The sequence below is a fragment of the Chitinophaga sp. CCNWYY40 genome (assembly GCF_037483205.1).
Lineage (GTDB): Bacteria > Bacteroidota > Bacteroidia > Chitinophagales > Chitinophagaceae > Chitinophaga > Chitinophaga ginsengisegetis.
In genome coordinates, this window is the sequence record NZ_JBBHLF010000005.1 from 753,129 (window position 1) to 868,471 (window position 115,343).

General features: G+C 46.6%; 95 protein-coding genes (2 of these 95 cut by a window edge). 51 read left to right on the plus strand and 44 right to left on the minus strand.

The window, feature by feature from the left end:
* Positions 1–967, plus strand: partial view of a DNA recombination protein RmuC gene (gene rmuC / locus V7S65_RS22150; RefSeq protein ID WP_336387618.1) — the 3' portion only. The gene continues 476 nt to the left of window position 1, outside the view; the window shows 967 of its 1,443 coding nt (coding positions 477–1,443); the start codon falls outside the window, past its left edge; it ends in the stop codon at positions 965–967.
* A gap of 106 nt (positions 968–1,073) precedes the next feature.
* Here the strand turns inward: rmuC and V7S65_RS22155 are convergent, their stop codons facing one another.
* Positions 1,074–2,267: an MFS transporter gene (locus V7S65_RS22155; RefSeq protein ID WP_111577238.1), complete on the minus strand. Its 1,194-nt coding sequence runs from the start codon at positions 2,265–2,267 to the stop codon at positions 1,074–1,076.
* Between the two features lie 178 nt (positions 2,268–2,445).
* On the opposite strand from V7S65_RS22155, the gene V7S65_RS22160 reads away from it, so the two are divergent.
* The 3 genes from V7S65_RS22160 (at position 2,446) to V7S65_RS22170 (ending at position 4,336) form a co-directional block, all read left to right on the plus strand.
* Complete coding sequence (locus tag V7S65_RS22160) at positions 2,446–2,916, plus strand: Dps family protein (RefSeq protein WP_079471436.1); 471 nt, start codon at positions 2,446–2,448, stop codon at positions 2,914–2,916.
* 120 nt (positions 2,917–3,036) lie between these two features.
* On the plus strand, positions 3,037–3,789 hold the full coding sequence (locus V7S65_RS22165; RefSeq protein WP_079471435.1) for an NYN domain-containing protein: 753 nt from the start codon (positions 3,037–3,039) through the stop codon (positions 3,787–3,789).
* 4 nt (positions 3,790–3,793) lie between these two features.
* Positions 3,794–4,336: an O-acetyl-ADP-ribose deacetylase gene (locus V7S65_RS22170; protein ID WP_079471434.1), complete on the plus strand. Its 543-nt coding sequence runs from the start codon at positions 3,794–3,796 to the stop codon at positions 4,334–4,336.
* A 131-nt stretch (positions 4,337–4,467) separates the two neighbouring features.
* Here the strand turns inward: V7S65_RS22170 and V7S65_RS22175 are convergent, their stop codons facing one another.
* From V7S65_RS22175 to V7S65_RS22190, 4 genes are all read right to left on the minus strand, one after another.
* Positions 4,468–4,611, minus strand: a complete 144-nt coding sequence (locus V7S65_RS22175) for a hypothetical protein (RefSeq protein WP_159454376.1) — start codon at positions 4,609–4,611, stop codon at positions 4,468–4,470.
* Positions 4,612–4,682: 71 nt separating this feature from the next.
* The gene (locus tag V7S65_RS22180; RefSeq protein WP_079471433.1) at positions 4,683–6,656 is read right to left on the minus strand and encodes an alpha-ketoacid dehydrogenase subunit alpha/beta; all 1,974 of its coding nucleotides are present in this window, start codon (positions 6,654–6,656) and stop codon (positions 4,683–4,685) included.
* A 34-nt stretch (positions 6,657–6,690) separates the two neighbouring features.
* Complete coding sequence (locus tag V7S65_RS22185; protein ID WP_079471432.1) at positions 6,691–7,041, minus strand: phage holin family protein; 351 nt, start codon at positions 7,039–7,041, stop codon at positions 6,691–6,693.
* A gap of 106 nt (positions 7,042–7,147) precedes the next feature.
* Positions 7,148–8,080 (minus strand): hydroxypyruvate isomerase family protein, encoded by a 933-nt coding sequence (locus V7S65_RS22190; RefSeq protein ID WP_336387617.1) that lies wholly within the window; start codon positions 8,078–8,080, stop codon positions 7,148–7,150.
* 178 nt (positions 8,081–8,258) lie between these two features.
* Between V7S65_RS22190 and V7S65_RS22195 the strand changes: the two genes are divergently transcribed.
* The 3 genes from V7S65_RS22195 (at position 8,259) to V7S65_RS22205 (ending at position 11,998) form a co-directional block, all read left to right on the plus strand.
* Positions 8,259–9,227 carry a formylglycine-generating enzyme family protein gene (locus tag V7S65_RS22195; protein ID WP_336387616.1) on the plus strand — a complete coding sequence of 323 codons (969 nt, stop codon included), beginning with the start codon at positions 8,259–8,261 and terminating at the stop codon, positions 9,225–9,227.
* 40 nt (positions 9,228–9,267) lie between these two features.
* Positions 9,268–10,599 (plus strand): Gfo/Idh/MocA family protein, encoded by a 1,332-nt coding sequence (locus V7S65_RS22200; protein ID WP_079471429.1) that lies wholly within the window; start codon positions 9,268–9,270, stop codon positions 10,597–10,599.
* Positions 10,600–10,705: 106 nt separating this feature from the next.
* A complete protein-coding gene (locus V7S65_RS22205; protein WP_079471428.1) occupies positions 10,706–11,998 on the plus strand; it encodes a D-alanyl-D-alanine carboxypeptidase/D-alanyl-D-alanine-endopeptidase in 1,293 nt (430 codons plus the stop codon).
* On the opposite strand, the gene V7S65_RS22210 is transcribed toward V7S65_RS22205, so the two are convergent.
* Complete coding sequence (locus tag V7S65_RS22210) at positions 11,995–12,651, minus strand: hypothetical protein (RefSeq protein WP_133256130.1); 657 nt, start codon at positions 12,649–12,651, stop codon at positions 11,995–11,997. The genes V7S65_RS22205 and V7S65_RS22210 overlap by 4 nt on opposite strands.
* A 55-nt stretch (positions 12,652–12,706) precedes the next feature.
* Complete coding sequence (locus V7S65_RS22215) at positions 12,707–12,934, minus strand: hypothetical protein (protein ID WP_336387615.1); 228 nt, start codon at positions 12,932–12,934, stop codon at positions 12,707–12,709.
* Between the two features lie 213 nt (positions 12,935–13,147).
* Between V7S65_RS22215 and V7S65_RS22220 the strand changes: the two genes are divergently transcribed.
* Together V7S65_RS22220 and V7S65_RS22225 are read left to right on the plus strand one after the other, a co-directional pair.
* Positions 13,148–16,216, plus strand: coding sequence for a SusC/RagA family TonB-linked outer membrane protein (locus V7S65_RS22220; RefSeq protein ID WP_336387614.1), 3,069 nt, complete (start codon positions 13,148–13,150; stop codon positions 16,214–16,216).
* A gap of 10 nt (positions 16,217–16,226) precedes the next feature.
* A complete protein-coding gene (locus V7S65_RS22225; protein ID WP_336387613.1) occupies positions 16,227–17,981 on the plus strand; it encodes a RagB/SusD family nutrient uptake outer membrane protein in 1,755 nt (584 codons plus the stop codon).
* An 82-nt stretch (positions 17,982–18,063) separates the two neighbouring features.
* Here V7S65_RS22225 and V7S65_RS22230 read toward each other — a convergent pair whose 3' ends face one another.
* From V7S65_RS22230 to V7S65_RS22240, 3 genes are read right to left on the minus strand one after another with little or no spacing between them, the layout of a single operon-like run.
* Entirely contained in the window at positions 18,064–19,518 is a 1,455-nt protein-coding gene (locus V7S65_RS22230) for a Gfo/Idh/MocA family protein (RefSeq protein WP_079471423.1), read from the minus strand.
* A gap of 48 nt (positions 19,519–19,566) precedes the next feature.
* The gene (locus tag V7S65_RS22235) at positions 19,567–20,262 is read right to left on the minus strand and encodes a gluconate 2-dehydrogenase subunit 3 family protein (RefSeq protein ID WP_336387612.1); all 696 of its coding nucleotides are present in this window, start codon (positions 20,260–20,262) and stop codon (positions 19,567–19,569) included.
* Positions 20,263–20,280: 18 nt separating this feature from the next.
* Positions 20,281–22,020, minus strand: a complete 1,740-nt coding sequence (locus tag V7S65_RS22240) for a GMC family oxidoreductase (protein ID WP_336387611.1) — start codon at positions 22,018–22,020, stop codon at positions 20,281–20,283.
* A gap of 81 nt (positions 22,021–22,101) precedes the next feature.
* On the opposite strand from V7S65_RS22240, the gene V7S65_RS22245 reads away from it, so the two are divergent.
* Positions 22,102–23,568, plus strand: coding sequence for a gluconokinase (locus V7S65_RS22245; RefSeq protein WP_336387610.1), 1,467 nt, complete (start codon positions 22,102–22,104; stop codon positions 23,566–23,568).
* Positions 23,569–23,805: 237 nt separating this feature from the next.
* Here the strand turns inward: V7S65_RS22245 and mutL are convergent, their stop codons facing one another.
* Complete coding sequence (gene mutL / locus V7S65_RS22250; protein ID WP_079471419.1) at positions 23,806–25,695, minus strand: DNA mismatch repair endonuclease MutL; 1,890 nt, start codon at positions 25,693–25,695, stop codon at positions 23,806–23,808.
* Between the two features lie 317 nt (positions 25,696–26,012).
* On the opposite strand from mutL, the gene msrB reads away from it, so the two are divergent.
* Both msrB and V7S65_RS22260 read left to right on the plus strand, forming a co-directional pair.
* Positions 26,013–26,516, plus strand: coding sequence for a peptide-methionine (R)-S-oxide reductase MsrB (gene msrB, locus V7S65_RS22255; protein WP_310006641.1), 504 nt, complete (start codon positions 26,013–26,015; stop codon positions 26,514–26,516).
* Positions 26,517–26,603: 87 nt separating this feature from the next.
* Positions 26,604–27,620, plus strand: a complete 1,017-nt coding sequence (locus V7S65_RS22260) for an SRPBCC family protein (protein WP_336387609.1) — start codon at positions 26,604–26,606, stop codon at positions 27,618–27,620.
* A 55-nt stretch (positions 27,621–27,675) separates the two neighbouring features.
* Here V7S65_RS22260 and V7S65_RS22265 read toward each other — a convergent pair whose 3' ends face one another.
* Positions 27,676–27,942, minus strand: a complete 267-nt coding sequence (locus V7S65_RS22265; protein ID WP_235015972.1) for a YciI family protein — start codon at positions 27,940–27,942, stop codon at positions 27,676–27,678.
* Positions 27,943–28,169: 227 nt separating this feature from the next.
* Between V7S65_RS22265 and V7S65_RS22270 the strand changes: the two genes are divergently transcribed.
* The 3 genes from V7S65_RS22270 to V7S65_RS22280 all read left to right on the plus strand — a co-directional run bounded on the left by V7S65_RS22270 (position 28,170) and on the right by V7S65_RS22280 (position 31,932).
* Positions 28,170–29,972, plus strand: coding sequence for a DUF4836 family protein (locus tag V7S65_RS22270; protein WP_336387608.1), 1,803 nt, complete (start codon positions 28,170–28,172; stop codon positions 29,970–29,972).
* A 106-nt stretch (positions 29,973–30,078) separates the two neighbouring features.
* Positions 30,079–30,729 carry an ATP-binding cassette domain-containing protein gene (locus V7S65_RS22275; RefSeq protein WP_079471415.1) on the plus strand — a complete coding sequence of 217 codons (651 nt, stop codon included), beginning with the start codon at positions 30,079–30,081 and terminating at the stop codon, positions 30,727–30,729.
* A 9-nt stretch (positions 30,730–30,738) separates the two neighbouring features.
* Complete coding sequence (locus V7S65_RS22280; RefSeq protein WP_336387607.1) at positions 30,739–31,932, plus strand: FtsX-like permease family protein; 1,194 nt, start codon at positions 30,739–30,741, stop codon at positions 31,930–31,932.
* On the opposite strand, the gene V7S65_RS22285 is transcribed toward V7S65_RS22280, so the two are convergent.
* The 3 genes from V7S65_RS22285 to V7S65_RS22295 form a co-directional block, all read right to left on the minus strand.
* Positions 31,929–34,457 (minus strand): DUF3857 domain-containing protein, encoded by a 2,529-nt coding sequence (locus tag V7S65_RS22285; protein WP_339546402.1) that lies wholly within the window; start codon positions 34,455–34,457, stop codon positions 31,929–31,931. The genes V7S65_RS22280 and V7S65_RS22285 overlap by 4 nt on opposite strands.
* Before the next feature lie 100 nt (positions 34,458–34,557).
* A complete protein-coding gene (locus V7S65_RS22290) occupies positions 34,558–35,655 on the minus strand; it encodes a DUF2891 domain-containing protein (protein WP_310274297.1) in 1,098 nt (365 codons plus the stop codon).
* A gap of 15 nt (positions 35,656–35,670) precedes the next feature.
* A complete protein-coding gene (locus tag V7S65_RS22295; protein WP_336387605.1) occupies positions 35,671–36,906 on the minus strand; it encodes an NAD(P)/FAD-dependent oxidoreductase in 1,236 nt (411 codons plus the stop codon).
* 112 nt (positions 36,907–37,018) lie between these two features.
* Here V7S65_RS22295 and V7S65_RS22300 point away from each other — a divergent pair, with 112 nt between their 5' ends.
* The 4 genes from V7S65_RS22300 (at position 37,019) to V7S65_RS22315 (ending at position 39,800) form a co-directional block, all read left to right on the plus strand.
* The gene (locus V7S65_RS22300; protein ID WP_079471409.1) at positions 37,019–37,321 is read left to right on the plus strand and encodes a YbaB/EbfC family nucleoid-associated protein; all 303 of its coding nucleotides are present in this window, start codon (positions 37,019–37,021) and stop codon (positions 37,319–37,321) included.
* 163 nt (positions 37,322–37,484) lie between these two features.
* Positions 37,485–38,717, plus strand: a complete 1,233-nt coding sequence (locus V7S65_RS22305) for a PepSY-associated TM helix domain-containing protein (protein ID WP_336387604.1) — start codon at positions 37,485–37,487, stop codon at positions 38,715–38,717.
* 185 nt (positions 38,718–38,902) lie between these two features.
* Positions 38,903–39,268 carry a DUF7674 family protein gene (locus V7S65_RS22310; protein WP_079471407.1) on the plus strand — a complete coding sequence of 122 codons (366 nt, stop codon included), beginning with the start codon at positions 38,903–38,905 and terminating at the stop codon, positions 39,266–39,268.
* On the plus strand, positions 39,255–39,800 hold the full coding sequence (locus tag V7S65_RS22315) for an N-acetyltransferase (RefSeq protein ID WP_111577254.1): 546 nt from the start codon (positions 39,255–39,257) through the stop codon (positions 39,798–39,800). Before V7S65_RS22310 ends, V7S65_RS22315 begins: the two co-directional genes overlap by 14 nt.
* A gap of 86 nt (positions 39,801–39,886) precedes the next feature.
* Here V7S65_RS22315 and V7S65_RS22320 read toward each other — a convergent pair whose 3' ends face one another.
* From V7S65_RS22320 to V7S65_RS22330, 3 genes are all read right to left on the minus strand, one after another.
* Entirely contained in the window at positions 39,887–40,594 is a 708-nt protein-coding gene (locus V7S65_RS22320; protein ID WP_133256131.1) for a hypothetical protein, read from the minus strand.
* A 64-nt stretch (positions 40,595–40,658) separates the two neighbouring features.
* Positions 40,659–41,684, minus strand: a complete 1,026-nt coding sequence (obgE, locus tag V7S65_RS22325; protein WP_079471403.1) for a GTPase ObgE — start codon at positions 41,682–41,684, stop codon at positions 40,659–40,661.
* 166 nt (positions 41,685–41,850) lie between these two features.
* The gene (locus V7S65_RS22330; RefSeq protein ID WP_079471402.1) at positions 41,851–42,441 is read right to left on the minus strand and encodes an adenylate kinase; all 591 of its coding nucleotides are present in this window, start codon (positions 42,439–42,441) and stop codon (positions 41,851–41,853) included.
* 281 nt (positions 42,442–42,722) lie between these two features.
* On the opposite strand from V7S65_RS22330, the gene V7S65_RS22335 reads away from it, so the two are divergent.
* Complete coding sequence (locus tag V7S65_RS22335) at positions 42,723–45,707, plus strand: glycoside hydrolase family 3 N-terminal domain-containing protein (RefSeq protein WP_111577257.1); 2,985 nt, start codon at positions 42,723–42,725, stop codon at positions 45,705–45,707.
* Between the two features lie 81 nt (positions 45,708–45,788).
* Here the strand turns inward: V7S65_RS22335 and V7S65_RS22340 are convergent, their stop codons facing one another.
* Positions 45,789–46,244, minus strand: a complete 456-nt coding sequence (locus tag V7S65_RS22340) for a hypothetical protein (RefSeq protein ID WP_079471400.1) — start codon at positions 46,242–46,244, stop codon at positions 45,789–45,791.
* 185 nt (positions 46,245–46,429) lie between these two features.
* Between V7S65_RS22340 and V7S65_RS22345 the strand changes: the two genes are divergently transcribed.
* On the plus strand, positions 46,430–47,482 hold the full coding sequence (locus V7S65_RS22345; RefSeq protein WP_079471399.1) for a COX15/CtaA family protein: 1,053 nt from the start codon (positions 46,430–46,432) through the stop codon (positions 47,480–47,482).
* A 74-nt stretch (positions 47,483–47,556) separates the two neighbouring features.
* Positions 47,557–49,788 (plus strand): patatin-like phospholipase family protein, encoded by a 2,232-nt coding sequence (locus tag V7S65_RS22350; RefSeq protein ID WP_079471398.1) that lies wholly within the window; start codon positions 47,557–47,559, stop codon positions 49,786–49,788.
* A 36-nt stretch (positions 49,789–49,824) separates the two neighbouring features.
* Here V7S65_RS22350 and V7S65_RS22355 read toward each other — a convergent pair whose 3' ends face one another.
* Positions 49,825–50,823, minus strand: coding sequence for an alpha/beta fold hydrolase (locus V7S65_RS22355; protein ID WP_336387603.1), 999 nt, complete (start codon positions 50,821–50,823; stop codon positions 49,825–49,827).
* Between the two features lie 264 nt (positions 50,824–51,087).
* On the opposite strand from V7S65_RS22355, the gene typA reads away from it, so the two are divergent.
* Entirely contained in the window at positions 51,088–52,896 is a 1,809-nt protein-coding gene (gene typA, locus V7S65_RS22360) for a translational GTPase TypA (protein WP_079471395.1), read from the plus strand.
* A gap of 236 nt (positions 52,897–53,132) precedes the next feature.
* Here typA and recA read toward each other — a convergent pair whose 3' ends face one another.
* The 5 genes from recA to V7S65_RS22385 form a co-directional block, all read right to left on the minus strand.
* Positions 53,133–54,143, minus strand: coding sequence for a recombinase RecA (gene recA, locus V7S65_RS22365; protein WP_079471393.1), 1,011 nt, complete (start codon positions 54,141–54,143; stop codon positions 53,133–53,135).
* 596 nt (positions 54,144–54,739) lie between these two features.
* A complete protein-coding gene (locus tag V7S65_RS22370) occupies positions 54,740–55,435 on the minus strand; it encodes a hypothetical protein (RefSeq protein ID WP_079471392.1) in 696 nt (231 codons plus the stop codon).
* Positions 55,436–55,445: 10 nt separating this feature from the next.
* On the minus strand, positions 55,446–56,933 hold the full coding sequence (gene rpoN / locus V7S65_RS22375; RefSeq protein ID WP_079471391.1) for an RNA polymerase factor sigma-54: 1,488 nt from the start codon (positions 56,931–56,933) through the stop codon (positions 55,446–55,448).
* Between the two features lie 86 nt (positions 56,934–57,019).
* Complete coding sequence (locus V7S65_RS22380; protein ID WP_079471776.1) at positions 57,020–57,619, minus strand: ribonuclease HII; 600 nt, start codon at positions 57,617–57,619, stop codon at positions 57,020–57,022.
* An 86-nt stretch (positions 57,620–57,705) separates the two neighbouring features.
* The gene (locus V7S65_RS22385; protein WP_079471390.1) at positions 57,706–58,146 is read right to left on the minus strand and encodes a hypothetical protein; all 441 of its coding nucleotides are present in this window, start codon (positions 58,144–58,146) and stop codon (positions 57,706–57,708) included.
* A 205-nt stretch (positions 58,147–58,351) separates the two neighbouring features.
* On the opposite strand from V7S65_RS22385, the gene V7S65_RS22390 reads away from it, so the two are divergent.
* The 5 genes from V7S65_RS22390 (at position 58,352) to V7S65_RS22410 (ending at position 64,761) form a co-directional block, all read left to right on the plus strand.
* Positions 58,352–60,514, plus strand: coding sequence for a S46 family peptidase (locus V7S65_RS22390; protein ID WP_111577260.1), 2,163 nt, complete (start codon positions 58,352–58,354; stop codon positions 60,512–60,514).
* A 151-nt stretch (positions 60,515–60,665) separates the two neighbouring features.
* Positions 60,666–61,832: a porin gene (locus tag V7S65_RS22395; protein WP_336387602.1), complete on the plus strand. Its 1,167-nt coding sequence runs from the start codon at positions 60,666–60,668 to the stop codon at positions 61,830–61,832.
* Positions 61,833–61,847: 15 nt separating this feature from the next.
* Positions 61,848–63,278 carry an anion permease gene (locus tag V7S65_RS22400; RefSeq protein ID WP_336387601.1) on the plus strand — a complete coding sequence of 477 codons (1,431 nt, stop codon included), beginning with the start codon at positions 61,848–61,850 and terminating at the stop codon, positions 63,276–63,278.
* 249 nt (positions 63,279–63,527) lie between these two features.
* Positions 63,528–63,872, plus strand: a complete 345-nt coding sequence (locus tag V7S65_RS22405) for an IPT/TIG domain-containing protein (RefSeq protein WP_336387600.1) — start codon at positions 63,528–63,530, stop codon at positions 63,870–63,872.
* 121 nt (positions 63,873–63,993) lie between these two features.
* Complete coding sequence (locus tag V7S65_RS22410; RefSeq protein ID WP_336387599.1) at positions 63,994–64,761, plus strand: AraC family transcriptional regulator; 768 nt, start codon at positions 63,994–63,996, stop codon at positions 64,759–64,761.
* A gap of 112 nt (positions 64,762–64,873) precedes the next feature.
* Here the strand turns inward: V7S65_RS22410 and V7S65_RS22415 are convergent, their stop codons facing one another.
* The 11 genes from V7S65_RS22415 to rlmD form a co-directional block, all read right to left on the minus strand.
* Positions 64,874–66,304 (minus strand): META domain-containing protein, encoded by a 1,431-nt coding sequence (locus V7S65_RS22415; RefSeq protein WP_336387598.1) that lies wholly within the window; start codon positions 66,302–66,304, stop codon positions 64,874–64,876.
* 111 nt (positions 66,305–66,415) lie between these two features.
* A complete protein-coding gene (locus V7S65_RS22420) occupies positions 66,416–67,318 on the minus strand; it encodes a hypothetical protein (protein ID WP_336387597.1) in 903 nt (300 codons plus the stop codon).
* A gap of 15 nt (positions 67,319–67,333) precedes the next feature.
* Positions 67,334–67,951, minus strand: coding sequence for an alpha-ketoglutarate-dependent dioxygenase AlkB family protein (locus V7S65_RS22425; protein WP_336387596.1), 618 nt, complete (start codon positions 67,949–67,951; stop codon positions 67,334–67,336).
* Between the two features lie 41 nt (positions 67,952–67,992).
* Positions 67,993–68,634, minus strand: a complete 642-nt coding sequence (locus V7S65_RS22430; RefSeq protein ID WP_336387595.1) for a DNA-3-methyladenine glycosylase family protein — start codon at positions 68,632–68,634, stop codon at positions 67,993–67,995.
* A 61-nt stretch (positions 68,635–68,695) separates the two neighbouring features.
* Positions 68,696–69,688 carry a M28 family peptidase gene (locus V7S65_RS22435; RefSeq protein ID WP_111577267.1) on the minus strand — a complete coding sequence of 331 codons (993 nt, stop codon included), beginning with the start codon at positions 69,686–69,688 and terminating at the stop codon, positions 68,696–68,698.
* Between the two features lie 20 nt (positions 69,689–69,708).
* Complete coding sequence (cysS, locus tag V7S65_RS22440) at positions 69,709–71,208, minus strand: cysteine--tRNA ligase (RefSeq protein WP_336387594.1); 1,500 nt, start codon at positions 71,206–71,208, stop codon at positions 69,709–69,711.
* 143 nt (positions 71,209–71,351) lie between these two features.
* Entirely contained in the window at positions 71,352–72,494 is a 1,143-nt protein-coding gene (locus V7S65_RS22445; RefSeq protein ID WP_079471379.1) for an endonuclease/exonuclease/phosphatase family protein, read from the minus strand.
* A 28-nt stretch (positions 72,495–72,522) separates the two neighbouring features.
* Entirely contained in the window at positions 72,523–73,620 is a 1,098-nt protein-coding gene (locus tag V7S65_RS22450) for an endonuclease/exonuclease/phosphatase family protein (protein ID WP_336387593.1), read from the minus strand.
* Positions 73,621–73,743: 123 nt separating this feature from the next.
* Positions 73,744–74,679, minus strand: coding sequence for a rhomboid family intramembrane serine protease (locus V7S65_RS22455; protein ID WP_079471377.1), 936 nt, complete (start codon positions 74,677–74,679; stop codon positions 73,744–73,746).
* 47 nt (positions 74,680–74,726) lie between these two features.
* Positions 74,727–75,554: a rhomboid family intramembrane serine protease gene (locus tag V7S65_RS22460; RefSeq protein WP_079471376.1), complete on the minus strand. Its 828-nt coding sequence runs from the start codon at positions 75,552–75,554 to the stop codon at positions 74,727–74,729.
* A gap of 5 nt (positions 75,555–75,559) precedes the next feature.
* On the minus strand, positions 75,560–77,020 hold the full coding sequence (rlmD, locus tag V7S65_RS22465) for a 23S rRNA (uracil(1939)-C(5))-methyltransferase RlmD (protein ID WP_079471375.1): 1,461 nt from the start codon (positions 77,018–77,020) through the stop codon (positions 75,560–75,562).
* A 75-nt stretch (positions 77,021–77,095) separates the two neighbouring features.
* Between rlmD and V7S65_RS22470 the strand changes: the two genes are divergently transcribed.
* The 6 genes from V7S65_RS22470 (at position 77,096) to V7S65_RS22495 (ending at position 82,391) form a co-directional block, all read left to right on the plus strand.
* On the plus strand, positions 77,096–78,502 hold the full coding sequence (locus V7S65_RS22470; protein WP_336387592.1) for a redoxin domain-containing protein: 1,407 nt from the start codon (positions 77,096–77,098) through the stop codon (positions 78,500–78,502).
* Between the two features lie 125 nt (positions 78,503–78,627).
* A complete protein-coding gene (locus V7S65_RS22475; protein WP_079471373.1) occupies positions 78,628–79,329 on the plus strand; it encodes a porin family protein in 702 nt (233 codons plus the stop codon).
* Between the two features lie 148 nt (positions 79,330–79,477).
* Positions 79,478–80,098 carry a porin family protein gene (locus V7S65_RS22480; RefSeq protein ID WP_079471372.1) on the plus strand — a complete coding sequence of 207 codons (621 nt, stop codon included), beginning with the start codon at positions 79,478–79,480 and terminating at the stop codon, positions 80,096–80,098.
* 169 nt (positions 80,099–80,267) lie between these two features.
* Entirely contained in the window at positions 80,268–80,954 is a 687-nt protein-coding gene (locus V7S65_RS22485; RefSeq protein WP_336387591.1) for an outer membrane beta-barrel protein, read from the plus strand.
* Between the two features lie 57 nt (positions 80,955–81,011).
* Positions 81,012–81,686 carry a porin family protein gene (locus V7S65_RS22490; RefSeq protein WP_336387590.1) on the plus strand — a complete coding sequence of 225 codons (675 nt, stop codon included), beginning with the start codon at positions 81,012–81,014 and terminating at the stop codon, positions 81,684–81,686.
* A 30-nt stretch (positions 81,687–81,716) separates the two neighbouring features.
* Positions 81,717–82,391: a porin family protein gene (locus V7S65_RS22495; protein WP_336387589.1), complete on the plus strand. Its 675-nt coding sequence runs from the start codon at positions 81,717–81,719 to the stop codon at positions 82,389–82,391.
* Positions 82,392–82,670: 279 nt separating this feature from the next.
* On the opposite strand, the gene metF is transcribed toward V7S65_RS22495, so the two are convergent.
* Positions 82,671–83,624: a methylenetetrahydrofolate reductase [NAD(P)H] gene (gene metF, locus V7S65_RS22500; protein WP_079471369.1), complete on the minus strand. Its 954-nt coding sequence runs from the start codon at positions 83,622–83,624 to the stop codon at positions 82,671–82,673.
* 168 nt (positions 83,625–83,792) lie between these two features.
* Between metF and lptB the strand changes: the two genes are divergently transcribed.
* The 8 genes from lptB to V7S65_RS22540 all read left to right on the plus strand — a co-directional run bounded on the left by lptB (position 83,793) and on the right by V7S65_RS22540 (position 96,790).
* Positions 83,793–84,554 (plus strand): LPS export ABC transporter ATP-binding protein, encoded by a 762-nt coding sequence (lptB, locus tag V7S65_RS22505; protein ID WP_336387588.1) that lies wholly within the window; start codon positions 83,793–83,795, stop codon positions 84,552–84,554.
* A 22-nt stretch (positions 84,555–84,576) separates the two neighbouring features.
* Positions 84,577–86,109, plus strand: coding sequence for a GH3 auxin-responsive promoter family protein (locus V7S65_RS22510; RefSeq protein WP_079471367.1), 1,533 nt, complete (start codon positions 84,577–84,579; stop codon positions 86,107–86,109).
* Positions 86,110–86,126: 17 nt separating this feature from the next.
* A complete protein-coding gene (fabG, locus tag V7S65_RS22515) occupies positions 86,127–86,876 on the plus strand; it encodes a 3-oxoacyl-[acyl-carrier-protein] reductase (protein WP_079471366.1) in 750 nt (249 codons plus the stop codon).
* A gap of 111 nt (positions 86,877–86,987) precedes the next feature.
* Entirely contained in the window at positions 86,988–87,551 is a 564-nt protein-coding gene (locus V7S65_RS22520) for an RNA polymerase sigma-70 factor (protein ID WP_227024455.1), read from the plus strand.
* 22 nt (positions 87,552–87,573) lie between these two features.
* A complete protein-coding gene (locus V7S65_RS22525) occupies positions 87,574–88,734 on the plus strand; it encodes a FecR family protein (RefSeq protein ID WP_336387587.1) in 1,161 nt (386 codons plus the stop codon).
* Between the two features lie 242 nt (positions 88,735–88,976).
* Positions 88,977–92,147, plus strand: a complete 3,171-nt coding sequence (locus V7S65_RS22530) for a TonB-dependent receptor (RefSeq protein ID WP_336387586.1) — start codon at positions 88,977–88,979, stop codon at positions 92,145–92,147.
* Between the two features lie 22 nt (positions 92,148–92,169).
* Positions 92,170–93,651, plus strand: coding sequence for a RagB/SusD family nutrient uptake outer membrane protein (locus V7S65_RS22535; protein WP_336387585.1), 1,482 nt, complete (start codon positions 92,170–92,172; stop codon positions 93,649–93,651).
* A gap of 118 nt (positions 93,652–93,769) precedes the next feature.
* Positions 93,770–96,790, plus strand: coding sequence for a glycoside hydrolase domain-containing protein (locus V7S65_RS22540; protein WP_336387584.1), 3,021 nt, complete (start codon positions 93,770–93,772; stop codon positions 96,788–96,790).
* A gap of 58 nt (positions 96,791–96,848) precedes the next feature.
* Here V7S65_RS22540 and V7S65_RS22545 read toward each other — a convergent pair whose 3' ends face one another.
* The gene (locus V7S65_RS22545; RefSeq protein WP_079471360.1) at positions 96,849–97,751 is read right to left on the minus strand and encodes an SMP-30/gluconolactonase/LRE family protein; all 903 of its coding nucleotides are present in this window, start codon (positions 97,749–97,751) and stop codon (positions 96,849–96,851) included.
* A 153-nt stretch (positions 97,752–97,904) separates the two neighbouring features.
* Between V7S65_RS22545 and V7S65_RS22550 the strand changes: the two genes are divergently transcribed.
* Positions 97,905–98,957 carry a nucleoid-associated protein gene (locus V7S65_RS22550; protein ID WP_111577278.1) on the plus strand — a complete coding sequence of 351 codons (1,053 nt, stop codon included), beginning with the start codon at positions 97,905–97,907 and terminating at the stop codon, positions 98,955–98,957.
* Positions 98,958–99,381: 424 nt separating this feature from the next.
* Here the strand turns inward: V7S65_RS22550 and V7S65_RS22555 are convergent, their stop codons facing one another.
* The 6 genes from V7S65_RS22555 to radA all read right to left on the minus strand — a co-directional run bounded on the left by V7S65_RS22555 (position 99,382) and on the right by radA (position 105,612).
* Positions 99,382–100,920, minus strand: a complete 1,539-nt coding sequence (locus V7S65_RS22555) for a PSP1 domain-containing protein (protein ID WP_336387583.1) — start codon at positions 100,918–100,920, stop codon at positions 99,382–99,384.
* Positions 100,921–101,067: 147 nt separating this feature from the next.
* Complete coding sequence (locus V7S65_RS22560; protein WP_336387582.1) at positions 101,068–102,207, minus strand: DNA polymerase III subunit; 1,140 nt, start codon at positions 102,205–102,207, stop codon at positions 101,068–101,070.
* A gap of 24 nt (positions 102,208–102,231) precedes the next feature.
* Positions 102,232–102,783, minus strand: a complete 552-nt coding sequence (locus tag V7S65_RS22565; protein WP_133256133.1) for a hypothetical protein — start codon at positions 102,781–102,783, stop codon at positions 102,232–102,234.
* 118 nt (positions 102,784–102,901) lie between these two features.
* Positions 102,902–103,423: a glutathione peroxidase gene (locus V7S65_RS22570; RefSeq protein ID WP_079471356.1), complete on the minus strand. Its 522-nt coding sequence runs from the start codon at positions 103,421–103,423 to the stop codon at positions 102,902–102,904.
* Between the two features lie 95 nt (positions 103,424–103,518).
* Positions 103,519–104,208: a ComF family protein gene (locus V7S65_RS22575; protein ID WP_079471355.1), complete on the minus strand. Its 690-nt coding sequence runs from the start codon at positions 104,206–104,208 to the stop codon at positions 103,519–103,521.
* Positions 104,209–104,235: 27 nt separating this feature from the next.
* Entirely contained in the window at positions 104,236–105,612 is a 1,377-nt protein-coding gene (gene radA, locus V7S65_RS22580) for a DNA repair protein RadA (protein ID WP_079471773.1), read from the minus strand.
* 560 nt (positions 105,613–106,172) lie between these two features.
* Between radA and V7S65_RS22585 the strand changes: the two genes are divergently transcribed.
* From V7S65_RS22585 to pyrH, 8 genes are all read left to right on the plus strand, one after another.
* Positions 106,173–106,865 carry a zinc metallopeptidase gene (locus V7S65_RS22585; protein WP_336387581.1) on the plus strand — a complete coding sequence of 231 codons (693 nt, stop codon included), beginning with the start codon at positions 106,173–106,175 and terminating at the stop codon, positions 106,863–106,865.
* A gap of 260 nt (positions 106,866–107,125) precedes the next feature.
* Positions 107,126–110,191, plus strand: coding sequence for a SusC/RagA family TonB-linked outer membrane protein (locus V7S65_RS22590; protein WP_336387580.1), 3,066 nt, complete (start codon positions 107,126–107,128; stop codon positions 110,189–110,191).
* Positions 110,192–110,244: 53 nt separating this feature from the next.
* Complete coding sequence (locus V7S65_RS22595; RefSeq protein ID WP_111577284.1) at positions 110,245–111,621, plus strand: RagB/SusD family nutrient uptake outer membrane protein; 1,377 nt, start codon at positions 110,245–110,247, stop codon at positions 111,619–111,621.
* A gap of 269 nt (positions 111,622–111,890) precedes the next feature.
* The gene (rplM, locus tag V7S65_RS22600; protein WP_079471351.1) at positions 111,891–112,334 is read left to right on the plus strand and encodes a 50S ribosomal protein L13; all 444 of its coding nucleotides are present in this window, start codon (positions 111,891–111,893) and stop codon (positions 112,332–112,334) included.
* Positions 112,335–112,348: 14 nt separating this feature from the next.
* On the plus strand, positions 112,349–112,738 hold the full coding sequence (gene rpsI / locus V7S65_RS22605; RefSeq protein ID WP_079471350.1) for a 30S ribosomal protein S9: 390 nt from the start codon (positions 112,349–112,351) through the stop codon (positions 112,736–112,738).
* Positions 112,739–112,830: 92 nt separating this feature from the next.
* The gene (gene rpsB / locus V7S65_RS22610; RefSeq protein ID WP_079471349.1) at positions 112,831–113,826 is read left to right on the plus strand and encodes a 30S ribosomal protein S2; all 996 of its coding nucleotides are present in this window, start codon (positions 112,831–112,833) and stop codon (positions 113,824–113,826) included.
* A 132-nt stretch (positions 113,827–113,958) separates the two neighbouring features.
* The gene (gene tsf, locus V7S65_RS22615; RefSeq protein WP_079471348.1) at positions 113,959–114,783 is read left to right on the plus strand and encodes a translation elongation factor Ts; all 825 of its coding nucleotides are present in this window, start codon (positions 113,959–113,961) and stop codon (positions 114,781–114,783) included.
* A 201-nt stretch (positions 114,784–114,984) separates the two neighbouring features.
* Positions 114,985–115,343: the 5' portion of a UMP kinase gene (pyrH, locus tag V7S65_RS22620; protein WP_079471347.1), read on the plus strand. 355 nt of this gene lie beyond the right edge of the window; the window shows 359 of its 714 coding nt (coding positions 1–359); its start codon is at positions 114,985–114,987; its stop codon lies off the right edge, out of view.

Below are 115,343 nucleotides of genomic sequence, written 5' to 3' on the forward strand. Positions count from 1 at the left end.
CGACAACTTCCGCAGTAGCGTGCAGCAGTCGCTGGTAGCGGAAACGGCGCAGCGTACCGAGTTAAAGAATGAGTTGCAGCGGTTGTTACTGCTCAATCAAACGCTGTCCAAAGAAGCGAATAACCTGACGAATGCCCTGAAAGCAGATACGAAGAAGCAGGGAAACTGGGGAGAAATGATCCTGGAAAGGGTATTGGAGGCTTCCGGGCTGGAAAAGGGGGTGCATTATTTTACCCAGGATGCGCAACGTGACGAAACCGGGCAACTGAGAAAACCCGACCTGGTATTGCAGCTGCCGGAGAACCGGCAACTGGTGATTGACTCCAAAGTATCGTTGAAAGCCTATGAGCAGTATTGCAGCGCCACCAGTGAAGATGAAAAGAAACAGGCGCTCAGGATGCACCTGCAGTCGGTGAAAAACCATGTAACCGAATTAAGTGCCAAAGCTTATCATACGCTGTATAAAAACACTACCGACTTTGTGATGTTGTTTATCCCCATTGAGCCGGCTTATGCGTTGGCGATTATGCAGGTGGATGAAGACTTGTATGATTTTGCTTTCCGTAAAAGAATTATACTGGTGAGTGTACCGTCTTTACTGGCTACACTTCGCGTGATTGATAATATGTGGCGACTGGATAAACAAAATAAGAACGCGGAAGAAATTGTAAGACAGGGAAGCGCCTTGTATGATAAGTTTGTGGGCTTTGCGGAAGATATGGGCCTGATCGGGGAACACCTGAAACGCAGCCAGAATGTTTATGAAAGCGCCATGAATAAGTTATCCACCGGGAACGGTAATCTTGTGGGCCGTGCGGAAAGAATGCGCAAATTGGGTCTTGACAATAAGAAGGTGCTGCCAAAAGATCTGAAAGCAGATACGGCTGCAGACCTGTCACTGCCTGATGAAGAGCAGATTACTGTAATTCCTGCAAAAGGGGTTGCAGACACGGATGTTGTGGAATAGTGCGCAGGGAAAAGCAGGGGCATCAATGATGCCGGAGGGAAGGCGAAACTATGGAACCACCTTTACTATCCGCTGCTTTACCACGCACATCTTCCGGGACTGCAAACTACAACTGCTGCGGAGCGGCATCAGCTGCCTTCCTGGGTTTATAGATGAAACTGAGATATAAGGTAGCCATTATCGTGATAGCGGCAAATACATAGAACGTAACCGGGAAATTAGTGGCGTGATTATTATAAATGAAAGCCGAAAAGTAAGCTCCCAGGCCGATACCGGCTTCCATGGCAATATACATACTGGCCAGTGCGCGCCCACGATGTTCTGGCCGCCCCAGATCAACCGTCCAGGCAGTAACGGCAGGGGAGTTGAGCCCCACAGAAATTCCGTATACTACTGCGGAGGAAAGGAGTAATATGCTATTATGGGCCAGCGCCATCATCAGCATGGAGCCAGCCATCATCAGCGCGGAGATCTTTAAAACAGGTACGCGGCCAAACTGGTCTGATACCCTGCCCGCTAATAACCGGATACCGATGGAGCTGGCGGTGAAGAAAGTGAAGAAGAGCCCTTTATTGCTTATTCCCAGGTAGGCGCTGAAATCCGGTATGATAGTGAGAATGGCGCCATAACTGAAATAGGTGAGGAAAGTAATGATCACCGGTGACCATACCAATGGTTCAAAGATCTCATTACCGGAAATCTTTAGCAGCGAAAACCGGAAGGGCTGCTTATTGGTAAGGGTTTCTTTCATCCCTATAAGAATAACCACAGACAACAACGCAAATACAGCAGACAACTGGAACATGATGTTAATATTCCATCGTACCGCCACATATCCGCCAATGGCCGGCCCCATAGCCATACCAATGGTACTGAATAATCCCACCATCCCCATCGCTTCGCCACGCCGCGTAACCGGCACCATGTCAGACACGTAGGCAGAAGTACCCGTAGGCTTAAACCCCGTAGAAAATCCGTGAAAGAACCGCAGTAACAGAAACGCACCCACAGAACTGATCAACGGATAGATCAGGCTGCATACCACACATACCAGCGACCCGAAAATCATAACAGGCACACGTCCTATGGTGTCTGTCAATTTTCCGCTGAATGGCCTCGACAGCCCCGCCATTAAGGTAAACAGACCAATAATATATCCTTTGTAATCGGCGCCGCCCATCCGGGTAAGATAAGCCGGCAGCTCAGGGATCATCATATTGAAGCTGGCAGAAAAGAGCGCATTACTAAGACAAAGAAGTATAAAATGCAGGGTGTAAATTCTTTCCTTCGACTGATACATGCACACAAAATTAGGAACTATGGTACAATTTTAGCAAAGTAATTGCCACCCCGGCGATCTCATGAACAAAAATCAGTAGTGGTCTGTTTATATTAACCGGTTGTTAAATTATGACAATCATCATAGTCCGCTAATCAGGGAAATATTAAATTTATAGTAACCAAAAAAACTCGATGATATGAAAGCAAACATTGGTGTTTCAGCAGAAAACACAAAGAAAATAGCACTAGAACTGAATAAAGTATTGGCTGATGAATTATTGATTTATGCTAAAACACGCAATTCCCATTGGAATATCGAAGGAAGTAATTTCATGGAAATGCATAAGTTCTATGAAGCACAATATGAAGAGCTGCAGGACTTTGGTGATGAGGTAGCAGAATACATCCGTTCACTGGGACACTACGCAGAAGGCCGTTACGCCGATGTATTGAAACTGACCAACCTGCTCGAATCCGAGTATTCCAACGACCAGAAAAAACAACTCAAGGAATTACTGGATGATCATGAAACAATTATCCGCAACCTGCGCAGGCTCATCGACGAATTTGATGAGAAATACAAAGATAAAGGCGCCGCAGATTTTGCCACCCAAATGCTGCAAAAGCACATGAAGCTGGCCTGGATGATCCGCGCATACCTGAGCTAAACAAAACACTTAAAATAACTAACGTGCTGGTGGCAGTAAATAACTGTAGCCGGCACGTTTTTAGTTTTCATCAATTGGCTACCTTTGCTGATGTTCCCCTTCAACCCAAAAATTAAAACAATGGATAATACCACGAAAGATCTCCGCCTGGCAGTGCTGATAGACGCTGATAACATCCCGTATCACAATATTAAAGGTATGCTGGAAGAGATAGCCAAGTATGGTAATCCTACCTTTAAAAGAATTTACGGCGACTGGACGAAGCCCACGGTAGTAGGATGGAAGGGGGTACTCCTCGATTATGCGATCACTCCCATCCAGCAATACAGTTATACCTCCGGTAAAAACGCCACCGATTCGGCCATGATCATTGATGCAATGGATATACTGTATACCGGTAGGGTGGATGGCTTTTGCCTCGTATCCAGCGACAGCGATTTTACCCGGTTGGCTACCCGCCTGCGCGAGGCCGGGATGATTGTATATGGTATGGGGGAACAAAAAACGCCCAGTGCGTTCAGGGCCGCGTGCGACAAATTTATTTACCTGGAAATTTTGCAGGTCAGAGAAAAGAAAACAGATACTGAAAAAACAACAAAGACTACCAAAGACAAACGGAACAGCATCAGTAAAGCGGATAAGCAACTGGTATCTTTAATATCCACCAGCATCAATGATATTGCAGATGAAGACGGATGGGCCTACCTGGGAGAACTTGGTAACCTGCTTTTGAAGAAACAGCCCGATTTTGACTCCCGTAACTTTGGATTCAATAAGCTGGTACAATTGCTGAAAAGTTTTCCGGACTTTGAAATAGATATCAGGGAAAGTGGAAAGAAAACCGGGAAGCTGGTGTACGTAAGAACTGTATAATCCTATGGCATATAGAAAGATCAGCATAATTCAGGGCGACATCACAAAAGTAAAGGCAGATGCCATTGTTAACGCGGCCAACTCTTCGCTTTTGGGTGGAGGTGGTGTGGATGGAGCCATTCATCGCGCCGGCGGGCCGGATATACTCAATGATTGCAGGGCCATTGTTGCCCGGCAGGGAGGTTGCAAAACCGGCGAAGCGGTTATTACCACTGCCGGTCGTTTACCGGCAAAACATGTTATTCATACGGTAGGACCGGTTTGGAACAACGGCACCCGTGAAGAAGATATCCTGCTGGCCAATTGCTACCGGCACTCACTGGAGCTGGCCGACCGGCACCATTTGAAAAGTATTGCCTTCCCTAATATCAGTACAGGCATCTACCATTTTCCTAAAGACCTTGCTGCAAAAATAGCGATGGACACCATCGTGAAATACCTGGAGAAAAATACAGAAATAGAAGAAGTGATCCTGGTATGTTTTGACGAAGAGAATTTGCGTTACACGGAACACTATTATAACCAGTATATACGTCCGGAAGAGTGATCCGGTATACTTCCGTGCTATCGCAGCTTACCATGAAAAGCTGAAAGTTTGAAGAAACATTATAAATAGAAGGGGCCATCTCATTGAGATGGCCCCTTCTATTTATAATGCGATGTGAAAAACTATTGCAATTAGATTTTTGCGTATTTAACCCATGCATAGATAAACATGGCAGCAAAAATGATAATGGCCACAGGAGCCAGGAAACCTCCGATACTATCGCCAACTTTATAAAAATTGGTGGTGTGTACTACTGTTAAAAGATTCATCAACATTGTATAATGATTTTATATTATTCCGGATGCAAATTAAAACTTTCAAGGCATATTCCCAATCAAACGGCCGGTTACCAGTTGGTTAATTGCTGTATGTACTTGTCCAGCCTTGCTTTGGCGAGAAAATTTTTTTCCAGGGAGCCGGCAAAAGGCACGGGGGTATCCAGGCTGGCACACCGCATCACCGGGGCATCCAGGAGAGGGAAGCAGTGTTCAGCGATCCAGGCGCTGATTTCCGCGCCAAAGCCGCCTGTCAGCGTGTCTTCATGCAGGATCAGCACTTTACCGGTTGCCGCTACTATTTCGCGGATAGCCGCGTAATCGAGAGGCAGCAGGGTGCGCAGGTCCAGTATAGCGATAGAAAGCGCCGGGTGTTGTTGGGCGTAGTCCAGCGCCCAGTGTACGCCGCTGCCCCAGGTAATGATGCTGATATCTTCTCCGGGCTGTACCAGCGCAGCTTTCCCTATTTCCAGGGTGTAATAATTATCGGGTACCGGTCCGCTGATGCTGCGGTACAGCGCTTTATGTTCGAAATACATGACGGGGTTGGGGTCGGCGAAAGCCGCAGTGAGCAAGCCTTTGGCGTCTGCAGGGTTGGAAGGGTATACCACTTTCAGGCCGGGTACATGGGTAAACCAGGCTTCGTTGGTTTGTGAGTGAAAAGGACCGGCGCCAACGCCGCCACCGGCGGGCATCCTGATCACCACATCAGCCGGTTGGCCCCAGCGGTAATGTATTTTCGCCAGGTTGTTCACAATCTGGTTGAAGCCACAGGTCACAAAATCAGCGAACTGCATTTCCACCATGCTCTTGAATCCCCCGATGGAGAGGCCCAGTGCAGCGCCGATCACCGCGCTTTCGCACAGTGGGGTATTGCGCACCCTGTTTGCGCCAAACTGTTCCAGGAAGCCTTCCGTGATTTTAAAAGCCCCACCATAGGCTGCAATGTCCTGCCCCATCAGGATCAGCTCCGGGTGTTGCTCCATCGCCTGTTTAAGACCGTCGGACAAGGCATTGATAAAACGCTTTTCTGAAGATGGTCCCGAAGCGGCTATGGGAGCGGGAGCCGGGGCATACAGGTCATTTAGTTCTGTTTGTGTATTGGCAATAAACGGGGTATCGGTAAGGCCCGCGGCCACTTGTACTTCTATTTCATGTTTCAGTTCTTCCCGGATAGCGGACATATTTTCTGCAGAAAGTATGTTTGCGTGTACCAGGAAGGATTCATATTGTGTGATAGGATCTTTTTTACCCCATTCCTCAAACAGGGCCGGAGGCACATATTTCACGCCGCTGGCTTCCTCATGGCCGCGCATGCGGAAGGTCATGGCTTCTATCAGTACTGGTTTCTGTTCCCTGATGGCATAGGTCCTTGCGGTTCGTATGGTTTGATATACTTCCAGCAGGTTGTTGCCGTCTATCTGTACACCTTCCATGCCGTAGCCAATGGCTTTATCTACCAGGCTGGCACAGCGATATTGTTCACTGACGGGAGTACTTAGTCCGTAGCCATTATTTTCTATCAGGAAGATGACCGGCAGCCCCCATACGGCCGCCACATTAAGCGCTTCATGAAATTCTCCTTCGCTGGTACCGCCTTCGCCGGTAAAAGTGAGGGATACCTTTTCTTCTTTTTTCAGTTGGTGTGCCAGTGCAATGCCGTCGGCAATGGAGAGCTGGGGCCCGAGATGGGAGATCATACCACATATGTGATGTGGCCTGCTGCCAAAGTGAAAGGAGCGTTCGCGGCCTTTACTGTAGCCGTCTTCGCTTCCCTGCCATTGCTGCAATAGTTTGTGGAGCGGCATTTCGCGGGTGGTAAACACGCCGAGGTTGCGGTGCAGTGGAAGTATCCACTCGTCTGCTTCCAGCGCCAGGGTGGCGCCTACGGCAATAGCCTCCTGGCCGATGCCTGAAAACCATTTACTTATTTTACCCTGCCGAAGTAGCAACAGCATTTTTTCTTCTATAAGCCGTGGATATACCAATGCTTTATAGAAAGACACTAATTGCGCATCGCTCAGGTCTGACCGGTCAAAGTGCATGAATTGGCTTTTTAACAGGCAGTAAAGGTAAGGGCTAATCGTTGTTACCGCCGGCAAGGCTGATCATGACGCTGTTGATTACGGTCATGACTATACTGAAAAGCAGGGCCCACCAGAAACCGTCCACTTTAAAACCGGGTACCAGTTTAGCGGCCAGTAGAATGATCAGTGCATTGATAACAAAAAGAAAAAGCCCGAGGGTAACGATGGTTACCGGGAATGTCAGTAAAATGAGCAGGGGTTTAACCAGGGCATTTAACAGCGCTAACACCAGCGCCAGTATCAGCGCGGTAATGAAGCTATCAACTTTTACTGCCGGTTTCAGCAGGTAGGCGGTTAACATGGCAGCTAAAGCACTAACTAGTATACGAAGCAGGAAACCCATTGTACGTCATTTTACTAGTTAAGGTAACGAAAAAAAAAGTGAATGGCAAAGTTTAGCTGTTGGTAACAGGCAAATGTTTTGTTACCAACAGCTACTTATCAGTTGTTTATATAAAACTGTCAGCTTCGCGGTATGCCTTTATCAGTGCGTCTTCGCCTTCTTTTCCTTTTCCGGCGATCCCGTGTTCCATGCCCAGTACACCTTTATATCCTTTGTTGTGGAGATGTTTAAAGATGTTTTTATAATTGATTTCGCCGGTGCCTGGTTCCTTACGACCGGGGTTGTCGCCGATCTGGATATAGGCAATTTCATCCCAGCACCAGTCCATTACAGGAATGAGGTTACCGGTATTACGCTGCATATGGTAGATGTCGTATAAAATTTTGCAGGAAGGACTTTTCACGGCTTTGCATATTTCAAAGCTCTGTTCGGCCGTACGGAGAAACAGGTCGGGGTTATCGCTCAGTGGTTCCAGCACCATGATGAGGCCATGCGGTTCAAAGATTTCCGCGCCGCTGCGCAGTGCATCGATTACGTGTGCGGTTTGAACGCCGATCGGGAGCGTCCGTTCAAAGTAGCCGGGTACAACGGTGGCCCATTTGGCGTTACAACGTTTGGCTGTTTCCAGGCTGGCTTTGCAGGTTTTAATAAAGGCATCTTTAAATTCCTGTTTGCCTGTGGCCAGGGAGGGTTTCCAGTTGTTGCCGGTATCTACTACAAACACGCCCATGGTCATGCCCAGTTTATTCAGGAGTTCGCCTATTTTGGATTGTTCCTCAGGAGAGCGCCCCAGCATGCCATTGTCTTCGATAGACCGGAATCCCTGGTCGTACATATATTTTATCTGGTCCAGGAAGTTGCCGCCATTGGCACTGTTTTTAAACATGCCATCATGAGGGCCATAGTTCATGTTAAACGGCTTTCCGGCCACGCTGGCGTTATTGGCGCCGGCAGCTTGCGCGGCGTTGCTGATGCCTCCCAGTGCCAGAGCTGAAATACCGGCCAGGGTGCCGTTTTGCAGGAATTTTCTTCTTTCCATAACGTTTGATTGATTGTATAATTGACAGGGAGCTAAATTTAATCGCTTTTCTAAGGAAATACTAATATTGATGAAAAATTTTCAATTCATCAGCCCATTTTCGCATTCATAAAAAAATATTGCTTTCCAGATTAGTTTTTTTTAGATTCACCCACTTATATATTTTCAAACACGTTAGATGATAAAACAGTATGTGACCTTAGCGCTGGGCGGATTGTTCAGCCAGGTTGTTGTTGTAGCACAATCAAAACAGGCATTCGAAGCTTATAGCCAGCAAATCCCCGGAACCGATGTCAGTTTTAAAATGGTACCAGTAAAAGGAGGCAGTTTTCAACTGGGAAGCCCCGACAGTGAAAAAGGAAGGAATAAAGATGAAGGCCCGGCAAAGAAGGTAGCAATTTCGGATTTCTGGATGGGCGCCACAGAAGTTACTTTTGACGAATACGATATATATGCCGATGCGGAAAAGGATAAAACCCCCACACCGGATGGAATGACCCGTCCGAGTCCGCCATATATTGACCTTACCCTGGGAATGGGCAAATCCGGTGGATTTCCCGCCAACAGTATGAGCCAGTATGCAGCCCTGATGTATTGCCAGTGGCTGTACATTAAAACCGGTGTTTTTTATCGCCTGCCAACAGCGGCAGAATGGGAATATGCCTGCAGGGCAGGTTCCACTACAGCGTATCCTTTTGGCGCCGATGCCGGTGAGCTGAAAGAGTACGCCTGGTTCCAGGGCAACAGCGATAATAAATACCATAAGGTAGGACAGCTGAAACCCAATGCCTGGGGACTATACGATATGCTGGGCAATGTGGAAGAATGGACACTGGACCAATATGATGAAAACGGCGTAGCCAATGCAACCGCTACTGATCCCTGGACACAGCCTACCGCTAAAACCCCGCGGCTGCTGAAAGGCGGCAGCTTCCAGGATGAAGCCCCGCTGCTCCGCAGCGCCGCCCGCCTGAAGTCGGACCCCATCTGGAACCGCCGGGATCCACAGATCCCAAAAAGCTCCTGGTGGAATGCAGACGCCCCCTTTGTTGGCTTCCGGATAGTAAGACCGGTGAAACAACCAACAGCAGCAGAAGCCACAACATTTTTTGAAGAGATGATCGCGAAATATAAAGGAGCACGCTAGAAAGATTCAACATCCAAAAATCTAAAAATCTTATTCATTTATGGACAACGAAAAGAAATTCCACGGTGAAGGCCGCCGCGAATTCGTAAAGCAAACTACCTTGCTTGCGGGCGGTTTGTTGGCTATGCCTATTTTATCCAAAGCAAATTATTTCTCAGGATCTACCGGTGTTATCAAAATAGCCCTGATTGGCTGCGGTGGCCGAGGTACAGGTGCTGCCACACAGGCGCTCAGCACAAAAGAAAATGTGGAGCTGGTAGCAATGGCGGATGCCTTCCCCGACCGGCTGAGCAACAGCTTCAATGATATTAAAGAAGCACTGGGCGATAAAGCCAACCGGGTAAACGTACCTGAAAGCAATAAATTTATCGGCTTCGACGCTTACAAACAAGCCATTGCACTGGCGGATGTAGTGATCCTTGCCACCCCTCCGGGTTTCAGACCCATTCATTTTGAAGAAGCGGTTAAACAGGGGAAACATGTCTTCATGGAAAAACCGGTAGCAACAGATCCCGCCGGTATTAAAAAAGTACTGGAAGCTGCTGCTGTGGCTAAAACCAAGAAGCTGAACGTAGTAGTAGGTTTACAACGCCGCTACCAGAATTCTTACCGCGAACTGTACAAACGCTTCCAGGATGGTATGATCGGTGATATGCTGTCGGCACAGGTGTGGTGGAACCAGGGCGCGTTGTGGGTAAAACCCCGCAAGCCCGAGTATACTGAAATGGAATACCAGATGCGCAACTGGTATTATTTCAACTGGCTCTGCGGCGATCATATCGTAGAACAGCATATCCACAATATTGACGTGGGCAACTGGTTCATGGGCGCTACCCCCGTTACCGCGGGTGGTATGGGCGGCCGCGCTGTGCGTACCGGCAAAGAGTTCGGTGAAATATTTGACCACCACTTTGTGGAGTACCGCTATGCCAACGGTGTAGTGATGAACAGCCAGTGCCGCCACTGGAAAGACGCTCCCAGCAAAGTAGACGAGGAAATTGTAGGAACAAAGGGCCGTATCTACTGTGATAAAGCCCAGATAGTGGATCATAAAGGCAAAGTGTTATACCAGTTTGATAAGAAGAAAGAAAACAATCCTTACCAAACGGAACACGATGAACTGTTTGCCGCTATTGCCAAAGGCGAATACAAATTTGCAGATGCGGAAAGAGGCGCGCAGGCTACCCTTTCTGCGATCATAGGCCGTTTGGCTACTTATTCCGGTCAGGTGATCGATTGGAATGTAGCGCTGAATTCCGGTCTGGATCTGCATCCTAAATCATATTCATTTGATGCACAGCCGCCGGTTATGCCGGATGCTTCCGGTAATTATGCTTACGCAAAACCAGGCATTACCAAATATTTTACCTGATAAAATTACCAGGCCAAAAAAACGAATCAGGGATTTATGGGAAGATCAATAAAATGGTCTTCTCATAAATCCCTGTTTCGTAATGCACAATTCGTAATTTCCATCTATGAAAAAATTACTGGTAGTAATTATATCCATATTAACCGGGGGAAGTGTAACTGCCCAGGTGGCGGCGATAAAGAAATGGGCAGAAGCAGAACTGCTTCATAAAATACCAATGGAGCAGGCACATGTGGGCATCTGTATTTATGAACCGGCCACCGGGAAATATTGGTACCAGTACCAGGACAATAAGTTTTTCACGCCCGCATCCAATACCAAGATCTTCTCGTTGTACGCAGGATTGAAACTGCTGGGGGATTCTCTTCCGGCGGCGCGGTATTATGAAAACGATACGGCTCTCTTTGTAAAAGGAATGGGTGACCCGTCTTTTCTTCACCCGGACTATAACTACCAACCCCTGCTGCAGCTGTTGCAGCAAACCGCTAAAAAGATATACCTGGTGCAGGGCGTAAATGCCAATCAACGTTTCGGCCCGGGCTGGAGTTGGGGTGATTATGCGGACGATTATCAGCCGGAACTAAACGAATGGCCTATGTACGGCAACGTGGTACGTATCCTTCACCAGGGAAATAACAATAGCATCACACCTGCTTTTTATGACCTGGATATTATGGAAGATGATACCCTGAGCGAAACTATCACGTCGAGGGATGAACGGAATAATTTATTCTACCTGAAATACAATCCGAAAGATAAAGCATTGGAAAAAGCCGAAGTGCCTTTCATCACCGGATCGGTACAGGAGCTGCGGCAAAGGTTGGAAGACACGTTGCATAAACGTATAGGGCTGGCCGTTATACCGCCGGCGGGAAACTACACGGTGCTGAAAAGCATCCCGGCAGATTCGTTGTTTATCCCGATGATGGAGCGCAGCGATAATTTCTTTGCAGAACAGACGCTGATGATGGCCTCTTCCGCTTTATGGGATACCATCAGCAGCGCACGGACCATTAAGTACCTGCTTGCCGGCGACCTCAAAAGTCTGCCGCATCCGCCGCAATGGGAGGATGGTTCCGGTCTTTCCCGGTATAACCTGTTTACGCCCCGCGACTTTGTAACCGTGCTCACCCTGATGCGGGAACAGTTTCCGCAGGAACGTCTCTGGCAAATTTTCCCCACCGGCGGCAGGGGAACAATGAAGAACTATTATCAGCAACAGAAAGTACACGCCAAAACGGGTACGCTGAACGGTGTGGTAGCATTAAGCGGCTACCTGGAAACAAAGAAAAAGAGAACGCTGGTATTCAGTGTGCTGGTGAATAATCATCATGAATCCGCTACCAGTGTAAGAAGGGCGGTAGAGCGGTTGCTCTCGATGGTGAGTGCGGCCTATTAAGGCTTTATGGTATAAGAAACGATGGTGGTGGTATCATGCAGCTGATCAGCTTCTATCAGTCCTACTCCTTTGCCGTAATAGCTGGTAGAGATAGTGCCCACAGAAACCGGGTTGCCAAAAACAATGGCATAGGCGTCCATTTTCACGGCGATCACGGAGGCGTAGTTTTTGCCATTCACCGTTTTGGTGATATCCTTTTCTGTGATGGTGAATTCCAGGATACCGGAGGTGGTTACGCCACCATTGTTCACAGTAATAGTGTCTTTCCAGCTGGTGCCGGCGGGTACATTATCTTTCAGGTAGGTAAGCTCCAGGCTATCAGCGCTGTAACCCTGAAAAGTAAGGATGCTGGCCACTTGTGTATAAATGCCGTCTTTACAGTTGGAGCAGGTAAATACGCTGTCGTTCCCCACTTTTTTATACACAATGCCGTTGATGGTTGTATCTTCTGAAACCGTGAGGGTATAGGTAATCGTGTCTTTAGCGCTATTTACGTTAATGTAGGAAAAGGAGGAGCCGTTCGTGTAAGGAGCATATTCGCAATTACTGTTGGAGGGTTGTGTACCTTCTCCTTCATTGCTCATTTCCTTACTGCAGGAAAACAGCAATGTTACCATTGAAAGGATAGCTATGAGAAAGTAACGTTTTTTCATAAAACCATATGGTTGATGTTACTATAACGTTCAAATAACGCTTAAGGGTATAAAATTATGCAAAAAAAATCACCAGCATCTCCACTGGTGGGTTTTTAATAATATAATAATCAGGAACTGCCGGCCGATCCTGAACCGGAAACGGCCACTGAGTGGAGCTGATAACGGGATTGGCAAAAAGATCTGCGGCAGATAAAAATTGCAGCGGGCTGACCAGATACCTACTTTTTGAACCTGCAACGGCAAAACGCCCCAGGAACCGGGCACCGAACTTTTCACACAAGAAAAGTTAGTCTCTCAGATACTTATACTAGTAGAAATTACATTTCCTCTTTTTTTAAGGAAGAATTTTTAAAATAATTGTATTTGCGACATTTATTTTTAGAAAATAATTAAACCTTTCATGTTTATCTTACATAGACATGAATACCCGTTTCGTCGTTATGAAAAGCTAGTTAACAGACAAATTTCATCATCTTCCAAAATCACTTGTAGCATGAACCCACGTTATGCAAAGGCTATGCTATTGCTATGCCTTTTTGCAACCACCAGCAGCGCCATTACCGCGCGTGCGCCATTACCCAGCGTATGGCAACAAGGAAATCTCACAGTTAAGGGAAAGGTAAAAGACATCAACGGTAACCCGCTGCCCGGGGTTACGGTGTTGGTGAAAGACTCTAAGAAAGGAGCCACTTCCGATGAAAAAGGTAACTATGTATTAACCGATGTAAAAAAAGATGCGGTACTCGTATTCCAATACATCGGCTTTGATGCACAGGAGCTGAAAGTAGACGGAAAGACGGCCCTGAATGTTGTATTAAAAGAAAACCAGAAAACACTGGACGAGTACGTAGTAGTTGGCTACGGTACACAGAAAAAAGTTACTAAAACCGGCGCAGTATCTTCTGTAAAAGGCGCCGAGTTACAGCAGTCACCAAACGTTAATATCTCTAATTCGCTTGTTGGACGTATTCCCGGCATTATCGCCGTTAACAACAGTGGAGAGCCCGGTTATGATGGCTCCCGTATTTTTATCCGTGGCCGCAGTACTTTAGGCAACAGTAACCCGCTCGTTGTAATTGATGGTTTCCCGCGCGATGGCTTTGAGCGCATGAACCCCAACGACATCGAAAGTGTTTCCATTCTGAAAGACGCTGCTGCGGCCATTTATGGTTCCCGCGCAGCCAATGGCGTTATCCTCGTTACCACCAAACGTGGTAAGGGAGGTAAACCGACACTGAGTTACGGTTTTAACCAATCTTTTGTAACACCCACCAGGCTGCCGGAAATGGCTGATGCGCCTACGTATGCTAAAGTGGTGAACGAAATTTTAAAGTATGGAGGAGACGCTCCGAAGTATACAGATGAACAGATCAAGAAATTTGGAGATGGATCCGATCCATGGCTGTACCCTAACACCAACTGGTACGATGCCGCGATTAAAAAATACTCTTTGCAGAACAGGCACGACCTGTCGCTCAGCGGAGGTACAGAAAAAATGTCGTACTACGTTTCCCTGGGTTCGTTATTCCAGGATGGTATTTATAAGAGCAGTGCCACCAATTACAAACAACAGAACGTAAGAGCCAACCTGGATGCAGTAGTAAGTGATTACATCCGCCTGCGTTTCGACCTGGCAGGGCGTCTCGAAAACAGGAACTTTCCTCCACGCAGTGCCGGTTCTATTTTCAGATCCCTCATGCGCGGCCGCCCTACAGAAAACGCTATCTGGCCCAACGGACTACCCGGGCCTGATATTGAATACGGCGATAACCCCGTTGTTACGGGAACAAATGCAATCGGTTACACGAACGATAAGAACTATGTGATCAACACCAACATGTCTGCCGTTGTGAATATTCCAGGAGTAGAAGGATTGTTTGTAGATGGTAGTTTTGCATACGATCAGAATTTCGACTTCTACAAATCCTACATCAAACCCTGGACGTTATACACGCTGGCAGATGCCAATGATCCTACGCATAAGCTGAATGCGGGTTCCAGGGGAGTAAGCGCACCGGAGTTAACGGAACAGTTCAGTACAACACGGCAAATCACCGTCAACTTCAAAGTGAACTATGTACGTTCTTTCGGAAAGCATAACCTCAGCAGCTTTATCGCTTTTGAACAGGCTACGTTGAAAAATGACGGCTTCTCTGCTAACCGCAGGTACTTTATCAGCGATAAGCTGGACCAGTTGAATTTAGGAGGCGATAAAGAAAAGAACAATGCCGGCAGTGGTTTTGAATATGCCCGCCGTAATTACTTCGGACGTATTTCCTATAATTACAAAGAAACCTACCTGTTTGATTATAACATGCGTTACGACGGCTCTCAGAATTTCCCGGAAGGCCGCCGTATGGGGCTGTTCCCCGGCGCTTCAGCAGGTTGGGTATTGTCTAACGAAGCCTTCTGGAAAAAAAGCATCCGTACGCTCGACTACTTTAAACTGCGCGCATCCTGGGGCCAGATGGGTAACGACCAGATAGATCCGTTCCAATACCTGAGCACCTATGGCTTCAGCGCCGGTGGTGTAATGCTGGGCGGCGACTTGAATAAAGGACTTTACCAGCTGCGGTCACCCAATGAGTCCATCACCTGGGAAGTAGCCAATAACTATGATTTCGGTATCGAAGCAAAAATACTGGGAGATAAACTAGCCTTTGAAGGAGATTACTTCCTGACAAAAAGATCCAACATCCTCGCCAGCCGCAGCCAGTCGATGCCCGGTTATACCGGTATGACCCTGCCACAGGAAAATATCGCCAAAGTGGAAAACAAAGGATTCGAATTGGTATTAAGCCACAAAAACGACATCAAAAAATTCCATTATGAAATTATAGGAACTGTTACTCACGCAGAAAATAAAGTATTGTTCTTCGACGAAACACCGAATCTCCCGGCATATCAGCAGGCTACCGGCAAACAGATAGGTGCGCCGCTGTATTATCAGGCCATTGGCATTTACAAAACACAGGATGAAGTAGACAAGAGCGCACACGTAGGCGGCGCAAGAGCCGGCGATGTTATCTTCCTGGATAAAAACGGCGACGGCGCTATTGATGATCTCGACCGCGTTCGTATGGACCGTACCGAAAACCCTACCTGGATCTTCGGGTTAACCATGACCGCCAAGTTCAAAAACTTCGACTTCACCATGCTGTGGCAGGGCGCTACCGGCGCAAGCCAGTACCTGCGTACAGAATCCGGGTTGATCGGTAACTTCCCGATGGCATATGTAAAAGACCGCTGGACAGAAGACAACATCAACGGATCATGGCCAAGAGCGTACGACCGTGACCGTGAGTACTGGGTAAACCGTCAGAATACTTTCTGGTATTGGAATACCAACTATGTCCGTTTAAAAACCCTGGATCTTGGTTACAATATACCTACCGCTCTTTGCAAACGGATTGGCCTGCAAAACCTCCGGGTATATGTAAGTGGTCAGAACCTGGTCACCATCGACAAAGTGAAGATTTTTGACCCTGAAGCGCCAAGTGGAAGCGGACAGTTCTATCCGCAAACCAAGATTTACAATGTGGGATTAAACGTAACCTTTTAATTAATGTGCCATGAAGAAAACAACAATCATCAGATATATAGCGGGAGCGTTTTTACTATGCGCGGTTTCCGCCGGTTGCAATAAAGACTTCCTCGAAAAGAAGCCGTTAACCGAATATGAAGAAAACGACGTGTGGAAAGATGTGGGCCTGGTACAGGCATTTGTAAACGACCTGTATGTACAGATGCGCTCTGGCTACCTGGAAGTAATGCTTTCCTCTATGACAGACGAAAGCCGGTTTATTCACGACTACAACACCTCCAGGGTAGTGCAGGGGAACGCCTCCGCCGATGATGTAGGCGCCATCAATGATTTTGCCAGGTGGGATTTACACTACAAGGCTATCCGTAACTGTAATATGTTTCTGGAAAAGATTGCAGAAGTGCCTTTCACCGATGAAGCAGTGCGTACACGCATGACTGGCGAAGTGCATTTTATGCGGGCGTGGTACTATCATTTGTTGGTGAAATATTATGGCGGTGTTCCGTTGATCACCAAAACCTTTAGTATTAAAGGAGATGAACAGGAGATCCTGAGTGTGAAGAGAGCCACTTTTGACGAATGCGTTAAGTTCATTGCAGCAGAATGTGACCTGGCCACCCAACAACTCCCGGCTTCCTATGATGCCGTGGCGAGCAAAGGAAGAGTGACCAAAGGCGCCGCTATGGCCCTGAAATCCAGGATCCTGCTTTTCGCCGCCAGCGATCTGTTCAATGATGCGAAAGTACCGAATGATTTAATGGGGTATAAATCCGGCCTGCAGAAAGACCGCTACAAACTGGCAATGGATGCGGCTAAAGCAGTGATGGATCTTAACACTTATAGTCTTTACCAGCCTACTGCCAACCCGGTAGAGAATTATACCCGTGTGTTTCTCGATAAAGATAACCCGGAACTGATCTTTATCAAGCAATATGATAAAGCATTACTGGGTACTTCGCACGACCTGTACAACGGTCCTAACGGGTATCATAACTGGGGCGGAAATGTGCCGATCGAAAACTTTGTAACCGGCTATCAAATGAAAGACGGGACTGCTTTTTCCTGGAGTAATGTTGCCCAGGCAAAGGCGCCGTATGAAAACCGTGATCCCCGCTTTTACGCCACCATCCTGTATGATGGCGCTAAATGGAAACCACGTCCTTCCGATGCAGCCAAAACTGACCCGGTGGGGGTGATACAAACCGGAAAATATGAAGCTGCCAATGGCAGGGATAGCGTTTGGGGACTTGATACCCGTAACAGTACCATCGAAAACTGGAATGGTACTTACTCCGGTTACTACCTGCGTAAGTTTATGGACAAAAACCTGGATGCCCAATTCTTCCGTGGCGACCAGTCCTGGATCTTCATCCGTTATGCGGAAATTTTGCTGAACTATGCAGAAGCAGCCATTGGGTATGGCGATGAGGCAAATGGCCGTATTATACTGAACAGGGTACGTGAACGTGCCGGGATGCCTGCTACTACTGCATCCGGAGCTGCTTTATGGGCCGTGTTGAAATATGAAAGACGGTACGAACTGGCTTATGAAGAACAACGTTTCTTTGATGCCCGCAGGTGGAGAGATGCTGAAACGGCTTTCAACGAAAATGCCAAAGGTATTGAAGTGTTAGGGTCCATGATTGCCGGGCATCCGTTTGTATATCATGTATACAGTATCCAGGACCGTAAATTTAATAAGGCGAAGAATTACCTGCTGCCCATTCCTGCCAATGAAATCAGGAAGAACAGTAACCTGAAACAGCAGGAGGATTATAAGTAACAGTATTCATGTACTAGCTTTTCATAAAAAGAAAATGCCGCGAGATCATCGCGGCATTTCTTTTTATAACAGGTATAATCATTTATACACCCAGTGACCAGCCATCGCGGTAAGTGCGTTTCACAAACTGGTTGGCTTCGTCGAAGTTGGTAATCTTCATATTGTTACCATCCCACAGCAGCTTGATATAACGGCCCGGATAATCAAAGCCTTTACCATTCGCTTTCTCCTTACGGATATCAAAGCTACGGATAGCCAGGTTAGCCATCAGGATGGTTTCAGTAAGCGGACCGGCAATATCGAACGGAGAGCTGAGCGCTTTCTGTTGTTTGCTGCCGTAACCGGCGATAGCCGCGTTCACCCACTGTACGTAGTGACCTTCCGGTACACGTGCAATAGTTTGCGGCACATTAGCTTCCGTAGTGCGGGAAGTAGGCAGCAACTTAGGATACATACCGTAAGTACCGCACATCATTTTGCCTTTATCACCGATAAACAGGGCGCCGTTACCACCGTCTCCCATTGTTTCGTTAGGACCCAGTTCTTCCGGACGTTCCGGTTGAATACCGCCGTCCATCCAGTGAAGGGTTACTTCTTTACCATTCTTTCCAGGGAATTTCATAATTACATGGGAAGAAGGAGGGCAGCTTTCCGGGAAATATCCGCGGGTGAATTCTCCTACGTATACGCTACCAACGCTGCACTCTACAGAAGTAGGGTAGCCCAGGCCCAGTACACGGAAAGGAGGTTCAATAATATGACAGCCCATATCGCCGATAGCGCCGGTACCGTAATCCCACCAGCCGCGCCAGTTGAATGGTACCAGGTTGCCTACGTAATCTTTTTTAGGAGCGGTACCTAACCACAGGTCCCAGTTCAGTTCTGCGGGTACTTCCTCGCGGTTGGTTGGCCAGGGAACGCCCTGTGGCCATACCGGACGATCTGTCCAGCAGTAGATGGTGTGTACATCTCCAACAAGGCCGGCATTGTACCATTCCATCAGCTGACGAACACCATCACCGGAAGAGCCCTGGTTACCCATCTGGCTTACTACCTTGTATTTGTTGGCGCCCTGCGTAAGCATACGTGCTTCGTAGATGTCGTGGGTTAATGGTTTCTGCACATATACATCCTTCTTCAGCTGCATAGCGCCCATTGTTGCTACGGCGTGTGTGTGATCCGGAGTGGATACGGAAACGGCGTCGAAGTTTTTGTGTTCCTTGTCAAACATTTCCCGGAAATCAGTATAGAACTTCGCCTTAGGGAATTTCTTCACGGCTTCGGCTGCACGACGTTTGTCCACATCACACAGGAAAGTAATATCAGCCGGGCCTTTAGCAAATTCAGATATATCGCTGAAGCCCTTACCGCCTACACCGATACCTGCTACGCGCAGGCGATCGCTTGGGGCTACATAGCCTCTGCCTAATACATGACGTGGAACTATCATGAAACCGGCGGCGGCGAGCGCACCGTTTCTCAGGAATGATCTGCGGGAAACACCGTTTTCTCCCTCATTCTTTTTTTCTGGAATCATTGATGTGAAGTTTTCTGGATTTAAATTATGAAATAGCAAGTTAAGTCGTTATTCCCAGGTCATCAGCTTGCCCCTGTCTTCGATTTTCAGACAGGTAGCCAATGTTTTTTCATCATAGGCATAGCCGTACTGCTTCAATACATCTGCAGGTACGCCATCCCATTCGTTGGGCGTATTACCGATGTAGTTGAGGTCTTTGATGCCCATTTTACTGGTGAAAAATCCTGTGGCAGTGAGATTACGCATCCGGTTAAAGAAGGCCACACCCTGGCTGTTTTCCGGAGATGCTTTTCCGGGATAAGCTATCAGGTCTACCACTGCGATACGTTGTTCAGCACTGCTTTCTGCAAAAGATTTATTATACCGTTTGGCACATTGCATATCCAGCCAGCGTAATCCGCCCCGCATAGGCAACTGGTGTTCCGGTATATCTTTTACAATGAATTCTATAAACTCCGGCACCTTTGCATCGGAGGCGCTGCCGGAATGTTCATCCGCCGGGATAATGATATCCGCCAGTATGGTGATGGTTTTCATTTCAGCGTCTGTGAAAAACTTTTCCTCCATCAGCTTTTTATCCCGCGACACTTCATCCGGAGTACGGCCATAGCCGGCTGTTTTCACATTGGGATGATCATTTTTATCGGCCGTTGTTTTTTTATCTTCACAACCAGTGGCAGATAAAATGGTACCAACTGATAACGTTCCCAGTGCAAGCGCTTTGAGTGATTCTCTTCTATCCATGAAAAAAACTTAAAAAGATTAGAGATTCTGTTTCTTCAATTGATCCACGATATATTCGGATGCCCGCATAGACAGTGCCAGTATGGTCCAGGTAGGATTTTTATCTGCCTGCGACACAAACGCGCCACCATCTACCACGAAGAGATTTTTTACTTCGTGTGCCTGGTTAAATTTATTCAGCACGGATTTGTTAGGATCGTCGCCCATGCGGGTGGTACCTACTTCATGAATAATGCGGCCCGGATTTTCCAGTCCGTATTTGGTATCGGCTCCCGGCTTGGTGCCAAAGGCAATGCCGCCCATTTCATGAATGATTTGTTCAAACGTGTCCTGCATGTGTTTGGCCTGTTTGATTTCATGATCGCTCCAGGTGTAGTTGAAGCGCAGAACAGGAATTCCGAATTTATCTACCACGTTCGGATCTATCTCACAGTAATTATCTTCCCGCGCAATACATTCGCCCCTGCCGGCAAAGCCGATCTGGGAGCCGTAAAAGCGGCGGTAGTCATCTTTCAGTGAAGCGCCGTAGCCGCCGGCAGCTTTGATTTGGCCATCACGACCAGGAACCCGGCCGTTCATATTTTCCATACCAAAGCCGAAGCCATAACCGGGCATGTGCATGCCACCGCCAAATTCAATGTGGTAGCCGCGTGCAAAATCCAGTTTCTTGTTATCGCCCCACCAGGGAACATACATGTGCATGCCGCCTACGCCATCTTCATTATATCTTTTGCGGTCCATCAGCTGGGGGAGGAAACCTCCGCGGGAGGAGCCGGTAGAATCGTGCAGGTATTTACCTACTACGCCGCTGGAGTTGGCCAGTCCGTTCGGATGTTTGGCTGATTTTGAGTTCAGCAGCAAACGGGCCGATTCGCATGCGCTGGCCGCCAGCACTACTACCCGTGCGTTTACGGAATATTCCTGCAGGTCTGTTTTATCTACGTAAGCTACGCCGGTGGCTTTACCGTTGCCGTCTGTTAATACTTCCCGCACCATTGCGTTGGTATACAGGTCCACATGCCCGCTTTTCATGGCTGGTTTCACCAGCACAGAAGAGGCGGAGAAGTCGCCATACACGGTACAGCCGCGGTTACACTGGCTGCAATAGAAGCATGGGCTGCGGTCTTTATTTACTGAGCGGGTTAATATGGAGAGGCGCGCCGGGATAACGGGGATGCCTAAACGATCGCCTGCTTTCTTCACCATCAGCTCATGGAGCCTGGGTTTTGGTGGTGGGAGGAAGAAGCCATCCGGTTCGTTGGGCAGATTTTCTTTGGTGCCGAATACGCCGACCATCTTATCTACCCGGTCGTAGAAGGGCGCTACCTCATCGTAGGTGATGGGCCAGTCGTCGCCGAGGCCATCATAACTTTTGTGTTTGAAGTCGCGTGGGCCAAATCGCAGTGAAATGCGGCCCCAGTGGTTAGTTCTGCCCCCTAACATGCGGGAGCGGAACCAGTCGAATTCAGTTCCGTTTTTTTTCGTGTAAGGTTCACCGTTGATTTCCCATCCGCCATAGGATGCGTCGAAGTCACCGAAAGGGCGGGTGGTGCTGGCGCCTCTTCTGGGCGATTCATATGACCATTTCAGCTGTGTTGCCTGCTCGGGGTCGGCGGGGTCGTATTTAGGACCCGCTTCCAGGAGGGCTACTTTGAGGCCGGCATCCGATAGGATTTTTGCAGCCATGCCCCCTCCGGCGCCGGAACCAACAATACAAACGTCATAAACCTTCCCCTGTTTTTTGATTTCGAAAGCCATTTGCGTGGATATTTTAGACTTTTTAGAAGAACACCGGTTTTAAATCTATAAATTAAATGCGGAAAAAGAACGGTTTTTTTTATGAGTGATCATACAGCGTATATTATTGGTGTAGATATAGGCACCAGCAGTACAAAATCGATTGTGCAAGGAATGGACGGAAAAATTCTGGCGGTGTTTCAGCAGGCATATGCTACCAGTCACCCGCAACCGGGATACAGCGAGCAAAAGCCGGAGGTGATCCTAGAAGCGGTGATAGCCGGTATCCGGGAGGTGGTGGCCCAGGCTGGGGGCGCCCCGGCGGCCATTTCCTTTAGCAGCGCCATGCACAGTATGATGGCTGTGGGCCCCGATGGGACTGCACTTACGCCGTTGATCATCTGGGCTGATAACCGGAGCGAACCCAATGCGCTGGCATTACGCGATACCCCGGAGGGCAGGCAAATTTACCGGCAAACCGGCACCCCGGTGCACGCCATGTCGCCCCTGTGCAAAATCATGTGGCTGCGGGAGCGGCAACCGGCTGTATTTGCCGCTGCGGCGATATTCCCGGGCATCAAGGAATACATCTTTCATCATTTCTTCGGACGCTGGATAACAGATCACTCTATTGCCTCGGCTACGGGCTTGTTTGATATCCATACGCTTCAATGGAACGAAACGGCTTTAAGTGTGGCGGGTATTACCGCTGCGCAGCTGCCTCAGCCCGTGCCGGCCAATTATGTGGTTAGCGGGCTATCCCCTGATATGGCGGCCACACTGGGCATTCCGGCCGATACGCCGTTTGTGATAGGGGGCAGCGATGGCTGCCTGGCCCAACTGGGCAGCGGCGCGCTGGACGCAGGGCATGCCACGCTTACCATTGGCACCAGCGGCGCGGTAAGAATGGCGGGCGCCCAACCACTCACTGATGCCCGTGGCCGGCTGTTCACGTACCTCTTAACAGATGATATCTATATTACCGGTGGCGCCTCCAATAATGGAGGTGTGGTGCTGCAATGGCTGGTGAGGGATTTCCTGCGGCAGCCACTGAGTAGCCTTAACGACCTGGTGGGAGAAGCATTGGTCACGGACCCGGGCAAGCTCCTTTGTTTGCCTTACCTGCTGGGGGAAAGGGCGCCGGTGTGGAACAGTCATGCTACTGCCGCCTTTATAGGCATTCAGCCCCAGCATACGCCGGCGCATTTCACCCGGGCCGTGCTGGAAGGGATCTGTTTTGCATTGCTGAGTATCAAAGAGGCCCTGGAGGAAACGGCCGGGCCGGTGCAGAAAATCTCTGTGAGTGGAGGCTTTACCAATGCGCCGGGGTGGATTCAGTTGCTGGCCGACATCTTTGGCCAGGAAATGCACCTGCAGCAGGAAAGCGACGCTTCCGCACTCGGTGCGATCCTGTTGGCCGCTGAAGTGCTTGGATGGCCGCAGAGAGCCCCGGAACCCACGCAAACGGTATTTACGCCGGATGCCGCCAAATTTGAAGCGTATCGTAGAAAGTATAAGATGTTCCTGCAATTGTACGGGCAGATTGAAGCCATTCTTGTAGCGGAATAATGGTATAGGACAGCCTTAGCAGTGGCCTTGCACATAGATAGGACCTGCATTACACATGGACTAAACGCGGAGTGATGGTGGAGGTGATGTGGACTTGATCTGGAAAGCCTTTACTGTAAAGGGTTTGGAGGCTATTGAAAGGGCGGCGTTATGGAGGTTGGGCCGTTGTTTAAAGGTCCGGGGAGAAGAAGGAGGCGTGCCTGCTTTATCTCCCCGGACGTCTTAACATCCTGAAAATCAGTTTCCTCGTTCAAACATACGGGCGAGGTCTGTGAGTTTGAATGATATAAACGTGAACTTACCACCGGGCGCTACATTGGGCATGCTGCAGGCGAAGAGTTCATCGATGATATTCTGCATTTCGCGGGCAGCCAGTATTTTGCCGGCTGGTATGGCGTTATTACGTGCCATTGAGCGGATTAGTTGCTCGCGGTTATTTACTTTCAGTTCGTGGCTGAAGTTTTTGAATTGCTCCAGCAGGTTCTGGATGGTGGCATGGTCGTTACCATTCTGAATGTCGGCGGGGGTACCGCGAACGATGAAGGTATTGTTGCCAAACGGTTCCAGGTCGTAGCCCAGTGTTTGCAGGTCGCCGAGCATTTCGCTGACCAGGGCTGCATCTGCCGGGGGCAGCTGCAGGGTTTGGGGGAACAGGCTTTGCTGGGTGGCCATGGGGGCTTCCTGTAAGGCACGCTGGTAGCGTTCATAGAGGATCCTTTCATGGGCAGCCTGCTGGTCAATCAATATAAATCCTGACTTAATCTGCGACAGGATATATTGTTGGTGCACCTGTACCGGTACTTTCTGGTCGGTGGCGGTATCCTGCCAGCGTTCATCGATCACGGAGGCGGTGGCGTGCGGCTGACTTTCGTAAGTCACTGCCGGGCGTGTTTCCGGCTCCGGGGCGATGGTATAAGTGCTTTCGTTGTTGCTGTTGGTTTCGTACAGATCTTTCCAGTGCTTCAGGTTGCTGCTGTTGCTGCTTTTATCGATCATGTGCGCCTGGTTGGCCTGTGTAAATGATTTATACAGGGGACTCTGGGTTGATTCATTCTGCTGCTGGGCGGTGAAGGGTTTGCTTACCGCATCCAGTGCCTGAATGCTTGGGTCCAGGTCGAAATCCAGTGTAGCAGTGATGCTGAACTGGGCCAGGGAGTGTTTCACGGCCGACTGCACGAAGGCATACATGAGTTTTTCATCATCGAATTTGATCTCCTGTTTGGTAGGGTGTACGTTGATGTCTACATGTTCAGGATTTACGTCAATAAACAGTACATAGAGCGGGAAGCTGTCTGCCGGGATGATGTCTGCAAAGGCGTTCATCACGGCATGGTTCAGGTACGAGCTCTTGATAAACCGGTTATTGACGAAGAAGAACTGGTCGCCCCTGGTTTTTTTAGCGGTTTCAGGTTTTCCTACAAATCCGTACACATTCATGTAGTCGGTAGTTTCCTTTACGCTTACGAGCCGGGCGTTATAATGTTGTCCCAGGATGGCCACGATGCGCTGTTTAAGCGATCCTTTGTCCAGGTGGAACAGCTGTTGATTATTATTTGTCAGCGAGAACTGCAGTTGGGGGAACGACATGGCCACACGGATGAACTCGTCTACGATGTGTCTCATTTCCGCGGCGTTACTTTTCAGGAAGTTTCTGCGTGCGGGCACATTGAAGAACAGGTTTTTCATGGCAATGCTGGTTCCTTCAGCGGTTTGACAGGGTTCCTGTTTATTTACGAAGCTGTTGTCAATTTCCACATAGGTGCCTACTTCTGCGCCTTTTTTGCGGGTTTTGAGTTCTACCTGGGAAACTGCGGCAATGGAAGCCAGCGCTTCACCTCTGAATCCCATTGTAGTGATCTGGAAGAGATCTTCTATGGATTGTATTTTAGAGGTAGCATGGCGTTCAAAGCACATCCGGGCATCTGTTTCGCTCATACCGCCGCCGTTATCAATTACCTGCACTAACTCTTTTCCTGCATCTTTAATGATCAGTTGAATATCGGTAGCACCTGCATCCACTGCATTTTCCAGTAATTCTTTTACCGCTGATGCCGGTCTTTGTATCACTTCCCCTGCAGCTATCTGGTTCGCTATATTGTCTGGTAATAAATTGATGATATCCGCCACTTACTAGCCTTTTGCTGTAAAGTTAACAATTTATATGCAGTTGCTGGCCGGTGATTATCAGACAGTTTTAAACAAAAAACTAACTGTTTTGTTAATTACCCCCTTGATTTGCAGGAAATAACAATCCATTATGCTTGTTCATACGTAATTTAGGTAGAGATAAAAAAAGGAACCGGCCAACGACCCAACAATCACAATGCTAGTGTTAATGAGAAGTTAACGAATCAAAACTTTACATATGTACCTATGGAATCCGATATTTTTGACTATCTCTATCAGGGTCACCAACTATACTTATCCCTAAAAATGGGGAAAAAATGAAATCAATGGAAGATGGAAAAAAGAAGGGAGAGATTTACTCCCACACAGATGCCACTAAAGTAAATCTGACAGACGAAGAATGGAGAAAAGTACTGCCAACGGACGTATATCATATTGCCAGGGAAAAAGGAACAGAGTGGGCTTTTACGGGAAAATACTGGAATAGCAGCGAGAGCGGAACCTACTACTGTGCAGCCTGCGGAAATCCGCTATTTGTTTCCGATGCCAAATTTGAAAGCAGCTGCGGCTGGCCCAGTTTTTTTCAGCCACTTACCAAAACCAGTGTTATCTATTCTCCGGACAACAGTCATGGGATGCATAGGACAGAAGTATTGTGTGGCCGCTGTAAATCCCACCTGGGGCATGTATTCGACGATGGTCCACCACCAACCGGACTCCGTTACTGTATTAATTCCGTGATCCTCGACTTTGAAAAAGCGAAAGAAGCGGATAAACATTACCAGCAAGACAATAAATCAAGTGACCCAGAACTAGAGTAGTCAACATTCTTCTGCCTGATTGCCAGCATCATCTGTCGGTTGAACAATAAAAAGATGTATTTTTATTATCATCAACCCCCGACAGTCATGAAAGTACTTAAAACGCTCGCCTGGATCATAGGAATCATCCTGTTCATTGCAATTGTGCTGATCTTTTTTGCGCCCACTACTATGCATGTGGAGCGTTCGGTGGAAATTAATGCCCCCGCGACGATTGTATGGAATGATATTGTGAAATTCGAGAAATTTAACGAGTGGAGTACCTGGAAACAGATGGACTCTACCGCCAGGTATACTATTACCGGTGAAGATGGCTCTATTGGCGCGGTTGACTCCTGGAAAGGCAGCAAGATCGGGGAGGGAAAGCTGCAACACCTGTCTATGGACCCTTATAAGTCGGTTACCCAGAAGCTTACTTTTATCACTCCGTTTGCCTCCGAGTCGGATGTGTTTTTCCGTTTGTCGGAAGCAGCGGGTAAAACAAAGGTGACCTGGGGATTTGACACGCATTACGACCGGCCCATGAATGTAATGACCCTTTTTATGAAAGGTGCGCTGGAAAAGGACTTTGAACAGGGGCTCAACAACCTGAAAAGCATGGCAGAGGCAGAAGTAAGAGGACCAAATGCCCCCAATGGCATTGATGTGACTGTAAAAGAGATGAATTTCCCGGCAACAACGTATGCGGCTGTACGAAAAACCATCCCCATCAGCAAGATCAGCGACTATTACCGTTCCAACCTCCGGACTATTTATAATGCGGCCTCCGCTGCCCGGTTACAGCCAGGCGTGCCCTGCGGCATCTTCTTCAGCTGGGACAGGAAGCTGGGGCAAACAGACATGGCAGCGGCCATACCGGTGCCGGAAGGAAGCAAACCCGCACCAGGATATGAAATCATTACCCTCCCTGCGGCACAGGCGGCGTATGCCGACTATGTAGGGCCTCATAGCAAGGTAGTCAACGCACACGTGGCGATCAGAAACTTTATAACCGATAAAGGGAGGACCATTATTCCACCCACTATAGAGATGTATGTGATTGGTCCGGGCAAAGAAATGGACAGTAGCAAATGGCTTACGAAGGTCATTTACTTTATGAAGTAGTTATCCGGAAGTAAAGAAGCAAAAACGATTGGCACGGCATTACAGGAGGGAAGTACTATTTTCCCAGTGTGTTGGCATACTTGGTTGGTTCAAACTCTATGATCTCATAAAGCGCCAGCTGGAACCTTTCCAACGGATCTTCACTCATAATCTCTTCTACCTCCCTGCGGCTGGCGGCATTACAGAGAATAACAGACCCGGACTTTGGCTTTCGCCTGCCTGATAAGATGAACCGGCCACTGTCGAAGTGCTTTTGCAGGAAGGCGGTATGCGCTTCCATGTAGTGTTCTACAGCCGCAACGGGCCGTATGTATTGTAGCATAATCAGGAACATAATGGTTTTTCTATGGTATTTAGTAATAGTTTCATAGTTAGTAGCAAAGGTATAAACTTAATCAGTATTGAAATATTGTATGTACCAGGGAAAAATGAGACATATGCGCTACAAAAATATACGTACTTTTGCACGAATGAAATACCACGATAGTGGGAATGTACTGTTTGATATAGTGTTGCTCCGAATAATTTTTCTTAATTTTTAATGCTTTTATGAAAAAATCAATTTCCAAAGTTTTGTTAGCCGCTGTGACGTCAGCGGTTATGCTGTCTTCCTGCTCTAAGACCCCTGATGAGAGCCGGTACATTCCGAAAACAGCCGGTGTGGTAGTAGACCTGAATGCCAAACAACTGACCACCAAGCTGGTGACAAATGGTATCACAATGGATAAACTGTTTGAAGCCACACAAAGTAAAGACACTTCCAACGAAGTGATGAAGGCGTGGAAAGATGCCGAAAACTCCGGTATCGACATGCAAAGCCACTTCTTTGCCTCTTTCGTATTCCAGGGCCAGCCGGCAGAACACAAATCTTATATCAGTCTTACCGCAAGCCTGAAAGATGCCGACAAATTTGAGGCCTATCTCAAAAAGAACATCGCCAACTTCTCCCTGAAAACACAAAATGACTTCAAATATATCTGGGAAGAAAAGCAACATGCCGTAATCGGATGGAATAAATCTGCCGTTATCTATATCAGTGCAGTAGATCCAAGCAACCTGGAAAAGTATAACCCGGGCGGTTCTTCATCTCCTGATTATGGAGATCCTTCAGAACCCATGATAGATTCTGCAACTGCAGTAACAGATTCCGCAATGGCCATTCCTGCCGCCCTGACGACTGCAGAAGACGATGCGCAGATCAAAACCTGGGTAGCTGAAGTGGATCATCTCTTTCACCTGAAAAAAGATGAAACAGCTGGTTCCATCGAGCCTTTCGCCAAATTACTGAAAGAAGATGCCGACGCCGGTATCTTTGTAAACCCGGAAGCTATTTACAACAGCGGTCAGTTCACCATGATCCCTGCTAACGTAAAGAAACTGATGGAAGGTTCTTTCTACACCGGTACGGTTAACTTCGAAAACGGTAAAATCGTTTTCAACGGTCACTCTTACATGGGTAAAGAATTGGCGGCTATCTATAAAAAATATGGTAAGAAAGAGATCGATATGGATATGCTGAACAAGTATCCTTCCCAGAATATCACCGGTTTCATTTCTTATGCCTTTGATTTCCGCATGATCGGCGATATCGTGAAAGCGACCGGTATGGATGGTATGGTGAACCTGATGATGGGTAAATCCGGCCTGTCTATGGATGATGTGCTGAACGCATTTGAAGGCCAGTTAACTTATGTGGCTTCCGACTTCGCTATCACCAAAAAGGAATCTCCTTATTTCCCCGGCGAATTCACAGAGAAACCAGATGCCAAATGGATCTTCAGCCTGAAAGTAGGTAACAAAGATGCGTTCAATAAAATCATGACTTCCCCGATGCTGAAAGAAGTATTCACACGGGAAGGTGACCACTATACCGTGGTAAATCCAATGGCAGCGGCTACCATGCCGGCTATGTCTATCAACGAGAAGTTTGTAACACTGGGCTCCGACAGTGCTTTACTGCAGGAATACCTGGGCGGTAAAGGCCACATCAAATTACCTGATGGTATTGAAGGGAAAATAAAAGGCAGCATGCTGGGCGGTTATGTAGACCTGGAAAAAGTGACTGCTGTGATTCCTGAAGATAAAATGGACGAAGACGAAAAACCAGTGGCGAAGAAAGCAAAGGAACTGCTGAAAGATGTAACCTTTGTAAGCAAAGCCGACGGTGGTGATGTACAACATGGAGAAGCAGTACTGACCTTTAAAAATAAAGATCAGAACAGCCTGGTACAGCTGATTAACCTGGGCACTGAAGCTGCAAAAGTAATGCAGGCAAAGAAAGCGAAGGAAAAAGCATATGAAGACAGCCTGTTTGCTGCACCGGTAGATACTACCGTTGTTGCACCACAGTAATTTATAACCTTACCAGGAAAAGGGCGCCGGAACATCTCCGTTGCGCCCTTTTCTTTTGCGAAAAATATATCATTTATATTCGCTACTGTTAACAGTAAATGCCACTATGCAGATTCAGCTCAATCAGCTCATGCCCATACCATTGCAGGATAAACTCCGGCAACGGTCGTCGGACATCTGGAACCAGGACGTAACTTTTCAGCCAGGCAGTTTGGTGAAAATCAAGGCGCCTTCCGGCACCGGCAAAACTACCCTGATCCATTACCTGTATCATATCCGTTACGACTATACGGGGAAAGTACAGGTGAATGGCCAGCCGTGGCAGTCATATAATAAGAATGAAATAGCCGCCATGCGGCAGCGGGATATCAGTATTGTATTCCAGGACCTTCGGCTTTTTGAACAGCTCAGCGCCAGGGAAAACATATCGCTGAAGCGGGTAATGGAGCCAAAGCCTTATTACCCTGCGGAGAAGATTGACGAAATGGCCGCCCGGCTCAATGTATCGCATATCCTGGAGCAAAGCGGCAAAACCCTTTCGTATGGCGAAAGGCAGCGTATTGCTATTATCCGGGCGCTGGTACAACCTTTTCAGTGGCTCCTGATGGATGAACCCTTCAGCCACCTGGATGAAGAAAACACGCAGCGCGCCGCTGCACTGATTGCCGATGAATGTAAAGCCCGCAATGCCGGGTTCATTTTAACCGACCTGGATAATGACCAGCACTTCCCTTATGATGTGCATTATCATCTTTAATGTTATTTCATGCGTCCATTTTTTGAATTACTGAAGAAAATTATTCAAACCGGTGTGGGAAAAACCCGGTTCCTGATGGCGGCAGTTGGTTTGGGCATTGCTATGTTGCTGATCCTCATTGCCATCCAGGCGCATTCCAACTTCAGCCAGCTGCTGTACAGCAGCAAAAACCAGAACGAAACGGCCGATTTCCTCGTGATCAATAAAACCATCACCAACGCCATGATGGGACAGTCGGCCAAGAGTATTTTTACCCCGGAAGAAATTGCCACTATAAAAAAGCAGCCATTCGTACAGTCGTTTGGGTTAGTAACCTCCAGCCAGTATAAAGTAGTGGTTCAGGCGCCCGGCGACCTGCACTTTGCTACTGATATGTTTTTTGAAGCAGTACCGGATAGCTTCCTGGATGTGAAAGGACAGGACTGGAAATGGAGTGAGGGCGACCGCACCATTCCTATTATTTTGCCTAACGACTTCCTGAACCTGTACAACTTCGGCTTTTCCCTGAGCCAGGACCTGCCGCAGATTTCACAGGAAACTGTGAAAGCATTGCCGCTGCAGGTAAATATTTCCAACAACCAGGTATCGGATCAGTATATGGGGCATATTGTTGGTTTCTCCGACCGGATTTCCTCCTTCCTGGTACCGGCGTCTTTTATGGCCTGGGCTAATGAGAAATACGGCATGACCACTGCCGCAGGTACTTCCCGCGTAATCATTAAAACGCCGGACCCTTCTAACCCCGACCTGGTAAAGTTCCTGGAAGACAACGGCTATACTACCAACCAGGATAAGCTGAAGTTCAGCAAAACAAGACTGATTGTACAAACAATTGTATCGGTGGTGGGATTTTTTGGATTGATCTTACTGTTTTTTGCGTTGCTGGTTTTCAGCATGTTTATACAACTGGTGATTGCTTCCTGCAAGCGGGAAATTCAATTGCTGGTGATACTGGGCACTGCTCCCAAGCAACTGCAACGGTACCTGCTGCGCCAGTTTGTACCCCTGTATATTGTTATCGGGATATTGTCGCTGTTGCTGGTAGCCGGACTGCAATACTGGGCGGCACGGGAGCTGGCGCAACATGAAATGCTGGTAAGCACCTGGCCGGGCGTGCCTGTGTTTGCGGGTATTGCGCTGGTGTTAGGATTGGTATATATCGTAAACCTCCTCACCGTGAGGAAGTATGTAAATAATATTTAGCCCTGTGGTGGCCGGTATGGCATGGTAAAAGTGTTTTTGCCTCTTTGTGAAATGAGCAGATAAGGCACCCAGATAGCCATGCGCAGCAATGGCCACAGGATAGAATTAATGTTGAAGATATCTTTTGGTTTTTCTGTTTTGAAGAGATAGTGATTCAGGGAATTATCTGCATAAATAAAAACAGTAGCAATAAAATAAAAGGTAGCCAGCGCAAAAGGGAAGGTATCCCTGCGTTGGAAAAACAGGACAGCCAGCAGGATACTGTATGCCAGCATAAATATATTGACCATCATTTCCATGATGAGGAAAAGCTGTACCACGGTGATATTTCCCAGATCCTGCCGGTCGGAAATACTGATCCAGTACGAGTAATCAAATACGGCCATTTTACAGATGCCCGTGATTTCTCCCATTGGCGTAAACACTAACCCGATGGCGAGAAGTACCAGTCCGCCGCCAATTGGCAGGGACTCCGGTGTTTCCCCGGCCGGGGTAACGGAATGTTTATAAAAAATAAATGCAAGGCCGGCAAACACGCCGGCAAATAACAACGCCAGTACAATGGCCAGCCAGTTTCCTTTTCCATCCGGATGACGCGCAGCAGCGGTTCCCGGATTCCAGGTAAGATCCATAGAAGTTACTTCATTCATCTTCTTCAGATCCTTTACATATTGTGGTATAAACTTTACCGGGATATGATCGCTGAAGGTTTTGAAATGATAGGATAATATAACCTGCTGTTCCTTGATGGTAGCGGTATAGTCGAATGTGTAATATTCATTTTGTAAGTGCAGTGGCGTTTGATCCAGCGACCACTTAACGGGTGTGTGCAGGATGATCTGGTAATCGAGGTCGTATGGATAGCGGATGCTGACAGGGATCTTACGTTTATCATCAGAGATAAAGGAAAGTGCATCATAAAAAGATTGCGCATTGGTAGTAAACAACAGTTTATTGCTGCTGCTGTCATTTTTCCAGATATCGTGTACCAGGTAGCTTTCGTTCACAAATATGGTGTTGCCGGCAACGCTGTCGCGGGTAGTGATAGAGTCCCGGATCACCACATCTCCATAAAGCTTTTTATAAAAGGCGAGATAGGACTTCTCTTTGTCCTTCATGCTGGTACCTGCCAGTTCTGCGCGTTGTGCATCTGCATCATCGCGGTGGTAGGTAGTTACCACTTCCAGTTTCCCATCTTTATTTGCATCGTCCGGGAGTGTGAAGATTTCGCGGACGGCAATTTTGCCACGGGTAGTGGGGATGACAGGCGTGAGCTGTGTGGTGGTATCGGTTACCACTAATGCCCGCCCGTAATCGGGTTCGCATAAATCGGCGAGGCTTCCCCGTTGGTACGACATGGTGCCATCCAGCCAGTATACTTTGTTATTCAGTACTGCGTGTACAATGGCATGGTTAAAGGCGTTGGGAGAAGGGAGTATTTCGCTGACGGCTTCCCGCAGGTCGGTATTCACATAAGCCATATCGGCCACGATGTTGTTGGCACGCAGGATGGTGCAGAGTAGCAGGGCTTTGTCTTTACAATCCCCGAAACGCTGTGCCAGCACCCTATCGGGGTTATTGGGGCGATGGGAATATTCTCCCATTTCGATGCCCATGTACCGGATATCGTCCTGAACAAACCGTAACGCCTGCAGCAGGTAGGTGGCAGGATTACCGTTGGCCGCCTTTTTAAACGCGGCGATTTTGCCGGCCAGCAGTGAGCCGGGAGCCGGTGTTTGGTTCACCTTCATGCCCCATTGCGCTACCTCTTTCCAGGAAGGATATTCGCTTACCTGTACGTAGGTAAAGGGATTGTACCAGGAAGGAACAAAGTTGGTGTTATCGGTTTCCCTTACGTCTACTTTATTCCATTCGTATACAGTGAGGCCATTCCATGATTTCTGGAGAGGGGCTGCTGCATTATTATACCGTTTAAACCAGATTTGCCTTTGCGGGCTAACGATCAGGTTTTTATAGTAGTTAACAATAGGTTCGTAGGCAACGAAATAGATGCGGCTATCCAGTTTCCCGTTGAAGATGGGGTTGTCGCCGTTAATGGAATAGGCATATTCTATCTGATCGCCTTTCCGTACATCTTCGAGGATCAGGTAAGCCGTGTAGGTGCCGCTGTAGATGAAGCGCGACAGGTCCTGTTCTTTCTGAAGGAGCTTGAATGCTGCACCGGGCAGGCGGTTGATTTCCTTTCCATCGCGGTGGATCACTATTTTATGGAACGTAAGTTTTTCGTATTGGGGGTCATAGTCCACCGAAATTTCCGACCCGTTCTGGATGCCTGCTTCCGAGATAATTTGCCGGATGAAGTGTTGGTAGTTGCTTTTCAGTTCTGCATGTCTTTGTTCTTCCAGCAGCAGGAGGTAATAGCCATCGCTGATATTTTTGGCATTGGGTTTTTTGGAGAGATCGGGCGTGAAGGGAACGAGCCATGCCGGGGCCGGGCTGGTATTTACTTTTTGGGCGGGTGCAATGGCGGGGGTTAGTATCAGCAGCAGGGATAATACTAACATCCAGGCACGGGAATTTATGACGTGCATAGTACAGTTATGTTGATTGATCCCCCTTTTTGGGCGGCCGGGTATAGGGGAATAAAAATTTTTGTTGATGAATTTACGGTTGTTTTCCGACAGTTAACATATAAACTGCAAAAGATGCGAGCCAGTGTTCGCCGGCATAGCTACCGCTGAAAACCTGTTTTAGTCCGGCTTCCATGTGTGCGTGGGCCAGTTGCTGAATGGCCTGCTGGTTTTTGCCGCCGTGTTCGGCGATGGCTTCCAGGCACCAGGTGCGGCTGAGGTTTAATCCATCGAGGTGAACAAGTTTTCCGTCGGTTCTGTCTTTTACCTGTGCCACCTGCAGGATACTTATCTTGTTTTCAAAGAGGCCGGGTAAAAACGCGTATAGCCATTTGCGGTAGTCGGCTTCCGGCATCACCCTGCGCATCAGGTCTGCTTCTTCGAGAGAGGGAGAGAGGAAGTCGTAGCCACCGGGTTCCCATTGGATGGGTGCATTTTTATCGGCGGCATAGAAGCGCATGGCGGCGTTGTGTATGGCTTTTTGCAGGGCTTCATCTTTCGCGGTAACGGCATAGTCCCAGGCGAGGCATAATCCGAAGGCGAGGTTGGTATGTTCTCCCACGCGGATCGGGTACATGATTTTATCGAGGAACTGGATATAGGCGGTGGAAAACTGGGTGGCCAGTGGCTGCAGGTTTTGGCTCATGGTTTTACCCAGGGGATCGTTCCAGGTGAGCAGTTCGTTTTGCAGTTGCAGGAGCCAGCTCCAGCCATAGATGCGTTCAAAGCTTTTGTTTTCTGCGCTGCTGAACAGTTGTTGTTCAACTTTTATATTTTCTGAAGATAGGTGTGCTGCCAGTTTACTTCTGATGACGGAGGCTTTGGCCAGGTCGGGGTAAGACTTTAGCAGGCGCACCAGCATCCAGTGTCCGTGTACGCTGCTATGCCAGTCGAAACAGCCATAAAAAGCGGGGTGATAATTTTTCGGCGCCGTCAGCAATGAGCTGTCGGTGAATACGATCCCTGTTTTATAGGGGAATTCCAGGTCCAGGCATTTCAGGGGCAGTTCTGCCAGTTTATTGGCGATGTCCCGTGTTAAGCGGGTAGCTGGTGCCGGATTGGAAGAGGGTACCTGTGCGCTCATGTTGAATGAGAAAAGGAGGATGACGGATAATTGGCCTAAAAATTTCACGACGGAAGGATGCTTTTATCTGTTAAATAACAATTTTACGTAGAACATGGGTTGACCCAGTTTCTTGCGGAGGTCTACCTCATGGAACATGCATGACATCAGGTCTTTCAGCTGTTTATTGCGGGAGCCCATTTTCATCAGCATGTTAAACAGCCACGGGTATTTGATGAGTTTCTGCAATTTGGTGCTTACCTGTAATTCCGGTCCGAGGATGCGGTATACGTGTTCATCGTATGCGTTGAAGAAGGTATCGGAATAGTCGTTGGCAGCGATGGCAGCAGCGGCTTGTTGGGCGGCTATTCTGCCGGAGTACAGGGCGTTGCCGATGCCTTCCCCGGTGAAGGGATCAATGAGAAATCCGGCGTCGCCAACCAGCATGTAGCGTTCCCCGTGCAGTTTTCTTTTTTTGCTGCCGAGGGGGAGGCCGTATCCGTCGATGCTACCGGTGAGTTCCGCGTTTTTGAAGCGTTCCTTCATTACGGGATCGGTGGCGATGGTATCCAGCATCAGCTGTTTCAGGTTTACCTTTTTGTTGCGGGCGGAGTTGCTGAGCATTCCTACGCCTACATTGGCTTCGCCATTGGGAAGGGGGAATATCCAGATATAGCCCGGGAGCATATTTTTCAGGAAGTGCAGTTCAATGAAGTTGTCTTTATGCAGGCCGGTGATGCCTTTGTAATAGGCGCGGATACCGGCTACATAATGTTTGGGTTCCATTTTGATACCGGCCACATCGCGGGTGAAGCCGGAGTGGGCGCCGTTGGCTACTATTACCACATCGGCTTTTACTTTGAAGGAGCCATCTTTACTGGAGAGGTAGTATCCGTCTGGTTTCAGTTCATATTTATCGATGCTGGTGCCTTCGAACAAACGGATTTCGGAGCGGCGTTTCATTTCATCTACGAGGAAGTTATCAAAGTCGATACGTTTGCAAACGAAGCCCCGTGGGTTGCTCTTATCTTCCTGGTAACCCAGGCGGTAGGGGATGTCCATTCCGATGCGGTTGGGTGCTACGAAGGTAACGCCCCAGCTGTCTGCTTTAAACATGGCTTCCTGGAGGCGTTGTCCGATGCCCTTGTCGATACGTTCCAGGAGGGTGAGTACTTTTCCGCTTAGTCCGTCTCCACATACTTTATCCCGTGGGAAAACGGCTTTATCTACCACGATACATTCAATGCCAAGCTGGGCGAGTTGCAGTGCTGCGGTGGCTCCGCCGGGTCCTGCGCCTATGATACAAACTTTTGTTTCCATTATTAATGATGCTGTTACGTGCTGGTAAGATACGGAATAGTGTGGATTTAGCAGAGGGGATTGCCTCCGTTAAAAATCCGCTATATTTGCCGTTCTTAAAAACACACGAAACATGTTTGGTGATTTATTTGGAAAGCTGACGCAGATCAAGCAGAAAATGCAGGAAGGCAAAGAGCGTCTGGCTACAGTAACTTTATCCGGTGAGGCCGGTGATGGCGCCGTAAAAGTAACCGTGGATGGTAACCGTCAGGTGAAAAGTATTGATATTGCGGAGCGTCTTTTTGCACCGGAGCATAAGGAAGAAATGGAAGACCTGTTGCTTACTGCTCTGAACCGTGCACTGAAAGATGCAGAGAATTCCTGGGAAGCAGAAATGAAAAACGCTGCCGGCGGAATGCTGGGTGGGCTGATGTAATATATTTTCAATACAGGGGATTGCCATATGTACCTTTAGTATATATGGCAATTTTATTTTATGGAAATACTGAATAAATTCTGCATTGCGTAAATAATATTCCGTTTCCGATACCATAATAACCCGCGCGTGGATTTTCTTTGCAGGTACGATCGACTCTGATATGAAAGTTTTCTTCCGGCGCATTCACTTATACCTGGGCCTTACTGCCGGCCTGGTCATTACTATCAGCTGTTTAACAGGTGCCTTACTGGTATTTGAGAAGGAGCTGACAGAGGCGTTTAACCACGACCGTTATTTTGTGCAGCCGGGAGGAGCGCGTTTACCGCTGGATAAGGTAGCCACATTGGTAAAGGAGGCCGTTCCCGGCGCAGGTATTTCGAGGATACAGGTGTTTGCCGACCCCACCCGGACGCTACAGGTGCAACTGGAAGAAGGTAAAAAGGGCGGGCAGAAAGAAGCCGGAGCTGGTAAGGAGGGAAGAAAAAAAGGAACCGCAAAAGCCGGTGAAAAAGAAGCTGCCGGACCCAAAAAAGAAAAAGGACGTACGGCGTTTGTAAATCCCTACACCGGTAAAATAATTGAACTCTACAGCTATCAGCAAACATTCTATTACCAGGTATTTTCCCTGCACCGCTGGCTGCTGGCCGGCGCTGTTGGCAAGCTTATTACCGGTATCAGCACACTCATCTTTTTCTTTATCCTGGTTACGGGCATCATTCTCTGGTGGCCCAAAACGCGTAATATTTTCAGGCAGCGGATCAAAATTAAGTGGGATGGCAACTGGAAACGGGTGAATAATGATTTGCACATTGTGCTGGGTTTTTATACTTCCATCTTTCTTTTTGTAACTGTTTTCACTGGTTTAACCTGGTCGTTTGAATGGTTTAACAAGGCATTGTACGCTTCATTGGGCACTTCCCCGAAGCCCCTGGCAGCACCGCTTTCGGCTCCGGCTGTGGAGGCCAGTGGCAAAAGTATTTCTTATGAAACCGCAATGGCAGTAGTAAAACATGCTGTTCCCGATGCGCTGTTTTATTCCTTTACTGCGCCGAAAGACAGCTCCGCGGCTTTTATGGTAAGCCTGCTTCCGGCGGATGCCTTACATGAAGCGGCCACCACTACTTATTACCTGGATCAGTTCAATGGGAGCATACTGACATCGCAAACTTTTGCGCAAAGGAACCTGGGGCAAAAGATCCGGGGAACCATAAAACCACTGCACACCGGCGCCATCTTTGGCACGCCTTCCAAAATATTTGCTTTGATCCTCGCGCTGCTGGGCGCTATTTTCCCTGTTACAGGCACGCTGATGTGGCTGAACAGAACCCGGAAGAAGAAAAAGAAAGTGGCCTCTCCGGTTGTAGCTAAAGAAACGACTGCACAGGTAGCATAAAACAGGCGCCTCTCTCCGTTTTCCGTTTCTGAAAACACCCTTCAGAAACGGTAGGTTTTTACCGCATTTCTCTCCATCCGCTTTTAACATTTTCTTTGCAAACCCTTACCCCTGCTAAGTTTTAACATTTCCACACAGAATATGGAATAGCATTTGGCATATACCTGCTAAATGATATTACCTATATGATTAATCAGTATGAAGTGCCAGCTTGTATTGAAGACACGATACCGGCACTAAGAAAAGCGTTACACCAGTTTCCGGCGGTATATCATATCTACGAAACCATCGGTTGTTTTACGGAGTATACCGACAAGCAGCTGAGGGAGCAGAATTTTACGGTAGCAGGCAAGTGTTTACAACTGGCCGGCCGGTTATACGAACGGGGTAATACGGTTGTGAAAGAAGCGATTACCCGTATTTTTTTACCGGTACTTTGCCGGGTTCCCCTGGCAGATGCCGTGAGCAGGATCCGGATGTATTCACTGATACCGGATTCAATATATCCACTTTACATACAACATCAACTTACTGGTAATGGAAACAGATGAGGAGATTGTCGTCCGGTTGGCTACGGCTATGGACGTTGATTTTGCCCTGCCTATAGTGGCAGAAATGGAAGCCTCTGCAAAGGCAAGGGGCACAGGGATTGCGAAAAGAAATCCTCTTACTATTAAAGAAAAGATCCTGGAAGGGAAGGCCGTTATTGCCTTTACGGCGAAAGGAATATGGGCGGGATTTTCCTATATACAATCCTGGGAAGAAAACAGGTTTGTATCTAACAGCGGTTTAATTGTGGCGCCGGCATTCCGTGGATTGAAAGTGGCGCAGGCCATCAAGCAGAAAATATTTGAGTTAAGCCGGCTGCTTTATCCACAGGCAAAAATATTCAGTATCACCACCGGGTTACCTGTGATGAAACTAAATACCCGGTTGGGTTTTGAACCGGTTACTTATAATGAAATTACACATGACCCTCTTTTTTGGGAGGGATGTAAAAGTTGCGTGAACTATCCTATCCTGGCAGGCAAAAATTACAGGAATTGTTTGTGCACTGCCATGTTGTTTCAGCCGTTTCAATAGTTGAAACAAGAGACCCTCTTACGGTGAAATTACAGCCAATGAATCAACCGGCGATGCTTTTGCATTGCCGGTTTTTCGCGCGTTTATTATCCATTAAAGTTCACATCAATAATGAGTAGCTTATTGATTTTGTTTGTTGTTTTTTTATAGCATCCATCCAGCCGGATGTAGTACCGACTGATTTCGATTTGTACGGGCGGTTCGGGGAAGTTGTTCAGCTGTGCCACCCGTGCATAAGTGCCGGGGGAGCCATGATGCTTTACGTGTTGCTGTAAAGACTGTAAGCTGGCAGGAGGAAAGCGGCTTCTTTCTGCCGTCGTATATTTTTTGCAGATGAAGAAGTTGCTGGCTTCGGGGAGCAGTGTTTCCCAGGGAGAGCGGTAATGTTTCCATCCGAGCAATGGTTCCGTGTCAATAACAGCGCTGGTTTCGTAGCACTGGGATACTTTTATCCTGTCTGTTTCGCCGGTGGTAACGGCCAGCATCTGGCCTTCGATGGTATGGAGGTGTGCCAGCCGGAAGTAGAGGGTATCCGGGCGCAGTTCAAAGTCGTTGAGTTGTGCATCCGGTATGATCCAGTCCAGCGAAAAGTAGCAGTCACCGAAACGGATATACGTAGTAGAGTCGCGGCACACTACATATACTTCGTTGGAGGCTACCTTCATTGTGGGTGCAGGCATGGCTATCAGCTGCATGGTATCGATCTGCACGGGTTTATCCTTCACGGACTTTACGGTTCGATGGCAGGCAGGGAGCAACAGCAACGCGATTGCGGGGAATAAAAATATCTTCATGGTATACGGGATACTGTAACGAACATTGACGTCAGGAATAGTCCCCTCTTGCGTCCGGAAACAGTTACTCTGCGTCTACAGCGTCGGTTGTATCTACTTTCCTGTTAAGCGCCTCCCATAAAATATCTTTTAGTTCACTGAGGCCCTGGTTTGTAACAGAGGAAATAAATACATGTGGAACATCTTCCGGCAGCTCCGCGGATATAGCGGCTTTCAGCTCATCATCCAGCATATCGCTTTTACTGATGGCCAGCAGAAACTGTTTATCCAGTAATTCGGGATTATATTGTTCCAGTTCATTTACCAATACTTCAAAATCTTTGCGGTGGTCTGCACTATCAGCTGGAATAAGGAATAATAATACGGCGTTTCTTTCAATATGTCGTAAAAAACGGTGGCCTAAACCTTTTCCTTCGTGGGCGCCTTCGATGATACCGGGAAGATCGGCGATGCAAAACGATTTACTGTCGCGGTATTCCACCATTCCTAGTTGTGGGGTTAGCGTAGTAAAGGCGTAGTCGGCTACTTTAGGTTTAGCTGCGGTGATAGTAGACAACAGGGTGGATTTGCCGGCATTGGGGAAACCAACAAGTCCCACATCTGCCAAAACTTTTAACTCTACTACTTTCCAGCCTTCCCTGCCTGGCATGCCGGGTTGTGCATATTCGGGTGTTTGGTTGGTAGCAGATTTAAAGTAGGCGTTACCTTTACCGCCTTGTCCGCCGGGGATCCAGATAACTTCCTGGCCATCGTGGAGAATTTCGGCTTCTACCTGGCCGGTTTCTTCGTCTTTGGCCTGTGTGCCCAGTGGAACTTCAATGATAATATCCTTACCAAAACGGCCGGTACAGTTGTCGCCACTGCCGTTTTCCCCATCTTCTGCAAGCAGGTTTTTATGCCAGCGGAGGTGCAGGAGGGTCCACAGTTGTGAATTGCCTCTTAAAATAACATGCCCGCCTCTGCCGCCATCGCCGCCATCAGGGCCGGCCTGCGCATTAAACTTGGTACGCATAAAGTGCATACTGCCTGCGCCACCTTTCCCGGATTTACAAAATACACGGATATAATCTACAAAGTTTGCTTTTTCCACTAGTTCTCAATTTTTAATACTCTGGGGTCCCTTACCACAGAAAAACAAAACGCAAAGATCGTGAAGTTTGAGCTAATTAGCACCATCATGTGCCAGGAGCTCTTTACTTACAATCTTTGCGTTGTATAATAAGATGCTAAAAGTCTTTATCACAGCGGGATTCCGCTTACTGCACTTTTTCTCCTACCAGTTCATCCAGTTCTTTGGAGAGCAGTTCGAATACTTCTTCTTCGGTGCCGTCGCCTTTCACTTTTTTGAATTTGCCGAATTTGGCATAGTGATCAGCCACAGGAGCCGTTTTGCTATGGTATTCCACGATACGTGCTTTCACTACATCTTCAGAGGCATCATCGCTGCGGCCGGAGGTTAAGCCACGGTTCAGCAGGCGTTTAATCAGCGCATCTTCCGGTACTTCCAGTGAAAGAACGGTAGAAATAGAAGTTTTTTTCAGTGCGAGCAGCTTGTCCAGCGCCTCTGCCTGCGCAGTGGTACGGGGAAATCCGTCGAAAATGAAACCACGTGTATCAGGATTAGCGTCCAGTTTGGAACTGATCATGCCAATCACCACTTCATCCGGTACCAGCTGGCCCTGATCCATAAACTTCTTGGCTTCCAGACCCAGTGGCGTTTTATCACCGATCTCGCTGCGAAGCAAATCGCCCGTGGAAAGATGAATAAGTCCGTACTTCTGGATAATGTTAGCACTTTGTGTACCCTTGCCGCTACCGGGAGGGCCAAATAAAATGAGATTGACCATGTTTTATTAAAATCTACTTTACTCGCAAGGTTGCAAATATAAGAAACAGATGAATGTATTGGTAATTAAAATTACGATTGATTAAACTAAATGTAAATATTCTGACAAAATAGTAAACACATTTTAATTTTTTACCAGAATTCGTAAAATATCTTCAACAGGGTATTCTAATTTAATGAAATACTTTGGATCTGACAAAATCATATGATTATTATTAGTAATTCTTTGATATTCAGGGCTGTCACTCTGGATTTACGCATGAATATTTGTAAGTTTATGACATGAGGAAACAATTATTGGTTGCAGGACTTACAGGCCTAATGATGACAGGCAGCGCCATCTCAGCGCCCCTGGTGTTTAAGGAAAAGAAGAAGCATAAAAAAGTGACCGCACAAAAGGTGACGCCACAGCAGGACAAAGCCTCACAGTGGGCAGATAGTGTGTTTCAGTCGCTTACACCTGAAGAACGCATTGCCCAGCTTATTATGATCCGGGCGCATTCCAATCTCGGGCAGGACCATATTAATGCCGTCATTAAAGATATACAGGATAATAAAGTAGGAGGAATTATCTTTTTCCAGGGTGGCCCGGTACGGCAGGCCAATCTTACCAACTACTATCAATCTATTTCCAAAGTACCCTTACTGGTGGCCATCGATGGCGAATGGGGCCTCGGCATGCGCCTCGACAGCGTTATTTCGCTGCCGCGGAACATGATGATAGGCGCCATGCAGGATACCGCACTGGCCTATGATGCCGGAAAGCTCATGGGAGAACAATGCCGCCGCCTCGGGATTCATATCGACTTTGCGCCGGACATGGATGTGAATAACAACCCATCCAACCCCGTAATTAACGACCGCTCCTTTGGAGAAAATAAATACCAGGTAGCCCGCATGGGGGTAGCTACCATAAGAGGCATGCAGGACGCCGGTATTATGGCCTGCGCCAAACACTTCCCCGGTCACGGCGATACCAACGTGGATTCGCACCTGGATCTGCCCACTATCAATAAAACGCGCGCCCAGCTGGATTCGCTGGAGCTGTATCCTTTCCGCGAAGCCATTGCCGCCGGTGTGCAATCTGTGATGATCGGCCATCTTTATATTCCATCTATCGATAAAAAACCAAATACGCCTACCTCCATTTCTTATAATGCCGTTACCAAACTACTGAAAGATGAAATGGGTTTTAAAGGACTGATTGTAACCGATGCACTTGAAATGAAAGGCATCGCAAAATTTTATACCAACGGACAGGAATCCTTACAGTCGCTGCTTGCAGGCAACGACCTGATGATCCTTCCTTCTACCGCTGAAGGCAGTGTAACGGCCATCAAAAAAGCAATCAAAGCGGGTAAGATCAGCCAGGAAGAAGTAGACGGACGTGTGAAAAAAGTGCTGCGCGCCAAATACAACCTCGGACTGTGGCAGCCGCAACATATCAATACCGATCATCTGGCGGAAGATATCAACGCCAAAACAGATCTTTTACGTAAACGTATTGCAGAAAATGCGATCACCCTGGTACGCAACGATAAAAAACTGGTGCCTTTTTCACCTGCCATGACCCAGCAAAAGTTGGCGGTGATTGCTGTTGGAGCGGATGCCAGCAACACTTTCCTGGAAACCGTGAAGAATTATAAACCCGGTACGGACGCATTTATTTTCACTTCTCGGCAAACGGTACAACAGATTGCTCCTATTGTATCCCGCATCCAGCGCGACTACAAGGCGGTTATTATCAGTTTGCACGACTACAGCCGCCGGCCAGCCGGTAATTTTGGGTTGTCTATGGCAGAACGGCTGATTATCCGTCAGCTGCAATCGGAAATGCCTTCGGTAACCGTTGTTTTTGGTAACCCGTATGCGATCCAGTATTTCTGTGATGCGCCTCACCTGGTGGCTGCTTATGAAGATGACAGCACTACCCAGAGAGCGGCTGCAGATCTGCTTTTCGGGCAGCTGGGCCCCTCCGGAAAATTACCGGTAACCGTTTGCCCGGATTTACCTTCCGGCACCGGCATCACTTATGAAGTGAACAAGTTTCATTTATTGCCCACAGCCACTGCAAAGGAAGCAGGCATTAATGAACAGGCGTTGCTGCAGATCGATGGTTTAGCTAACGATATGATTGCCCGCGGCGCAGCGCCGGGAGCGCAGGTGCTGGCCCTGAAGGATGGAAAAATTATTTACAACCGTTGCTTCGGTCATTACGAATACAACAAACAGGAACCCGTATCGCCAACGGCTATTTATGACCTGGCGTCGGTAACCAAAGTATGTGCTACCACGTTATCGGTGATGCGGTTATATGACGAAGGGAAACTGAACCTGGACGCCACATTGGGTGTATACCTGCCGCAGGTGCTGGGCACTGATAAAGCAGGGTTACGGATCCGCGATATTCTTTTGCACCAGGCAGGACTGGTAGCTTTTATACCGTTTTATAAAGAAACCCTTTACAACAATGCGCAGCCCGACACGGTGTTATATCACAGCAGTCCCGATGCTACGCACGGCATCCGCGTGGCAGAACAGATGTACATGGAAAACAGCTATGTTGATACCATGTGGCAAAGGATATTAGACAGTAAGTTGTCGCCCCGGCAGGGTTATGTTTACAGCGATTGTGACTTTATTTTCCTGGGGAAAATTGTAGAGCAATTAACGGGTAAGAAGCTGAATGAATATGTGCGTGAAACTTTTTACGTACCGCTGGGATTGTCTACCACCGGCTTTTTGCCGAGAACGCGTTTTCCTTTGTCGGAGATTGTTCCTACAGAGCGCGAGTATTCTTTCCGTATGCAGTTATTACGGGGAGATGTGCATGACCCAGGCGCCGCTATGTTTGGTGGGGTGGCGGGTCATGCCGGATTATTTTCCGATGCGCATGATGTGGCAGTAATTATGCAGATGTTGCTGAATAAAGGATCTTTCAATGGCGTGCAATATATTAAGCCGGAAACGGTGCAGTTGTTTACGGCTTATAACAGCAATATCAGCCGTCGTGGCCTGGGATTTGACAAGCCGGAAAAAGACAATGCCACCCGGCGGGAGCCATACCCGGCCAGGAGCGCTTCTGCGGCTACTTTCGGGCATACCGGTTATACCGGTACCTGTGTATGGGCTGACCCGACATCGGGATTGGTATTTATTTTCCTGAGTAACCGGGTGTATCCTAACGGTGGCGTTAATACGAAAATAGCGGCGTTGCATACCCGGGAGAAAATGTTTGAAGCGGTGTATGAGTCTGCCCGCAAATAAGAAATAACGGATAATAAAAGAAGAGGTGGTATCGTTTAACGGATACCACCTCTTTTCATTTTTCAATTATGCGATGTGGGACTACTCTGATACGGAAACGCTCCTGTTGATCATGGTTTGCGTTTTTATGGCAATAGCTTTCTCTGCCAGTTTGTTTTTGCCGCTTCTGATTTCGAAGGTGTAATCTCCATCCTCGAGAGAACCGAGGTTGTAACGTGCTTCAAAGCGCAGGGTGGCGGGCAGTGTTTCGCGGTGCAGCGTGTTATTGAAATTGTCTTTTATGTAGAGCGTCAGCTTTTCGTTGGAAGGATTATCCACAGAAAGCTGGAATAACAGCTGATCCTTTTGCAATTGTGTGATGTGTACGTTGAAAGCCTCGATGGGAGCTTCGGGTACAGGTTTTTCTTTTGCCAGTCGTGCTGCATTATAAGCAAAGGTTTTTGACTGTGCTGCAGCATGTAAAATTGGAAAGAGGATAGTAACAAATACCAACAAAGCTACTTTGGGTGCTAAAACAACAAAACGTAAGTGTTTCATGACATTATTTTTTTAATGTGTTCGTCTTTTTTTAATTAGGGCGGTATTAGCTAATACAATGGTGCCGTTTAAATTTTCAATGCAAAGCTCCGACTTGCGGATTAACGGAACATTACGCCTTTGTTAAAATAATGTGAGTATTTAGCCCGCTTGTTCGGCATTCATTCCCTATTTTTGCAGCGTTTATGGAAGCAGTTACAATAAAAAATAACCGCCCCGTGGCTATCTGGTTATATATAGGCGTGGGCATGTTGATAGTTCAGGTATTGCTGGGAGGGATCACCCGTTTAACCGGCTCGGGCCTGTCCATTACTGAATGGCAGCCGCTGCTGGGCGCTTTCCCACCAATGAATGAAGCCGCCTGGCAGAAAGCATTTGATGGCTATAAACAGATAGCGCAGTACAAGTATGTTAATAATCACTTTACCTTATCGGATTTTAAGTTCATTTTCTTCTGGGAGTGGCTGCATCGTGACTGGGCGAGGCTGATGGGATTTGTGTTTATCATTCCGTTTATCTACTTTATTATTAAGAAGAAGATTAACAAGAGTATGATTAACCCGATGATCATCCTGTTTGTATTGGGGGGCTTGCAGGGCTTGATAGGATGGATCATGGTGAAGAGTGGCCTGAACGAAGAAAATTTGTATGTTAACCATATCCGCCTGGCTATTCATTTTATATCTGCGCTGGTATTGCTGGCATATGTATTCTGGTTTGCGCTGAAACTGAGCGTACATCCGATAGAAATATTAAAAGTTCCCGCTTTATACAAACTGAACATCTGGTTGCTGGTATTGTTGGTAGTGCAGCTGGTATACGGCGCCTTCATGGCCGGATTACATACCGCACTGGTGGCGAACACCTGGCCGGATATCAATGGTTCCTGGGTGCCCGCCGGCATGTTTTCCCAGGGAGGGTTTGCTACAGATATTGCGCATAACCCGATTACCATTCAATTCATACATCGCGGACTGGCTTACCTGATCACTATCCTCATCGCTGTTTGGTGGTGGAAAGCAGCGCAAACACCGGCAAACAGCCTGTTACACGCCATCCGTTACCTGCCTTTGCTGTTGGTATTGCTGCAGGTGCTGCTGGGCGTGCTGACCCTGTTAAACAGCCAGGTGAAGATTCCTGTGAGTTATGGAATTTTGCACCAGGGCGTGGGAATGTTGCTGATGCTGTCGCTGATCTGGACCCTGTTCCTTAGCAGAGGCGTTAGAAACGGGAATTGATTTTCCGCCCGGACCAAATTCCCGCAGCCATAAATCCGTAAATTTTCCGTAGGTTTATTCGTAATAATCGTCTGATGAAGGTGAAGTTATTACTGATAAAAACTTACTATTCTTTCCCTATACAGTTGCTGCTCCTGCATTTCAGGAAGTACCAGGTATTACTTATTTTTTGGGTGATCCTGTTCAGCACCATCAACGGCGGTTTTGCCAAGGTGTTTGGCGGAGATGCACTTTATCTGGCGCCGGAATACCTGGGCAAAGTAAATTTCTACAGTACTACTATCCTGGGGCTGGCCACCGGCATGTTTATCATGAGCTGGCAAATTACCACCTTCATTTTGCATACCGGACGGTTTAAGTTCCTGGCCACCACTTCCCAGCCATTTTTCAGGTATTGTCTTAATAATGCTATTATCCCGCTGATATTCATTTTCAGCATGCTTTACCGCGGATGGGAATACCAGCGTTACGAACAGCTCAACACCGTTCCGGATATTATGCTGCTGGGCGAAGGATTTATTTGTGGGGTGTTGTTTATCTTCTTCTTCTGTTTTTTTTATTTTTTTAATGCAGATAAAAATATTGGCCGCCGCCTGGAAAAGCGTTTCGGTAATCCGCGTAATTTCCTGCGGATGATCCTGAAACCTAACCAGGACCCCGACGAAAATGCACTGCCCGTTCATAATTATTTTTCCACGCCCTGGCGGATCAGAAGAGCGAGGAATGTAGATCACTACAATAAGCATTACCTCGACAGCATCCTTAAACAGCATCACTTTGCGGCCATGATCACCGTGGGTTGCTCGCTGGTTTTCCTGGTAATACTGGCTTACATGATGGATTACGATATGTTCAGAATTCCGGCCGGCGCCAGTGTGTTGATCTTTTTCGCATTTCTGATTGGAGTGGCCGGCGCCTTTTCCTATATGCTACAAACCTGGTCTATTCCCATATTGCTGGTGATGTTGTTTGGTTTGAACTGGATGGTGGAACATAACTGGGTAGATAACCGCAATAAGGCTTACGGCCTGAATTACCGGGACAAAAAAGCGCGCCCCGAATATAGTGTGGCGGCTTTGCAACAATTTTTTACCCGGGAGAAATATGAAGCGGATAAGAAACAAACCTTACTGATATTAGAGAACTGGAGAAAGAAATTTCCGGCGGGGAAAAAGCCCCCGCTCATTGTAATGAACTTCAGCGGCGGCGGCAGCCGTTCGGCCACCTGGAGCGTAAATGTATTACAACGGCTGGACAGCATGCTGCAAGGCCGGTTGATGAAGCATACCGTGCTCATGACCGGCGCTTCCGGTGGTATGCTGGGCGCCAGTTATTTCCGAGAGCTATATTATGAACAGCAGCAGGGCAAGCCTATCCGCCTGTCTGATAATATTTATGCCGAGAAGGTGTCGCAGGATTTACTCAATTCTGTATTTTCTGCTATGGCAGTGAATGATTTTATTACGCCCTGGAGAAGTTTCAGCATCGGGAAAAATCGTTACGCAAAAGACAGGGGCTATGCGTTTGAAATGCAGCTGAATGAGCATACAGACAGTGCTTTGGATAAAACGCTGAAAGATTACCATGCGCCGGAAGCCAATGCAGAAATTCCTATGCTGATATGGAATGCTACCATCAATGCAGACGGGCGCCGGTTAATGATTTCCCCGCAGCCGATCAGTTATTTGTGCAGCCCGCAGTATCAGTATCCCACACGGCAGGTAAGGGATATCGACGGCGTGGATTTCGGGCAATACTTTGCGGCGCAGGATGCGATGGATCTGCGTGTAACCAGCGCAATCCGTATGTGTGCAACTTTTCCTTATGTGCTGCCGAATGCGTTTCTACCCAGTAATCCTATTGTGGATGTGATGGATGCCGGTATCCGCGATAATTTTGGCCAGCAAACCACATTGCGTTACTTGTATACATTTAATAAATGGATCAATGAAAATACCAGCGGAGTGATATATATCCAGATTCGTGACACCCGCAAAAATGATATTTCCCCTATCAAGAAAACAAAGGATCTGAGCGACCTGTTGTTTGAGCCGTTGTTTACCATGCAACAGCACTGGAGCGCCATGCAGGATTTTGACCAGGATGATTTACTGAACTACATGGAAGGATATTTCCCGGAGAAGTTTCACCGGGTGATTTTCCAGTATGTGCCGCAAAAGCAGGACAAGGCGGCGGCTTTGTCGTGGCATCTTACCTCCCGGGAAAAACTGGATATTGCGCATGCGCTGGATAATCCTGCCAATCAGAGTGCATTGGAGTATGTGGTGAAGCTGCTGGAAGAATAGCATTATTCACGGTGTTTAATTAAAATAAATTTCCTGTTATTCCTGCAAAAACTTCAGCAGGGGGGCAATGAACTTCGTATAGGCTTCAATGTGGGGAAGATGTCCTACACCTTCAATGGGAACGAGTGTGGCGTGTGGAATTTTTTTCGCAGCATTGTTTCCCAGTTCAGGGTAATTCCCCATTGTTTTGCGCACTTCTTCCGGGACATTGGCTTTGCCTAAAGCGGTGCGGTCGCGTTGTCCTATAATGAGGAGGGTGGGGGCAGTAACATTTTGAAACTCATATAGCACCGGTTGGGTAAAAATCATATCGTAGGTGAGGGCGGAGTTCCAGGCAACCAGCGAGTAGTCGGGGCTGCTGGTCCAGCTAGCCTGCAGCTGTGCCCATTTATCGTAGGCGGGCGACCACTTGCCGGCGTAGTAGTTGTCCATCATATATTGTTTGATCTTCTCATAGTTCTGTTGCAGTTCTGCTTTGTACCATTTATCTACTGACTGGTAAGGTACTTTCACTTTCCAGTCTTCCAGCCCGATGGGGTTTTCCAGGATCAGTTTCTCGGTTACTTCCGGGTACATCAGAGCGAACCTGGTGGCCAGCATACCGCCCATTGAATGGCCGAGCACTGCTGTTTTGGTGATGTGCAGGGAGTCGAGCAATGTTTTGGTGTTTTGCGCCAGTAGCTGAAAACTATATTGAAGGTGTTCTGGTTTGGAGGATTTACCAAAACCGATCTGATCCGGGATGACAATGCGGTATCCGTTATTGCTGAGATCTGCTGCGGTGCTGTCCCAATAGGCGCCGCAGAAATTTTTGCCGTGGAGGAGTACAACTGTTTTGCCATTGGGGCGGGAGGGCTGAACATCCATGTAGGCCATTTGAAGGGCCTGCCCCTGTATTTGTAATTTCAGGAAATGCACCGGGAACGGGTATTTATATCCGGAGAGGGTGATATCCTGGGCTGGTATTTGTGCATATATCCGGGAGGAGATGAGGGAGAGGCAGACGATGGCGAGGATATATAATTTCTTTTTCATGAAGGCGGTATTAAGCAGTTAAAACGCAGTGGGGTGGGACAAAATTGACGCCATAAAACTATTTGTTTGCAATATTTGGATATAATTAATTGTAAATCAATGATAACCAACCTATTGCAAGAGCGATTTCCGGGCTGGCCAAATGATTACATTTATTTAAAACGTGACACCCTCATTCTCGCTATGTTTTCGTACCTTTGCGCCTTCTTTTTGTAGCTATTAGCGTAAATTTAGTTAATGGCTGATAGCTAAAGATTTAAGTATATGAACATTCGTAATATCGCAATTATTGCACACGTAGACCACGGTAAAACTACTTTGGTTGACAAAATCCTTCATCAGGCTAATGTATTCCGGGCTAATCAGGAATCAGGCGAACTGATCATGGATAGTAACGATCTTGAAAGAGAGCGTGGTATCACCATATTCAGCAAGAACGCATCTGTTGAGTACAAGGGAACCAAAATCAATGTGATTGATACTCCGGGCCACGCCGACTTTGGTGGTGAGGTAGAAAGGGTATTGAAAATGGCTGATGGTGTTATCCTGCTGGTAGATGCTTTTGAAGGTCCTATGCCACAAACCCGTTTTGTGTTGCAGAAGGCTTTGCAGCTGAATCTGAAACCTATTGTTGTTATCAACAAGGTAGATAAAGCTAACTGTCGTCCTGATGAAGTACACGATGCAGTTTTTGAATTGTTCTTTAATCTGGATGCTACAGAGGAACAACTGAACTTCCCGACATTTTATGGCTCTGGTAAAAATGGCTGGTTCAACAGTACATTAGAGCAGAGTGAAGATATTTCTCCGTTGATGGATGGCATCCTGGAATATGTTCCACAGCCAAAAACTCCGGAAGGTAACCTGCAGATGCAGATCACTTCACTGGATTACTCTTCTTTCCTGGGTCGTATTGCTGTAGGTAAAGTGGCCCGTGCTTCTATTGAAGAAGGACAGTGGGTTACTTTGATGCAGACAGATGGTACCAGCAAGAAGCAGAAAGTGCGTGAGCTGTATATCTTTGAAGCGTTAGGTAAGAGAAAAGTGACTAAAGTATTTGCCGGCGATATTTGCGCGGTAGTTGGTATTGAAGGTTTCAACATTGGTGATACTATCGCTGATGCAGAAGAACCGGAAGCATTGCCAATCATCAGTGTGGATGAGCCTACCATGAACATGTTGTTTGGTATTAACAACTCTCCGTTCTTTGGTAAAGATGGTAAGTTTGTTACTTCCCGTCACCTGCGTGACCGTTTGATGAAGGAAACTGAAAAGAACCTGGCACTGCGTGTAATGGATTCTGACAGTGCTGATAGCTTCATGGTGTATGGTCGTGGTATCCTGCACTTAGGGGTATTAATTGAAACCATGCGTCGTGAAGGTTATGAGTTGACTGTTGGTCAGCCTCAGGTAATTGTGAAGCATGTGGATGGTAAAAAATGCGAACCGTACGAAACCCTGGTGGTAGACGTTCCGCAGGATTTTGCCAGCAAGGTAATTGACCTGGTAACCCGTCGTAAAGGTGAGATGCTGATCATGGAAACCAAGGGTGAAATGCAACATCTGGAATTTGAAATTCCTTCCCGTGGTTTGATTGGTTTGCGTACACAGATGCTTACTGCTACTGCAGGTGAAGCAGTAATGGCGCACCGTTTCAATGATTACAAACCATGGAAAGGTGCTATCCCAGGCCGTAATAACGGTGTGCTGATTGCCAAGGAAGCTGGTACTACTACAGGTTACTCTCTGGATAAGCTGCAGGATAGAGGATCTTTCTTTGTTGATCCGGGAGAAGAAGTATATAAGGGTATGATCATTGGTGAAACCAACAAACCGGGCGACCTGGTGGTGAATCCGAATGAAGGTAAGAAACTGACCAACATGCGTGCGAGCGGAACCGATGGTGCTGCTAACATTGCACCTAAAATACTGATGACACTGGAAGAATGTATGGAGTACATCCAGCATGACGAGTGTATTGAAGTTACTCCTAACTTTATCCGTATGCGTAAGGTTATACTGGATGAGGAAGAACGTAAGAGATCAGCTAAGAGCATGAAAGCAGAAGCTTAATTGCTTTTTGTTCGTAAGATAATAGTGAAAAACAAAGCCGCTCCGTTTTACGGAGCGGCTTTGTTTTTTGGAGGAAGTAGAGGGGGGACTTCACTCCCGGGCAAAAAAATCCCCGCCCAGGATAAGGCAGGGATGTGCATACTAACCCAATGCTTACTAAAACTAAAACTAACTTCTATGTATGTTTAAATACTAAGTTTCAATTCAATGCTTATTCAAATCAATAGCAGCCAATATTAAGCGGCATCCTGTTTTTCCTGAATCTTCACTTTAATCTTTGCTTCGATTTCTGCTGCCAGTTCAGGGTTATCATTCAGCAGTTGTTTCACTGCATCACGGCCCTGGCCTAATTTATTGGTGTCATAGCTGAACCAGCTACCACTTTTCTGAACAACGCCATATTCAACACCCATGTCTATGATTTCTCCCGTTTTGGAGATACCCTGACCGTAAACGATATCGAATTCTGCCTGGCGGAATGGCGGTGCTACTTTATTCTTTACTACTTTCACTTTCACACGGTTACCGATTGCTTCGTCGCCATCTTTAATCTGGCTCATGCGGCGGATATCCAGCCTTACAGATGCGTAGAATTTCAACGCATTACCACCGGTGGTAGTTTCAGGGTTACCAAACATAACACCTATCTTTTCACGCAGCTGGTTAATAAAGATGCAGCAGCAGTTTGTTTTGGAGATGGTGGCCGTTAATTTACGCAGTGCCTGTGACATCAAACGGGCCTGTAATCCCATTTTACTTTCACCCATTTCACCTTCCAGTTCACTTTTTGGTACCAGGGCGGCAACAGAGTCAATTACGACTACATCTACTGCTCCGGAAAGGATCAGGCGATCTGCTATTTCCAGTGCCTGCTCACCATGATCCGGCTGTGAAATCAACAGGGAATCCACGTCAACTCCCAGTCTTCTTGCGTAGCTGCTGTCAAAAGCATGCTCCGCATCTATAATGGCGCAAATACCGCCTTTTTTCTGTGCTTCAGCGATTGTATGGATGGCGATGGTTGTTTTACCGGAAGACTCTGGTCCATATATTTCAATGATCCTTCCCTTTGGTAAACCGCCAATTCCAAGTGCGATATCAAGGCCCAGGGAACCCGTGGAAATAATCTCCATCGGCGCTTCTGCTTTTTCCCCCATCATCATCACAGATCCCTTACCGAAATCTTTCTCAATCTTGTCCATTGTGAGGCGCAGGGCCTTCAGTTTTTCTGCATTGGCTGTAGACATATAAGTAATGTTTTTACAAATTTAATAGATAGCTGATCACAATTAGAAAGCAAATTAATTGGATTGCTAAGTTATGATCTAATTTTTTATTTTCCTAAATATTTTAGCATTTTCTTTTAATTGCTAAATAAAATAGTAATCTTTTTCCGTGCTGTTCAAGAACTTCCTGTCAAAAAAAATTTATTCTTAAGATCTTAAAAGGGTTAACCCGCAACGGCATAACAAAGATGCGACCCCATTACGCATTGAATATGCGTAACAACAAAACCTCAAAAAAATAATTATCCGCAGGAAGTGAGAATTCTACTGCATTTTTAAAAAGCGTAGTTATACGCTTGAGTATCAGCGCAGAAAGTTTCACTTTTGTACTGTCAAGTTTAGTTGTTGAAGTTAATCCCCTACTGTTTGTTAAAATTGTTTGTTAGCCTGCCTTGCGGCCTTGCATCCATGTGAGGAAGAAACGGTGAAGCGGTCAAGGTTAAACCCCAAAATTTTTTTATCGCCATTCTAATATGTTGTTCTCCCTGATCCCTGGCTGGTGGCTGACTTATTTCAGCATTTACCGGCAGGGGAGCAGGGATAGAATGGTGAAATGCCTATTTTACAAGTATCCAGCAAGCGGCCAGCTGCGAAACGATCCCAATCAGGAAACCAATATAGATTTCACGCGGTTCATGCGCTTCCAGTACCAGGCGGGACGTAGCCACAATGCCGGCTACAAAGAAAGTAATAACCAGTGGTATGGAGACGTTCATATGCATTCCCCACATCAGCGACAGTAAAAGACCTATCACGCCGCCCCAGCCTACGGTATGCATGCTGGTTTTTATAAAATTATTGCTAACAAAAGCGATGGAAACACTCAGGAACACGCCCAGGAAAAACGCCGTGTAGAACTTTGGCGCCCTGCCTTCCTGCTGAAAAGTATAAAACGCCCAGAAGTAATAGGTGATCATGGCCACATAAGGAATGATCCTGTCGCGCTGGGTTTTCATATGAACGGAAGAAACAAATTTCAGTGCCTTGGCCAGTAAAAGCGTGAGCACCGGAAACCCGATACTGATAATAGCCACCCTGAAATACAGCATGTCGAAGGCAAATCTTTTGCTCAGCGGCTTAAAGGCTACCATGTATTCCGGAATGGATTCCAGCACCAGGAATGTCACCAGCAGGGGAATGAACAGCGGATGTGAGAGATAGGAAATGATCAGTGCCAGGGATTTCATTGCCTTTGGAAACTCCGGCTCCAAACGTATATTTCCGTTCCGGTCTAAAACAGCTTGTTCTTGCATGGTGTGGTTCTTATAATTCTTTACGTAAACGGGCTACCGGAATATTCAGCTGCTCCCTGTACTTTGCCACCGTACGGCGGGCAATGTTATATCCTTTATCCTGCAGCATTTTTGTGAGGTTTTCATCACTGAGCGGCTTACGTTTGTTTTCTGCTTCAATGAGGTCTGACAGGATCTTTTTTACTTCCCGGGTGGATACTTCCTCGCCGCTGTCGGTAGACAGGGATTCGGAGAAGAAGAATTTCAGTTTGAAGGTACCGAATTCGGTTTGTACATATTTACTGTTGGCCACGCGGCTTACGGTAGAAATATCCAGTTGTGTACGATCCGCGATATCTTTCAGGATCATAGGCTTCATGGTGGTTTCATCTCCCGTAAGGAAAAATTCGCGCTGGTAATCCATGATAGATTCCATAGTGGATAACAGCGTATGTTGCCGCTGCTTGATGGCATCTATAAACCATTTGGCAGCATCAATTTTCTGTTTGATAAACAGTACGGCTTCTTTCTGGCGTTTATCTTTCTTGTCGCCCCGGTCGTACTCCTTCAGCATTTCGCGGTAACCGCCGGAAATGCGCAGATCGGGAGCATTACGGGAATTCAGTGTAAGTTCCAGTTTACCGGCATTGTTTAAAATAAAGAAGTCGGGTAGTACGTAGCTCTCCGCTTTATTCAGCGTAGCAAAATTGCCACCTGGCTTGGGCGTGAGTTTGATGATCTGGGTAATGGCTTCTTTCAGTCCTTCGTCAGAAAGGCCTAATGCCTTCTGGATCTTCTCATAGTGCTTCTTGGTAAATTCGTCGAAGTAGTTTTCGAGGATGAGGTAGGCGTTGTGTACGCCGGGATCGTCCTGTGCTTTACGTTTCAGCTGGAGTAAGAGGCATTCTTTCAGATCGGTGGCGCATACGCCTGCCGGATCAAAGTCCTGGATCTTTTTGATCAGGGAGTTGATTTCTTCTTCGGTGGTGTCAATATTCTGCGAAAAGGAGAGATCGTCTACCATAGAACTGATTTCCCTGCGCAGGTAGCCGTCGTCGTCTATGCTGCCGATGATATGTTCGGCAATGGCGTTCTGATGGTCGTCCAGCTCGAGCATGCCCAGCTGGCTCAATAAGTGTTCATGGAAAGATGTTTCCACCCTGATCGGGATGGTTTTATTGCTTTCGTCCGGATCAGGATAGTTATCATCACGCAGCTTGTAATCCGCCACATCATCATCTCCTTCACTTACATATTCAGAAATATCGATATTGTCGTACTCATTTTCACTGCCGTCGGGTTCAAATTCATCTTCTTCCGCCGGTGCTTCGTACTCTTCCTGTTCTTTGAACTCGTCTTCACCTGCCTCTTCGCCATATTCCAATGCCGGATTTTCTTCCAGTTCCTCTTTGATCCTTTCTTCCAGGTTCACAGTAGGTACCTGCAGCAATTTCATGAGCTGAATTTGCTGGGGTGAAAGTTTCTGTAATAATTTCTGCTGTTGTGTCTGCTTTAACATAATTATTCCCTGTCAGGGCAAAATTAATAAGTATAAGGTTAACAGAGCGACTCGCTGTCAGCATTTAGCTTTTAGATAACGAAAAGCTATAAATCCAGTTCCAGCTGCTCCGGCAACAAACGGAATGTTTTGCGGTGAAATGGCGTATCGCCAAATTCCCGGATGGCATCCCGGTGTTGCCTGGTAGGGTATCCTTTGTTCTCATTCCAGCCAAAGTGTGGATATGTGGCGTGTAACTGCTGCATATATTCATCACGATAGGTTTTGGCCAGGATGGAAGCTGCTGCAATAGAGGCATATATGCCATCGCCTTGTATAATGCAGGCGTGTGGTGTATTGCCGTATGCATAAAAACGGTTACCATCTACCAGTATAAATTCAGGTTGCTGCTGTAACTTCTCCAACGCCAGGTGCATAGCTTTGAAAGAAGCTTTCAGTATATTTATCTTGTCTATTTCCACATTATCTACACTTGCCACGGCATAACATACTGCTTTTTTTTCAATCACCTTTCTCAGCTTTTCCCGGTCTGCCGGTTTCATCTGCTTGGAATCGTTCAGCAACGGATGTCTGAAATTCTTTGGCAGAATGACGGCCGCAGCAAACACAGGACCCGCCAGGCATCCCCTTCCGGCTTCATCGCAGCCGGCTTCTGTTAATAATTCCTGATAGTAAGAAAGTAGCAAATCCAAATCTATTAAGCCGGGTAAAATTACAAGATTAATGTTCAAGGAACAAGGATTGTGGAATTTTGAAGCAATACCGCAGCCTTCTATTCATCTTTCTTAAAGAGATCTTTAAAATCCTGTTTGAAATCTGTCCACTCCTTATCAGATTTTTTCATCAGCTGGTCGGCGGCTGCCCGGGTGCTGTCCCATTTATCGGCGCTGCTGTTTTTTACGTCTTCCAGCTTTTTGTTCATCTGTGTTTTCAGCGTTTCCAGTTTTTTCCGGGCAGCCACACTTTTCTCGTCTCCTTCTTTCTTTAACTCCTCCGTGGTTTTGTCTATTTCCCGGATACGCTCCTGAATAGCTTCTTCCGCCTGTTTCTTTTGCTCGGATAAATAATCGCCCGTGCTGCTGGCGGCAGATTTTATATCCTGCCCGGCTTCTTTAATGTCTTCCTTTATTTCTTCTTTCTTTTCCTGTTGAGTGCTACTCTCGTTACAGGCAAATAAAGCGGCAATGCCCGCCAGTAAGAATATCTTTTTCATGTTCCGACGATTTTTTTGTGTTTTTAAATACTGGCACAGCCTTCCGGCCGTACCCCTTTATCAAAACATATTCCAGTTTTTTTGTTCACGCCCGGATCATATTTTAATATTTATCAGATGTTTGCGGCCATTGGTCCTTATACCTGCGCCCGGTAACAAAAAATTAGCTAGGTTTGAGGTCCTTAAAAACAAAACCTGACTTAATATGAGAAAAAAATTACTGGTTTTGCTCTTATTGCTTAGCGTAAGTATCAAATGGGCTAAAGCAGATGAGGGCATGTGGTTGCCTTATTTACTGGGGCAGCAAACGTACAACGACATGGTGAAGAAAGGATTGAAGCTGACGAAAGAACAGTTGTACAGCATTAATAAAGCATCCCTGAAAGACGCCATCGTTATTTTTGGTGGCGGCTGTACCGGTGAAATTGTAAGTAATGAGGGCCTCATTTTTACTAACCACCACTGCGGCTACGGCGCTATTGCCGCCGCCAGTTCTGTAGAACACAACTACCTGAAAAACGGTTTCTACGCAAAAAATAAACAGGAAGAAATTGCTTCTTCCCAGCTGTCTGTACAATTCCTGGTAAGAGTGGAAGATGTGAGCAAGGAAGTGGAAGACGCCCTGAAAGGACTTGATGGCGCTGCAAGAGCCCAGAAAGAACAACAGGTTTATGGCGAAATTATCGCTAAAACTATTGCCAACACCGGCTATGAAGCGAAGGTGGTGCCTATGTTCAAAGGCAATCAATACCTGCTGTTTGTATACGAGCGCTATAAAGATATCCGCCTGGTAGGTACGCCTCCTGAAAGCGTGGGTAAATTTGGCGGTGATACCGATAACTGGGAATGGCCCCGCCACACCGGCGACTTCTCCGTGTTCCGTGTGTATACCGGTAAAGACGGAAAGCCTGCTGCCTATGCCGCTGATAATGTGCCTTTAAAGCCAAAACATTTTCTCCCGGTATCTATCAAGGGTGTAAAGGAAAATGATTATGCCATGATTTTCGGTTACCCCGGTGGTACCAACCGTTATGAAACTTCTTACGGCATACAGCTGAAAACAGCTATCGAAAACCCTTCCGTGGTAAATCTCCGCGATGTAAGACTGAAGGCTATGTTTGAGCAGATGAAGAAAGATCCTGCGGTAAAACTGCAGCTGGCATCTTCCTATGCCGGAATAGCCAACTACTGGAAGTTTTTTGACGGTGAAACTAAGCAACTGCAGAAACATGGTGTGCTGGCCGATAAACAAAAACAGGAAGCTGCTTTTGCCAAATGGGCACAGGGCAAACCTGAATTTGCCAACATCCTTTCCGACTACGAGGCTGCCTATAAAGCATGGACTCCATACGCCAAACAACGCACTTACCTGAATGAAGGTATCATGGGTTCCCCGGTAGCGGCTTTTGCGGCTTCTCTAACGGCCGTGGAAAGAGCACTGGTAACACCGGGCGCTCCTAAAGATGCCGTTAAACAGGCAGTAGATGCAGCTGATAAGGCGCGTAAAGCATTCCTGGAAGGAGAAAACAAACCATCCGACCAGAAAATCCTCGCAGCTACCTGTCATATGTTCTACACAGACATCTCCAAAGATCAACATCCGATTGGTTTTTATGATGCACTGAAAGCAAAATACGGTCCTCTTGATGAAGACAAAACATACAATACCTGGGCTGCTTCCTTAATGGCCAACACGTTTATTTTTGATGATGCCAAATGGAACGCATTTGTAGCAAACCCGGATGCAGTAACCCTGCAGAATGATCCGGTATTCGCCTATGCCAACGCATTCATCAAAAATTATGTAGGTAAATACCTGCCGTTATATAACCAGTTCAATACAAAGAATAACGATCTTGGCCGCGCTTACCTGAAAGGTGTTATGCAGATGAATCCTAACGCCAACAGGTATCCCGATGCCAACTTTACCATGCGCTTATCTTATGGCCAGGTAAAACCATATTCTCCACGTGATGCCGTGCACTACGACTATGTAACCACCATGAAAGGGGTAATAGAGAAGTATGTACCGGGTGATTATGAATTTGACCTGCCTGAAAATTATGTTGACCTGTACAATAAAAAAGATTTCGGTCAGTACAAAGATGCCAAACGCAATGATATTGTAGTAGGCTTTATCACAACCAACGATATCACCGGCGGTAACTCCGGCTCTCCTGTTATCAACGCCAACGGCGAACTGATTGGGCTTGCTTTTGATGGTAACTACGAAGCACTGAGCCATAAAATTCAGTTTGATTCCGAGTACAATCGTACTATCTGTGTAGATGTACGTTACGTATTGTGGTGCATTGACAAACTGGGCGGTGCAAAAAATATTATTAATGAGCTGAAACTGGTGAAATAACCGGCTGGTAAGCATTTGATCAGAAAGTCCCGCACTGGTAGCCCCGGTGCGGGACTTTTTATTACGGATTAATGCTGTTTTACTGAAAACATTTTTTTGCTGCATGGTGTTATCCCCATAGGCTGTTTCCAACATCTAATAACAACCGTGCATGCATAAACGAACCTTATTCCTTGCTATCCTGTTTTTTGTCTGTGTCTTTTCTGCCAGCGCATCTGCATGGCCGCCGGGAGATACTACTGCCAGGGATTCTTCTATCGAAAAAATAGCCGGATTTATCAAGAAGATATCTTTCGGGGGTGTTTTCCAGGCCAGGTACACCGGGTCGCTGGTGCGTGATGTGGATGTAAACGGGATGCATCAACCAAATGCAGAAGAAGTAGTGCGAAACAGTTTCAGTATCAAGCGTGCGCGTTTACAGGCCAAGGCACAGGTAAGCGACCGTTTTACGGCAGCAGTGCTGATTAACCTGGCTGAATTTTCCGGAGATACCAAAGGGAAGGTCCTTGAAAATGCGTATATCTCTTACCGTTGGAACGATGCAGTAAACTTCACCGTGGGGCAATTCCGGCCATCTTTTGGTTTGGAAGATCTCTACCCTGTAGATATTATCCAGTCGATGGATTTCTCCAATCAATACGCTGCGTTCGGCAGCAACGGCTGGCAAAGCTTCCAGATCGGCGTGTCGATGTTCGGGGCATTTAACCAGGACAGTAAGATCCCTATGAAGTATGCTGTTTCCGTGGTGAACGGGAACAACCGCAACCAGCCATCAGATAACGACAACGGCAAACTGGGAACGGCCCGGCTGGAATTCGGAGAGATGAATAAACTTTCGCTGGGGCTAAATGGTGGCTTTGGCGCGGTGAAACGACAGCGCGTGTACGCTTTGGGGGTAGATGTGAGCGGCGTAATTCCACTGGCGCCCAAATGGGATCTGCAGTTGCAGTCGGAATACAAACAAGGTAACAATCACCAGCTTTACTACGCCCTGCCAGACAGTATCCGCGGTGGGGAAGGAGTAGGCCGGTATATTATGGATGGAATATACGTGCTTCCCAATTTGCGCTATAAGATCAGCTATCATAAGCTGACCTCTATCGAGCTTTCCATGCGCTATGAATATTTTGATGAAAACAAAAAACATAATGGCGCTATCCGGCAATCCTATATCCCCATGATCAGCCTGGCTTTTCTGAAAGATTATGGCGGCCGTATTCAGTTAGGAATGCAGATAGACCAGTATAACAAAGATATTCCCGGAACAAAAACGCATAACAGCAACCTGCTGATTGTGCAGGTACAATGCAGGTTTTAATAAATGTGAGTCTATATGAAAGAAATCAAGTATCCACAGCTGTTAATTACACTCGCGGTAGGTTTGCTGATCTGGTTTATTCCGGCGCCGGAAGGAGTGAAGCCGGAAGCCTGGCATCTGCTGGCTATTTTCCTGGCAACCATTGTCGGTATTATTATGAAGGCGGCAAGCATGGGCACTATGTCGGTGGTGGCTATTACGCTGGTGGCCATCACGGGCGTGCTGGCGCCGGGTGATCCGGCGAAATCCATTACGCTGGCGCTCAGTAGTTTTGGCGATAAAGTAATCTGGCTGATAGGTATTTCTTTTTTTATTGCCCGGGGATTTATTAAAACCGGTTTAGGAAAACGTATTGCTTACCTGTTTATCCGGGTATTTGGCCGCAGCTCGCTGGGACTGGCTTACGGACTGGGTTTGGCCGACCTGGTACTGGCGCCGGCGGTGCCCAGTAATACCGCACGGGGTGGAGGTATTATTTATCCTATCATGAAATCTATGGCCATCAACTTTGGTTCCATGCCGGAAGACCCGGCCACCCACCGAAAGCTGGGCGGCTATCTTACATTGAACAGTTATAACATGAATCTTATTACGTCTTCCCTGTTTTTAACAGGTACGGCGAGTAATCCCATGTGTCAGAAGTTTGCGAAAAACCTGGGTATTGATATCTCCTGGATGTCGTGGTTCACAGCGGCAGTGGTGCCGGCGATTATTTCCATTATTGCAGTGCCGTGGATACTGTATAAGATCTATCCGCCGGAGTTGAAGTCGACAGGAGATGCGCCTGCTATGGCAGCTGAAAAGCTGAAGGAAATGGGACCGGTGCACCGGAACGAGTGGTTGATGCTGCTGGCATTTGTGATCCTGTTGTTCCTGTGGATAACAGGAGATCTGTTTGGAATAGATGCTACCACTACCGCCCTGATAGGATTGGTATTCCTGCTTATTTCACAGGTGCTCACCTGGGATGATGTGAAGTCGGAGAAAGGCGCATGGGACACCATTGTATGGTTTTCTGCGCTGGTAATGATGGCAAGTTTTCTGAATAGCCTGGGTTTCATTCCGTGGTTCAGTGATCTGATCAAACAGAAAGTAGGCGGTATGAAGTGGACGATAGCTTTCCCGATTATAGTGCTGGTATATTTTTACAGTCATTACATTTTCGCCAGCGCTACGGCCCATGTGGCGGCGATGTATTCCGCGTTTTTAGGCGTGGGTATTTCTGTAGGCATACCGGGTATGTTGCTCGCATTGGCGCTGGGATACTGCGGTGATATCTTCGGAACACTTACCCATTATGGTCATGGACCTGCGCCGGTATTTTTCGGAAGTACTTATGTAGATCTGAAAGACTGGTGGAGATGCGGGTTTATTCTGAGCATCGTGCTTATCCTTATCTGGATAGGCATTGGCGGCGGTTGGTGGAAAGTATTGGGTATCTGGTAAACGAATCGCAGAAAAGATTTTTATGGGTCAATGGAATCGGTGTTGAAGCAATAAAATCATATAACCGTATCCGTAATTCTACGTATTTTTTTGATCGATTGTTTTTTTATTGAAGGAATGATTGTACCTTTGCGTCCGTTTGAATACCGAATATATACTGTTGCCGATAAGAGTTGCAATTGCAATAGTGTTAACCCCGGTGAATTATTTGTAACAGGGTTGTGACCCCCCAAAAAGAAGAAAAAAAAGATGACACAGTTTAAATTGTTTGTGACAGCCCTTATGCTGTTAATTATGGCCATGACGGCCTGTTCCCCGAATTCAACAGAAAACACCGCTGAAGTAGTAACTGTAGAAGGACATGCAGGAAATTTCCTCCTGATTAAAGGACACGGTTTTAGTGAAGATTTGCACGAAAATAAAGTGAACTTTGGGAACGTACCTGCGCAAATTCTGCGTGCAGATGGTAACTCCCTTTTGGTGCTGGTACCTGTGCAGAAAGCCACCACAGTGCCTGTAGTGGTTGCGGTAGGAGATAATGTATCCAACGCGATGTTGTTTGCATATCATCCCAAGCTCGTAGCAGCGAAGTAAGCGTGATGAATTAAAAATTGCGGATAGCGGTTTTATACACAGATAGTAGTGCGAAGATTTTCTTGCATTGGCGGAGCTGTGTATAAAACCGCCATTCGTAATAATGTTTTATTTTGCAGCTATGTATAAAGAGTTCCGGCCACATCCGCTATTGGCTACATATGTAGACGCCTACTGGGTAGCTGGTGGACCGCATTTTATGCAGCAGCGTATATTACCGGATACGTGTGCGGATATTATTTTTAATATTAGTGAAGACATCATCGCTGCAGCTGATGGAGCGCTGAAAATAATGCCAGGTAACGCTTTTGTAGTAGGCACCATGACTACCTTCCATGATACTGCCTTCCATGCAAATACCTATTTGTTAGGAATCCGTTTCAAACCGGGCGGGTTGAGTGGTTTTACAGGTTTGCCTTTACAACTGATTACGGATGATCATGTTCCCCTGCGCGATATTTCTTCCGGATGGCATGTGGCGCTGGAGCCATTGCTACTGAAGGCATCGGGGATAACTGCAAAAGTAGTGTGCCTGGAAAAGTTCCTCTTACAGCGGTTGCCGGCCGGTAATATCATCTCCGGAAAAATGCAGCATAGTATTGCGCAGATCAGGCAATCGAAGGGAGCCATAGCAGTAAATTTTTTGGCCGCACAGGCATATATGAGTCCCCGTAATTTTGAACGCCACTTTTTGCAGACAACCGGCGTATCTCCGAAAACTTTCACACGTATTGTAAGATTTCTAAGTTTGAAGCAGCACCTGAAAAGCCTGTCCAATCCCCACTTATTGTCGCTGGCGCTGGACCACGGCTTTTATGATCATGCACATCTCACCCGCGAGTTCAGGGCGTTTGCCGGGGAAAGCCCTACCGGCTATATGCAGCGGTGATACAAATAACTTTGCTGATGTTGCGTTCTTTTTAATGGACGATATTAAATAGAAAAAGCAGCAAAGACCGGCCCTTGCTGCTTTTTCTATGATGGATTATCTGCAAATAATGTTACAGTGTTTTATCCTGCATGCCAAACATCACCACAATTTTCCCGTCTTTATAGAGATTTAATGTTTGATCAGCCACATCGTACCGGAAAGTATTATCACTGATGAGTTTCAGGAATTCAGCTTCACGGCGCATTACATCTGCATCCGGGCAGGCCATGCGGGTACTGATGCCCTGTGTGAATTTTATTTCATCGCCGGCAGCGTTGTATCCGCCGGAAATGCTGTTACAGCCGCCTTTTCCGTGGAAACGTTTTTGATTGGTATCAAATTCCAGCCAGATACCGGAGTTACTTAACGTAGCATCATTCAGTTTGATCACGTTCCATTTTTTGCTGCCAATGAAATCCCACTGGTTATTGTTTGAAGCGTTGCCCTGATGATCGTTGTCATTACTTTCCAGTGTAAACTGCATCACTAATTTGCCGTTTTCATGGAGATCAACGGTTTCACCGTTTACGGCGTAGGTAAAGGTATGTCCGCCGAGTTGTTTCAGGAAGTCAGATTCACGGCGCATTACATCTGCATCGCCGCACATCATGCGGGTGCTCATGGCCTGTGTGAAAGTGATCTTATTTTTAAGGGCGGTATATCCACCGGAAATATTGTTACAGCCGCCTTTGCCGCTGAAGCGTTTTTTGCCTTCATCAAATTGCAGCCAGACACCGGAATTGCTGATTACTCCGTCATTGATCATTTTCAAGGTCCATTTTTTATTGCCAACAGCTGCCCAGTTATTATTGGAAGCGCTGCCATCTTTTTTTTCCAGGCGGAACTGCAGTACGGTATTGCCATTTTGGACGAGGTTCAGCGTTTGTCCGGATACAGCATATTGAAATGTTTGATCGCCTAATTGTTTCATGAAGGCGGTTTCGCGGCGCATCATGTCTCTGTCGGGGCAAGCCATCAGGGTGCCGGCGGTTTTGGAAAAGGTGATATTGCTACCGGAGGTAGTATATGCGCCCATCATATTGTTGCAACCACTTTTACCATGAATACGTTTCTTACCGGCGTCGAACTCCATCCAGATGGCGCCATCGGAAATATCTTCGTTATCCATTTTTACCAATACCCATTTTTTTCCGGCGATGGAAGATGAGCCTGCGCTGCTGATCTTCTTTTTTTCCAACACTTTGGTGAGGGTATATTTCAGGGAAGAGCCATCTGCCGGCGGGTTCTTTACCTGGGTAATTTTTACCCTGAGCTTATAGCGGTAGCCGGGAGTGTATTTAAAGCCGTTGATATTGGTATATAAGTTGGACCAGTCTGTATCATTTACTCCTTTTATCTGCAAACACTCCATAGGAGCCACACCAGTGCACGGTTCCTTTGATTCTTTTACATAAATAACCTGTGTTTTGGCGGGTGGTTGTTTGCTTTGTACCGGGGCCATAAAGGTGGTGGCGAGGGTGATTGCTAATTCAAGTAACATAAAATATAGATTTTAATAATTAACAACAAAAGGAGTCGTGAGGTTGTCTCTTTTGAAGGATTGCTCCATATTTTGCAAAAACGCTGCCAGTCTCACTTTTAGGCCCTGGTATTACCTGGTGCTGCTATGGTGGGCCATTTGACGGGTCTTCCCGATTTGTTTGATAATAGATTCGTAGTAGCCCAGTTTATCTTTGCCGGGAAGGCTTACAATAGTTACATCATTTGCGGTGAGCAGGTCCAGTTTAAATTTAGATGCTGCCACATATTCTTCCGGAATATAGTAGAAGATGTGATTGGGAACCGGCACATTTTTATGATGAAACTTTTGCCTTGCCCTGTACGTGAGCAGCCACCAGAGGTCCGTTTCCACAAAATCGAGCGACAGGCCAAAGATGTGGATATCATCCGTAAAGAAGAGATCTATCCAGGAGTGAAAATACACTTCCCTGGCATGAATACGCCGTAGCAGCGAAGGCTTGGGTACTTCTTTGGAAGAATACACGGTACCGCTCACCACGTAGTTGCGCATCAGTTGTAACTGGCCGCCATAGTGTTCAAATCCCAGGTTGATACTCATGGGGTTGAGACAATCGCCATGAATATGCCAGTATTGGATATCATCTACTTCATATCTCCTGAAAATGCTGTAAAATTTTTCCTTGATGATACTGGTGTTCTCCAATGGTATCTGTCCCTCCAGCGTAAATTCATAGTTGGTGGTGAGGATGTGTGCCGGCTTCAGCTCCCGGATGGCGCTGTGCAGCGGGTTGGCTTTTATTTCTGCTGCTTTGATAGCGATGAATGATTTGAGATCTTTTTCTCTTATCCGGTGATTTTTGCTGGCGGTTAAAAAGATTTCTTCATACAGGAGCGGGAATGGTTTTTTATCGTCCAGTTCCACGCAATCTCCGGCGTGGCAAAAGGTGATAATGTCCTGCAGCAGGTCTTTCCAGCTTTGACCGCGGGAGATGTTGTTGATGTCATTTCCGATTAATAATACAAGGTTTTTCATAGTATATGCCGTCTTTTAAGGGTGGATAAACCGGAAGGTGAGGTTAATTCTTCCGTGTGATATTTTAGTGGTTTTGGGAACCTGGTGTTCCCAGTATTCCTGTAGTGGCCCTTTCATAGCGAGCAGGGAGCCGTGTTGCAGTGATAGTTCGTATTTCCGTTGATGATCACTTTTATAGCGTAGCTGGAAACGACGTGTAGCGCCAAAATTTACCGAGGCAATTACGGGGTTACGCCCAAGTTCCGGCTCATCATCTGCATGCCAGCCCATGGAGTCGTTACCATTGCGGTAAAGGTTCAGTAACACACTGTTGAACGCCTGGCCACTCACCGGTGTAATGCGGTCACGTATCTGTTGTAATTCGGCTGTCCATGTTTCCGGGGAAAAGATATTTCCGGAGAATCCATAGGAGCTGGCAGCATCGCCATACCAGGCCATTAAACGTGGAAATAATACCTCTTTGCCATATATTTTCATGGATTCCTGTTTCCAGGTAATAGTGTCCTGCAGGACCTGCATGAAATGGTTGCTTTCCGGCAGGTTAAAAAACTGCGGATAGTAAGCCAGCTCTCCATTCAGTAATGAAATCTTCCCGGCATCCTCTTCATTGAAAAAACTTCCCTGCACACTCATAACACAAATTTACAACCGTGCTACGCACTGTATATGTCAAGTTATTTGTCCGGGGTATTATCTTTCCACGACCAAAGGTAGCGGCAGGCATGTGTACGGTAAGGCGCCCATTTTTCAGAGATTTTAACCAGTTTATCCCGGAATGCTTTTTTATCTTCCGGGTCCAGTTTGTAAAGCTTGATCATGGCCTGTTGTAAGCCCCAGTCGTCCATTGCAAATACATCTTCGCGGCACAGGTGAAACATCAGCAGCATTTCCACTGTCCAGCGGCCCACACCCTTGATTTGTGTGAGGTAGGCAATCACTTCGTCGTTGCTCATTTTTTTCAGCTTGCTGTCGGTCAGTTTTTCGGCGATAACGAATGCCGCCACATTTTGCACGTAGGTTACCTTAGCATTGGATAAACCAATACCACGAAGCGTTAACGGCGGGGTATCCAGTATTTGCTGCGCTGTTGGCTCCCGGCGGCCATAGAGGTCAAGAAACCGGGAATAGATCACATCTGCCACTTTGGTGGATAGCTGCTGACTCATAATAGAGCCAATCAGTTTCAGGCAGATATTTTTTCGTATAGTCAGCTCCGTTAACGGGCCGGTGATAATTTTCTGTAGCTTTTTATCCTTGCTGAGATGGGCCACATAATGTACCGGAACATCGTCCGGGGTGCTTTTAGACCTGGGCATAAACTGTTTTTTAAAGTTAATACGTCACATCATCCTTCACCCCGGAGCTCCAGTGAATTTATTAATAACTAAACGGCTGTGTATAGATTACCTGCAACAGTGTTTGTCCTACTGCCTGCAACGTTTTCCGGTCAATCACATCCATATTGTCGTTTTGTGTATGCCAGTGAGGGGCAAAGTCGTTGTTCGACTGTAACGCAATGATATCGAATGTCGGGATATTGGCGATGGTATTTACCGCGATATGATCATCCGTGATAAATGCGCCGTTATTTTCATAACGGAATATATCAGAATAGCCGAGTTTGTTGGCTACATCCCAGAACATTTTCATCTGTGCGCCTGCGTATTGTTTGGAGGAGCCTTCCATGTAGAACTGGGTGCCGCGTCCGCCTACCATGTCCAGGAGGATCCCGTAGTTTGCTTTGTAGCCGGGAATATGCGGGTTTTTAGCCCAGTACTGGGTACCGAGACAAAATGAGTTTTCATCATTTTTAGCGCCGTAGTCTTCCACGTCTACGAGCAGAATGTCTATGCCGGTTTCCGGTTTTTGTTTGTGGAACTGCCGGGCGGCTTCCATCAGTACGGCTACGCCGCTGGCGCCATCGTCTGCACCGTCCAGTTTTTTTGTTTTATCAAAGGCATCTTCATCCGCCCAGGGACGGGTATCCCAGTGGGCCAGCAGCAAAACGCGCTGTTTGGCCGCGGGGTTGAAACTGGCGATGATATTGATACAGGGCAGTTTTTCGTTTTTCGGCCCGGTAACAGTAGTGCGCTGTACATATACGGTATCCGCCCAATTGCGGAAGTTGCTGATCAGCCAGCCGGCACATTTCTCCTGTGCGGGCGTATTAGGTATCCTCGGGCCGAAACTTACCTGGCGTGCGGTGTACGCATATGCAGAATCTGCCTGGAAAACAGGTACAGGTACATCCACTTTCGCCACTTTGCTGTCGCCGGTACTGTCGGTGGTGTTATCGGTTGTCTGACTATTCTGCTGGCAGGCGCCGGCCAGTAAGGCCAGCGCTGTCAGTGTAATAAGAGCTTTACGCATTATCTTCCGGAATATTTATTTTATTGAAGACTGTAGGAAACGGTACCGTCTTTCTCATCTTTCAGCTGAATGCCTACAGACAATAATTCGTTACGGATTTTATCGGAGGTTGCATAGTCCTTGCGGCTTTTGGCTTCCTTCCGCATTTCAATCAGCATCTGTAATACGCCATCCAGTTTATTATCTTCCCCGGCGATGGATTCCTGTTGTATGCCGAGAATATCCACCAGATAGGTTTTCCAGGTTTGTTGTAACAGCTGGAAAGTATCTTCACTGATTTCGTGCATTTTTATTTGTCCGCCTTTCAGTGAGTTGATCACTGGTGTAAGCTCAAACAGGTTAGCCAGTACTTTCGCTGTATTGAAATCGTCGTTCATGAATTCCGGGCATTCCAGGCACCACTGACGTACCTGTTTGTCCAGTTCTTCATTGATACCCTGGCCATTTTCTGCAGTATACGTCAGCTTCTGCAATGTTTCATAAGCAGCCCATAAACGCTGGAGTCCTTTTTCGGCGGCCTGCAGGGCCTCGTTAGAGAAATCCAGGGTACCGCGGTAGTGTGTCTGCAACACAAAAAAGCGGATGGTCATGGGGCTGTATGGCTTTTCCAGCTGCGGATTTTCACCGGTAAACATTTCGGTGAGCTTGATGGTGTTGCCATAAGCCTTACCCATTTTACGGCCGTTGATGGTGATCATGTTATTGTGCATCCAGTAACGGGCCATCATATCGCCGTGTGCAATTTCGCTTTGTGCAATTTCGCATTCGTGGTGTGGAAACTGGAGGTCCATGCCGCCACCGTGAATATCGAACTGGGCGCCCAGGTATTTGGCGCTCATGGCAGAGCACTCAATATGCCATCCCGGGAAACCTTCGCCCCACGGGCTGGGCCAGCGCATAATATGTTCTGGCGGTGCTTTTTTCCAGAGGGCAAAATCTGCTTTGTTATGTTTATCGTCCTGGCCTTCCAGTTCCCTGGTGGTTTCCAGCATATCTTCCAGTACACGGCCGCTGAGGATACCGTAATCGTAGTTGGCGGCATATTTCTTAACATCGAAATACACGCTGCCGTCTACTTCATATGCGTAGCCTTTTTCCATGATCGTTTTGATCATTTCAATCTGCTCAATGATATGCCCGGTGGCGGTAGGTTCTATGCTTGGTTCAAGGTTGCCGAACTGCAGCATGGCCCAGTGGTACAGGTTGGTGTATTTCTGTACCAGTTCCATTGGCTCCAGCTTTTCGAGTACGGCAAATTTGGAAATTTTATCTTCCGCCGCGCGGCCTTCTTCTTCAAAGTGGCCGGCGTCGGTAATATTACGAACATAACGTACTTTATATCCCAGGTATTTTAAATAGCGGAATACTACATCAAATGTAATATAGGGGCGGGCGTGGCCGAGATGTGATTCGCCGGATACGGTGGGTCCGCACACATACATACCAACGTGGCCCGGGTGTAAAGGTGTAAATACTTCTTTCTGACGGTGTAATGAATTATATATCCTTAGTTCTGACATATGCTGTAAATGACAGATGCCATATAGCTGACATCTTATTTTTTGTTGATGGATGGCAAAGATAAAAATTGTTTTCCTGGTACAAGCAGGCAACAACATCGGTCAGCCCTAAAAATATTATACATTTTCATAATTGGTTACAGTTATTTATTTACTTCTACTACTGTTTTTCCGCTACCGATCAGGCTAAGATTGGTAATTACAGGATAATGGTCAGACAGGTCTGAGTTAATTTTCCGGAAGCTGTTTACCTTAAAATGGTTACTGACAAAAACATAGTCAATACGCAAGGTAGGTGCAAGCCCTGTAAAAGTACGGCCAATTCCGAAACCTTTTTGCAGAAAAGCGTCCTGGAGATCGCCTTTAATGGTAAAGTAGGTGTAGGACGCCGGGGTATCGTTAAAGTCGCCACAAACGATTACAGGATAGGGACTTTGCCGGATAAAATTGCCTACAATATCGGCTTGTTGACTGCGGCGGATATACGCCTCCCGCATTTTCTGGATAATGCTTTTGGTGGCCTTCAGCCCGGTGTCTTCTTGGTTTTTGATCTTCCGGATGGCGGAATAATCTTTTTCATTGAAGCGATAGGATTCCAGGTGCATATTAATGATCCGCAGGGTATCCCGGTTTTTTACGATATCGGCATAGATAAGGCTTTCGCTTCTGGGGCCCACGCTCATTTTCACTTTATCGGATGCTATAATGGGAAAACGGGAATAGATGATAGATCCCCAGTGCTGCATGCCGTCGCGGTTAAAATCGCTGGAAAAGTAGCGGTAAGGCAATTCCATTTCGCGGGAAATATCCTCGCGGTTATTAAAGTCGTTTTTCTTTTCGGAGGTATAAAAATCCTGGAAGCAGGCGATATCCAGCTCCTGTTTTTTGATCATGGCAAACATTGCCTGCCGGTTGTATTTACTGTCTCTTTCGCGGTATAGTCCAAACTGGCTTACATTGTAGCTCATTACGGTAAGGGTATTGCCAGTGGTGGCCACTTTATTCCCGGCGGGCATTTTAAAGGCCACAAACGCGCTGATAGATTTCCAGCCAAGCAGCAGCGCGATCAGGGATAGCAGGGTATAGCGATAATTAAAGAACAGCCACCCGATCAGGAATACCACTAATAGCGCCAAGAGGAACGGGAACGCCAGCGTAATAAAACTGATGGGCCAGAACCAGGCCGGTGAAATATATGGTGCCATACAGGCTGCCAGGAAAAGTAATACCACGGCGAAATTGATGATCAGAAAAAATCCTTTCGTAAATAGTCTTAAAAAGCGCACCGCGTCATACTTTGTTGAAGTACTAAAGTTAGTTTTTTTTCAACGAAAGACAGGCCATAACCGGGAAATGCTCTGATGGCCGGGGATGAAAAACCTTACTTGCGTGGACGGTCAGCGGGGGCTGTGCCAGGATGTAGTCGATCCGCAGTGAAGGCGACAAATAGGAGAGTGTGCGGCCCCAGCCCACACCGGTTTTGAGGAATGCATCCTGCATATTGCGGCTGATGGTTTTATAGGTGAACGAAACGGGCGTGTCATTGAAATCGCCGCAAACAATGGCGGGATAAGGGCTTTCGGCAACCAGCGCTGCCAGTTGAAGCGCCTGCGTGGATCTTGCCCGGAAAGTGCTCCTCATTTTATAAACCAGGCCGGTTCCTTTCGGTGCTTTCATGTTTTCATAATCCTCACCTTTAAACATATACGAAATGAGGTGAACAGCAAACACCCGGATAGTATCTCCTTTTATGGCAATATCTGCCCGGAGGAAAGTGCTGCCGCTGCCCGTTTCGCTTTCCCCGCAGGGGATTGCCGAGGCAGCGATCACAGGATAACGGGAAAACAGCACAATGCCGTAATGCCAGCTTTCCCAGTGGATTTTGTCGCCGGTGAAGTAATGATACGGGTAGTTCCCGGCGGATTTGATGCGTTGCATATGCTGATCCTTACCGGGTGTATCGTTGGTGTAAAACTCCTGCATACAAAGAATGTCCGGGCTGCCGGACGCAATGGCGTTGTAGATCGCCGCTTCCTTGTCCTTATCCGTTACATATCTCTCTAAACCCATACTGCTGGTATTATAGGTCATGAGCGTAAACTGCCTGCTGTTGGTTTCCTTGCTGATTATATTTTTCCGGAAGATGTGAACGCCCCAGGTAGTTAATGCTGCGGGCACTGCACAGAGTATAGCCATTATATTCATCAGCACATATTTCCGTTTTTTATACCATGCCCATACGCAGGTATATAAAAAACAAAGCGGGAAGAGAACGGGAAAGAAGAATCCGGAAAAGCCGGCGGGCCAGCATTTACCCGGGTTGATACCGGGAAGAAAGGTACTGAGGAGAAGGGCCGCCACCAAACAAATGTTACTCCAGAGCAAGGTACGGCGTACAATGATTTTCAGCATAGGGGGACAAGCAATTACGAATTAATATTTTCAAAGTACAAAAAAAAGGGAAGATGCGCGCGGTCTTATAGTGCCTGCATCTTCCCTGTTATTAGTGAAAGTATTTTCTAATCCGTAATACTTTTATTCTGTTTTACTTGCTCTTAACAGCGTGTCTCTTTCTTCTGCAGAAAGGGACGCCAAACCGTTTTCGTTGATCTTATCAAGGATTTCGTTCAGTTTCTGCTCCGGCACTTTGCCAATGCGTCTGTACGGTTGTTGTTCTGCATCCGGCTGGGAAGTATTCTTTCTTTTAAAATCATCCGGGTTAATGCGTTGTGATGCCGGGTGAAATACATGGGTGAGTTTAAAGGCCAGTTTGTTGAAGCCTGCGCCCATATCCCTGCCTTTTTTCCACTGGTACATATAAAGCCAGCCTGCCAGTGCACCGCCTGCCAGCACCGGGATGTAGGTGTATCCGTAGCTGGAGGACGCCATTAATGCTCCAACAGAAAGCGCTACAAAAACCAGGGTGATGATCCAGAGGGAAATACCTCCTGCCAGTAAAGGGAATATGCGGTAGCGCGGAGCGATAGTGGTAACGCCAACAGCTATTGCCATAATACTGCCGGCAGCGCCCAGTGTATATTCATTGGCAGCGAGTGCATGAAAAGACGGGATCAGCTGCATAGCCGCCACATACATAAGATTACCACAGAGACCTCCGAAGAGATATAACGGTAAAATCCGCTGGTAGCCTGCCAGGTGTTGCATGAAGGTGCCAAAGCACCACAGCCACACCATATTGGAGAAGATCTGCCAGAAGCTGATGTGTGTAAATAAGGAGGTGACCAGCGTCCAGGGACGGGTCAGTAATTTGGATGGATCTGCCGGAAGCCTCAGCCAGGTCATAATATCCTGGTGAAACCGGGGTTCACCCACCTGTTCCATCTGGTATATTACAAGCGTAAAAAACAGGAAAACGAAAATCGTAAGATTAACGACCATCAGGTGTGTCACCATATTTCTTCCTTCTCCTAAAGAGAGGCGGGGCAATTTCTCTTTTTCCAACGCATGCATGGTACAAATATTTTTCAATACAAAAATACGTCAATAATACAGTTGTCTTAATAAAAATCTGTTCTCTTTTTACTCCATCCTCTCAGCAGCAGGTAAGCAAAGAGTGCGCCGCCGAGATGGGCAAAGTGGGCCACATTATCGCCCGCAGAATTCTGGATACCGGAATACAGTTCCCCCAGGATCATGAAGCCTACCACAAATTTGGCCCTGATGGGGATCATCGCAAAGAAGTACAGGTATCGGTTGGGGAACAGGTACCCAAATGCGAACAGAATGCCATATACCGCACCGGATGCGCCCAGTGTGGCGCCATTCCGGTAATAGTTAACGTAGTTTTTAACATAAAGGCTTGCCATTTCCATGGCCGCAGGATCTCGGGCCGCCAATGCACTTTTCAGGCTTTCCATGTTGAAGTTGGCCAGGTTGCCGATGTCGAACTTATTATCCAGCGCCACAAAATTGGAGAAACTGGGATCATTCAGGAATTGCGCGGCATACCGGTTAAGGCTCACATTTTCATAAGTGAGTACGCCCATGTGACACAGGGCTGCGCCCAAACCGCATATTATATAAAAAATGAGGAAACGCTTGGGGCCCCAAAGGTTTTCCAGGGTAGCGCCAAACATCCACAGGGTAAACATATTGAAGAGCACATGCAATATGTTCTTCGGATCGTGTAGGAACAGATGCGTAATGAACTGATGTGGTTTGAATAGTTCGGAGCCCCAGTAGTGGAGGGCAAACAAACGACTCAGATCATAATCAAATTTGCTCAGCAGCGTAACCTGCACTAACCAAACCAAACCATTAATGATCATCAGATTTTTGATCACCATCGGCAGGTACTGAAATTTTCCGGGCCTGTACTCGTTCATTGTTGCTAGTTATTATCTCTTTTTTTCAACAACACCACATTTTCGATGTGATGGGTGTGCGGGAACATATCTACCGGCTGTACCTTTTCCACTGTATAGAGCGAATCCAGCAAAGCCAGATCCCTGGCCTGTGTAGCGGGGTTACAACTAACATATACAATCCTGGGGGCGCCGATCTCCAGCAGTTTATTCACCAGTTTTTCGTGCATGCCTGCCCGTGGGGGATCAGTAATGATCACATCCGGCTGGCCATGTTGTGCAAAAAACTCATTATTACAAATATCCACTACATCGCCTGCAAAAAAGGTGGCATTATCCACATTATTACGGGCGGCATTTTCCTTTGCATCATCTATGGCTTCCTTTATCAGCTCAATACCCACCACTTTGCGGGCATTGCGCGAAACAAAGATGCCGATGCTGCCGGTACCGCAATATAGGTCATATACGATCTCGGATCCGGTTAATCCTGCAAAATCCCTTGTTACCTTGTACAATACTTCTCCCTGGTAAGTATTCGTCTGGAAAAATGACTTGGGACCTATCTTAAAAACAAAATCCTCCAGTTTTTCTTCTGCATATCCTTTACCAAAATAAATCTTCGGTTCCAGGTCGAAGATGGTATCGTTTCCTTTCGGATTAATGGTATACAGCACTGTGGTAATGGCCGGCACCGTTTTCAGCAAATGATCCAGCAGGGCAATCCTGTTGGGCTTGTCTTCATGATGGATCACCAGGTTTACCATAATTTCCCCGGTAGTGCAAAGGCGGATCACCAGGTTACGCAGCCATCCCTGTTGTGCACGGATATCATAAAATGTGAGATCGTGGGAAACTGCATATTCACGGATGGTGTTGCGGATCAGGTTTACGGGCTCCTGCATCAGGTAGCAGGTATCTATATTCAGTACTTTATCGAACAGCTTTGGTACATGGAAGCCCAGCGCGGGTCTTACAGGTATTTCGCCGTCATTGGCCCTGATCTCTTCATTAGTAAGATATGCTTTGTTGCTGAAGGTAAACTCCAGTTTATTGCGGTAATGTTCGGTATGAGCGCTGCCCAGGATCGGTTCCATTGGGGGCAGCGCCAACTTTCCAATGCGTTGCAGGTGGTCGGCCACCTGTTGTTGTTTATACTCCAGCTGCAGGGCATAAGGCAGCATTTGCCATTTGCATCCCCCGCAGGTGCCAAAATGCTGGCAAAAAGGAGTTACTCTTTTATCCGAATAGCTGTGAAAGTGAACCACTTTCCCTTCTGCCCAGTCTTTTTTGTTTTTACCAAGACGAACATCCACCACATCGCCAGGCACTACTCCGCCTTCAATAAATATCACTTTCCCGTCATGACGGGCCAGGGCTTTACCTTCTGCCGCATAAGCAGTAACCGGTACATTTTCTAAAACAACGTTTTTTTTCCTCACGGCTGCAAAGGTAATTGAAATGCTGAATCCTGCATCGTAATTCATACGAATTACCACTCAGCACACCTCTTTCCTTTTTCACTTTTTTCCGCTTACATTTACATATTGCTTTCAAATATTATGCGTAAACTTTTTTCATTACTGATAGCGGCCCTCCTGGTGCAATTCAGCCTGCAGGCGCAGGGTTACCAGATTTCTGTAAAGCTGAAAAACTTTACCGGCGGGAAGTTTTTCCTGGCTCATTACATGGGCAGATCCACCTACCTGGCCGACTCTGCAGAAGTAAGTCCTGCGGGAGAAGTGGTACTGAAAGGCAAAGAAAAACTGCTGCCAGGCATTTACCTGCTGGTACTGCCCGGTAAACAGCAGTATATTGAAACCCTGATAGATAAGCAACAGGTTTTCAGCGTAGCCATCGACACCAGCGATCTTGTTAATAAAACGGTATACAAAGGCAGCCCCGATAACGATGGGTTCCTGGCCTACAATAAATTTCTTTTCCAGCAGGAAACACTGAGCCGCAGTATCCAGCAACAGCTGCAAACGGCCCGCACAGCCGCAGATTCTGCCAAGGTACAGCCCTTGCAACAGGAACTTGGAAAGAAAATCCAGGAATTCAGGACAGGCTTTATTGCCCAACATCCCGGCAATATTCTCAGCACCATCTTCCTGGCCATGAAAGAACCGGTAGTACCGCCACCACCGACAGGAGCAGATTCTTTATTTGCCTATCATTATTTTAAAGATCATTACTGGGATGAGGTTGATCTTGCAAGCGATCGCCTGGTAAGAACGCCTGTCCTGGAAGGGAAACTGAAGAAATATTTTACCCAACTTGTACCGGTACATCCCGATTCTATTATTGTGGACTGCGATGCTATGATTGCCCGTACCCGCAAAAGCAAAGAGGTTTTCAAGTTTGTGTTGTGGTGGCTTACCTATAATTACGAGAGCTCGCCTTACATGGGTATGGATGCAGTTTTTGTACACCTTGTGGAAAAATATTACGTTCCCGGGGAAGCGTTCTGGCTGAATGACGAACAACTCAATAAAATTGTAGACAGGGCATATACGATGGCGCCTAACCTGATTGGCCGCCAGGCCGCTCCGCTGCAGTATAAAGATACCGCCGCCAGGTCGCTTTCCCTGTATAAAACTCCCGCCAAATTCACAGTGCTTGTTTTTTGGGATCCCACCTGCGGACACTGTAAAACAGAGATTCCCCGTTTGGATTCTGCCTGGAATGCAAGCTGGAAGAGGAAAGGAGTGGCTATGATCGGCATTAAAACGGAAGGTACCCGTGAGGAATGGTTGCAATTCATTCACGAACATCATCTGAATGGATGGATACACGGCTCAGATCCACAAGGTGAAACGAATTACCGCAGGTTGTACGATGTTTACAGCACCCCCATGGTTTATTTACTGGATGAAAAGAAAAAAATTGTGGCAAAAAGACTGGGAGTGGAGCAATTACAGGAGTTTCTGGACCGGGTTACCCCAAAAGACGCTGCGGCTAAGTTGTAGAAACAGGGGTGTAGAATGTAGAATATGCGCCTCGATATATATTGAAAATCAAATAGTTGATAGATTTTAACATTCCTTTGGCATAGTCTTTGGCTTTGTGGTACCGGACCATAAAACCAAAGATCATGAAGAAGATGTTATTATCATTCGCCGCATTAACGATTTCAGTTGCAGCGATGTCTCAGGCGAGAGTTGGGATTAAGGCTGGCTGGAACCTCTCCAACATTACTTATGATAACTCCGGAAATACAAAAGACAGTCGTTCATTATCCGGTTTTAATGTGGGAGCCATTGCAGATTTACCGTTAGTTCCAAAGATTTTGTCGTTTCAGCCTGGTGTATTTTATACAACCAAGGGTACCAAGCTTGAAACCGGGGACAAGAACAATTCCACCACTAATCCATATGCAAAGTACACCGTAAATCCATCCTACATTGAGATTCCTCTGAACTTCGTGGCTAAGTTGCCAATCGGTGAAAGTTCAAGTCTCTTTGCAGGTGTTGGTCCTTACTTTGCATTTGGTGTTGCCGGTAAGCAAAAGTATGAAACCACTATTGCCGGAGTACATGGCAGTGGTTCAGAAAGTATTAAATGGGATGATGATACCCCGTTTAATAACGATCCAAACACAGCATACAATAAAATGAAACGTTTCGACTGGGGTGGTAACGTACAGATTGGTGCGGAACTTAGCAATTTTCTGGTCTCTGCCCAGTATGGTATTGGCTTTGCCAAAGTGAATTCCGGTCAGGACAACAGCACAGATGACAAGGGTAAAAACCGTGTATTCAGTGTTTCTGTAGGTTATTTGTTTGGTGGAAAATAACCAGTTAACAAACAATTACGGAATTAAATTGTAATAACTGCAAGCAAGCAAAAAACAGGTTCATTCATTAGTTGGCAATCAAAAAATTAGGGAAGCGATACCTGACCTGTGGGTATCGCTTTTTTTAATCATTCAAATTACATCACACATGAAAAAGGTATTATTATCTGCAGCCGCATTATTGGTAGCCAGCCTTTCTTTTGGCCAGGCTAAATGGGGTATTGTTGCAGGACCTCAGTTTTCCAGCATGACTGCAAAAAATGCTGTTCTAAACAGTGGAAAGAAAACCAGTTCTATTCTTACCGGTATAAGGGCCGGGGTTACAGTAGACATTCCGCTGGCAGATGAATTCTATATCGGAACAGGATTACTTTATTCCGGTAAAGGGGGTAAAGACAAGGATACTGATGTGAAAACGACTTTGTCTTATCTGGAGTTGCCCGTTCACTTTATGTTTAAACCAGAAGTAGGTACCGGCAGGCTGGTATTATCTGCAGGACCTTATTTAGCTTATGGTTTGGGCGGAAAGATCAAGGATACCGGATTTGGCGACTTAGATGTGTATGATGATGAAGCCACCGTGCTGAAACAAAAAAGATTTGATGCCGGTTTGGGTATCAATGTAGGTTATGAATTACCTGTAGGACTGTATTTCGGTCTGAATACCGACCTGGGTCTGATAAATACGGCAGATAACACAGATAATGACCGTAGCTTTAAAAATACGTCCTTCGGCGTATCTGTTGGCTATAAGTTTGGAGGCAGATAACTATGCTCCGCATGAACTTTTTATTAACCACCCGCTAATTTCGGGTGGTTTTTTATTTTTATGAAAACCTTTGTTTAATTTCGCGTACAATAACCGACTGAGCATTAAGACTTTTCCCCCAAAATGATGTCACTGTGATATTCTTAATCCTTTTATTACCGAACCACTGATGAAAATTTTTACTCCTCTTTTTGTAACAGTTTTTTTTGTTACAATTACCTCACATGCACAGATAAGTTTGGGTATTCGTGGCGGCTATATCAATACCGGGCTGGAGTCGTCCGGGAATGGATATGCGCCGGGCACTCAAAAAACAGATAGCTGGCAGGCGGGCATCTATACAAACATACCCCTGTTTAAAAATGGTTACCTGCAGCCAGGCGTCAGTTACGTAGAAAAAGGTGCAGGGCTGGATTACGCAGTATCCCACCCTGTTAATTTATTTACATCGGGAGTAACAAAGCTGAAACTGCAATACCTGGAACTGCCGGTTCACCTGGTATACAAAGTGCCGGTAGGCTTTGGCAAACTGCTGGTAGGTGCTGGTCCCTATGCAGCTTATTGTATGCGCGGGGATTACAGCGTATCTGCTTACAACGACAATAAACTGGTTCAATCGGGATCCAAGCGGGTGGATTTTAAAGCATCTCCCAATATTTTTGGTACCAACATGAACCTGCAACGCTGGGATGCAGGTCTTAATTTTATAGCCGGGTTGGAGCTGAACTGCTGTCTTTCCTTAAGTGCCCAATATGGCTACGGAATGGTGGATATCGATCAATCACCGGAGAACAATTATAAAAACAGGTATTGGGGCGTAAGCCTCGGTTTCTTCTTTGACCGGGAAGACTGGTAATTGTTTTTATGAGGAATGGTTTTTGTTAACAGGGGACGGATTTATACTTAAACGTACATGAAAAAAAATATTCTGATTGTTGTAGCCCTGCTGGTTGTTCAGATGGCAACCGCACAAGTTAGATTTGGACTAAAGGCCGGCTTTACCGGCGCCAGTATGAAGTTAACCGACCCTGCTGATGTTCCGGACCGTAATGAGTTCATGTTGCCTGCTTTTCATGCAGGCATTTTAGCAGATATCCCCCTGGCGAAATGGTTTTCGATACAACCGGCGCTGTATTACAGCGTTGCTGGTTACAGAACGCGCCCGGAGCAGTCAACCGGCAACTATTACTATATCGCCAAGTTCAGATATAACTACCTGGAATTACCGGTTAACTTTCTGTTTAAGCAAAGATTGGGGCAGGGTAAAGTAGTAGCCGGCTTTGGTCCCGGCCTGTCCTATGGTATTGGCGGGAAAGCCACTTATATCAGGGAAGGTACTAAAGAAGAAACAAAGAAGGTAAAGTTTGATGGTGATGAAACTGTTCCCGGAAACGCTAATGAAATACACGCCAACCCGGTAGATGTTTCAGCAAATTTCCTGCTTGGCTATGAGTTTAATGAAGGATTTATACTCACTGCAGGTTATTCTTCGGGCTTCATAAATGTAAGCACCAGGGAAAATGCGGAAGAGCTGAATCGTAGCTTCCGTATTTCTTTTGGGTATTTGTTTCCCCGCACCCGCCGGTAATAATTAACAGACAACATTCCTTAAACCTATATGAAAAAGAACATCCTGATTATTGTAGCCTTGTTAAGTTCGTTAACCTTATGCGCCCAGGTAAGATGGGGAATAAAAGCCGGCTTTTCAGGCGGAAACATGAAACTGAAAGACAAAACCCAGGAGACATTATTCCATGACCGGATGCTGCCTGCCTACCACGCGGGGATTTTGGCTGATATTCCTCTTGCAGAGAGTTTTACAGTACAGCCGGCACTGTTATACAGCGTTAAAGGCACCAAAACCATTAATACTTTTATAACAGGTATGGGTAGTAACGAGGAAGCAACCACCAGTTACCGGTATAATTACCTGGAACTGCCTGTTAACTTTATATATAAAGGGGAAGCTGGCCGGGGAAAAGTTTTTGCCGGGCTGGGGCCTTATGTAGCCTATGGTATCGGTGGAAAAGTTACTTATAAAGGATATAATTCAGCAGCAAAAAAATCCCGGCAGATCAAATTTGATGGGGATGATGTTACCAACCTGGAGGAATTACATGCCAATGCTATAGATGCGGGCGTGAATCTGCTGGCTGGTTATGAATTTAAAAACGGGCTGTTGTTTAGTATAAATTATACTTCAGGCTTTTTAGACGTTAGCGCCAGTAACAGAACAGAGGAAAAGCACCGTTACTTTGGCCTATCTGTTGGATATCTCTTTACAAGAAAATGATTGCTATACTATACAAGCAATAGAAAGACTGCCCCCTACGGCAGTCTTTTTTATTTTTTTTAAAAGGAGATAGGGGTCATTCCTTTTTACCGCGTCTTATTAGCGAAAGATACCATCGGAAGATGGTTTCAATCATTGGACAGTTATAATTAAAAGTGTGACAGTTATAGGGATATGCCACTACGTATCTACGTGATGGCATTTTTTTTATATGAAAGACAGCAAAAAAGGGAAAGACTTTTGTCCTTCCCTTCTGCTTTTATAAGGAGTTAGGATAAGCTACATAATGGCTTCCACCGCCTGACGTACCACCTTAGGTTTACCTAATGTATAGTAATGCAGTACCGGCACACCAAAGGCTTTGAGTTCTTTCGACTGTGCAATGAGCCACTCGGTACCAACCAGTTCCACATCCTTGTCTGTTTTACATTTCAGGATTTCTGTAGAGAGGTCTGTAGGGAGATCCACATGGAAAATACGTGGCAGCATTGTCATCTGCTTCCGGGAAGTTAATGGCTTCAGTCCCGGGATGATAGGCACGGTAATACCCATTTCACGGCATTTGTTTACGAAGTCGAAGAACTTCTGGTTGTCGAAGAACATTTGTGTAACAATATAATCAGCCCCGTTTTCCACCTTACGTTTCAGGTGCGACAGGTCTGTTTGCATATTGGGCGCTTCAAAGTGTTTTTCGGGGTAACCGGCTACGCCGATACAGAAATTGGTTTTTACGCCGCTTTGCAGATCGTCTTCCAGGTAAACGCCGTTGTTCATATGTGCCACCTGGTCCAGCAATTCAATGGCATAGCTGTGTCCATGTGGGTCGGGTTCAAAGAAAGTTTCATTTTTGGGTGCATCTCCGCGTAAAACCAGTACATTGTCGATACCCAGGAAGTTGAGGTCTATCAGGGCATTTTCTGTTTCTTCCCGGCTAAAACCGCCGCAAATGAGGTGTGGTACCGCATCTACGTTGTAATGGTTCATAATGGCCGCACAAATACCTACAGTACCGGGGCGTTTACGGATTTCCACCTTTTCAAAGGATCCGTCCGCCTTTTTCTTGAACATATGCTCGCTGCGGTGATAGGTCACATTGATAAATGCGGGCTTGAATTCCATCAGCGGATCCAGGTGGTCATAGATAGACTCAATACTCTTTCCTTTAAGCGGAGGGAGGATTTCAAAAGAAATCAGGGTGTCTTTGGCCTTGGCAATATGTTCAGTTACTTTCATAAAGTTATAAGCTTTGAGGAAGGCGGCTGGATATAAAGCCAGCTTCCTGCTAAAATTACGCGGGCAAAAATAAGATATCCCCTTATTATTATCAGATCATTTTTAATCTTAGGATAACTATAACTAGGCTAACTGAATGAATTGTTTATTTTTGCTAAGTTTGATCATATGACATTAAGAATACATACAGACCAGCTGGTAAAGCGTTACGGCAACAGAACGGTGGTAAACCATGTATCTGTGGAAGTGTCCCAGGGGGAGATTGTAGGGCTGCTGGGGCCTAACGGAGCCGGTAAAACCACCTCCTTTTACATGGTAGTGGGGCTTATTAAGCCCGACGAAGGGAATGTGTACCTGGATGGCCAGAACATTACCAAGCTGCCCATGTACAAGCGGGCGCAGATGGGTATTGGTTATTTGCCACAGGAGGCTTCCGTGTTCCGGAAACTGAACGTGGAGGATAATATTGCCGCCGTGTTGGAAATGACCACCCTGAAAAGGGCGGAGCAGAAAGAGAAGCTGGAAAGCCTTTTGTCTGAATTCCGGCTTACGCACGTAAGAAAAAGCCCGGGTGATGTATTGAGCGGGGGCGAACGCCGTCGTACCGAAATTGCCCGCGCACTGGCGGTAGATCCGAAGTTTATCCTGCTGGATGAGCCTTTTGCCGGTATCGACCCCATTGCCGTGGAGGATATCCAGGGAATCGTAGCCAAACTGAAATACAAAAATATAGGTATCCTGATCACCGACCACAACGTTCAGGAAACATTGTCCATTACTGACCGGGCTTATTTATTGTTTGAAGGTAAAATCCTGAAATCAGGATCCGCCGAAGAGCTGGCAGCCGATGAACAGGTAAGAAAAGTGTATCTTGGCCAGAATTTTATTCTTCGCCGTAAAGATTACCTGGACGAAGCAGCTAAACAATAAAAATAATTCTACAGCATCCTATATGAGAATTTTAAGTCCTGCAATATCACAACTGGCAAGATTGCGAATGGGGCGTATTGCGTATTTCATGCAGTATCCCGTTCAGGTGCAGCAGCAGGTATTCCAAAACCTTATCAGTGCCGCTCAGTATACCGAATTCGGTAAGCAGTACGGCTTTTCAAAGATTTATAAGATAGACGAATATAAACAGCGCGTTCCTATTCATACCTATGATACCATCAAGCCTTATATACAGCGCACGATGGAGGGACAGCAGAATGTACTCTGGAATACACCCATCAAATGGTTTGCAAAATCCAGTGGAACCACTGCGGATAAGAGCAAATTTATCCCCGTAACAGTGGAAAGCCTGGATGAATGTCACTACCGCTCCGGCAGGGATGTAATCTCCCTTTACTACAATAATTTCCCGGACTCCGACGTATTTACCGGTAAATCACTGGTAATAGGCGGCAGCCACCAGGTGAACAAACTCTCTGAAAACAGCGACTCCTATTTCGGTGACCTCAGTGCCGTAATGCTCCAGAATATGCCGTTTTACGGCAATATGATCCGTACACCGGACCTGGAAATAGCGCTCATGGACGAATGGGAAGAAAAGATAGAACGCATGGCCAACGCCGTGATCCATGAAAATGTAACCTCTATTGCAGGGGTGCCTACCTGGACCATTGTGCTGATCAAACGTATTTTTGAACTCACCGGTACCGACAACCTGGCCGATGTATGGCCCAACCTGGAACTCTATATGCATGGTGGCGTAAGCTTTACTCCTTACCGCGAACAGTTTAAAAAACTGATCCGCAAGCCTTTAATGCATTACCAGGAAACTTACAATGCTTCCGAAGGCTTCTTTGCCGCCCAGGACGTGATAGGAGAAGAAGGTTTGTTATTGTTCCTCAACCATGGCATCTTCTATGAGTTTATGCCTATGGAGGAATTAGACAAGGAAAATCCGCAAACCCTGCAACTGCAGGAAGTGGAACTGGGTAAAAACTATGCCCTGGTTATCAGCACCAATGGCGGCTTATGGCGCTATATGGTAGGAGACACCATCCAGTTTACCTCCCTGATCCCTTACCGTATCAAAATCAGTGGCAGAACAAAGTCGTTTATTAATGCCTTTGGAGAAGAAGTGATTGTGGAGAATTCAGATACCGCAGTAGCGAAAGCCTGTGAAGCTACCGGCGCAGTGGTAAATGACTACACCGCAGCTCCCGTTTATTTCAGCGATCATGGCAACGGCGGACACGAATGGTTGGTGGAATTTGAAGCAGCCCCGGATGACCTGAACCGCTTTACCACTGTATTAGACAGTACTTTAAAAGCCATCAACTCAGATTACGAGGCCAAAAGATATAAAGATATTGCCTTGCACATGCCGGTAGTGCATGTGCTGCCGGAAGGAACTTTTTGCGAGTTCCTGAAGAGCAAAGGCAAGCTGGGCGGACAACATAAAGTTCCCCGGTTGAACAACGACCGCAAGTACCTGGAAGAAATCCTGCAATTTGCGGCAGATCATATGAATGCTTAAAACCTATCAACTATAACATGAAATTACTGGAGAACAAAGTAGCCATAGTAACAGGCGCCAGCCGTGGTATCGGGGAAGCAATTGCTTTGAAATTTGCAGCACAGGGAGCAAACGTAGCTTTTACATACGTTAGCTCCGATGAAAAAGCCCAGGCACTGGAAGCAAAACTGACCGCTTTGGGTGTAAAAGCAAAAGCTTATAAATCCAATGCAGGCGTTTATGAGGAAACTGAAACGCTGGTGGCGGATGTATTGAAAGAATTCGGTAAAATTGATATTTGTGTGAACAATGCCGGTATCTCCAAAGATAACCTGCTGTTGCGCATGAGTCCTGATCAATGGGATGATGTGATGAACGTCAACCTGAAGAGCGTGTATAACATGACCAAGCATGTAATACGCCCAATGATGAAAGCAAAAAGCGGTAGCATCATTAATATGAGCTCCGTAATCGGTATCATGGGCAACGCCGGCCAAAGCAGCTATGCCGCTTCCAAAGCAGGTATCATAGGCTTTACCAAGTCCATTGCACAGGAACTGGGCAGCCGTAACATCCGTTGCAATGCCGTGGCACCGGGTTTTGTAGAAACAGACATGACCAGCTACCTCAAAGAAGGAGAGGGTGCTGCCAATTATATTGCTCAGATTCCGCTGGCCCGCTTCGGTACACCGGAAGATATTGCCAACGTTTGCCTGTTCCTGGCGTCTGATATGAGCGGTTATGTAACCGGTCAGACAATCAGTACCTGTGGCGGTTTATGTATGTAATTCAACGAGTTAAAGATGGTAAAACGCGGGCCTATAACCCGCGTTTTTTTATTGAACCTACTTTACGTATCTTTTCGCCACAGTGAACAATCTTGTGGACGAAGGAATACTTTGGAGGAAGTAAGTAAAAATATTAACCGGAAACAACGTCAACTACCCGCTTTTGAGTCATTATTCAAAGAGTATTATCCCGCGCTCTGTACATTCGCTTTTGATTTTGTAAACAGACATGAACTGGCAGAAGAAATTGTGCAGGATACTTTTTTGAAGATATGGGAAAAGTATAAGGAGCTGGACATCCAGGTATCTGAAAAAGCATACCTGTACCGCGCTGTTCAGAATAATTGCCTCAACTACATCAAGCAAAACAAAGTGAAGGCGCAATATGGCAGCGAACAACTTCAGCAGCTGGAGTCCCGCATAGCTCTCTTCAGCATCACCTCCGGGCATTCACCGGCCGAAAAACTGGAGCAATCCGAACTGGAGCTGATAGCAGAAAAGGCGATCCGCAAATTACCACCCCAATGCCAGGATGTATTCCGGCTTAGCCGTTTTGAAGAACTGAGTTACCCCGAAATTTCCCGCCACCTCGGCATTTCCATCAATACCGTGAAAACGCAGATGACCCGCGCGCTGCAAAGGTTGCGCGATGAATTACTCCCTCTTTTGAAGTAAATAAAAAGTTTTTTTTCTTCTCTTGTCACCCTATCTGGCATTAAATGTTGTCTTACTACTTGTTTTCTATATGATGGGGCCTAACTATACACAGGAGCAGGCAGATGACCTGATCGCACGTTTTTTATCCGGCAATATTTCCCCGGATGAACAAGCAGCGCTAACGCACTGGATCAATGCTACGGCGGAGAACCAGTCTTATTTCCTGCAGCTCAGGGATGCGTGGCAGGCAACGGCACGGGAAGGAAATTATGATGCCGGCGCCGCCTGGGATAGCTTGCAGTATAGAACGGCCATAGAAGCGCCATTGGCGGTAAACAAATGGAAATATTATTTCCGCGTGGCCGCCTCTTACACCTTGCCTTTTTTAATCGGCGGCGGCCTGGTATATGCCTGGGCTTCCGGTAAGAAAGACAACAGCAGTAACGCGCTGGTAACGGTAACCAGCCCGAAAGGGGCCACCACCAAAATTGAATTGTCTGATGGTACGGAAGTATGGCTGAACGCAGGTAGTAAACTACAATACGCACAGTCTTACAACCTCCGCGGCCGCGAAGTAAAACTGGAAGGAGAGGCTTTCTTTAAAGTGCATACCAACGCACAAAAGCCTTTTACAGTAAGGGCCTCCGACCTGAGCATACTCGCGCTGGGTACATCTTTCAATGTAAAAGCATACCCGGAAGATAAAACTGTAGTGACCACCCTGGTAGACGGAGAAGTGAAGATAGACGGCAGCAAAACCACTACGCCTTTCGGACTCATGATGAAACCACATCAACATGTTGTGTATAAAAAACCGTTGTCGACAAACGATAGTGAACAACCGAAAACGCCTGTATCCGGCGGCGACAGCTCTACAGCTGCCCCAATAGAAAGCAGGGAAGTGAACAATACAGAAATATATACCGCCTGGAAAGACGGCAACTGGATAGTGGCCGCTCAAACAATGGACGAACTGGCGGTTACAATGGAACGCAGGTTTAATGTAAAGGTGATCTTTAAAGAACAGGAACTGAAAGAATACCGCTTCAGTGGCACTTTCCGTCAGGAAACGCTGGAACAGGTACTGAACATTCTAAAGCTCACGGCACCGCTGAAATACACCATAGACAAAGGTGTAGTTACCCTGGCGCTGGATGAGGAGCTGAGAGAAAAATATAATAAAGCATTTAAGACCCGGTAATGGCCGGCGAGAAGAGAGAACCATCATTCTATCACCTGTAAAACCAACTTACATGCCCGACATGAAGGACTAAAAAAATTGGGGTAATGCGACTTACCCCAATCAACGAAAATCACTGAATGGTGAATTGCCTTTGCGACGGGCAACCACCGTAATTATCGTTTAACTAAAATCTATACAAGTTTATGAAATCCACTGCAAACCTGGCGGCATTATTTTGCCCCGGGCGAAAATTATTGCTCATGATGAAATTGACGGGTCTGCTGATTTTCGGAGGTTTTTTACAAGTATCCGCTAATGCTTACGCGCAGGATAAAATAAAAGAACTGCATGCTGAAAATAAAAGCGTGAAAGATGTATTTAAACTCATCGAAAACAGCAGCAATTATCGCTTCTTCTACAACGAGAACTTTACTGATCTGAATAAGGCAGTGACCATTGATGTGAAAGATAAAAAGATCAGTGATGTGCTGAAGGAACTCTTCAACAACTCCAATGTTACTTTCCGCGTGCTGGAAAACAACCTGGTAGTGATCACTCCCACGGGTACCGCACAGGTAAAGGTAACAGGATATGTAACAGACGCCACTACCAAAGATCCGTTGCCCGGCGTAACCATCACCGTAGAAGGCGCCAGTACCGGCGCAGTAACAGATGCCACCGGTAAATTCACTATCCAGGCTCCTTCAGAAAACAGCGTACTGATATTTTCCTACATCGGCTACCTGCAACAGAAAGTAACATTAGGCGGACGCTCCGAACTCAATGTTAAACTGGAACCTGATACGAAGAAACTGGAAGAAGTAGTAGTAATGGGTTACACCACTACTACCACCAAAAACCTCACCGGCGCAGCGCAGGCGGTAAGCGGCGCTAAACTGAAAGACGTAACCGCCAGCAGCATGGACAAAATGTTGCAGGGTAAAGTAAGCGGCGTATTTGTAGGGAATACTTCCGGTGACCCCGCTTCCGCACCCGTTATCCGCATCCGTGGTAACGGAACCCTTACTGCGGGCAACTCTCCGCTGGTAGTGGTAGATGGTATCATTGGCGGTTTACCCAACCCCAGCGATATTGAAAGCGTTACCATCCTGAAAGATGCTGCCGCCACTACATTGTACGGCGCCCGCGCCGCCAACGGCGTAATGGTAATTACCACCAAAAGAGGTAAAGCCGGCAAAACACAGGTAAACTTCCGCACCAACGTAGGAACCGCCCAGCTCAATACCGGCCATTTCCACCTGATGAACGGAACAGAACTGTACGACCTGCAAAAGGCCGCAGGAGCCACGCTGGACCCATCTCAACGTAATATCAACACCAACTGGCAGAAGCTGGCCTTCCAGAATGCCACCAACCAGAACTACGAATTATCTACCAGCGGTGGTAACGAAAAAACAAAGTTCTACCTGGGCGGTAACTATTATAAAGAAGATGGTATCCTGAAAGGTACCGGTGTAGAGCGTTTCAGCGCCCGCCTCAACCTGGATCATAACATCACTGATAAGTTCCGCATCAGCGCCAACTTTGCCGGAACCCAAACTTCCGACCACGATAATTCAAACGGTTCGCTGTATCAGTACTACACCAACCTCCCATGGGATAAGGCATACGACGAACAAGGCAAGCCGGTAAACCCGCTCACCGCCGCCACCTGGTATGGCAGGGATATGACCAACTTCCTCTACGACCAGCAGTATAATTATATTAAAAATAAAAGACAGTCGCTCGAGGCCCTGGTGAAACTGGAATATGACATCACCAAATGGTTGTCTTTCAGCTCCACCAACCGCGCGCAATATTACCACTTCAACCAGGAAAGCAACGGGGATGTGCGCACCTCCTCCGGCACCGACGACCGTGGTAACCTGTATAACTACTACCAGGATTCTGCGAGTTATATCAGCTCCAACCTGTTGAAAGCAAGGTATACCATTAATAAGGTGCATAACATCGACGGACTGGTAGGCGCTGAGTTCCAGCAAGCCAATCTCAATGATATCAATGCAAAAGGTAAAGGTATCCTGCAGGGTGTAGAGGTATTGGATGGTACTTCTTCGCCGATGTCTATTGGCGGTACAAAAATAGCCCGCGCTTTTAATTCCTATTTTGTACAGGCCAACTATAACTACAATTACAAATACTACTTCACGTCTTCCTTCAGAAGAGACGGATCTTCCAAGTTTGGCGCCAACCAGCAGTATGGTAACTTCTATGCCTTTGGAGCATCATGGGCAGCATCTGAAGAAAATTTTATCAAACAGATAAAAGCCATCACCAACCTGAAGGTAAGGGCCAGCTACGGAACTACCGGTAATGCGGAAATCGGCGACTACAGCGCTATCGGAGCATATTCTATCAATACGCAGTACAATGGTTTCCCCGGCGCTTACCAAAGCGTGTACAATGTGCCTAACCTTTCGTGGGAGAAAGCATACAATACCAACATTGGTATCGACCTGGGATTATTTAACCGGATTAGCCTGACGATAGAATTATACCAGAAAGATAACAAAGACCTCCTGTTCAACGTGCCGCTGCCTGCTACTGCCGGCTACAGCTACATTTCACAGAACGTTGGATCTGTGCGTAACAAAGGACTTGAAATCAACCTGAGTACAGATAACCTGGTAGGTACATTTAAATGGAGCACCGACTTCAACATTGGCTTTAATAAAAACAGGGTAACCGAACTGTATACCGGAAAGAACCAGATTGTAGATCCGATCAGCGGTTATTTCATCCTGCAACAGGGCCAGGATATGCGTAGTTTCTATATGCGCAAATGGGTGGGTGTAGATCCTGCCAATGGTGATCCGCTGTGGGAAAAGCTCGTTACGGATGCTAATGGCAATGTAACCGGCAAAACCACTACCAACAATTACAACGATGCATCTTTGCAGATTGTGGGTTCTGCCACGCCAAAATTCTTTGGTGGTATGCGTAATACCTTCTCCTATAAAAACTTCCAGCTCAGCGCCTTCCTGGCCTTTGTTTCCGGCAATGATGTGTATAACAGCACCCGTGAACTGATGGATAATGATGGCGCGTATTATACCTATAATATGATGCAGCTGGATAAAGACTGGAGTCGCTGGGAAAAACCGGGCGATGTAGCTACCCATCCGAAGTATACTATCAAAGGAAATAAAAACTCACATAAACCATCTTCCCGTTTCCTGGAAGACGGAAGCTACCTGCGTCTGAGAAACGTAAACCTGAGCTATGCGTTGCCCAAAGCCTGGCTGGACCGCGCGCATATTGGAAACGCCAGAATTTCTATTGGCGGTGATAACCTGTGGACATTAACCAAATTCTCCGGTCTGGATCCGGAAGTAGATGACAGGGGTATCAACTACATCAAGTATCCGTCCAGCACCAAATGGTTTGCAGGTCTTGAAATTAATTTTTAACAGGAGCTAAAAAGAGATGATCATGAAACACATGTCGAAATATTTTGCAGGACTGTTGCTGTTGTCAGTGGCTACTTCCTGTTCATTGAAGAAAGACCCGTATAGTGCTGTTCCGGATGATAATATCCTGAAAGATGAAACTAAATGGCCGGCGGCTACTGTGGGTAATTATGCGTTACTGAAAGAAGAAAGTTTTACGCGCAACTATTTCCAGATGGGAGAGTTCCCAAGTGATGATGTGGCGTTGAGCGGTGCCACTACCGATGCGCTCTTCTATTCTTATACTTACGGACACCTCACCAACCAGGCCAATGCATTGCAGATCTGGCGGGCAGGATACAAGGCTATCAACGGCTGTAATAAGCTGCTGGAAGTAATGACGGAAGGTAAGTCGGATGCTGTGAATAAAATGATCGGGGAAAACCTGTTCATCCGCGCCTTTGTACATTTCAGCCTGGTAAGGTCTTTCGGCCGTCCTTATACACAGAACCCTGAAACTAACCTGGGCGTGCCGGTGGTAACTAAGTTCGATATAACTGCGATGCCTAAACGTAGCACCGTAAAAGATGTATACGCGCAGGTAGTAGCAGATCTGAAGAAAGGAAAAGACCTGATGGATAACTCCAACACCAACAGCTATGCCACCAAATACGGCGCTATGGCTTTACTGGCAAGGGTATATCTCTACATGGGAAAAAATGATTCTGCCCGTATTTATGCAGATTCTGTGATCACTTCAGGTCAGTATTCCCTGGTGAATACATCTGATCTTCCCGGATACTATACCAAAACCAATGAAAACAATAAGGAAACCATCTTTGCTATTCATCATACCCTGCAGGACGACCGTACCTGGGGCTCTATCGGCTCTATGTATTATATGTCGCCCGGCGGTATGGGTTATGGCGAAATGTATGCTTCGCAATCGTACCTCGATCTGCTGCATAAATATCCGGCAGATGCCCGTAACTCCTTTGTGCAGGCGGTTTACCTGAAAGGCGCTGATGGCCGGGATTCCGTGAATGCCGGCGGCCAGAAAGTAATGGCTTCCCGCAACGGCGTACCAAAATGGTATGTGCTGAAATATTCCAACCAGGATAACGTGCCTACCCTCAGTTCACCGGTGGTATTGCGCCTGGCTGAAATGTACCTGATCCGTGCAGAAGCCAATGCGAAGCTGAACAATAACGCTGCCGCTATCGATGATGTAAACACCATCCGTAAAAGAGCCGGATTAAGCGGCGCGGCACTGTTCACCGTATCAGACCTGCATGGCTATGCTTCTGTGCTGGATGTAGTACTGGACGAACGCCGCCTGGAACTGGCCTTTGAAACACATCGTGTATTTGACCTGTTCCGCAACAACCGGAATGTATACCGGAATTATCCCGGCGTGCAAACCAATCCGCAAACAGTTTCCTATACAGATGCAAGGGTGGTACACTTTATTCCCGAGCAGGAAATATTGCTTGATCCTAACCTGGTGCAAAACCCGATCCAATAGAAATACCGGTAAAAGCCCCGTTCACCGGGGCTTTTGCTTTTATAAAATAATCAGGAAAAGAAACCGCAACAGTAGTAAATTTATAACCGGTGAACATTTAAAAAATTGATTATCCTTCATGTATCAGACAAACCACCCTTCCCGCAATTTCAGGAAAGGATTGCTGCTGGCAGGACTTACTTTCAGCTTCCTTACCACGGCGCTCGCCCAGGAATTGAAGTATACCAATGGCAACAACAACTGGAATGCAGACTCGCTCGGTAACCACCGTGCGGTAGTTACCTTCAATGGCGCCACCGGCGTAGCCCGCGTAGTAATCCCCTGGCGCCGCCGCGATGAACATCCGGAGCTGAAACGGATCATTATTGAAGATGCCAGAACAAAACAAAAGGTTACCAATGTAAAAACGCTGGCGCTTACCCGTGAACAGGGCGATATCTGCTTTGAACCCACCTCCGGTAAAGGCGACTACTATATTTATTACCTGCCTTCCAAGAATGAAGGCCGCGATAACTATCCGAAAGGTGTGTACCTGGCGCCGGAACAAACTGCTGATAACAACTGGCTGCAATCCATACCGGCAGGCATAAAGCCCAATACCACCGTGAAGCAGCTGGAGGCTATCGATAGCTTCAATACTTTTTACCCGATGGAAGTAATTGCCACGGAAGCAGAAAGAAAGCAACTGCTGCTGAAACATCCGGGTGGCGGCTATATGCTGTTCCCTGAAGACAGGCAGTTTCCCATTAAAATGACGGACGACCTGCCACAGCGCTGGACAAAGAAAGGACCCTCGCAGTCCTTCTCCGGCGAAGCCGGTAAAGGAGAATACTACGCATTTCAGCTGGGCATTTACGCCCGTCATGAAATGAAGGATGTACAGATTTCTTTTGCCGACCTGAAAACGGCCACTGGTCAAACGATTCCGGCAACACAACTCAACTGTATCAATACCACCGGTACCACTTATGATGCAAAACCTTTTTCAGCAACGGTGAATATCCCGGAAGGAAAAGTACAGGCCATGTGGTGCGGCATAGATGTTCCGGAAAACGCTGCTGCAGGTATCTATAAAGGGATTGCCACTGTAAAGGCGGAAGGTATGCCTGCTATGCCGGTAAGGATCACGCTAACGGTAACGAATAAACTGGCAGTGAACAGCGGCTTTAACGAGCCCTGGAAACAAACCCGCCTGAAATGGCTGAACTCCACGCTGGCACAGGACGACGCCGTGATCGCCCCTTATACGCCACTGGAAATGAAAGACAGCGTGATCAGCTTACTGGGCCGTAAAGTAAGTATCAATAAAGATGGCTTCCCTGCCCAGATCCAGACTTTTTTTACGCCTGAAATGACTTCGCTGTCCACACAGCCCAAGAATATTTTCACCGAACCGGTACATTTCCATTTCATCAATGCCGCTACCGGCAAGGATCTTCACTGGCAAAGCAATGGCTGGCAGGTTACCAAACAAACGCCCGGCAAAATCAGCTGGAAAGCAGTGAACACCACTACCGGCCTGGAAATGGAAGTAAACGCCTCCCTCGAATTTGACGGCTTCCTCGACTACACCGTGAAAGTAACCGCCCTGGAAGACGTATCCCTGAAGGATATTACGATGCACCTGCCATTTGATAAAGGCGCCGCAAAGTATATGATGGGCCTGAACCAGAAGGGCGGGATGCGCCCGGAAAAGATCGACTGGAAGTGGGATGTGAAAAGTAAAAACCAGGATGGCGCCTGGATTGGCGATGTGAATGCCGGTATCCAGTTTAACCTGCGGGATGAAAATTATGTGCGCCCGCTGAATACAAACTTCTACCTGCAGAAACCTTTACTGCTGCCCACTTCCTGGGGTAATGGCAATAAAGGTGGCATCACCATCGGTGAAAAAGGGAAGGCCATACTGGTAAATAACTACAGTGGTGAAAGAACCCTGCATAAAGGAGAGGTGTTGTATTATAACTTCCACCTGATCATTACGCCGTTTCACCCGGTTAACACCGATTTCCAGTGGTCTACCCGTTTCTACCACCGGTATAATAACCTCGACAGCATTAAAGCTACCGGGGCTACGGTGGTAAACATTCACCACGGCAACGACATCAACCCCTGGATCAACTATCCGTTCATTGAATGGAGCGCAATGAAGGATTACATTACATCTGCGCACCAGAAAGGATTGAAAGTGAAGATCTATAATACTGTAAGGGAGTTGTCGAACCATGCCTGGGAAACCTTCCCGCTGCGCAGTTTGGGGCATGAAGTATATACTTCCGGTAACGGCGGTGGCTTCTCCTGGCTGCAGGAGCACGTGGGTAAAGATTACATCGCGGCGTGGTTTGTACCGGAGTTTAAGGATGCCGCCCTCATCAACAGCGGCATGAACCGCTGGCACAACTATTATGTGGAAGGGATGAACTGGCTGGTGCAAAACGTAGGCATTGATGGTATTTACTTGGACGATGTGGCTTTTGACCGGGTAACCATGAAGCGCGTGAAACGTGTGCTCACAAAGGATAATCACCCGGGTATTATTGATTTGCATTCTGCCAACCAGTATAATAAATCCGATGGGTTTATTAACAGTGCGGTACTTTATATGGAGCACTTCCCTTACCTGAACAGGCTTTGGTTTGGTGAATATTTTGATTATGAGAAGAATGATCCGGATTTTTTCCTCACGGAAGTAAGCGGTATTCCCTTTGGCCTGATGGGTGAAATGCTCCAGGATGGCGGTAACCAGTGGCGTGGTATGGTGTATGGCATGACTAACCGCATGCCGTGGACTGCTACATCTGATCCCCGTCCTATCTGGAAAGTGTGGGATGATTTTGGTATGCAGGGAACAAAAATGATTGGCTACTGGGTAGAGAACAACCCGGTTAAAACCAATAACCCGCTGGTGCCGGCTACTATTTACCGGAAAGATGGCGCGGTACTGGTTTCCCTGGCCAGCTGGGCGCCGGAAAACACGGTGGTTAAACTCACCATCGACTGGAAAGCGCTGGGCATAGATCCTGCAAAGGCAGTGATAACGGCGCCGGATATACGCAGCTTCCAGCAGGGGCAGGTGTTTGGTAAAGATGCCGGCATCCCTGTAGAAAAGAATAAGGGCTGGCTGCTGATTATAAAGTAAGTTATAACTAAAAAGAACGGGGACATCAGCTGATGTCCTCGTTCTTTTTATAGCGTAGTTAAAAGCGTTTACCCGGTATCGTTACCCGGAATGTTTCCACGCATTTCCGGTCCTGCAGGGTTACATACACGGTTTTGCCGTCTTTATCCCCAAACACGAGGTTGCTGCATTGTTTCCCTTTCAGGGGTACTTCCTGGATCAGTTTTCCTTTCGGCGACAGCACGGCGATCACGCCTTTTCCCCACCTGGCCACGTAGAGGTTTCCCACTTTATCGCATTTCATTCCGTCGAAACCAAAGTCGGGGAAGGTAGCGAATAAGGTTTTCCGGGAGATGTTACCGGCTTTATCCACCTTGTATTTCCAGATCTTCCGTTGCACGCTTTCGTTTACATACAGTGTTTTTTCGTCGGGGCTGAGTTCAATACCGTTGGTGGTGCCCATATTGCCTTCGAGCAGGATGGGCGTATGGTTGCCGGGGTCTATACGCCAGATCTGGCCGGTGTTGCTGGCCCATTTGGGATCGCTGACAAAGATCTGGTCTTTGCTGTTGATACAGAGATCATTAGGTTGATTGAACTGATCAGAGTGAACGTATACGCCTACTTTTTTGGTTTTCATATCAATGGTGAGCACATTATGCCGGATAAAATCCGGGAGGAACATGGTTCCTTTGCTGTTGAAATGAATGCCATTGGCGATGCTGCTATCGGGCAGTGTTACGAATATTTCACCGGCGCCGGTTTTGGTATTTATCTTACCAATGGTACCATCCTGTTGAAAATTTACTACGTAAAAATTGCCTGCTTTGTCAAAGTTGGGTCCTTCAATATTTACGGAAAACATATTTTCTGCTGTCAGGTCACGGGTTTCGTATACAGGTCTGTGTGTGTTTTTTTGCTGCGCCATCAGCGGGAGGCCGTATCCGGCCATCATTGCCAGCAGGCAGATATATTTTCTCATGTTCGTTTTATTTTGAAACTTTAAATTAAGGAACTATTCCAGATTTTTCAGCGTATATGGATGGGAGGGAGGGTATGTAATGAAATTATCAAGAAATAATTACCGGGGAAAACGGATCTGTTGCCTGTCAACTAATTTATTAATTTTGCGCCCATGATCCATGTTTCGGAGTTTAAAGATTTGGCGCAATTAACGATACACAAGGTAGGGAATCCCACTAACGACGAGGCCCTGCTCTGTTCCAAAGCGCCTTTGCAGCTGGAGGATGAAACGATCAGCCAGTTATTGGTAACATATTTTATTCAGCCTTTTGCCAATGCAGCAGAGTATTTCAGATTCCGTCATGACGCAGATCTGCAATTGAATGAAATATTTCAATATTGTCGACGTATATTTACTGACCAAAATGAATTCCAGGAGCAGTCGGTCAATATTGCCAAACATCTATATAAACATTCCACCCATCCTAAAATCAAAGGGGGAGAGCTTTATATAGCCTACTTTAGCAAGTGTCAGGTGGATGGTGAAGAGGTAGAAGCCATAGGCATTTTTAAGTCGGAGAACCGCGATACTTATTTGAAAGTATTTCTGGCAGACGAGAATTACCAGGTAAATTACGAGGACGGTATAAATATTAATAAGCTGGATAAAGGTTGTCTGATATTTAATACGGAAGAAACCGAGGGCTTTAAGGTAAGTATCGTAGATAGCAACAGCAAACAAACCGAGGCGGTGTATTGGAAGGATGCCTTTTTACAGGTACAGCGCCGGGAAGATAGTTACCATCAGACAGAAACCGCGGTGGACATGTGTAAACAGTTTATACACAACAAATTGCCAACGGAGTATGAGATGGACAGAGTGGATCAGGTAGATCTGTTAAATAAATCAGCCGCTTATTTCAAGGAAAAAGAACAATTCCAACTGGACGATTTTGCGAAAGAAGTACTGGGTCATCCCGACGCCATAGCTTCTTTTAAGGAGTACCGAAACGAATATGCGAATCATTTTCAACAAGATATCCCTGACGAATTTGAAATATCTGCACCTGCTGTAAAGAAACAGCAGAAAGTATTTAAGAGCATTCTGAAATTGGATCGTAACTTTCATGTATATATTCATGGCAACCGCGAGATGATTGAGCGCGGTTTCGACGAAGCCACTAACATGAACTATTATAAGCTACTGTTTGAAAATGAAGCGTAAAACCGTGTGACAGACAGTAGAGGCACCTGTGTGATTGATTTTGTGAAGAGATATAAATTAGCATTTTTTAAGTTTTCTCATAAGCAAAAACCAATTGTTAACAAAGGCTGCCTCGTCTGGGCGGCCTTTTATTTGGTTTTCTCTGATTACATTTCCATCATCTGGTATTTCAAAAATCTGCTGTCCCCGAAGGGGGGCTGAGGGGACATAGTGCATGGATAGTGCATCAATAGTGCATGAGGAGTGCATGAGGAGTGCATGGGAACAGTATAGATAGTGCATGGATAGTCCATCAGATACGCAGGTCCGAAGTATCGCAGAGGCATCCGGGAAGTAATGTTAACAGGAGATATAAGGCCCCATGTGCCCGTTAAAATATAAGCAGGCAATAAAAAAGACAACCGGCTGGTTGTCTTTTTTATTTTTATTGTCCCTTTTCAGGATTGTTGTTTTTATTAGGATTAGGCGGCCGGTGTTTATGCCGTGGCGGACGCCTGTCTTGCCGGGGAGCGCCTCCCTGACCGGGTTGCGCCGGTTGTTGTCCGGGTTGTTTCGGAGCAGCTGGTTGTCTTTGTCCCTGCTGTTGTTCCGGGCGTGGTGGCTGTTGCTCGTTACGGGGTTGTTGTTCACGACCCTGTTTGGGCTGGCCTCCACCTTGTTGCCGCTGGCGGTTGTCCGGCTTCGGTTTACGATCACCTTGCTGGCGGTTATCGGGTCTTTGACCAGCTTTGGGGGAATCAGTTCTTGGCTGACCCTGGCCCTGGGCTTGTTTGGGTTCCCCGCGTTCCGGGCGTTCTCCACGCTCGCCACGTTCTCCGCCTCTTTGTTGTTTTTGTTTGTCTTTATCTTTCTGTTTACGCTTTTGTGCTGTTTTTTCGAGAGATTTCAGACTGATTAACCCAACCACATCTGCGTATCCGAGATCCGTTTCTTTTGGTTTGGCGGTTACTACTTCTACCGGTTTCAGGTCATCTGGTTTAATACCCTGCTTATTCAGGAGGCGTATTTCCTTAGCCCTGGAAATGGTGAGTGGATACTGTTTGTTACTGCCTTCATAAGAATACCACATGAGGCTTTTGAAGATATCCCGTTTCTGCAGGTGGGCAACGCCGCCGGCAGTTTCAATGTTATCCGCATCGTCGGGGAAGTCTTTCAGGGCATCGAGGTAGGTATCGAGCTCGTAGTTGAGGCAGCATTTCAAACGGCCGCATTGTCCGGATAGCTTGGCCTGGTTGATAGACAGGTTCTGGTACCGGGCAGCGGTAGTATTCACGCTTTTGAAATCAGACAGCCACGTGGAGCAGCATAACTCCCTGCCGCAACTGCCGATGCCACCTACTTTTCCGGCTTCCTGGCGGGCGCCTATCTGGCGCATTTCCACCTTGGCCCTGAATTCAGAGGCATATACTTTGATCAATTCTCTAAAATCAACACGATCGTCTGCGGTGTAGAAGAAAGTGGCTTTACGGCCATCGGCCTGTATTTCCACCTCTGCCAGTTTCATTTCAAGTCCGAGGTTGCGGGCAAGGGCTCTGGATTTTATGAGCGCCTCTTTCTCGCGGGACTTGTTGTCATTCATTCGCTGCAGGTCGTCGTTAGTTGAACGGCGTAGAACTTTTTTTACTTCGGGTGTGTCTTCAGCGCGTCGCTTCTTCATTTGTAGTTTTACCAGTTCGCCCGTCAGGCTTACTGTACCAACGTCAAATCCGCTAACTCCTTCTACAGTAACCATTTCTCCTTTATCAAAGAATTGTTTGGTTACGTTACGGAAAAAGTCCTTGCGGCTGCCATTGTTAAAACTCACTTCTATAATGTCAAATGGTGCTAAGCTATCACCAAGGGGAATATTGGACAGCCAGTCAAACACATTCAGTCTGTTACAACCTCCCGTGCTGCATCCTCCATTACTCTTGCATCCTGACGGCTTCCCTTCCACACCCGTACCACATCCGGCACAAGCCATATTATTAATTAGTTTAAATTTTATAAATAAGCATTTCAGGTTATTCCAGTTCTTCAAAATACGTTTTTCCTTTCAGAAAAACAAAAGGCCGGAAGCAACAAAGATAGGGAAAAGCAGCTGATAAGCTCCGCAGGATGCCGGTGGTTATTACATAACCGGTAAAGGTTTCTTTTTAAATATATATTGCAGCTTGATGGACAGGGCATGAAATAACATCTTTCCGTTCGCGTTGCGTTCTATATAGTAGCTGGCGTTGTTCAGGGCTTCTGTAATTTCCTGCATCTGGTCCAGGTTGGCCAGTTTGGCCAGCTTGGCGGCAAAGTCCATTTCTTCTGTGGAAAAAGCCAGCTGGCTTTTATCCAGGTATTGCAGGCGGAGCGTGTGTTCCAGCAGGTTGATGAAATAGCGGAGGAACTGCTTTTGATTTTCCCTGCCGTTTTTTGCACTGGAGATGCCTTCGATCCATTCCTGGAGGGCCACCCGGTTACCGGTAAACAGGTGATTCAGCCAGCTGCGGAGCAATTCATGATAGTCGTCATCTGAATGCTGCAACAGGTACAGGGCTTCGCGGTAATTGCCTGCGGTAATGGTAGCCATCTGTTGGGCCTTTGCCGCAGGAACATTACTTTTCTGGATCAACGCTGTTACCAGGTCTTCTTTTGCCAGCGGATTTATTTTGATAAGATGTGTTCTTGATAAGATGGTGGCCAGTATCTGTTCCTGGTTTTCAGCGATCAGGATAAACAAAGTATTCTGAGGCGGTTCTTCAATCAGTTTCAACAGGCGGTTACCTTCATTGCCCAGGTATTCCGGCATCCACATCACCAGTATCTTATAACCACTCTCAAAACTTTTCAGGTTCAGTTTATGGATAATGTCCTGACACTCAGTAGCAGTAATGTTACCCTGTTTGTTTTCGGCGCCTATAAACTGCAGCCAGTCGTACGCATTGCCATAAGCATGTGTAGTTACAAATTCCCGCCATTCGGTGATATAGTCGGTACTCACAGGTTTGTCGCCTGTTTTACGCGGAATAACCGGGTAAGAGTAATGAATGTCCGGGTGTACAAATTGAGAGGCTTTGGTACATGCGGCGCATTGGCCGCAGGCATCGTGTGCTTGTTTATTTTCGCAAACCAGGTATTGTGTAAAAGCCAGTCCTAGCGGAAGGCCACCTGCACCTTCGGGAGCAAGCAGTATCATGGCATGACTTAGCCGGTTATGTTGTACGGATTGAACGAGCTGTTGCTTTACATCCCCTTGTCCTATGATATCAGAAAAAAGCATGGGCGCAAGATAACGAAAAGGGGTTTATTGAAGAGATACATAGCAGGCATTTTCAAACGTGCCGGTACCACTGATCTTCTTCTCATTATCTGTAAAATAAAAGGTGCCGGAAATTGTTTGTGCCCGGAGATTCATTTTACGGACTGTTACGCTGGAAGAATCTGTGGTCAGATAAGTAAATTCACCATTGCTGTTTTTAATGGCTACAGCCACCAGTCCGCCGGTTTGTATTCCCTGCCGGGTATAGGTATAAGTTTTAAGGTGCAAACTATCATTCTTCAATCCGGCTTCGTCATACATACCATCTGTGAGGTTAAATACCACCCTGCAGGAATCGGATACGGTTTCCACGCTGAGGAATTTTAGTCCGCCGGTGTCTGTCCGTTCACGGAACAGAAGGCTGCGGCTAAAGGTCATGGTGTTGTTGCTGGTTCCAATGGTGGTAACCATTTGCATTTCCGGACATGAAAGCGAAGGGGGATCTACTTCGTGCTGGCACGCAGAAAGCATCACTAAAAAGCAAAGCAATGCCATTAGCGGCAAGGCGTTATTTGTAGGAACAAGGTAGTGTTTCATGAATATGGTGCGCGTTGTATAATGAATAACAGGATACTCACGTAAACGGATATACGTTTACGCAAGTATCTGCAAAATTTCTTTTATACACAAAAGTTAGATGTAGGTAATAAAAGAGCTACTTCTCAATTGCAGCAATCACTTCTGCCGACTCCGGCTGTGTTTTGGGAGAAAATACAGCTACCAGGTTACCTTTTTCATCCAGCAGGTATTTCTGGAAGTTCCAGGTAACTTCAGCAGGCTCCATGTGTTTGGCTTTACTTTCATCCAGTAACCATTTGTACAGGGGATGAATGTCTGCGCCTTTTACGGAAATTTTGGCTGCCATCGGGAAGGTTACTGCATACTGCTTGGTGCAGAACTGTTGTATTTCCTTGTTGCTGCCGGGTTCCTGTGAACCGAAGTTATTGGCAGGGAAACCAACGATAACCAGTTTGTCGTGGTACTTCTTATAGAGTTTTTCCAGGCCTTCGTATTGAGGGGTGTTACCACACAGGGAGGCGGTATTCACGATCAATACTTTCTTTCCCTTGTATTTGGAGAAATCGATTTTTCCTCCGTCAACGGCATCTACTTTGAAATCATAAAGATGGGAGGAGGCAAAAAACATAACAACTGATAGTATAGCTAATCTGAACATATAGTTTTTTTTTAAAGACAGATTAAAATACAGCGCGGGGCTGTATTTGTAAAGTTAGCATTCCCGTGATAAAAAAAGAGAAGAATTTAGCCTTCTCATTTCCAGGCATAGGCAAGACAACAAACGCTTACCCGGGCACCGGCCTGTTGAAGGGCCCTGCAACAGGCTTCAGTAGTGGCGCCTGTGGTAATTACATCGTCGACCAGTAGTACGTGTGAACCATCTGAAAGGTTGCCATTGGCCTGGAAAGCGGCGGCTACGTTCTGCCACCGGTCTGTTCGTCCCTTTTTTGTTTGGGTGGCGGTGAATTGTTCCCTGCGGAGGGTGGCCGGGTATACCGGCAGCTGTACTACCTGGCCAATGCCATTGGCCAGGAGGGTGGCCTGGTTGTAGCCGCGCTTCTTTTCCTTGCGGGGATTCAAAGGCACCGGCGCCAGGAAATCGATACTGCTGATCCAGGCACTTTCCTGCAGCTGGTAACCGGTTTGTTTACCAAGCCAGGTAGCAATATCCGGACGTTGCCCGTATTTAAACCGGTGAATCAGGTGTTGCAGGCCGGACGACTGGTTATAATAATACGTGGCGGTGGCCTGTTGTACTGGAACCCTTCCGCTGAATACCTGCGCTACCGGGTTGTTGGGATAACGCTGGAAATGGGTGAGGGGTAACGCCTGCATACAACGCAGGCATAGCAGTTCATCTGTTTGATGCAGATCAGTACCGCATAGCTCACAGCAATGCGGATAAAACAGATGAACCAGTGGGGAAAACAAACTGGTAAGCATCGATTGGTTTTTTTAAAGATATGGTAATCAGAATAACCGCTGGTACACTTCTTCCACTCTTCCTACAGCAATTACTTCGATATGGAATTTACTGAAATCAATTCCTTTTTTGTTGTAACGGGAGATAAATATTTTCTCGAAGCCAAGTTTTTCTGCTTCTGCAATGCGTTGTTCAATGCGGTTCACGGCTCTTATTTCACCGCTGAGACCCACTTCTCCCGAAAAACAAATTTTGGGTGAAATGGCATTGTCTTCATAAGATGAAAGCAGGGCGCATAATACCGCCAGGTCAATGGCCGGGTCTTCCACGCGGATGCCGCCGGCAATATTTAGGAACACATCTTTTACACCGAAGTGGAAGCCGCCGCGTTTTTCGAGTACGGCCAGCAGCAGTTGCAACCTGCGCAGGTCGAAGCCGGTGGCAGTACGTTGCGGTGTACCATAAACGGATTGCGTAACGAGCGCCTGTACTTCTACGAGGAGGGGGCGCATTCCTTCCATGGTGGCAGAAATGGCTACGCCGCTGAGGAGATCTTCCCGTTGTGAAATGAGGATCTCTGATGGGTTGGTTACCTGTCTGAGTCCTGTGCCGGTCATTTCATAAATGCCCAGTTCTGCGGTAGAACCGAACCTGTTTTTGATGGTTCGGAGAATGCGATAGGCATAATGTTGGTCGCCTTCAAACTGTAAAACCGTATCCACCATGTGTTCCAGCACTTTGGGGCCGGCAATGGAGCCATCTTTGGTAATGTGTCCGATAAGGAATACGGGCGTATTACTTTCTTTGGCGAAGCGTTGTAATTCGGCGGTTGTTTCCCTGATTTGCGATACGCTTCCCGGTGCAGATTCTATAAATGGTGAATGCAATGTTTGAATAGAATCCACAATGACCAGTTGCGGCTGTAATTTTTTAATTTCCTGGAAGATTGTCTGCGTAGAAGTTTCGGTGAGCAGATAGAATTGTTCATTGGAATTCTGGATGCGGTCGGCCCGCATTTTTATCTGTTGTTCACTTTCTTCACCGCTGATGTAAAGTGTTTTGATATGCTTCAGCTGTAGTGCGTTCTGGAGGAAGAGTGTTGATTTTCCGATGCCGGGTTCTCCGCCCACCAATACCAGTGAACCCGCTACTATGCCGCCTCCCAGCACACGGTTCAATTCATTGTCGGGTGTTAATATTCTTTCTTCATCTTTCGTAACTACTTCGGCGAGGTTAATTATTTTGTGTGTCCGGGGAGCAGAGGTATCGTTGTTTTTCCACTCGGCTTGTTTGAGTGGAATATCTTTTTGCACTCTTTCTTCCACAAACGTATTCCATTCTCCGCAACTCGGACATTTTCCATTCCATTTCGCTGATTCATATCCACAATTCTGACAGAAAAAAGCGGTTCTAATTTTACTCATAATTTTCATAAAAAGGATGCGTTACAAAGTAACGTTTTTACATTTATTGAACCGAAATGATAAGAAGAGAAGTGTTAAAAAAGGAGATGAAGAGGTATAAAAAGAGAAAAGAGCCAAACGGAAGATTCCGCTGACTCTTTCTACTTACTAACCCATTAAATTCAGGTCTAAATTACAAAATGGCTTCAGAATAAAAAAGTTTATTTAATTGATGTGAATAACTTTTGAGGTATTGGCAGGATCTGAGAAAGTGGCTGCCATCGCTTGTTTCAGGGGTTGTTTTTATCTAATATTACTTTCATTGGAGGCTCGTAAAATGTTGATAAATAGGGTTGATGTTGATGATTTTTGTATATGAATAAATGTTAATAAAACACATTTTTCTAAATGACAAACAGGCGCTTTTTTGCGGTAAAAAATAATTTTAACGCCATAATGACAGTGTTAAATTTATAATTTCCAGACAAAAAGCAGGGATGGCAGTTAAGTGCTAAATAAAACTTAAAAGGGGGGATCTGGTGAGATATTTGTGCCATAAGATCATCTAACTTTATATCATTATGACACCTGGAATCATGTTTTTATCGCTGATTTTTGTGGGGATCAGCCTGCTGGTAAGCTTCGTGCTCAAAAGTAAGTTCCGGGCTTACAGCGAAATACCCACCTCTTCCGGTTTAACCGGTAAGCAGATTGCAGAGAAGATGTTGAAAGACAATCAGATATACGGTGTTCAGGTACGTGAATCAGAAGGATTTCTGTCCGATCACTACAACCCGGCCGATAAAACGGTAAACCTGAGTCCCGACGTATACAACGGCGCCAATGTGGCCGCTGCAGCGGTGGCCGCCCACGAGTGCGGACACGCAGTACAGCACGCGGCTGCCTACCCCTGGCTGGGTCTCCGGTCCAGGCTGGTACCCATTGTGCAGTTCAGCTCCAATATCGTTTCATGGGTGCTGCTGGCCGGTATCCTCCTCATAAACACCTTCCCGCAGCTGTTACTGGCCGGTATTATCCTTTTTGGGCTTACCACCGTATTTTCCGTGGTAACGCTGCCCGTGGAGTTCGATGCTTCCCGCAGGGCCCTGGCCTGGCTGGATAACACCACCATTATGCGCAGGGAGGAACACGATAAGGCGAAAAATGCCCTCTGGTGGGCTGCCATGACTTATGTAGTAGCGGCACTCGCTTCTATCGCCACGCTGGTATATTATGTATTAATATATACGGGTGCAAGGAGCAGGAATAACTAATTAGATAAGATTGTTATATTATTAAAGGCGGCCTGATGGCTGCCTTTTTTTGTTTAAAAATCCCCTTAGATTTAGTTCTTTTAACATTTAATTAAGAAAAGTAGAAATTTTTTTTTAGTTTTACTCCACGGAAAAGGTCAACCAATTTTCCGGTGTTTTGCTTATATGAGAATTAAGCCCAATGTATCACTTGTTCAACCAAATCATTCAACCAAATAGTTCAGCCTGCTGACATTAAATCTAAATCTAAACTCAGAGCCATGATGCGATTCTTCTCATTTATGGGCATCCTATTGCTATTTTGTATGCTTTCGTTTGCCCAGTCCAAACAAGTTACCGGTAAAGTTACCGACCAGAGAGATGGTAGTCCCTTGCCAGGTGTAACCATTAAGGTGAAAGGTCTTAAAGAAGGGACCGTTACCAACGCCGACGGTGTATTTAAATTGAATGTGGAACCCGGTGCTTCTACACTCATATTCTCATTTGTTGGTTATGCCGACCAGGAAGTGCCCGTTTCTGGCAGAAGTACTATTAATGTTGCATTGGGTGGCAGTACCAAAGACATTTCTGAAGTAGTGGTGGTAGGTTACGGAACCCAGCTTAAACGCGATGTAACCGGATCCATTGCCAAGATCAACGCCAAAGAAATAGAAGATATACCTGTGCCAAGCTTTGAACAGGCTATTCAGGGTAAGGCTGCCGGTGTGGTAATCGAATCCGGTAGTGGTAAAGTAGGACAGGGTATCAAAGTAAGAATTCGTGGTACCTCTTCTATCTCCGCCAGCAGTCAGCCATTATACATTGTGGATGGTATGCCCGTTGAAAGCAGCCTCCAGTCAGATGCCAATAATGAAGTTACCAACCCCCTCGTTGATATTAACCCAAATGATATTGAATCCGTAGAAGTACTGAAAGATGCGTCTGCATCGGCTATTTACGGAGCCCGCGCCTCTAATGGCGTGGTGCTGGTAACTACCAAAAAAGGGAAGCTTAACCAGAAAACAATTTTTAACCTGGATGTAAACACAAGCTGGGCTAAGCCAACAAAAAAGCGCGGATTCCTGAATGCAAAAGAATATATAGATCTGATCCATGAGGCAGCAGTAAATGATGGTAAAACAGATTTCGCCAATGGCGATACCGGTTATGGTACCGAGCAGGAAGCTATAGATGACTATACTAAAATGTATGACTCGGATATCCTGGATTATTATTCGTTAGGTACCGACTGGCGGAACCTGGCTGTAAATACCAACTGGGAAGACCAGGTATATCGTGATGTGGCAAGATCCAACCAGGTAAACCTTTCCGCTACTGGTGGTAATGAAAAGACAAGATTTTTTGTTTCCGGTTTCTACAGCGGTCAGGATGCGATAGTAATCAATAACAGGTTCACCCGTTATGGTGCGCGTTTGAGCCTTGATCACCAGGCTACTGAAAAACTGAACATCGGTATCAACATGAGCGTTAACCGTTCACAGCTCGACAGGGTTACGGATGATAACTCTTTCTCTACTCCAGGTCAGCTGGTGGCACAGGTACCTATTTCTCCATTAATCGATCCTGAAACAGGAAAGCCCAATGCAAGAACTTTGTATGACAACGGCTTGCTGGATGCATTATACGATACCGATAAACAGATCACTTTCCGTACTCTCGGGAATGTTTATGCAAGCTACCAATTCCTGCCTTGGCTGAACTTCCGCTCTGAAGTAGGAACGGATATCGTTAACATGAACGAAGATTACTTCAAAAGTAAACTATCGCAGGATGGAGCCGGCATTGGTAAAGGACAATCTATTAATGCACAAAGTATATCCCTGAACACTAACAACTTCTTCACCATTAATCCAGAACTGGGCGGCAAGCACAAATTGTCTATGGTGTTAGGTATGAGTTATCTGCAGAATGATAACCGTTCTGCGAGTATCCAGGCAGAAGGTTATCCGTCTGATGCGGTGAAGAATCTGTCAGGAGCTACTACAGTAACTTTCGGTAGTTCTGAAAACTACAAGTATACTTTCCTTTCTTATTTCTTCAGAGCTAACTATAGCTATAACGAAAAATATCTGGCAGGATTTAGTATAAGGGCAGACGGTTCTTCCCGTTTTGGTCCGGATAACAGATACGGTGTGTTTCCCGCCGGTTCATTGGGCTGGGTAATTTCGCAGGAAGATTTCCTGAAAGAATCAAAAGCGCTCAGTTTCCTGAAGTTGAGAGCCAGTGCGGGTTTAACAGGTAACGCCGAAATAGGTGAAAGCCGCTTCCTGTCCCTGTACAACATTACCAACTATCCCAATCTACCGGGTTTCCAGCCAAGAACCATTGGTAACCCTGATCTGAAATGGGAAAAAACAGTTCAGGTAGACGCGGGGCTTGAATTCGGATTTATAAATAACAGAATTTCCGGAGAAATAGATGTCTATAAAAAGAATACAACAGACCTGTTACTAAGTGTAAATATTCCGCTTACCACTGGTTATGCCAGCATTTTCCGTAACCTCGGAAAAATGGAAAACAAAGGGATAGAATTTTCCCTGACTACCCGTAACCTGGAAGGTGAATTTAAATGGAATACTACTTTCAATATCGCATACAATAAAAATAAAATCACTGATCTCCAGGGACAGATCATCAATACCGGATCACAACGTGCAGTTGAAGGAGAAGCGATCGGATCTTTTTATTTACCGAAGTTTGCTGGTGCAGATCCTCAAACAGGTGTAGCATTGTATCTCGATTCAAGTGGCAAAACCACAACAGAGTTCAGTAAAGCGCCTAAAATGGTGGTGGGTAATTCTAACCCTGATTTTACCGGTGGTTTCACGAACAATTTCTCCTACAAAGGATTTGACCTGAGTGTTTTCTTCACATTTGTAAATGGTAATTCCATCTACAACGGTGCAGGTATCTATCAGACTACAGGATTTGCAAACGGGCTGGATAACCAGACAAGAGACATCCTTAACAGATGGCAGAAACCTGGCGATATTACCAATGTTCCTAAGGTGGGCTACTATTATGGTACCGGTGCAGAAGCAACTTCCCGCTATATTTATAATGGTTCTTATATCCGTTTGAAGAATGTAACACTGAGCTATAACCTGCCTAAAAGAGCTATGTCTGCTTTGAAGATTCAGGGTATTAAAGTATATGTGGCAGGTTACAATCTTTGGACTAAAACCGATTATCTGAGCGATCCGGAAGTGAATACAGCTCCTTTGGCATCAGAATCAAATACTTCTACCAATACTTCCGGTGGGGTTGACTTTTATACCATTCCTCAGGCAAGAACATTTACAGCAGGAGTGAATATCCGTTTTTGATGGATCAGCTGCAATTAAAGGTTCTGTTATCGTAAATTAAAAACACTCAAAACATGAAAATCACAAAATATATAATCCATGCATCGTTAGGGCTTATGCTGATAGCGGGTAATGGTTGCAATAAAAAACTGGATGTGCTTCCTCAACAGCAGATAACGCCTGACCAAATCACTACCGGAGAGGATGTAAAAGCGGTTCTCTTTGGAAGTTACAGTGCGTTGCAGCATTTTAACTCTTACGGAGAACGTAACCTGTTTGTGGCTGATTTGCTGGCAGGCGATGAGCAACTGAAATGGGTAGGTACCTTTGTTAACTACAGACAGGTATTCCAGAAAAGACAGGATAAAACGCTCAGTATTGCAGAAGGCATGTGGGGCCGCGCCTATATTGCCATTGCAGGCGTAAATACCGTGCTGGAAAAAATCAGTGTGGTAGATACAAGTGAGCAAAAGAGTATTGCAGCAGAAGCGAAATTCATCAGGGGCATCGTTTATTTCGACCTGGTAAATTTCTTTGGGCAGCCTTATTCTGCCGGTAATACTACCACCAATGAAGCGGTGCCGCTGATACTGGAATCTGTGGGAACATATGTCCCTGACCGGGATAACAAACCAAGAGCCTCTGTTGAAAACGTATACAAACAGGTGATACAAGACCTCACAGATGCGGCTGCAGGATTACCGGAATCTAATGATGACGGCCGTGCCAACAAGTATTCCGCGCTGGCTTTCCTGGCCCGTGTGTATATGAACCAGGGAAAATATGCAGAAGCGGCTACTGCCGCCAATGAGGTGATCACTAATGGCGGTTTCAACCTGGAAAGCACCATTGAGAAGGCATTTAATAATATTGCTGCTTCCTCTGAAGACATTTTCATTATCCAGCAAACTACGCAGAGTAATGCCGGTACATCTAACAATGGTATGACCACTTTCTATGCAGCAAAGCCTGTTGGAAGGGGAGATGCACAGATCCTGCCTGCGTTCCTGGATCGTTATGAAGACAACGATACACGTAAGGCTTTTGTATATAGCGGGGTGAGCATTACCGGTGCTCCCGGTACTTACACCGGCAAATTCAAGGATTTGTATAAGGCGATCCCTATTGTTCGTCTTTCTGAAGTAATCCTGACAAGGGCTGAGGCTAACTTCCGCAAGGGCGGGGCTCCTGTTGGAGGTGTAACACCGCTGGAAGATATAAACGAGGTGAGGAGCAGGGCAAAAGCCACGCCGTTGCTTGTGGTTACTTCCAATGACTTTGCGGATGAGAGATTCAGGGAGCTTGCCTTTGAAGGCGACCGTTTGTGGACAGTTAAGCGTTTGAAGCTGAAGGTGGGTAACCTGAACTACAATGATCCTAAACTGGTTTTACCCGTACCGCAATCTGAAAGAGATGTAAATCCCAACCTGAGTCAGAATCAGGGATATTAAAAGATATACGGCTATTTAAGAAAAGGCACCTGGTTGTTTGACCAGGTGCTTTTTTGTGCACTTATATGATAAAAAAAGTAGTTATCAACCGCGTGGATAGCTGCTGTTAATAACTTTTATACAAATTCTTTATTGAAAATCAATTAATTGCAAGGGTGGTCCGTAAAAAAGTGCCCAAAATGTATGGTTATTAAGAATGAGCAATGTACCTTTGCACTCCCCATAATCGGGGAATTGTTTACAAGACGTAATTTTTATCGTATACAACAATGAATACATTAAGTTTCAGAACTAAATCGGCTAACGACGCTTACGTAAAGCGTGACTGGCATATAGTAGATGCTACTAACCTGACACTCGGAAGAGTAGCTGCTAAGATGGCTGCTATCCTGAGGGGTAAAAACAAGCCTTACTATACACCTCATACTGATTGTGGTGATTATATCATCGTGATCAATGCAGAGAAGATTGCCCTGACCGGCAATAAAATGCAGGAAAAAGAATACATGCACTACACTGGTTTCCCAGGTGGTCAGAGAATCGAATTAGCAAAGGACCTGATCCGTCGCCGTCCTGAAGTGTTGATCGAAAAGGCTGTTAAAGGTATGTTGCCTAAAAACCGTCTGGGCCGTGCGATGTACAAAAAATTATTTGTATATGCTGGTGCTGAACATCCTCATGCTGCGCAGAAACCACAACCATTAACTTTCTAATTTTTCTCTGATACATGGAAAAGCAAAAAAATACAATAGGTCGTCGTAAAGAAGCTGTTGCCCGTGTTTACATCAACAAGGGTACCGGTAACATTACAGTTAACGACAAAGATTATAAAAACTACTTTTCTTTGATCTACCTGCAGAACCAGGTGGAACTGCCTTTCAAAACTATCGAGGCGCTCGATAAATTTGATGTGAAAGTGAATGCACAGGGTGGTGGTATCAAAGGTCAGGCAGAAGCTATTAAGCTGGGTATTGCCCGTGCTTTATGCGAAGTGAACATTGAGTTCCGTCCTGCATTGAAAGCTGCAGGTTTGCTGAAACGCGATCCACGTGGAGTTGAACGTAAGAAACCAGGTAAAGCGAAAGCAAGAAGAAGCTTCCAGTTCTCTAAACGCTAATATTTTTGAGCTATTGGCCGTTAGCTCCGGGCTAATTCGCCGGATGCTAAAAGCTAAACATTATTTGATCCTTTTAATTGAGCAATATAAACATGGAAAATAATACCTCATTGCAGCAGCAGTTACTGGAGGCAGGTGTTCACTTCGGTCACCTGAAGAAAAAGTGGAATCCCAAGATGCTGCCTTATATTTTCGCAGAAAAGAAAGGTATTCATATCATTGATCTGAACAAAACCGTAGAAGGATTACAGGAAGCAGCAGCTGCCCTGAAATCTATCGCAAAGAGCGGTAAGAAGATCATGTTCGTTGCTACTAAAAAGCAGGCGAAAGAAATCGTGGCAGATGCTGCGCGTAACATCAACATGCCTTTCGTAACTGAAAGATGGTTAGGTGGTATGCTCACTAACTTCTCTACGATCCGTAAGAGTGTAAAGAAAATGCAGAGCATTGAAAAAATGCTGCAGGACGGTACATTCGATAACATTACCAAGAAAGAACGTCTTACTTTAAGCCGCGATAAAGAGAAAATGGAGAAAGTGCTGGGTGGTATTGCCCAACTGGCACGTGTACCGGCAGCGCTGTTTATGGTTGATATCAGCCACGAACACATTGCGCTGGCAGAAGCTAAGCGTCTGGGTATTTCTACTTTCGGTATGGTGGATACCAACTCCGATCCTACTAAAGTAGATTTCGCTATCCCTGCGAATGACGATGCTACTAAATCTATCGCTATCATCACCAGCTATATCTGCGCAGCTATCGCTGAAGGTCTTTCTGAAAGAGCTACAGAGAAATCTGAAGAAGTAGAGGAAGAAGAAGAAGCAGACGATAAAGCACGCAAATTTGAAGTTGAAGGTGGTGAAGACCGTGAAAGAGGTCGCAAACCAGGAGCACCAGGTGGTGGTCGTGGTCCAGGCGGTCCGGGCGGTGCTAACCGTGGTGGCGGCGGCCGTGGTCCTGGTGGCCAGGGCGGTGGCGCTAACCGTGGCGGTGGCGGTGCTAACCGTGGTGGTGGTGCAGCAGGCGGACAACGTCGTCCATCTGGTGCCGGCAGCAGCGGTCCAAGAAAACCAGGCGGCGGAAGATAATATTTTAAGCTTTTAGCTATTAGCCTTTAGCAGTTAGTTCAACCAATATGGTCCCTAACAGCTAAAGGCTAATAGCTGAAAGCAGATTAAGTACTTGCAATAATTTTTACAACATAAAACTAATTATAGCTCATGGCAACAATTACAGCAGCTGATGTAAATAAACTGCGTCAGCAAACTGGTGCTGGTATGATGGATTGCAGAAAGGCACTGGTAGAAAGTGATGGCGATTTTGAAAAAGCAGTAGACTACCTGCGTAAGAAAGGTCAGAAAGTGGCCGCTTTACGTTCCGATCGTGAAACCAAAGAAGGCGTTATCATCGCTAAAACAGCAGCAGATGGTAAATCCGGCGTTATCGTGGGTCTGGGTTGTGAAACTGACTTCGTTGCTAAAAACGAAGACTTCGTAAAATTTGCACAGTCAATCGTTGATCTGGCACTGGCGAGCGGTATCAAAACCGTTGAAGACCTGAATGCTGCTCAACTGGATGGCGCAAGCGTTGCTGATAAAGTAAACGACCAGGTTGCAAAAATCGGTGAAAAAATCACCCTCAATAAATTCGAATTCGTTGAAGCTGGTGGCGTAACCTCTTACATTCACGGTAACTACCGTATGGGTGTACTGGTTGCTTTCTCTAAGCCTGTTTCTGAAGAAGTAGGTAAAGATATCGCTATGCAGATCGCAGCAATGAGCCCTATCGCAGTTGATGCAGATAGCGTTCCTGCTGAACTGATCGCCCGCGAAAAAGAAATCGCTGTTGAACAGGTGAAAGCAGAAGGCAAACCTGCTGAAATGGCGGAAAAGATCGCTGCCGGTAAAGTAAATAAATTCTTCAAAGAAAGCACCCTGCTGCAACAGGCTTTCGTTAAGGACAATAATAAGTCCGTAGCGGATTACCTGAAGTCCGTAGATGCTGACCTGAAAGTAACCAGCTTTAAGCGAGTTGCTTTAGGTTAAGAAAAACATATCAAAAAAAAGGAGAGAATTCGTTTCTCTCCTTTTTTTTGCGCATAACTAATCATACACATAAAAGGACAGTAAACAGGTATCAGAAAAGGCATTTTTTTCTTCCTTTCCTCCTTTCTGCATTTAAGTTGTATATTAGAATACCGTAATCAGTATTAGGAAAATCACAATCTTACAATATTTTATAGCGTCATGTTGCCAAAGTATAAGCGTATTTTGCTCAAATTGAGCGGGGAGGCCCTCATGGGGGATGCAAATTATGGTATTGATCCGAAGGTGATATCTCAGTATGCCTACGATATTAAGGCAGTTACCGATCTGGGAGTTCAGGTAGCCATCGTTATTGGCGGAGGTAATATCTACCGCGGAATGAACGAAGCCGATACCGGTATTGAAAGAGCCCAGGGAGATTACATGGGAATGCTCGCCACCGTAATCAATGGTATGGCTCTCCAAAGCGGTCTGGAAAGAGTTGGTCTTTATACCCGCCTCCAGTCTGCCATCAAAATGGAACAGATCGCAGAACCTTATATCCGCCGCCGCGCTATCCG

Excerpts from the sequence above, each read along its gene's own strand:
- V7S65_RS22155 (WP_111577238.1), bottom strand. The coding sequence starts at position 2,267 with ATGTATCAGTCGAAGGAAAGAATTTACACCCTGCATTTTATACTTCTT.
- V7S65_RS22160 (WP_079471436.1), top strand. The coding sequence starts at position 2,446 with ATGAAAGCAAACATTGGTGTTTCAGCAGAAAACACAAAGAAAATAGCA.
- V7S65_RS22165 (WP_079471435.1), top strand. The coding sequence starts at position 3,037 with ATGGATAATACCACGAAAGATCTCCGCCTGGCAGTGCTGATAGACGCT.
- V7S65_RS22170 (WP_079471434.1), top strand. The coding sequence starts at position 3,794 with ATGGCATATAGAAAGATCAGCATAATTCAGGGCGACATCACAAAAGTA.
- V7S65_RS22175 (WP_159454376.1), bottom strand. The coding sequence starts at position 4,611 with ATGTTGATGAATCTTTTAACAGTAGTACACACCACCAATTTTTATAAA.
- V7S65_RS22180 (WP_079471433.1), bottom strand. The coding sequence starts at position 6,656 with ATGCACTTTGACCGGTCAGACCTGAGCGATGCGCAATTAGTGTCTTTC.
- V7S65_RS22185 (WP_079471432.1), bottom strand. The coding sequence starts at position 7,041 with ATGGGTTTCCTGCTTCGTATACTAGTTAGTGCTTTAGCTGCCATGTTA.
- V7S65_RS22190 (WP_336387617.1), bottom strand. The coding sequence starts at position 8,080 with ATGGAAAGAAGAAAATTCCTGCAAAACGGCACCCTGGCCGGTATTTCA.
- V7S65_RS22195 (WP_336387616.1), top strand. The coding sequence starts at position 8,259 with ATGATAAAACAGTATGTGACCTTAGCGCTGGGCGGATTGTTCAGCCAG.
- V7S65_RS22200 (WP_079471429.1), top strand. The coding sequence starts at position 9,268 with ATGGACAACGAAAAGAAATTCCACGGTGAAGGCCGCCGCGAATTCGTA.
- V7S65_RS22205 (WP_079471428.1), top strand. The coding sequence starts at position 10,706 with ATGAAAAAATTACTGGTAGTAATTATATCCATATTAACCGGGGGAAGT.
- V7S65_RS22210 (WP_133256130.1), bottom strand. The coding sequence starts at position 12,651 with ATGAAAAAACGTTACTTTCTCATAGCTATCCTTTCAATGGTAACATTG.
- V7S65_RS22220 (WP_336387614.1), top strand. The coding sequence starts at position 13,148 with ATGAACCCACGTTATGCAAAGGCTATGCTATTGCTATGCCTTTTTGCA.
- V7S65_RS22225 (WP_336387613.1), top strand. The coding sequence starts at position 16,227 with ATGAAGAAAACAACAATCATCAGATATATAGCGGGAGCGTTTTTACTA.
- V7S65_RS22230 (WP_079471423.1), bottom strand. The coding sequence starts at position 19,518 with ATGATTCCAGAAAAAAAGAATGAGGGAGAAAACGGTGTTTCCCGCAGA.
- V7S65_RS22235 (WP_336387612.1), bottom strand. The coding sequence starts at position 20,262 with ATGGATAGAAGAGAATCACTCAAAGCGCTTGCACTGGGAACGTTATCA.
- V7S65_RS22240 (WP_336387611.1), bottom strand. The coding sequence starts at position 22,020 with ATGGCTTTCGAAATCAAAAAACAGGGGAAGGTTTATGACGTTTGTATT.
- V7S65_RS22245 (WP_336387610.1), top strand. The coding sequence starts at position 22,102 with ATGAGTGATCATACAGCGTATATTATTGGTGTAGATATAGGCACCAGC.
- msrB (WP_310006641.1), top strand. The coding sequence starts at position 26,013 with ATGAAATCAATGGAAGATGGAAAAAAGAAGGGAGAGATTTACTCCCAC.
- V7S65_RS22260 (WP_336387609.1), top strand. The coding sequence starts at position 26,604 with ATGAAAGTACTTAAAACGCTCGCCTGGATCATAGGAATCATCCTGTTC.
- V7S65_RS22265 (WP_235015972.1), bottom strand. The coding sequence starts at position 27,942 with ATGCTACAATACATACGGCCCGTTGCGGCTGTAGAACACTACATGGAA.
- V7S65_RS22270 (WP_336387608.1), top strand. The coding sequence starts at position 28,170 with ATGAAAAAATCAATTTCCAAAGTTTTGTTAGCCGCTGTGACGTCAGCG.
- V7S65_RS22275 (WP_079471415.1), top strand. The coding sequence starts at position 30,079 with ATGCAGATTCAGCTCAATCAGCTCATGCCCATACCATTGCAGGATAAA.
- V7S65_RS22280 (WP_336387607.1), top strand. The coding sequence starts at position 30,739 with ATGCGTCCATTTTTTGAATTACTGAAGAAAATTATTCAAACCGGTGTG.
- V7S65_RS22285 (WP_339546402.1), bottom strand. The coding sequence starts at position 34,457 with ATGTTAGTATTATCCCTGCTGCTGATACTAACCCCCGCCATTGCACCC.
- V7S65_RS22295 (WP_336387605.1), bottom strand. The coding sequence starts at position 36,906 with ATGGAAACAAAAGTTTGTATCATAGGCGCAGGACCCGGCGGAGCCACC.
- V7S65_RS22300 (WP_079471409.1), top strand. The coding sequence starts at position 37,019 with ATGTTTGGTGATTTATTTGGAAAGCTGACGCAGATCAAGCAGAAAATG.
- V7S65_RS22305 (WP_336387604.1), top strand. The coding sequence starts at position 37,485 with ATGAAAGTTTTCTTCCGGCGCATTCACTTATACCTGGGCCTTACTGCC.
- V7S65_RS22310 (WP_079471407.1), top strand. The coding sequence starts at position 38,903 with ATGATTAATCAGTATGAAGTGCCAGCTTGTATTGAAGACACGATACCG.
- V7S65_RS22315 (WP_111577254.1), top strand. The coding sequence starts at position 39,255 with ATGGAAACAGATGAGGAGATTGTCGTCCGGTTGGCTACGGCTATGGAC.
- V7S65_RS22320 (WP_133256131.1), bottom strand. The coding sequence starts at position 40,594 with ATGAAGATATTTTTATTCCCCGCAATCGCGTTGCTGTTGCTCCCTGCC.
- V7S65_RS22330 (WP_079471402.1), bottom strand. The coding sequence starts at position 42,441 with ATGGTCAATCTCATTTTATTTGGCCCTCCCGGTAGCGGCAAGGGTACA.
- V7S65_RS22335 (WP_111577257.1), top strand. The coding sequence starts at position 42,723 with ATGAGGAAACAATTATTGGTTGCAGGACTTACAGGCCTAATGATGACA.
- V7S65_RS22340 (WP_079471400.1), bottom strand. The coding sequence starts at position 46,244 with ATGAAACACTTACGTTTTGTTGTTTTAGCACCCAAAGTAGCTTTGTTG.
- V7S65_RS22345 (WP_079471399.1), top strand. The coding sequence starts at position 46,430 with ATGGAAGCAGTTACAATAAAAAATAACCGCCCCGTGGCTATCTGGTTA.
- V7S65_RS22350 (WP_079471398.1), top strand. The coding sequence starts at position 47,557 with ATGAAGGTGAAGTTATTACTGATAAAAACTTACTATTCTTTCCCTATA.
- V7S65_RS22355 (WP_336387603.1), bottom strand. The coding sequence starts at position 50,823 with ATGAAAAAGAAATTATATATCCTCGCCATCGTCTGCCTCTCCCTCATC.
- typA (WP_079471395.1), top strand. The coding sequence starts at position 51,088 with ATGAACATTCGTAATATCGCAATTATTGCACACGTAGACCACGGTAAA.
- recA (WP_079471393.1), bottom strand. The coding sequence starts at position 54,143 with ATGTCTACAGCCAATGCAGAAAAACTGAAGGCCCTGCGCCTCACAATG.
- V7S65_RS22370 (WP_079471392.1), bottom strand. The coding sequence starts at position 55,435 with ATGCAAGAACAAGCTGTTTTAGACCGGAACGGAAATATACGTTTGGAG.
- rpoN (WP_079471391.1), bottom strand. The coding sequence starts at position 56,933 with ATGTTAAAGCAGACACAACAGCAGAAATTATTACAGAAACTTTCACCC.
- V7S65_RS22385 (WP_079471390.1), bottom strand. The coding sequence starts at position 58,146 with ATGAAAAAGATATTCTTACTGGCGGGCATTGCCGCTTTATTTGCCTGT.
- V7S65_RS22390 (WP_111577260.1), top strand. The coding sequence starts at position 58,352 with ATGAGAAAAAAATTACTGGTTTTGCTCTTATTGCTTAGCGTAAGTATC.
- V7S65_RS22395 (WP_336387602.1), top strand. The coding sequence starts at position 60,666 with ATGCATAAACGAACCTTATTCCTTGCTATCCTGTTTTTTGTCTGTGTC.
- V7S65_RS22400 (WP_336387601.1), top strand. The coding sequence starts at position 61,848 with ATGAAAGAAATCAAGTATCCACAGCTGTTAATTACACTCGCGGTAGGT.
- V7S65_RS22405 (WP_336387600.1), top strand. The coding sequence starts at position 63,528 with ATGACACAGTTTAAATTGTTTGTGACAGCCCTTATGCTGTTAATTATG.
- V7S65_RS22410 (WP_336387599.1), top strand. The coding sequence starts at position 63,994 with ATGTATAAAGAGTTCCGGCCACATCCGCTATTGGCTACATATGTAGAC.
- V7S65_RS22415 (WP_336387598.1), bottom strand. The coding sequence starts at position 66,304 with ATGTTACTTGAATTAGCAATCACCCTCGCCACCACCTTTATGGCCCCG.
- V7S65_RS22420 (WP_336387597.1), bottom strand. The coding sequence starts at position 67,318 with ATGAAAAACCTTGTATTATTAATCGGAAATGACATCAACAACATCTCC.
- V7S65_RS22425 (WP_336387596.1), bottom strand. The coding sequence starts at position 67,951 with ATGAGTGTGCAGGGAAGTTTTTTCAATGAAGAGGATGCCGGGAAGATT.
- V7S65_RS22430 (WP_336387595.1), bottom strand. The coding sequence starts at position 68,634 with ATGCCCAGGTCTAAAAGCACCCCGGACGATGTTCCGGTACATTATGTG.
- V7S65_RS22435 (WP_111577267.1), bottom strand. The coding sequence starts at position 69,688 with ATGCGTAAAGCTCTTATTACACTGACAGCGCTGGCCTTACTGGCCGGC.
- cysS (WP_336387594.1), bottom strand. The coding sequence starts at position 71,208 with ATGTCAGAACTAAGGATATATAATTCATTACACCGTCAGAAAGAAGTA.
- V7S65_RS22450 (WP_336387593.1), bottom strand. The coding sequence starts at position 73,620 with ATGCTGAAAATCATTGTACGCCGTACCTTGCTCTGGAGTAACATTTGT.
- V7S65_RS22455 (WP_079471377.1), bottom strand. The coding sequence starts at position 74,679 with ATGCATGCGTTGGAAAAAGAGAAATTGCCCCGCCTCTCTTTAGGAGAA.
- V7S65_RS22460 (WP_079471376.1), bottom strand. The coding sequence starts at position 75,554 with ATGAACGAGTACAGGCCCGGAAAATTTCAGTACCTGCCGATGGTGATC.
- rlmD (WP_079471375.1), bottom strand. The coding sequence starts at position 77,020 with ATGAATTACGATGCAGGATTCAGCATTTCAATTACCTTTGCAGCCGTG.
- V7S65_RS22470 (WP_336387592.1), top strand. The coding sequence starts at position 77,096 with ATGCGTAAACTTTTTTCATTACTGATAGCGGCCCTCCTGGTGCAATTC.
- V7S65_RS22475 (WP_079471373.1), top strand. The coding sequence starts at position 78,628 with ATGAAGAAGATGTTATTATCATTCGCCGCATTAACGATTTCAGTTGCA.
- V7S65_RS22480 (WP_079471372.1), top strand. The coding sequence starts at position 79,478 with ATGAAAAAGGTATTATTATCTGCAGCCGCATTATTGGTAGCCAGCCTT.
- V7S65_RS22485 (WP_336387591.1), top strand. The coding sequence starts at position 80,268 with ATGAAAATTTTTACTCCTCTTTTTGTAACAGTTTTTTTTGTTACAATT.
- V7S65_RS22490 (WP_336387590.1), top strand. The coding sequence starts at position 81,012 with ATGAAAAAAAATATTCTGATTGTTGTAGCCCTGCTGGTTGTTCAGATG.
- V7S65_RS22495 (WP_336387589.1), top strand. The coding sequence starts at position 81,717 with ATGAAAAAGAACATCCTGATTATTGTAGCCTTGTTAAGTTCGTTAACC.
- metF (WP_079471369.1), bottom strand. The coding sequence starts at position 83,624 with ATGAAAGTAACTGAACATATTGCCAAGGCCAAAGACACCCTGATTTCT.
- lptB (WP_336387588.1), top strand. The coding sequence starts at position 83,793 with ATGACATTAAGAATACATACAGACCAGCTGGTAAAGCGTTACGGCAAC.
- V7S65_RS22510 (WP_079471367.1), top strand. The coding sequence starts at position 84,577 with ATGAGAATTTTAAGTCCTGCAATATCACAACTGGCAAGATTGCGAATG.
- fabG (WP_079471366.1), top strand. The coding sequence starts at position 86,127 with ATGAAATTACTGGAGAACAAAGTAGCCATAGTAACAGGCGCCAGCCGT.
- V7S65_RS22530 (WP_336387586.1), top strand. The coding sequence starts at position 88,977 with ATGATGAAATTGACGGGTCTGCTGATTTTCGGAGGTTTTTTACAAGTA.
- V7S65_RS22535 (WP_336387585.1), top strand. The coding sequence starts at position 92,170 with ATGAAACACATGTCGAAATATTTTGCAGGACTGTTGCTGTTGTCAGTG.
- V7S65_RS22540 (WP_336387584.1), top strand. The coding sequence starts at position 93,770 with ATGTATCAGACAAACCACCCTTCCCGCAATTTCAGGAAAGGATTGCTG.
- V7S65_RS22545 (WP_079471360.1), bottom strand. The coding sequence starts at position 97,751 with ATGAGAAAATATATCTGCCTGCTGGCAATGATGGCCGGATACGGCCTC.
- V7S65_RS22550 (WP_111577278.1), top strand. The coding sequence starts at position 97,905 with ATGATCCATGTTTCGGAGTTTAAAGATTTGGCGCAATTAACGATACAC.
- V7S65_RS22555 (WP_336387583.1), bottom strand. The coding sequence starts at position 100,920 with ATGGCTTGTGCCGGATGTGGTACGGGTGTGGAAGGGAAGCCGTCAGGA.
- V7S65_RS22560 (WP_336387582.1), bottom strand. The coding sequence starts at position 102,207 with ATGCTTTTTTCTGATATCATAGGACAAGGGGATGTAAAGCAACAGCTC.
- V7S65_RS22565 (WP_133256133.1), bottom strand. The coding sequence starts at position 102,783 with ATGAAACACTACCTTGTTCCTACAAATAACGCCTTGCCGCTAATGGCA.
- V7S65_RS22570 (WP_079471356.1), bottom strand. The coding sequence starts at position 103,423 with ATGTTCAGATTAGCTATACTATCAGTTGTTATGTTTTTTGCCTCCTCC.
- V7S65_RS22575 (WP_079471355.1), bottom strand. The coding sequence starts at position 104,208 with ATGCTTACCAGTTTGTTTTCCCCACTGGTTCATCTGTTTTATCCGCAT.
- radA (WP_079471773.1), bottom strand. The coding sequence starts at position 105,612 with ATGAGTAAAATTAGAACCGCTTTTTTCTGTCAGAATTGTGGATATGAA.
- V7S65_RS22585 (WP_336387581.1), top strand. The coding sequence starts at position 106,173 with ATGACACCTGGAATCATGTTTTTATCGCTGATTTTTGTGGGGATCAGC.
- V7S65_RS22590 (WP_336387580.1), top strand. The coding sequence starts at position 107,126 with ATGATGCGATTCTTCTCATTTATGGGCATCCTATTGCTATTTTGTATG.
- V7S65_RS22595 (WP_111577284.1), top strand. The coding sequence starts at position 110,245 with ATGAAAATCACAAAATATATAATCCATGCATCGTTAGGGCTTATGCTG.
- rplM (WP_079471351.1), top strand. The coding sequence starts at position 111,891 with ATGAATACATTAAGTTTCAGAACTAAATCGGCTAACGACGCTTACGTA.
- rpsI (WP_079471350.1), top strand. The coding sequence starts at position 112,349 with ATGGAAAAGCAAAAAAATACAATAGGTCGTCGTAAAGAAGCTGTTGCC.
- rpsB (WP_079471349.1), top strand. The coding sequence starts at position 112,831 with ATGGAAAATAATACCTCATTGCAGCAGCAGTTACTGGAGGCAGGTGTT.
- tsf (WP_079471348.1), top strand. The coding sequence starts at position 113,959 with ATGGCAACAATTACAGCAGCTGATGTAAATAAACTGCGTCAGCAAACT.